The following is a 115343-nucleotide window of genomic DNA, read 5'->3' as shown; positions in this document are numbered from 1 at the left end:
CCGAGCCCCCGGCCGGCCCGGCGGGCCACGTCACGTTAGTCGGCGGCGGACCCGGGACCACCGAGCTGCTCACGGTCGCCGCCGTCGCCGCGCTGCGCGATGCCGACGTCGTCTTCTACGACCGGCTCGCCCCGTACCAGGACCTGCCGTCCCTGACCTCGGCAGAGCTCGTGGATGTGGGCAAGAAGCCCGGCCACCACAAGGTCAGCCAGGCCGACATCGAAAAGCTCATGGTGGAAAGCGCGCTGGCCGGCAACAACGTGGTCCGCCTCAAGGGCGGGGACCCCTATGTGTTTGGCCGCGGCGGCGAGGAAGTCGCGTCCTGCGTCGCGGCCGGGGTTCCGGTCCGCGTCATCTCCGGCGTCACCAGCGCCATCTCGGTTCCGGCCGCCGCCGGCATCCCGGTCACGCACCGCGACGTCAGCCACATGTTCACCGTGGTCTCCGGCCATGCCCCGCTGACCGAGAACGAACTGACGCACCTCGCCGGGCTCGGTGGAACCATTGTGGTCCTGATGGGCATCGGCACCCTGCACCACCTCGCGGCCGGACTCCGCCGGGCCGGAATGCGGGCCGACATGCCGATGGCGGTCGTCGAACGCGGCTACCGCCCCGGCCAGCGCACCACGATCGCCGAGCTGGGCACCATCACCTCCGCAGCCGCGGGCTGCAGCAACCCCGCCGTCCTGGTGATCGGGGACGTTGTCCGGGTGGCCGAAGCCAACCGGGGCTGTGCCGGTGCCACGGCAGAGCTCGACCGTCTTGCTGCATCACTGATGGAGGCGTAAGGATTCCCATGAGCGCATTGAACGCCGTCGCCGCAGCCCTCCCGGAGCCCGGCGCACCACTGTCCCCCTTGAACCCCGCCCTAGCCTCCGCACTGACCGCCGGCGGCCCCGCCGGCTCATCCGCGCCGGAACCCGCCGAGGACGCGACCGACCGGGACCTCCCCCTGGACGGCTTCCGGATCGGCGTCACCTCGCACCGCCGTTCGCAGGACCTTATTGAGGCCCTGGAACGCCGCGGTGCCGAGGTGCTTCACGCCCCGGCACTGAAAATCGCCCCGGTCCGGGAGGACCAGAGCCTAATCGATGACACCCGGGCGATCATCGCCGCCCGGCCCGATCTTTGCATCGCGACCACCGCCTACGGCATGCGCCGCTGGTGCGAGGCCGCGGACACGTTTGGCATTGGCGACCAGTTGCTGGAGACCCTCTCCGCCACCCGGATGTTCGTCCGCGGGCCCAAAGCCCGCGGCGCCGTGCGCGCCGCCGGGCTCGCCGACGTCGGAATCAGCAGCGACGAAACCACGTCCACGCTCGTGGACATGCTCCTGGCCGAGGGTGTGCGCGGCAAGACAGTCGCGGTGCAGCTGCACGGCTACACCGATGTCCGCCAGCTCGAGCGCCTGCGCATGTCCGGGGCCACCGTCCTGACGGTCACCCCGTACCGCTGGGTCAAGCCCGACGGCGCCGACCGGCTGCCCAAGCTGATCGAAGCCGCGTGCAGCGGCAACCTCGATGTCCTGACGTTCACCAGCGCGCCCGCCGTGGACGCCATGTGGAGCACGGCGCACGAGATGGGCGTCTACAAACAGCTCGTGGAGAGCCTGAAGACCACTGTGGCGACCGCCGTCGTCGGGCCCATCACCGCGCAGCCGCTGCTCGATGCCGGGCTGCACCCGCTGATCCCGGAACGGTTCCGGATGGGCGCCCTGATCCGGCTGGTCTGCGAGCACCTGGCACTCAACCACGTCCGCCGGCTCGACACCGTTTCCGGCAGGGTGGAGTTGCGCGGCCGCTCGCTGCGCATCAACGGCGAGCCGGTCGAGATGGCGCCCGCACCGCTGTTGCTGCTGCGCGCGCTCATCGGCGCCGGCGGGGCTGTGCTCTCCCGCGAGGCGCTCTCGGACCTGCTGGAGCTGCGCGGTTCCGTGCATGCCCTGGACATGACAGTCAGCCGGCTGCGGTCCGCGCTGCCGGACACCCGGCTGGTGGAAACCGTGGTGAAACGCGGCTACCGGATCAGGGTCTAACCCAACGCGGGGTGCCGGCCTTCGAGACGGTGTGACCCACGGCATTACCGGCCGGTAAATACTGGCGAACGGGCAGGGCAGAAGCGGCAACACCCGGGAAACACCCCGGAAAAATCGGACGCCTACGCTGGGGGTCATCAAGCACACCGGCCACACGATGGCCACCCAGCGAAAGGGCCAGCACATGTCCGCTCCGGCAATGTCTCCCATCTCCACTTCCTCCCTGACAGGCGCTTCGGCTGCCGCCACCACGGCCGCCCGGCCCAGGATCGTCATCGCCGGCGCCGGCCGGGCCGCCCAGGCGCTCGTCCGGCAGCTCACCCGGACCCCGTTCGCCGGCGCCATCACCGTCCTCAGCAACCGGGACGACGCCCCCGAGGAATTGCTGGAGCTCGCCGTCCTGCCCCAGGTATCCGTCCGCTTCGGCCAGCCGGCCAGCTATATCGACGCGGAAAACCGCCGCGTGACCACCGCCGACGGCATGGAGTTCGACTACGACGAGCTCGTCATCGCCACCGGTTCCGCCCCCGCCGAGGCACCGGTGGAAGGTGCCGCCCGCTGCCTGAGCTATTCCACGATCGACGACGCCGCCGGGCTGGGCGAGGCCGTCAAGGACGTCACCCGGGTCCTGGGCCGCCGCCCCCTCGGCATCCTGGTCGGCACGGGTTCGGCCGCCGGCCAGGCCGAGGCCGTGCTCCGGTCCCGCGGCGTCCGCCCGGTCCGCACGACCGTGCGTCCCGCCGCCGTCGTTCCCACCGCCGCCGGGTCCGCCCTGCCGGCGTCGGGCATCGTCTTCGAGGACGGCTCCAGCATGAACGGTGACCTCGTGATCCTCGCCGAGGAGCGCATCGCCCGCGACGAGCTGGCCGCCACGGCCGGGCTCGCCACCGCTGCCGGCGGGGGGATCGTCATCGGCCAGGACTTCCGCACCTCCGTGCCGGGCATCTGGGCGATCGGTGACGCGGCAGCCTACGACGGCGTCCGGCTGGGGCTGCTTGTGGCCTCCGGTTCCGCGGCGTCGGTGTGCGCTTCCCAGTTGCTTCAGGCCACCATGGGCCGGCCCCTGGCGGCCGCCGCCTGAGGTGCCGGGGAGGCCCGGCCGGGGGCATCCGCCGGGCACATTCCTATGGCAAGATGGTTCCCTGATAAGCCGCGCACCACGCGGCGCCGCCAGGGCCCGCAGGCCCACAAGGCCAGGGAAGGGACCGCCGCGTCCCAGGCCCGCCACGAAAGGGACCACCATGAGCCAAGAAGCCGCCACCGGGGGAACGCCCAACATCGCCTCCTACATCGACCACACCCTGCTCAAGCCGGAGGCCAGCGAGGCGGAGATCCTCAAGGTCTGCGCCGAGGCGGCGGAGTACCACTTCAAGTCGGTGTGCGTGAACCCGGTCTGGGTCAAGACCGTCAAGAAAGCGCTCAAGGCATCCGGCGTCCTGACGTGCTCCGTGGTGGGATTCCCCCTGGGCGCCACGCCGAGCGACGTCAAGGCCTTCGAGGCCCGCGGCGCGGTCCTGGACGGTGCCGAAGAAGTGGACATGGTCATCAACATCGCCGCGGCCCGTGCCAATGACAAGGGCGCGCTGGTGGATGACATCGCCGCCGTCGCGGCCGCCGTGCACGAGGGCGGAGCCATCCTGAAGGTCATCATCGAAACGGCGCTGCTGGGCGATGACCAGAAGGTGCTCGCCTGCGAGGCCGCCGTGGAAGCCGGGGCGGACTTCGTGAAGACCTCCACGGGCTTCAACGGCGGCGGGGCCACCGCCGAGGACGTCGCGCTCATGCGCCGCACCGTCGGCCCGGACCTGGGTGTCAAGGCCTCCGGCGGCGTGCGTTCCCTGGCCGATGCTCAGGCTATGATTGCTGCAGGTGCAACACGTATTGGCGCCAGCTCCGGTATCGCGATCGTCAAGGGTGAACAGGGTTCGTCCGCGTACTGACCGTGCCGGCACCGCCCACAGTTTTGAGCCCCCCGGGGCCGAGGAGGAACGAATGTCCAGCAACACCACCCCGCAGACCGAGAACAGCCTCGGCTCGACCATCGTCATCTTTGCCGCGATGATGGTCCTGTTCCTCGGTGCGATCTACTCGCTGTCCTTCCTGACGCTGGAAAACACCTGGCCGATGGCCGTCTGCCTGATTCTCTTCGCCGCCGCGTTCTGGATCCCGCAGACCCTGCTGGGCCGCTCGGATTCGGCCGGCGAAAACTAGGCCACTCCTGACCCTTAAAAGACTGAAGCTCCGGTTCATCCGGAGCTTCAGTCATTTAACCGGTGGCAGTCCTAGCCGGGCACCAGCGCGAACAGGCCCTTGACCAGCCCCGTGCCGAGCGCCAGGGCCGCGGGGAAGTGCGCCTTGGCCACCGCCAGCCCGGCGCCAAACATCCCCACCATGGCGTAGCCGCTCACCGGGATCAGGACGAACCATTCCCGCCGCGAACCCGCCCGGCCCAGCAGCGGGATGGAGAACGCCCCGTTGGCCCTCCAAATGTTCTTCAGCAGCGGCAGTTTCCGCAGGACCTTGGGCGGCTTGATCACCAGTGGCCAGAGCAGCGGCACTCCCCCGGTGGTAATCATGTCCCCCACAATGTGCACCAGCACCCCGGTAAGCATCGAAACCGGCAGCCAGGTCCACTGGTGCGGCGCGAACCACGTCACGAGTCCGGCCATGAGCAGCCCGACGATCCAGTTGCTGATCCAGCCGAATTTCGGGAAGAGCTTCAGTGCCTTCGCGGCGATGTTGATCATGAACATGCACAGCAGGCCGGCCCCGACGGACAGCAGCCCCCACTGGGTCTGCACCTGCCACTGCCCGGCGATCGTGGCCAGCAGCACGAAGAACGCCGCGCCCAGCACCGAATGAGTGCCCTGCCGGTGGCCCCCGCTGGCGTTCTCAATGCCGCGCGCCACCAGGTTGGACAGCGGCGGCAGCGCATGCGCCACCGTGCTGGCGCGATGGTCCCAGTCGCAGACCAGCGCGGTCCCCGCCGTCGCCATCGCGCCGATCACGATTCCGGTGGGATCCAGGGGGTACCAGCCGAGCGCATACGGGCCGGTCGAGGCAATGGCTACCCACGCCGCGGCTCCCGACGCGGCGTGATGTCCTCCCATCATTCTTTTATTTCACCGCCGGTGTGGCAGAGACAGGGGCGTCGGAGAAGATGTTGCGGATCACGCCGTTGGCCCACTCCAGGATCTCGGCGTCCTGCAGGTCCCGGCCGCCGATCCTGGCGGTCTTGGGCTTCGGAACGAGCACGGCGTCCAGGGCCGGCTTCGCCTGCGCGCCCGGGTACATCCGGGTCAGGCGCATGAGCTTGGACTCGGGCAGCTGCGCCGGGGAGAACTTGATGAAGTTGCCCTGCAGCGCGACGTCGGACAATCCGGCCTCGCGGGCGCCCACCCGGAACCGGGCGACGTCGATCAGGTTGGTGGCCGGCAGCGGCAGTTCGCCGTAACGGTCCACGAGCTCCGCGAGGACCTCCTCGATCGCCTCGTAGGTGATGGCGCTGGCGAGTTTGCGGTAAGCCTCCAGGCGCAGCCGTTCGCCCGGCACGTAGTCGTGCGGCAGGTGCGCGTTGACCGGCAGTTCGATCTTCATTTCGGCGGCCTTCTCCTCCGCCTCGCCCCGGTATTCGGCCACGGCCTCGCCGACCAGCCGGATGTAGAGGTCGAAGCCGACACCCTGGATGTGGCCGGACTGCTCGCCGCCGAGCAGGTTGCCGGCGCCGCGGATCTCCAGGTCCTTCATGGCCAGCTGCATGCCGGCGCCGAGCTCGTTGTGCGTCGCGACGGCCTTGAGCCGTTCCAGGGCCACCTCGCCCAGCGGTTTTTCCGAGGGGTAGAGGAAGTAGGCGTAGGCGCGTTCCCGGCCGCGGCCCACACGTCCGCGCAGCTGGTGCAGCTGGGAGAGGCCGTACTTGTCCGCGCCGTCCACGATCAGGGTGTTGGCGTTGGAGATGTCCAGGCCGGTCTCGATGATGGTGGTGCAGACCAGGACGTCGAAGCGCTTTTCCCAGAAGTCCACGATGATCTGTTCCAGCCGGCTCTCGGACATCTGCCCGTGCGCCACCTCCACCCGGGCCTCCGGGACCAGTTCGCGGATCTTCGCCGCGGTGCGGTCGATCGTGGACACCCGGTTGTGGACGAAGAACACCTGGCCTTCGCGCATCAGCTCACGGCGGATCGCGGCGGAAGTCTGCTTGTCCGTGTACGGGCCCACGTACGTCAGCACGGGGTGCCGTTCCTCCGGCGGGGTGGCCAGGGTGGAGGTTTCGCGGATGCCGGTCAGGGACATTTCCAGTGTGCGCGGAATCGGGGTGGCGCTCATGGCCAGGACGTCGACGTTGGTGCGCATCTTCTTCAGCGCTTCCTTGTGTTCGACGCCGAAGCGCTGCTCCTCGTCCACGATCACCAGACCGAGGTCCTTGAAGCCGAAGTCCTTGGACAGCAGCCGGTGCGTGCCGATCACGACGTCCACGGAACCGGCCTTGACGCCGTCGGCGGTTTCCTTGGCCTCCTTGCCGGTCTGGAAGCGGGACAGCGGCTTGACGACCAGGGGGAAGCCGGAAAACCGCTCGGTGAACGTCTCGTAGTGCTGCTGGGCGAGCAGCGTGGTGGGCACCAGCACGGCGACCTGTTTGCCGTCCTGGACCGCCTTGAATGCGGCCCGGACAGCGATCTCTGTCTTGCCGTAGCCGACGTCGCCCGAGATCAGCCGGTCCATCGGGATCTCCCGCTCCATGTCGGCCTTGACCTCGTTGATGGTGGTCAGCTGGTCCGGGGTCTCCACGTACGGGAAGGCCTCCTCCAGTTCCCGCTGCCACGGGGTGTCCGGGCCGAACGCGTAGCCGCGGGAGGCCATCCGGGCCGAGTACAGCCGGATCAGCTCGCCGGCGATCTCCTTGACCGCCTTGCGGGCCTTGGACTTGGTGCTCGCCCAGTCCGCGCCGCCCATCTTGCTCAGCGCCGGGGTGTCGCCGCCCACGTACCGGGTGACCTGGTCCAGCTGATCGGTGGGCACGAAGAGCCGGTCGCCCGGGGCTCCGCGCTTGGACGGGGCGTACTCCAGGACCAGGTATTCACGCATGCCCTCGCCGCCACCGGCAACCTTGCGCTGGATCAGTTCCACGAACCGGCCGATGCCGTGCTGTTCGTGCACCACGGAGTCCCCGGCCACGAGCTGCAGCGGATCCACGGCGTTCCGCCGCTTGGACGGCATCCGGCGCATGTCCTTCGTGGAACCGGCAGAGGTCCGGCCCAGCAGGTCAGCCTCGGTCAGCAGCGCCAGTTTGAGCGGATCCAGGACAAAACCGCGGCCGACGGCGGCGGTGGTCACCTCGATCAGCCCGGCCTGCGGATCGGCCTCGAGCGTGTCCACCCGCGCGCACGGGATGTCGTTGTCGTGGAAGAGTTCGGCGAGGCGCTGCGCCGGGCCCGGGCCCTCGGTGACCACGACGATCCGCCACTGGTCCCGGACGCGGGAGCCGATGAAGTCCATCATTTCCGCCACGTCGCCCTGGTAGCCGCGGGGTTCCCGGGCGTGCAGGTTCAGCACGTCGACGTCGGGCAGCAGCTCCTCGTCGCTGGCCAGCGAGGTGATGGACCACCACGAGACGCCGTGCTCGAGGGCCGCGGTGCGGGTCTCGGTCAGCGAACGGAAGCTGGCCGAGTGCAGGGCAACGGATGCCGCGGAAGTTAAATCGAGCGGTGCGGTGCCGCCGTCGGACGCCGTCGACCAGGCGGCCTCGAGGAATTCCTCGTTCGTGGCGGCGAGGTCGTGCGCCCGGGTGCGGACCTTCTCCGGCTCGATCACCACCGCGATGGAACCCGCCGGGAGCTGGTCCAGGAACGGGACCATGGCGTCCACCAGTACGGGGGCCAGCGATTCCATGCCCTCGACGGCGATGCCGCCGGCGATTTTCTCCAGCATGTCCGCGGCGGCCGGGAGCTGGGACTTCAGGGTGGCGGCGCGGGACATGACGGAGGGTGTGATCAGGATTTCACGGCACGGCGGGGCATGGAGTTCGGTGGGATGGTGCAGGCCGGGCGCGGTCAGCGAGCGCTGGTCGGCGACGGCGAACCAGCGCATCTGGTCCACCTCGTCACCAAAGAACTCGACCCGGATGGGGTGGTCCTCGGTGGGCGGGAAGACGTCCAGCATGCCGCCGCGGACGGCGAATTCGCCGCGGCGGGTCACCATGTCCACCCGGGCGTAGGCGGCGTCGGCCAGGCTCTTGACGACACCGCTGAAGGGGGCCTCCTGGCCGACCTTCAAGGTCACCGGCACCAGTTCGCCGAGGCCGGCGACGATCGGCTGCACGACGGCGCGGACGGGGGCCACCACCACGCGCAGCGCACCGGCGGTGGACGATTCGGGGTGCGCGAGCCGCCGCAGCACCGACAGCCGCCGGCCAACGGTGTCCGAGCGCGGGGAGAGCCGCTCATGCGGCAGCGTCTCCCAGCTGGGGAACTCCGCGATCGTCTCGGCCGGCAGGAAGGCGCGCAGGGCCTCGGTCAGGTCCTCGGCCTCGCGGCCGGTCGCGGTGACGGCCAGGACCACGGGCACTCCCCGGCCAGCCCCTGCAGAGCCGGTTTCGTTTCCCGCCAGGGTCGCGAGTCCGTCCGCCATTTCCGCGAGCAGCGTGGACCGCATTCCGGCCGGGGCGCTGATCTGGTAATCCTCGCTGCGGGCGGCGAACCCGCGGGCGGCCTCGGCCTGGATCCGGGCGTAGTTCCGGTCTTCGGCGAGGACACGGCGCAAACCGGTGAGAGAGGGGCCGTTGAGGCTCATAGCTGTTGCTCCTGATGGGATCACGGGGTGCAGGCAACACGAATAGCCGAAATTCGCGAGAATCCCGGGCCCTCCAAGCCTACCGCGGAGCCTCGGGGCACGCCGACGGGCCCGGCAGGCGGGACCTGCCCGGGGCACCGCCGACGGGGCTAGGCTGGCTTCAGGAGCGGGCGGCCCATCCAACGCGGGCCGCGCACCGAATGGCTTGGTAGGCCACCCGCCAACTGCTGGCTGACAAGGAGTCACCATGAACGGCACAACCGCAACCCCCGAACCCGCTGGAACTCCTGCTCCAGCCCCGCAGGGAGCCACCGCGAAGGCCGCATCCCCTAAGACCGTGCTCGTCACCGGGGCCACCGGTTACATCGGCGGCCGGCTCGTCCCCCGGCTCCTGGAAGCCGGACACAGGGTCAAAGTCGTGGTCCGCACCCCGGCCAAGATCGCCGGCGTGCCCTGGCTGGACGACGTCGAGGTGATCCACAGCAGCCTCGACGACGGGGACGCCCTGCAGGCGGCGCTCGACGGCGTCGACGTCCTGTACTACCTGGTCCATTCCATGGCGGCCGGGGCCGGCTTCGAGGCCAAGGAAAAGACGATGGCCGGGACGGCAGCCCGGGCCGCGGCCGCCGCCGGAGTGGACAGGATCGTCTACCTCGGCGGCCTGCACCCGGCCGGAGCCGAACTGTCCACCCACATGCGCTCCCGCGAAGCGGTGGGGAAGGTGTTCCTGGAAAGCCCGGTGGACGCAGTGGTCTTCCAGGCCGGCGTCGTGATCGGCTCGGGCTCGGCGTCGTTCGAAATGATCCGGCATTTGTCCGAGACGCTGCCGCTGATGCCCGCCCCGAGCTGGGTGCGCAACAAGATCGAGGCGATAGCGGTCCGTGATGTCCTGTACTACCTCGTGGCGGCGGCGTCGCTGGAAGGACCCATCAACCGGACCTTCGACATCGGCTGCCGCCAGGTGCTCAGTTACGCCGGAATGATGCAGGAATACGCCGCCGAGGCCGGCCTGCCGCACCGTGTGGTGCTGGCGCTGCCGGTGCCGGCCCCCAAACTGGCCGGTCTGTGGGTGGCACTGACCACCCCGATCCCGCTCTCCATGTCCCTGCCGCTGGTCGAATCGCTCCAGCACGACGCCGTCGCCGCCGAGCACGACATCGACGCGCACATCCCTGTGCCGGAGGGCGGCCTGACCCCCTACCGGCGGGCCGTGGCCCTCGCCCTGGGCAAGGAACGCGACGGCCAGGTGGAGACCACGTGGGCCAGCGCCGGCGTCGACGCCGATCCCCTGCCGAGCGACCCGGATTGGTCCGGCCACGCCGTGTACGTGGATGAGCGCAGCTTCCAAAGCGACGTGGACCCCAAATATGTGTGGACCGTCATCGAAGGAATCGGCGGCCGGAACGGCTGGTACTCCCTGCCGCTGGCCTGGCAGGTGCGCGGCTGGCTGGACAAGCTCACCGGCGGGGCGGGGCTGCTGCGCGGCCGCCGGCACCCGCACCTGCTGGCCGAGGGCGAGGTGGTGGACTGGTGGCGGGTCGAGCGGATCGACCGTGGCCGGCTGCTGCGGCTGCGGGCCGAAATGCGGGCCCCGGGCCGGGCCTGGCTCGAACTTTCCGTGGAGCCGGAGGGGACGGGCAGCCGCTACCGCCAGCGCGCCATTTTCTTCCCCAAGGGCCTCAGCGGCCGCCTCTACTGGCTCGCAGTGCTGCCGTTCCACAGCGTCATTTTTCCCGCCATGTCGCGGAATATCACCGCCGCCGCCCGGGATCTGGAAAACCTCGAATCGGAGCCAGCCCGGCACACCACGTAGGATGTTGGAGCCCGAAACGTCCACTTCCACATCATGGAGGACCCCCTATGGCCCTGAGTGCATCCACTACCGTTCCGCACAGCGTCGACCGCGTTACCGCGGTTTTCGTCAATGAAGACTTCCTGCGCCACACGAGCGAACTCGTCGGCGGCACCCTGGAATCCTTCGCCGTCGACGGTGACACCGCCGGCGCTTTCAACACCACCACCGTGCGGACCATCCCCACCACCCGGATGCCGGACATTGCCCGGAAATTTGTTGGCGAAAGCCTGAAGGTGACGCAGCTGGAGGCCTGGGAGGCCCCCGCCGCCGACGGCTCCCGGCAGAGCAAGATCTCGCTGAAGGTCTCCGGCGCCCCGCTGGACGTGAATGCTGTCCAGCGTCTCGTGTCCGACGGCGGCAGCACCCGGATCGAGCTCGAGGGCGACGTGACCTCCTCGGTGCCGTTCCTTGGCGGCAAGATCGCCGACGCCGCAGAACCGATGGTCGGCAAGGCCCTGAACCTGCAGTCCCAGCAGGCCCAGGCCTGGCTCGAAAGCCACTGAGCCCGTGGAACTGCCCGCGGTCCTCGCCGTCGTCCTGATCGTCGCCGGCGTCTGGTCCCTGGTTGTCTGGCCGCAGTTCCTGCGCCGGGTCATGAAGGATCCGCGTGCCCGCGACGCCAACGGCAAGGCCACGCGCTTCCTGACCGTCCATGTGGTCCTGGTCAGCATCTCCATGCTGCTGGGGGCCGCGACGGCGGCGATTGGCGTGGCCGGGCTGCTCAGCTAGCATCCGGCACACCGGCCGTCATATGCCCGCCGGTGTGCCGGATTTCCCGCGCTCGTGGCCTGCCGGCGGATAGAATCGGCAAAAAAGTGGACAGCTGAAAGGGGACGCCAATTGCTACCCCGTCGTGCGGCCATGTGGGGGCTGGGGGCTTATGTGCTCATTCTTGGCCTCATTGCGCTCTGGCCCGTTCCCGTGGACCAGGGCGCCTCCGATCTGCTGTTGCGGTCGCTGCGGAAGCTGCACCGCTGGGGTGTCCCCGAATGGTTCGACTATCGGGTGCTCGAACTGGCCGCCAACATGGTCCTGTTCATTCCGTTGGGTGCCTTCGTGGCCCGGATCCTGGGTGCCCGGCTGTGGTGGGGCGGGGCCGCCGTCGGCTTCTTGGTCTCGGTCCTGATTGAGCTCGCCCAGCTTTTCTTCCTCCCGGCGCGCTTTCCCTCCGTCTCCGATGTCGCCGCGAACACTTTCGGCGCCATGATCGGCGCCCTTGCGGCCCTGGTGCTCATGACACTCTCCGCTGCTGTGCGATTCCGCGGTCCACCGCGTACTCTGTGAACAGGCCCGACGGGAGGACAACGAAAGTATGCGGATTTCGGTTATCGGTTGCGGTTATTTGGGCGCTGTTCATGCTGCTTGCATGGCCAAGCTGGGCCACGACGTTGTAGGCATCGACGTCGACGAACACAAGGTGGCGCAACTGTCAGCAGGCCACGCCCCGTTCTATGAACCTGTTTTGGACGATCTGCTGTCCGAGCTGGAAGAATCCGGGCTTCTGCGATTCACCACCGACATGGCCGCCGCCCGCGGCTCCGAGGTCCACTTCATCTGTGTCGGAACCCCTCAAAAACGCGGCGAAAACGGCGCCGATCTGCGCTACGTTGACGCCGCGGTCACGGCTCTGGCCGCCCATCTCTCCCCCGGCGACGTCGTGGCCGGGAAATCCACCGTGCCTGTAGGTACGGCCGCGCGGCTGGCCGAGGTGCTGGCCGAAACCGAGCCCGGCGCGATGCTGGTCTGGAACCCGGAGTTCCTGCGCGAAGGCCACGCCGTAACGGACACCCTGAACCCGGACCGGTTTGTCTACGGGACACCGGACGGAAGCGAAGACCACCCAGCGGTGGCTGTCCTGGACCAGGTCTACGAGACCCCGCTCTCGCGCGGGACACCCCGGCTGGTGACGGACTACGCTACGGCCGAACTCGTCAAGACTGCCGCCAACTCCTTCCTTGCCACCAAGATTTCCTTCATCAACGCCATGGCCGAGGTCTGTGAGGCCACGGGGGCCGATGTCACCCGGCTGGCCGACGCGATCGGGCTGGACGAGCGGATCGGCCGGAAATTCCTGAATGCCGGCATCGGTTTCGGCGGCGGCTGCCTGCCCAAGGACATCCGTGCGTTCATGGCCCGCGCGGGCGAGCTGGGCGCCGACCAGGCGTTGACTTTCCTGCGCGAGGTTGACGCCATCAACATGAGGCGCCGGACCCGGGTCGTGGAACTCACGCGGGAGCTCTGCGGCGGCACCCTGATGGGACAGCGGATCGCCGTCCTGGGCGCGGCCTTCAAGCCCGAAAGCGACGACGTCCGGGACTCCCCCGCGCTGAGCGCTGCCGCGCAGCTGCAGTTGCAGGGCGCTGTGGTGACGGTGACCGACCCCCAGGCCCTGCCCAATGCCGCCAAGCGTTTCCCGGAACTCCAGCTGGAGCCGGACCTTGAGACGACGCTGCAGAAGGCCGATGCCGTGCTGCTGCTGACCGAATGGCAGGCCTACCGGGAACTGGATCCGCACGCGGCCAAGGCGCTCGTGTCCGCGCCGCGCATCCTGGACGGCCGCAATGTCCTGGACCCTGCCAAGTGGCGGGCCGCCGGCTGGACTTACAAGGGCCTGGGCCGTCCCTAGGGCGCGGCCGTCAGCCTGCCAGCGGCCTGGCCGAGTGCGTCCTCCGCGGCCACCCATGAGAGCATGGCGCACTTGACCCGGGCGGCGTAACGGGACACGCCCTCAAACGCGGCGGCGTCGCCCAGCACCTCCGGGTCGGCCGGCACCTTGCCGCGCGAGCGCAGCACCTCGCGGAAGCTGTCTATGACCGTGCGGAGTTCCTCGACGCTCATGCCCTCGGCGAGCTCGGTCAGCACGGATGCCGAGGCCATCGAGATTGAGCAGCCGTCGCCGTCCCAGCGCAGCTCACTGACCTTCCCGCCGGCCACGGACACCCGGACCGTGATTTCGTCGCCGCAGGTCGGATTCAGCTGGTGGGACTGGCCGCTGCTGGCGTCCATGGGTGCGGCCGCGGCGGCCAGGCCGCTGCCGTGCCGGGCCTTGGCGTGTTCCAGGATGATCTGCTGGTAGAGCTGGTCAAGACTCATGGATGTCCGTCCTAGGCTTGGAAGTAGGCACGGACATCGGCGGCCGCGTTCAGGAACGCGTCCACATCGTCCGTGGTGTTGTAAAGATACGTGCTGGCGCGCGTCGTCGCCGCCAGCCCGAGCCTCCGGTGCAGCGGCTGGGCGCAGTGGTGGCCGACCCGCACGGCGATGCCCCGGCTGTCCAGGAACTGGCCGACGTCGTGCGCGTGGACGCCGGCGACGTCGAATGCCGCCAGGCCAATGCGTTCCTGTCCCGCCGCGGGGCCCAGCACCCGGATGCCGGGGATGGATTCCAAGCCGCGCACGAGGCGCTGGCCGAGTTCGGCCTCCCAGGCGTGAATGCGGTCCATCCCGGTTTCGCTGAGGTAGTTCACCGCCGCGGCCAGTGCGACCGCCTGCGAAATGCGCTGGGTGCCGGCCTCGAAGCGTTGCGGGCTCGGCAGGAATCCGGCCCGTTCCATCGTGACGGTGGTGATCATGGACCCTCCCGTCAGGAACGGCGGCATCGCGTTGAGCAGTTCCGAGCGGCCATAGAGGGCGCCGATTCCGGTGGGGCCGAGCATCTTGTGGCCGGAGAACACCGCGAAGTCGACGTCGAGCGCCTTGACGTCCAGAGGCAGGTGCGGCGCGGACTGGCAGGCGTCGAGCACCACGAGGGCCCCCGCGGACCGGGCCAGGGCCACCAGGGCTGCTACCGGGTTGATGGTGCCCAGGACATTGGACGCGTGGGTGAACGCCAGGACGCGGGTGCGCGGGCCGATGATGCCGGCGGCGGCCTCCAGGTCCAGGGCGCCGGCGTCGTTGATCGGGATGAACTTCACGACGGCGCCTGTCCGGGCCGCCAGCTCCTGCCAGGGGATCAGGTTGGCATGGTGTTCCATCTCCGTGACGACGAGTTCGTCGCCCGGGGCCAGGGCGAACCGGGCCGCTTCGGGTCCGGCGCCGGGCAGGGAAGCGTTGAGGAAAGAATAGGTGAGCAGGTTCAGGCCCTCCGTGGCGTTGGAGGTCCAGATCAGCTCATCCCACTCGGCCCCGACAAAGTCGGCGACCGTTTCCCGGGCGTTTTCGAATGCCTCGGTGGCCTCGACGGCGAGGTGGTGCGCCCCGCGGTGGACCGCGGAGTTCCGCTGCTCATAGAATTCCTGCTCGGCCTCGAGCACGCTCAGCGGGTTCTGCGAAGTCGCCCCTGAGTCCAGGTAGACGAGCGGGAAGCCGTTGACGTGCTGTTGCAGGATCGGGAAATCGTTGCGGATCCTCAGGACCTCCTCGTTTCCGAGGGCGGCGGCAGAGCGGCGGAGGTGGGCTGGGGTGGCAACCATGGCGGGGACTCCTGGATCGGCGTTCGCTGCGGCGTGCCCCGTGCCGCCCGGAAAGCAAGCGGCGCGAAATACATCACACAGATTAAACCTAATTATCCCACGTTCCCGCAGCTCTCCTGCGCGGCCACCGCGCGGACCCGCACACCGCGGAACGCGCACACCGCGGAACGCGCTCACCGCGGAACGCGAGAGGAGTTCCGTGCCCCGGTAACCGGCTCGAGGGGCCATCGGCTCGCGCGGCGGTGCCCTTCGGTGGCCAAGACCCGGACCGCGACGGGCGCATTGCCCAAGGGCAGCCGCAAATCGACCCCCAGCCAGGGGGTGGGCCGGTGCTGCCCGAAAATGGCAAACGACAAACAATAGCGGCCGCGGCGATGACCGCAGGGGCCGCGGCTGTCCGTCGCCGGGACCCATTGGCGGGAGCCGTGGGCCGACGGGATCCAGCAGCGGCATCCAAAAGCGACATCCAACAGGGGCGCCGGAACAGCCGGCCGGCTCTCACTGCTACGGCGCAAGGTCTGCCCCGACGCAGGGCTTGCCCGACATGCCGGCGCTTGACGCCAGGGCCGGCGAGGGCTTGCACACAAGACGTCGTCACCCGCCGCTACCCCCTGCGGCGATGCCCGCCGGTACCCGTGTCAGGGTCGCGCTTCTCGAAGGCGCGGACCCGCGTGAAGACCGGTTAAGGGAGCCGGCGGCGGCTGGGGGGAGAGCCTCGGTCTCAGAAGGCTCTGACGCCGCCGGCTCCGACCTTGGCGCGCGGCTGCCCGTTGAGGCACCGCACGATTCCAATGAAGGAGTTAGTGGGAAAGATTACGGCCCGATCACCTCTAATGGTGGCAGTGRCTGCATCCGCAAGCAAGGAATTTGAGACCACACTTTCCTCGGGCCATGCTTGCGGTTGCTGACCGCCCTCAAGTTCCTCATTTTGAGACCTTTGTGAGCTGTTCGGGGTGGAGCTGTTCGGGTTAGTGCTGTTCGTGGGACTGGCTTAAGTCAATCGCCCGAACGGGCTCTGCACACGAGTAGCGTTTACCCGACTTCTGAGGCCCTACTCGCCATGGCACTACTTGGAGCTACTCCCGCTGGTCCCGGAGTCCACCCGTGCTGTACGCACGCCACAGCCAGGTCAGGCCACGCCGGGCCGGGCCGGACCGGTCAGGAGGGCAGCGGGCCGAGGTCCAGGAGGTCCGCCCGCCGGCCCACGCCGAGCTTGGCGAAGATCCGGGACAGGTGCCCCTCCACGGTCCGAAGTGACACACAGAGCGCGGTGGCCATCTCGGCGTTCGTGGCCCCGCCCGACACCAGTTCCAGGACTTCGGTCTCACGGGCAGTCAACGGGGCGCCGTGATCGCTGCGGACGACCTCCAATTGCGACAACATTCCGGCCTCCACCAGGCGGTGATGGACCCGGCGCTGGACCGCGGTAAGCCGCCACCGCTCCGGGTCGTCTGCCAGGATCCGCTCGGCCTGCTGGGCGGCCTCAAGGGCAAGGAGCCCGTGCCCTGCATTGAGCGCGTCGTCGCTGATGCCAATGAGGTCGGACGCATCCGACGCCGACACCGCTCGCGCGTAGGACTCCACCAGCCTGGCCTCCGGGCCGTCGACTGCGCCGCTGCTGAGGGCGAGGGCCTCGGCGCCCGAGGTGTCACCGCCGCGGAGCGCGAGCCGCCTGATATCGGTTTCGACGCCGCGCAGGCTCTCGTGCAGGGCCTCGTCCGCCAGCCGCGCCAAAGCCCCGGCACCGCTCCCTCCGGGCCCTTCTCCGGGTTCAGCCGCCCGGCAGTACGCCTCTGCCAGCAGGTGAAGGGTTTTCGGCTCCCGGTACACCGAGAGCCGGTAGGCCAGTACATGCTGGCTGGCCTCATGGTGGCGTCCGACGGCGGCTGCGGCATAGGCCGCGACGGCGCGCGCAAACGGCAACAGACCTAACGGGTCGGCGATAGTGAGCTCTTCGACACTCAGCCGAAGTTCGGCCAGGCTTTCACGCATCCTGCCCTGGCGCAACCGCGAGTATCCCCGCATGAGGTGCAGCATGCCGCCGCTGTACAGCAGCCGCCCAGGCTCACGGGCCGCGTAATCGTCCAGGACATTTCCGAGCCGGTCCCAGTCGCCGGCCCAGATCAGATTCAGGCAGTGGCGCACCACGAGGTCCTCGTAGACCAAGGGTAGTTCCAGGCTTGCGGTCCGGGCCCCGCCCCATGCCTCGCCGTCCAAACGCAGCCCTGCGCGGAGTTGACCTTGGGCGGTCAAGAGTTCGGCGAGGAGGGAAACTGCCGGGACCCGGATTTCGGGATAGGCGCCGGCCGCGGCGATGAGTTCGCGCAGCACGGTTCCAACTGCCATGAACTTGCCGTCCCACGAGTGACTCAGAAGCTCTGTGGCCAGTCCCCCGGCGGCTGTCACGTCCGGCGGCTGTCCCTCCGGAGCGCGTCCGGAAAGGTCGGTGCACGTCGCGAAATCCGCAGACAGTGAATCCCGGGCACGCGATTCCAGGAGCCCTGGTTCGATGGGCAGTTCAAAGGCCGGGCGGTGCGTGCCGGCGTCCGGATGCTGTTGCCGGGCCGGCGTTGCGGACCCGAGCCGGGCTGCCAGGAGGGCAGCCAGGTAGGACGGCCGTCCGGAGGGCACCGGCTGTGCGGACTCCAGACACGCCACAGCGGCCTCGGTGTGCCCCGCGATGAAGTGCGAATAGGCCAGCTGGATCCGGGCCTCGGGGAGGAACCGGGCGTCCCGGATGGCGCCAGCCACCCGGGCCGCGGTCCCAGGGTCCAGGTCCGTGTTCGCGGCGACAGCGGCCTGCAGGAGCTGGATCGGAGGGATCTCTACGCCGCAGTCCATGGACCAGCGCAGCCGGTTGAGGGCCGCTCCCGGCGCCGCGGCCCGCGCCGACGGAAGCGACAACACGCTCGAACGCAGGGCCGAACTGCGGCCGGCCGGGACCCGCTGGCGGATAATCTCGCCAAGTATCGGGCTGGCGGCCCGTACCAGCCGGTCATGTCCCGTGGAGACGGCAATGATGCCCGCGGTGTCCAGGGCATCGACGGCCTTGGGACCACTGATCCGCAGAATCTGGGACAGGGATAGCGGTCCGGCCATGGCAACGATCGTGGCGGCGGTCTTTTCCTCCGGTGTCATGGAGCGCAACTGCCGGTCGACAACGTCGGCGGCCGGAACTTGGGCCATGTCGGGGTTGGCCAGCAGGAACCACACTCCGTGCCGGAGGCCCAAGGCGCCGCTGGCCCGGGCATGCTGGATCAGGGACATCAGCATGAGCGGATTGCCGTCGGCCGCCTTATAGAACAACGCACTAACCCACGGAGAGACGTCGGCCCGCAGGACCTGCTCACATAGTTGGTGGGTTCCGATCCGGCTCAGCGGGTAAAGGTCGAACTTGGAAATTATCCCGTCGTCCCAAAGCGCGAGGAACTCTTCCGGAATCATCGGCCCGGGACGGCAGGCCACGAGGATTCCCGCGGCGCCGGTCGCCGCCGCCTGCGCCAGCTGCCGGACGGTCCCATGGTCGAGGCAATGCGCATCGTCGACCACAAACAGAGGGCGGTCCGCCTCGGATTTCAGGCTGCGCGCCATCGCTTCCACGACGGCTGCGTAGGAGTCGAGTTCCCGGTCAGGAAGCCGGGACAAGTACGGCGCCAGGGCCCCGAAAGGAACGCTGGCCAGAGCCGAAGTGGCGGTCAGCCGAATCAGATGGCGGTGGGGCTCGAGTTCGCGGATGGCGGCCTTGAGGACGGCGGTCTTGCCCGCGCCCGCGCCGCCGACGATGAGCGCACCTGATCGGGTGTCGTCACGCAGGCAACGCACCAGGTCCTTGACCAGCGCCGAGCGCTCGATCAGTGCCGAGGTCTCAGCCAGGCTTTCCATCGCCGGTTCTTCCTGCCAGTTTCTGCCCGTCTTGAACAGACGTCCGGGTTGCCGCCTGCAGTCTGCCGGGCTCAGCCGAGCCTGGCGCTGTCTGCCGGAGTCGAGATGACATCTTTGAGTTCCGATCGGCTGGCGACGTGCAGCTTCGAATACACCTGATAGAGGTGTCCCTCCACAGTGCGGACGGATACGTGCATCTGTTCCGCGATCTTGCGGTTGGACGTACCGGCAGCAGCCCGGACCGCCACTTCACATTCCCTCGCCGTCAGGGTTGAGGTTGTAAGCGACCGCAGCCCGTTCTTCGGACTGCCGAACTTGTCATCGAGGGACTGCTGCGCTCGCTGGGCGATCCGCAACGCGATGCGGTTGCCGGCGTCGTTTGCGCAGCCGACGGCTTTCCGCACCGCGTCCCTGGCGAACACGGTGTTGCCGCATGCCTCAGCTTCCTTGGATGCTGCCAGTAACTGTTCGCTGTCAGCCTCCCTCATGCCTTCGGCCAGCCGCGAGCACAGGGCCGCGAATTGTCCGGTCACCCTCCCGCTCAGGCTGCCGAGCTTCTGGCCCGCCTGGCGGTCTCCCAGCCGGGCCGCGGCGGACTGGAACAGGAGCGCGGGGGCCAGTGCTGACGTTTCAGCGTCGTTGCCCGCTTCGGCCGAGAGCGCACGGATGGACATTGCCCTCTGGCCGAGCTCGGCCAGAGCCGACAGTTCGAAATAGCGTGTGAGCCGTTCCACCAGCCAGGCCGCGGGCGGCCGGGCCTGGGCAAGATCGTCCAGCAGCAGGCCGGCCACTTCCTCTTCGCCCTGGAGTGCGGCGGCATAGGCACACACGGCTGCGGCCAGGCCGCCCAAAGCGTCGGGGTCCTGCGCCCGGAGCTGCCAGCGGCCTGCCTGGAGCCGGGACAAGGCGTCGTCGAGGTGTCCGGCATGCAGGTCCATGACGCCCTGGCCGATCTCAAACATCCCGCCCAGCCTGGTCTGGGGCTCTGCGCCGCTGTACGTCTCCTCAAGATAGACGGACGTTTCCCTGAACTTGCCGGAGAGCAAAAGAAGGAGGAGGAACCTGCCCCTGATCTCACGAACCGCATGGTCCCTGAGCTGCACGCCGGCTGTGGCCGCCAGGATCTGCTTTCCAAGGGCGAGCGCCCGCACCACGTTGCCTGTGACGGCCAGGGCCTCGCTGCGCACGCTGGCGGTCAGGATCCTTGGTTCGCTGCCCAGGTCCCCCGCGTCCACGCCGTCGGTTATGGCCAGGACCTCGTCGTAGCGTCCACGGAAAGCGGCGAGCCCAGCCTCCGCCAGGCGCAGCCGCTCCCGGGCTGCAACTGCAACTGGACTCTGTGCGGCGGGCTCGGCAGCCAGCCGCTCGGCGAACTCCTGTATCCGGGCTTCGGGGTCGGCGCCCGGGGCAGTGCTGCGTTTGTCCAATTCCACGCGCAGCAGCTGCAAAGCGGTCCACTCGGTCAGGGGAAGCTTGGCGCACGCGCCGTCATCCAGTGCCTCCAGAACCCGGCGTGCGGAGTCCTCGTTGTTCACCGAGATGTGGGCATTGACTGTTTCGATGGCCATCAGGGCGGCGGGTTCGCTTCCTTCGACCTCCTGGACAAATCGCAAGGCGGCCGCGTGGTCGGATGCTCCGTTCGCGGCGCGGGCGGCGGCCAGGGCGACCTGGGAGCTCACCTCTTCCCCGCAATCCAGAGCCCAGGCGACGCCGGCCGAGCCGCCGGTGTCCAGCGTGTCCGATTCCTGGAGCACGGCCGTGAGCCGGCGGCGGAGTTCGGCGCTGCGCCCGGGCGGGACCACGTTGGCGACAATTCCGGCTGTTACCGGGTTGGCGATGCTGACCATCGGCGGATGGTCGTGGGTGACCCGGATCAGGGCCCGCTCCTGGAGCGCGTCCATATCCTGCGGGTTGGCGATGAGCATGAGGGTCTGCAGCGGGACTGCCCCGGCGAGTGCCAGCAGTTCAAAGACGTCGCGCTGGCCGTTGCCGAGCCGGTTGAGGCGTGCCTTCACGACGTCCCGGATCTCTCCGGTCAAGGCGATGGGGCCGTTGCCCAGGAACCATACACCGTCCTGGCGGATCACTGTGCCCAGCTTGATCTGCTCCCGGGCCAGGGAATGGAGGAACAAGGCGTTGCCCCCGCTCGCACTCCAAAGCGCCCGGGCAGCGGTCAGGGAGAACCGGCCGCCGTATTCGTGGTGCAACGTTGTTGCCGTCTCTGCAAAGTCGAACGGTCCGAGGTCCACCCGTCGGAGCAGGTCATCCTTCCACAGGCCCATGATGTCCCCGCCGATGTGCGGCATGTCAACGCACGCCGCCAGCAACGTGACATGGGACCCGGCGCTCAACTGGGCCACCATCATGCTGGAGAGCTCGTCGAGGTCATGGGCGTTGTCCACGAAGAGGACGATTCGCCGGCCTTCGGATTTGTTGTGGAGCAGCTGGGTCAGTCCGCGCAGCACCATCAGCGGGTGCTCGAGGTGTGAGGCGTCGAGGTCGTTGAGCAGGACGCTCAAGGCCCCGTAGGGAAGCTTGGAGGATATGGAGCTGCCCCTGACCTGGACTACCAGGTACTCGTCGCCGAGCTGCTCCAGGGCGCGCTGGGCGATAAAGGACTTGCCGGCCCCGTGGTCGCCCACGAGTACGATGCCGCAGCCGGAACCCGACGTCAGGGTCTCAACGATGTCGGCAACGACCTCCTGGCGGGTGAAGGGTCTGTCCTTACTGCGGCCATGACCGTTTCTTTGCGCCGGAAACACTATTTCTGTCTGGCCGCTGCCCGTTGGCAAGCCGGCGTCTTGCTGGAACATATGAGAGACCTTCGCAATCAAAGTGTGAGCGGTGATACCTCAACGGTAGGGACTACGCGTATTTTCGGTATGCGTAAGTAGTACTCGATTACCTAGCGAGTATTCCGCCCGCTCTACGTAGCTGTACTCAGTTGGACCGGCGCTGCCGCAAGGCTTAAACCAAGTAGTCGCAATCCCGCCGCACGTGTCCGGCGCCGGTAGCGGCCCGGACACCGGGGAAGCGGCCCGCCACGGCCGGCCGGCCGGCGGACACGGCCCCACGCGGCCTCTCCCTTGCTTGCCGCTAGTGGCCGCCGATACCGGGAAGCTGCTCACGGCCCTTGACGTTGAGTTTCGCGTAGCTGCGGTAGAGATGGCCTTCAACCGTGCGCACGGACACCTGGAGCTCTGCGGCAATCTGCCGGTCAGTGAGGCCGCGTACCGCCAGCGCCACAATGTCGCGCTCGCGGCGGGTCAGTATGCCGAGCGAGTCATCGTTCTTGGTCGCTTCGTCGCCGGGAAGGTCATCGGCCCGGTCCAGGCACCGCTTCCGCTGGGAATTGGCCATGCGCTCCCTGAGGGTGTCGCCCGCGGCCCGGTAGGCGTGCGCCGCGGCGTCGTAGGCGAGGGCGGCAAAGGCCCACAGTTCCGCCGCCTCACAGGTTTTCGCGGCCTCAAGGAGGTCTGCGGCGTTGTCGGCGCTGATGGCTGCGGCGTAGGCGCAGATCGCGGCGGGCCTTGGCCCCTCAAGCCCGGCCCGGAGCTCGAGCAGCCTCGGCGCCGAGTCCGTGTCCCCCAGGGCCAGGCAAAAGGCCAGCGCGTCGAGTTCGAGCCCGGCGGTGTCCACGTCCGGGTACGGTCGGCCGAGCCGCTTCAGTTCGGCGATGGCACCCGGGTAGTTCCCGAGCCGGGCCTTTCCATAGATGACGGCCATCGCGGCCAGCGAGCGCATGTACTGCGGCAGGGCCGCGGGTGCTGCCTCGAAGTCGGCGAGGAGTAGCTCTGCCTTCGTTTGGGCACCGACTTCGGCGGCTGCCGCGAAAGCCATGGCCGCCGTGAGCGCGAACAGCTGCTGGGGGTCGGTCAACCGCAGCGCTTCGAGCGCGGCGCTTAGCGTGTTCAGGGCCTGGGCGGCCTTGCCCTGGTAGAGCAGGATGATGCCGTGCGCCGCGTGCACTCCCCCGCCGAAGGAAATCAGGTTGGGCCCGGATCCGGCGACGAAGCCGGTCAGGAGGCTTTCCGCCCCCTGCCAGTCGCCGGAGTGAATTGCGGCGGCCGCGGAACGGACCACGAGGAAGTCGGTGAGGAAGTAGAGCTCCTCGTGATCGGCCCCGGCGGCCTCGATGGCCCGGGTCATCGCAGCGAGGGCGCTCAGTCCCTTGCCGCCTGCCAGGAGCCGCTCCGCGTCGAGGCAGAGCCGGAACGCCTGTACGAGAGTGTTCGACGGCAGGGTGTTCGAGGGTAGGGTGCCGGCAGCCGCGTCCTCGGTGGACGCCCCCGCGGCCGGGGCTGCCGCGTACTCGCCCGCCAGCGCCAGGACCATGGCTTCCAGGATCTCCAGCCGCTCTTCCGTGGCACGGTGAATGGCTTCGGCGTCGTCCGGCCGGGCAGCAGCGAGGCGCTCGGCGGCGCGTCGGAGCACCTGTGCCCGCTTGATGATCTCTGCCGGCGTGTTCCCCAGCGCTGACATCGTTGCGGCCCACAGGAGGGATCCGGCCAGGAGCCCGGGGATGCTGTTTCCCTGCCCGAAATCGGCGTCGAGGATGTCCCGGGCCGCCACGTAGTCGGAGGCGTTGTAGCGGGTCCGTGCTATCACGGCGCGGGCCGCCATCTGCAGTTCCGGATCCTTGACGAGGACGGCAGCCTTGCGGGCGAGCTCGTCCTCGTAAAGCCGGCTCGCCAGCACGGCCGCCCTCAGGAGCTGCCGGTCCTCGACCTCCGCGCCGCACTCGATCGACCAGCTCACTTGCCGCAGCAGTCCCTCGGCAGACGTCGGCTCGCTGTCCATCTTGCGCAGCAGGCTCTGCCGAAGCTGCAGGCTCCTGGCCGGCGAAATCAGGTTCCGCAAGGTGTCGCCGTACACGGTATGCCACAGCCGCAGCTCACCCGTCCCGGTGTCCGTGACCCGGATCAGTTCGCTGTCGATCAGTGATCCCACGGCCTCTTCGCCGGCCACCGACTCGATCAGTTCCCGGGACACGGGTTCGGCCAACGCCACGAGGTTCAGGGCCTGGCGTTCTTCCGGCGAGCGCAGCAGCAGCTGGCGGCGCACGACGTCGGTCAGCCGGTCACCGTGGCTGTTCAGGTGCCGGGTGAACAACCAGACACCGTTGCGCCGCAGCAGCGTCCCGTCGTTCCTGGCGTCGTCCAGGAGCCCGTTGAGGAGCATCGGGTTGCCGCCGGAGGCCTCCCACAGGATCTCGGCGACGTTTGGCAGCACTTGCGAGCCGAGCTCGCCCTCCAGCATCTCTGTGGTCTGCGCGAGGGTGAGCGGGCGCAGGTCGTGCCGTTCGGCGATGCCTTCAAACCAGAGCTGCAGGAGCGGTTCCGGCAGTCCGGGCCGGGCCGCCGCGCCGACGAGCAGTTTCGCCCAGCCGGCCGCCGCCAGCTCCGCGAGGATTCCGGCCGTCGCCTCGTCGAGATCGTGTGCGTCGTCAACGACCAGCAGGAGGGGCTTCTGGGTGGCCCGCTTCTGCTCTTCCAGATGCGCCCACAGGGTCCTCAGAACGGCCAGCTGCGATGTTGCTTCCTGGACCGGCAGTCCGACGATGAAGGGGCCCAGGACACCGTAGGGCACCTTGGTCAGCGACGCGCTGCCATGGATCGGCACCGGCGTCACCTCCGGGCCCAGCTCCCCGACGACGGCATCGATGAGCCTTGACTTGCCCATCCCGCTGTCGCCGAGGACGAACACGGCGACATGGCTGCCGCCCTGGAGGGCTTCCACTGCCGACATCAAATCTTCCGACCTCCCGGTCAAGGCGCGGGCCGGCGCCGTGCCGGGGTTCCCCGCCGGCCCCCTAGATGAGTCCAAGCAGATCACTTCGCGAAGAAACGCCGAGCTTCGTGAACACCTGGTACAGGTGGCCCTCCACGGTCCTGACGGAAATGCCCACTTCCAGGGCGATGTCCTTGTTGGAGACCCCGTTCCCGGCCAGGGTGGCAATTTGCCGCTCCCGGTCTGTCAGCAGCGGACCCTTGTTGCGCGGCATGACTGGCAGCGCCGGCACGGACTCCGAGAGGCTCTCCAGCATGCTGTAAGCGGCGTTGGCGCTGGCGGTCAGCCCGGCGCCCTTCGCGAAGTCGAATGCGAGCGCGGCGCACCGGGCCTGGACGGCGTCCAGTTCGAGCCCCGCGGCCTCCCCGGCGGCTTCGAGCATGATCGCGGCGTCCTTCTTCCGGCTGCCGACGGCGACCGTCCGGGACAGCTCGGCCAGCGGCCCCTGCCGCAGCCCGGCGATTTCCTCCATGAAAAGAAAATCCTTGACGGTGCCGTTGACGGTGGCCCCGAGCATGCAGATGCCGGCCAGGGTGTAGCGGCCCTTCCGGAAATGCTCCTCCGCGGACCGTATCAACCGGTCCTTGGCCTCGGGGTCACCGAGCCACCGCGACGCCATATCCATGCAGAACTCGGTGGAACTGCCGACCGTGAAGCGGGCCGGGCCGTCAGCCGAGCGGGCCCGGTCCAGGTAGATCGTGGCCTGGACCGAGTTGCCGGTCTGGGCGTAGGCAAAAGCAGTGGCGGCGTAGGCCTGGCGCAGGGACTGCAGGCTCGCACGGACCTCCAGCTGGGCGATCGCGGCCAGCAACGGATCCAGAGCCATGTACCCGCGGCCGGCATAGACATAGGCGAGTCCGACGGCGAGGTCCGTAGCGGCGCTGCCGGAATGCAGCCCGTGCCCGGCCCGGCCGCTCGCGTCCTTGAGCATGTCGATGGCTTGGCGCCACAGGCCCGAGAGGAGCAGCACGTTGAAAGAGCGCCAGGCGAAGTTTTCCCGGATGCGCGGCACGTTGGACCACTCGCCCAGCTGTCCGCCGATTTCCCGCATGAGTTTGCGGGCATCGAGTTCGTGGCCGGTCATGGACCAGGCCTCCATCAGGATGATGGCCGACCTGAGCCGGTGCACGGGATCGGCACCGGGCACGTCCGTGGTGGCCGCGGTGGTAAGCCGCTCCATCATGGGCTCGAAATCCCCGATGAAAGAGAAATAGTTGAACTCGCACAGATCCAGGCAGAGCCCCGCCCGGGCAAGCGCCGCAGGGGCGGGGGACGGCTCGTCCAGGCTCAGGTCCTGGAGCCGGACCCTGGCCTGCCCGAGCAGTTCGGGGACCTGGCCGGAGCGGTCGTCCAGCCAGGCCATGCAGTCAGCCTTCGCCGCGATGAATTCGGCGAAGTTCTCGGCCGCAAGGCCGTTGACCTGCCGTTCGGAGACGTCGTCCAGCGCGGACATGGCCTGCAGCGGCAGGCCGAGCTGGAGGTAGGCAGCCGATTTTTGGAGTTGCCCTTCGGCCCATTCAGGATCCGAGGGAGAGAGGCTGCCGGCGCATTTGAGGGCAAATTTCGGGTCGAAGAGCTTGACGGCGGCACTGGCAGCCGCGACGGCGTGCGCGGGTGCCAGCTGGGCGTGGCAGTCGTGGGTCCACGCCGCGTAGGCCAGCAGGTCTTCGACTGTCAGCTCGTCCAGTTCATGTTCCTGGTGCCCGGGGACCTTGTCCCGGAGCTCCAGCCGGCGCTCCACGCTGAGCCAGTTGCGGACAATGTCGCCGAGGTAGCGGTCGCCCAGCGTGACGAGGTGACGGTCAGCGCGGTCGACCACGATCTGGCCGGCCTCTTCCATGTCGGCGATGACACCGGGGCTGTACATCCTGGCGAGCCGGGACAGGGGCAGGGTCCGGGCGCAGGAGAGGACGTCGATGACCTCCCGGGCCACGGGTGTTTCCCTGGCATACCTGGCTCGGACAATATCCTCCAGCGCCGTGCGGCCATCGAGCACAACCTCATCGAGCAGTGTCCACACGGATCCGGACAGGACAAGGTTTCCGCGTTCGATTTGTTCGGAGACGACGGCCTGCAGGAGCGTGGGGCTGCCGCCGACCAGCTGGTGCAGCTGGCTTGCCAGGGCGGTCGAGACCCGATGGCCCAAAGCTGACTGCAGGACCTCCAGCGTCTCGAGCTCGGTCAGGTTGGCGAGCCGGACCTCGGCGAGCTGGCCGGAAGTGATGAGCCAGTAGAAATCGGGCGGAAGGTCAGTGGTGCGCTGGGCCGTTGCGATCAACCGGGCGGTCCGGGTCTGCAGCAGGTTGAGCAGGACCCCGGTGCTGAGTTCATCGAGGGCGCCGGCGTTGTCGAGCAGGATCACGCACTGGCGCCCGGCGGCGTCGTCGCGGATCAGCGAGGTAATGCCGTGCAGGATGGCGGTCGGCGAGCCCAGGGAACTCTGCGGGAGCCGCGCAAGGGTGAAGGCGAGGCAGCCGTATGGCGTTGCCGACCCCGGCCCTGAACTGCGGAGCTGGATGGTGTACACCTCGGGGCCGAAGCCCGCGAGGGCGGTCCTGCCGACAAGCGTTTTGCCCACGCCGCGGTCGCCCGTGATGACGACGCCCATCCGGTCCTGGGCAAGCAGTTCCTGGCGGACACGCTCAGCATCAGCGTTCCGCGCCAAACCGGACCAGCCGTGTCTCGCGACCTGGCCGGCAGCATGTTCTTCTTCGGCGGGTGCCAATGTAGTGGAAACATTCCCCCAGCCCAGCGAATCCCTCGACATGTAGTTTCCTTCGTACCGCTTTGCAGACAGCAACCCCGAACTGCCCACTTAGAAGTAGCGTATCCCTATCCCCCGACGTGAGAGTAGACAGATCATAGCTGGAATGCGGAAAGCTTGGAAAGGAAACACGCAATCCGCATGCAACTTAGTCGCCGCCTGCCTGCCGCGGGCCCGGGCCGGCCCACGGTCGGGGCGTTTAGGCTGCGTGTTATTTTGCCTGCGTTTACGTCCGGGAGGGGTTACGTCGCCTTGGCGGGGTGGAACTTTTGTTGGGCGGCGGTGAGGCCGTCCCGGACCAGGACTTCGACGGCGTCGGCAGCTGAGTCGATGAGGAAGGGCAGTTCCTTTTTCTCCGGCGCGGAAAAGTCACGCAGGACAAAGTCCGCGGTCTCCATCCGTCCGGGCGGACGCCCGACGCCCACCCGCACGCGCAGGTAGTCCTTGGTGGCCAGGGCCTTGGAGATGTCGCGCAGTCCGTTGTGGCCGCCTTCGCCGCCGCCGATCTTGAGCCGCACGGTGTCGAAGGGGATGTCGATCTCGTCATGGACGGCAATGACATGGGCCGGATCGATGCCGAAGAACTGGGCCAGGGCAGACACCGGGCCGCCGGAGACGTTCATGTATGACAGCGGCTTGGCCAGCACGATCCGGGGTCCGCCGATGCCCAGACGCCCTTCGAGGACCTGGGCACGCGATTTGTGCGATTTGAAGCCACCGCCGACGCGCGAGGCGAGTTCGTCCAGGACCATCTGGCCGACGTTGTGCCGGTTGTGGCTGTACTCGGATCCGGGGTTGCCAAGGCCTACGATCAGCCAGGTGTCGGTCATGGGTCAGTCCTTCGGTGGGACGCGGCCGGGGGCGCGGCCAGTGGGGCGGGGCAAGCGGGGCGGGTCAGGTGGGGCGGGGCGGGCAGCCGGCTACGGGGCGCGTACGGCGCGGGCTACGGCACCAGAGACGACGGCGGCCGGGCCCCTGAGGGACCCGGCCGCCGTAAAATTCGCCGGAATTACTCGGCTGCTGCTTCGGCTGACGGTGCGGCCGCTTCGCCCTCTTCGCCCTCTTCGACGTTTTCGGTGGCCTCGGAGATGTTGACGACGAGTGCTTCGGGGTCGGCCAGCAGGGTGGAACCCTTCGGCAGGACGAGGTCGGAAGCGTGGATGTGCTCGCCGGCGCTACGGCCTTCGATGCTGACCTCGATGGCGGTCGGCAGGTGGGTTGCCTCGGCCTCGACGGAAACGACCGTCATTTCCAGGTTGTGGACGTTGCCCGGAGCCAGCTCGCCGCTGAGGTGAACGGGCACGTCAACGGTGACCTTCTCGCCGGTGCGGACGGTCAGCAGGTCGAGGTGCTCGATGATCTGCTTGATCGGGTTGCGCTGGATGTCCTTGACGAGGGCCAGGTGCTGCTCGCCGTCGATGTCCAGGGTCAGCAGGGCGTTGGCGGTGCGGACGGCCAGGGTGGTGGCCTTCGCCGGCAGGGTGATGTGGATCGGCTCGGCACCGTGGCCGTAGATGACGGCCGGGATCAAGTTGGCCATGCGGGCGCGGCGGGCGAAGCCCTTGCCGAATTCGGTGCGGACTTCTGCTGCGAGCTTCTGCTCAGACATGGATATCTCCTCGTGGGATTTCAAGCTGTGGGACTAAACGGTGTTCAGCAAGGGCGGAGGTCTGTTTACGACCTTCAACGCCGGGCTGCCGTGCGGCTGCCCTTCAGAAGGAGATTCAGACCCAGTCGATTACGGAGACCAGCAGTCCGGGTTCCGATTAATTCACATCAATACGGAATGCCGGCGCTCTCCCTCGCCAAGGTTTCGGTACAAGGCTACCAGCGGAGGGACCGGTTTCTGAAACCGGGCCCTCCGCCGGCCGGCTTAGGCCTGGCCGTCGAACAGGCTGGTGACGGAGCCGTCGTCGAACACTTCACGGATGGCGCGCGCGATCAGCGGCGCGATGGAGAGCACGGTCAGCTGCGGGAAGCGCTTGTCCGCGGTGATCGGCAGCGTGTTGGTGACCACCACTTCGCGGGCGCCGGACTCGGACAGCCTGCGGGCCGCCGGATCGGAGAACACGGCATGGGTCGCGGCGATGATGACATCCTTGGCGCCGGCGTTCTTGAGCACCTGGACGGCGCCGGAGATGGTTCCGCCGGTATCGATCATGTCGTCGATCAGGACGCAGGTGCGGCCTTCAATCTGGCCCACGACCGTCTTGGAGACGGCCTGGTTGGGCACGGTGAGGTCCCGGCTCTTGTGCACGAACGCCAGCGGCGCGCCGCCGAGGCGCTCGGCCCACTGCTCGGCCACGCGGACGCGGCCGGTGTCCGGCGAGACGACCGTGACCTTGTCCGAGCCGACCCGGGTGCGGATGTAGTCGGCCAGGAGCGGAATGGCCATCAGGTGGTCCACGGGGCCGTCGAAGAAGCCCTGGATCTGGGAAGTGTGCAGGTCCACACTCATGATGCGGTCGGCGCCGGCGGTCTTGTACAGATCGGCGACGAGGCGTGCCGAGATCGGCTCGCGGCCACGGCCCTTCTTGTCCTGCCGGGCGTAGGGGTAGAACGGGGACACCACAGTGATGCGCTTGGCGGAGGCCCGCTTGAGCGAATCGATCATGATCAGCTGTTCCATGAGCCAGTTGTTCAACGGGGCAGGGTGGGCCTGGATCACGAAGGCATCGGTGCCTCGGACGCTCTCGCCGGCCCGCACGTAGATCTCGCCATTGGCGAAGTCGTAGGCGTCCAGGGGCAGCAACTCGGTGCCGAGCTCCTTCGCGATCTCCTTCGCCAGCTCAGGGTGCGCGCGCCCCGCGGCCAGCACCAGCTTCTTCTCGCCGTGTGCCGTAATTTCGCTCATGATTGCTAGCCCTCTTCTGTCGGTGCCGGAGTAGTGGAGGATGTTGGGGCGGCGCCCGCGGCGGAATCCACCGCGGCAGCGGACTCGGCCAGGGCGGACTCGGCCAGGGCGGCGGAAACGGAACCGGGGCGGTTGGCCGCAACCCAGCCGTCCGAGTTCCGCTGCTTGGCCAGGGTGACTGCGAGGGCGCCGGCCGGGACGTCCTTGCGGATGATCGCACCGGCGCCGCTGTAGGCGCCGTCGCCCACGCGCACGGGGGCCACGAACACGGTGTTCGAACCGGTGCGCACACCCGAGCCGATCACCGTACGGTGCTTCTTCTCGCCGTCGTAGTTGGCCGTGATGTTGCCGCAGCCGATGTTGGTGTCCTCGCCGATCTCCGCGTCCCCGGCGTAGCCGAGATGGGACAGCTTCGAGCCGCGGCCGATCGTGACGTTCTTGGTTTCGTAGAACGCGCCGATCTTGCCGGTCTCGCCCAGGACGGTGCCCGGGCGCAGGTAGGTGAAGGGGCCCACGCTGGCGCGCGCCCCGATCGTGGAGCCGGAGCCATGGGTGCGGATCACCGTGGCGCCCTCGCCCACCGTGACGTCGGTCAACGTGGTGTCCGGGCCGACGACGGCGTCGCGCGCCACCGTGGTGCGGCCATGCAGCTGGGTGTTGGGCAGGAGCCGGACGTCCTCGTCGAGCGTCACCGTGGCGTCGATCCACGTCGTGGCGGGATCCACGACGGTCACGCCGGCGCGCATCCAGGCTTCGAGGGTGCGGCGGTTGAGTTCAGCGCCGAGCGCCGAGAGCTGGACGCGGTCGTTGGCGCCCTCCACCTGCCAGCGGTCTTCGGTGACGACGGCGGCGACGCGGCCGCCCGCGGCGCGGGCCAGGGCCAGGACATCGGTGAGGTACTTTTCGCCCTGGGCGTTGTCCGTGGTGACGTGGACCAGCGCGTCGCGCAGGACGGCGGCGTCGAAGGCGTAGATGCCGGAGTTGACCTCACGGATTTCGCGTTCGGCGCTGGTGGCGTCCTTGTGTTCGCGGATTCCCGTGACGGTTCCGTCTGCTGCGCGGAGGATGCGACCGTAGCCGGTGGCGTCCTCGAGCACGGCGGTGAGGACGGTGACGGCGTTGCCCTCGGCCTCGTGGGCGGCGACGAGCTCGCCGAGCAGGCCGCCGGTGAGCAGCGGGACGTCGCCGTACGTGACCACGACCGTTCCGCCCAGCCGTCCTTGGGGGTCGAGCGTGTCGAGCGCTTCCAGTGCCGCCTCGACCGCGCGGCCGGTGCCGGGCACATCGTCCTGGTCCACAATCAGGGCTTTCGGATCGAGGGCGGAGACGTGGGCGGCTACGAGGTCGCGTTCATGCCGGACCACCAGGGCCAACTCGCGGGGGCTGATACTGCGGGCCGCCTGGAGCGCGTGGCCGACCAGCGAGCGGCCGCCAATCTCATGGAGAATCTTGGGGGTACGGGATTTCATCCGGGTACCGGCCCCTGCAGCTAGGACGATCACGGCGGCTGGGCCAGTATTCTCGGGGCTCACGTATTGGCTCTCCTTGCTTGGTTGCGCAGTGTGTCTCGCCAAGTTCCGCCCATAGGACTCGAACCTATACTCCACGGCTCCAAAGGCCGGGGTGCTGCCATTACACCAGAGCGGACCGTGCCCAGGCTTGACCTGTGGCACGAGAATCAATTCTGCCACGAAGGTTGATGCTCGTGCGACTCAGCGCCGCGGAAGGGGCGGGCAGGCGCGGGTGGGCGCGGGTGGGCGCGGGTGGGCGGTGTGGGCAGGCGGTGTGGGCAGGCGGTGCGGCCGGCGCCACGGGACATGCCCATTCTTGGTCTGCGCGGCCGGACATGTGCCGCAGGATTCACGCGTTCCGTGGAACGTGCCTTCCTGGGCGTGCGCAGAGACCCCGTCCCCTAAGCGGGACATGCCCAGCGTTGGTCCCGAGCAACGGACACAATGCCAATATGCCCATCCCTGGCCCGCGCCGAGGGACATGCCCTGCGGGATTTCGGCCCTCAAAGGGACATGTCCAGCGGCGGGTGCTCACGCTGGGCATGTCCCGCGGGATTCACGCGTTCCGCGGAACGTGCCTTCCCGGGCGTGCGCCGCGACCCCATTCCCTACGCGGGACATGCCCAGTGCTGGTCCCGATCAATGGACACAATGCCAATATGCCCATCCCTGGCCCGCGCCCAGCGACATGCCCAGCCGGATTTGAGCCCTGCAAGGGACATGTCCAATGCTGGCCCGCGCCGAGGAACATGCCGAGCGGGATTTGAGCCCTGCAAGGGACATGTCCAATGCTGGCCCGCGCCGAGGAACATGCCCAGCGGAAATTCAGCCCTGCAAGGGACATGTCCCGTGCTGGCCCGCGCCGAGGGACATGTCCCGCGGGTTTTGAGGGCTGCAAGGGACATGTCCAGCGGTGGGTGCCCACGCTGGGCATGTCCCGGGGATGGGCAGGAGGCTACTCCCCCAGCACTTCCAGGGCCTCGAGCCATTCGAGTTCAAGGGCTTCGCGTTCCCCGGCCAGTTCCTGGAGTTTCGCGTTGAGTCCGGCGAGCTGGTCGAACTTGCTCGCGTCCCCGGCCCCGGCGGTCATCTGGGCGTGGATCTTGTCTTCCTGCTGCTTGAGTTTGCCGAGCTGGCGGTCGATCCGGTTCTTGGCCTTGCGGGCGTCGCGCTTTTCGGCCTCAGACGGGCCGCTGGCGACGGGAGCGGATCCCCCGCCGGCGGAGGTGACGGGGTTGCCGCCGCCGGTGATCGTGGAGCCTGCCAGGGCCCCTTCCCGCAGTTCGAGGTACTGGTCCACGCCGCGGGGCAGGGCGCGGATCTTGCCGTCGCCAAGGAGCGCCATCTGGTGGTCCGTGACGCGCTCGAGCAGGTAGCGGTCGTGGCTGACGACGACGAGCGTGCCGGGCCAGCCGTCGAGCACATCTTCGACGGCGGCGAGGGTGTCGGTGTCGAGGTCGTTGGTCGGCTCGTCAAGCATCAGCACGTTCGGCTCCCCCACGAGCAGGCGCAGGAGCTGCAGCCGCCGGCGTTCGCCACCGGAGAGGTCCTTGACCGGGGTCCACTGCTTTTCGTTGGTGAAGCCCAGCTGCTCCACGAGCTGGCCGGCGGTGAATTCCTTGCCGCCGACGTTGAAGGAGCGCTTTTCCCGCTCGATCACTTCGATCACACGCAGGTCCGAGACGTCGTCGAGTTCCTTGACCTCCTGGGTCAGGACCGCGGTGACCACCGTCTTGCCGCGCTTGACCTTCCCGGAGGAGGGCTGGATCTCGCCGTTGAGGAGTTTGAGCAGGGTGGTCTTGCCGGCGCCGTTGACGCCCACGAGGCCGAGCCGTTCCCCGGGGGCGAGGCGCAGCGTGATGTTGTCGAAGAGCTTCTGCCCGGGCTCGCCGCCGAGGAAGTCCAGCGAGACGTGCTCGAGGTCCAGGACATCCTTGCCCAGCCGGGCGGTGGCCATCTTGCTCAGCGCCGTCGAGTCGCGCGGCTCGGGGACGTCCGCGATCAGGGCGTTGGCTGCCTCGATCCGGAACTTGGGCTTGGCGGTGCGGGCCGGGGCACCGCGCCGGAGCCAGGCGAGTTCCTTCTTCACGAGCTGCTGGCGCTTGCTTTCCATCACTGACGCGGAGCGGTCCCGCTCCGCGCGGGCCAGGACGTAGGCGGCATAGCCGCCGTCGAACGGGTCCATGATGCCGTCGTGGATTTCCCAGGTCTTGGTGCAGACTTCGTCGAGGAACCACCGGTCGTGGGTGACCACGAGGAAGGCGCCCTGGTTGGCCCGCCAGCGGGTCTTCAGGTGCCGGGACAGCCACGCGACGCCTTCGACGTCGAGGTGGTTGGTGGGCTCGTCGAGCATGATGACGTCGTGGTCCTCGATCAGCAGCTTGGCCAGCGCCACACGCCGCTTCTGCCCGCCGGAGAGCGCGTGGACGTTGGCGTGCCAGTCGACGTCGGACACCAGCCCGCCCATGACTTCACGGATCTGGGGATTGCGGGCCCACTCGTAGTCGGCCTGGTCCCCCACGATCGCGGCGCCGACGGTGAGGTCGCCGTCGAGCACGTCGCTCTGGTCCAGGTAGCCGATGTTGACCTCGCTGCGCTTGGTCACCCGGCCGGAGTCCGGGGTGGAGCGCATGGCCAGCAACCGCATCAGGGTTGACTTGCCGTCACCGTTGCGGCCCACCATGCCGATCCGGTCGCCCTCTTCAAGGCCGAGGGTAATGCCATCGAGGACGGTACGGGTTGCATACGAGACCGTGAGGTTCTCGCCGCCGAGCAGGTGTGCCACTGGGAACTGCTTTCTTAGGTGTATCGGTGAAGTGAAGCTGTGAAGTCATCGGATGCGATGCGTCAAAAGCTCCTAAAGGAGCGTATCGGAGATGATGCGGGCCCCGTGCACCGGCCCGTGCACCGCCATGGCGTCGAGGCTGTGGTGCCGCAGCTCTTCGGCGAGCCCGGCGGCCGCGGCGGGGCTGTGTGCGAGGAACGCGACGGTGGGTCCGGAGCCGGAGACGATGCCCGCGATCGCGCCGCAGGCCTCGCCGCGGCCCAGGGTCTCGCGCAGGCCCGGGGCCAGTTCGATCGAGGCGCGCTGGAGGTCGTTGACCAGCACGCGGCTCAGGGCGTCGGCATCGCCGCTGCGCAGAGCCGTGAGCACGCCGGGATCCACGGCGTCGGGTTCGTCCACCGCCAGGCCCTCGGCCGCGCGCAGGCGGTCCAGGGTGCGGTAGACCTCAGGGGTGGGCAGGCCGAAGTCCGCGCTGACCAGGACCCAGTCCGTCTGGGCCTTGACCAGGGCCGGCGAGAGGTCATCGCCCAGGCCCAGTCCGACGGCGGTGCCGCCCAGCAGCGCGAAGGGAACATCGGCGCCGAGCTCGGCGGCCAGGTGGGCCAGCTCGTCGCGGGACAGTCCGCTGTTCCACAATGCGTCGCAGGCCAGCAGGGTGGCGGCGGCGTCGGCCGATCCGCCGCCCATGCCGCCAGCCACGGGCACCCGTTTGGTGATCTCCAGGTGGACACCCGTGGAGTGTTCCGAGACGTCGGCCATGATGGCGGCGGCTTTGTAGGCCAGGTTGCGGTGATCGAGCGGAATGTCCACCCCGTCGAGGTCCACGGTGCTCGCATCGCTTATGCTGACGGTGATCTCGCCGGTATCGGTGCTGGTGGCGGCAATTTCTTCGTAGAGCGAGACAGCCAGGTAGACGCTCGCCACGGAGTGGTAGCCGTCCGGCCGCAGCGGTCCGACATCCAGTGAGACGTTAACCTTGCCTGGAGCTTTCACCCGGACGGTCCTCGCGGCAAAGCGCCCTCTCACTGCGTTCATGGCTCCACGCTATGGCATCGCGGCCCGGGCTCCAAGCACGCAACCGCCCCCGGCGGCGCCCATGCGGAGCTCACAAGGAGCTCAGGAGTCCGGTTGTCCGTGGGCTTCGGCGATTCTGGCGAACGCCGCGATGTCGATCACTTCGCCGCGTGCGGTGGGGTCGACGCCGGCGGCCCGCAGGCAGCGTTCGGCCTCGGCGGCGCTGCCGGCCCAGCCGGCCAGCGCGGCCCGGAGCGTCTTGCGGCGCTGGGCGAAGGCGGCGTCGATCACGGCGAAGACCTGCTCCCTGGTGGCGGTCGTGACGGGGGGCTCCCGGCGCGTGAAGGCGACGAGTCCGGAATGGATCTTGGGCGCTGGCCAGAAGACGTTCATGCCGATCACGCCGGCTTTGCGCATGCTGCTGTACCAGGCGGCTTTGACGGATGGAACGCCGTAGGTCTTGGAGCCGGGGCCGGCCGCGAGCCGGTCGGCGACTTCATCCTGGACCATGACCAGGCCGTGCTGCAGGCTCGGGAAGTGCTGCAGGAGGTGCAGCACCACGGGAACGGCCACGTTGTAGGGAAGATTCGCCACGAGGGCGGTCGGTTCGACGGGAAGTTCGGTGACCCGCATGGCGTCGGCCAGGACGAGGTGGAAGTTCCCGGCGGCGTGCGGACGCCACTCGGCCACAGTGGCCGGCAGGCGCCCGGCAAGGACCGGATCGATTTCGACGGCGACCACGCTGCGGGCGGCGTCCAGCAGGCCAAGGGTCAGTGACCCGAGTCCGGGGCCGACTTCCAGGACGGTCTCATCGGCGCGGATGTCGGCGGCGTTCACGATCCGCCGGATGGTGTTGCCGTCGATGACGAAGTTCTGCCCGAGGGTCTTCGTGGGCCGCACGCCGATTTCCTCTGCCAGCCGGCGGATATCGGAGGCACCCATCAGCGGTGCGGGCGCCGCTCCGGGCAGGCTTTCGGGGGCGGAGGGGCTCGGTTCAGTCACCTAGGTATCCTATCCCGGCGCCGGTACGCCGCAGGCCGGGTCCGGAGGGAATCCGGACCCGGCCTGTGCTCTCCCTGGCTGTGGTCGGCAGCCGCGGGAGTCGGGCGTTCAGTGGCGGGCGGTCAGTGGCGGGCGGTCAGCCGCCGGCCTGGCCTGCTAGCTGGAGGCGGCCCAGCCGCAACCCCAGGGCTGCAGTCCGCGCTGGGCGTAGACCCGGTTGGCGACGGCGATCTGCTGGGCCTTGGTGGCGGCAGCGGCGTTCGGGGCGTAGGCGCCGCCGCCCGAGCTGAGCCAGGTGCCGACGTCGAACTGCAGGCCACCGTAGTAGCCGTTGCCGGTGTTGGTGGACCAGTTGCCGCCAGATTCGCACTGGGCGATCTTGTCCCACATGCCCTGGTTCATCATGGCGGGGGCGGCCGCACCGGTGTTGGCGGCGGGCTTGGGCTTTTCCTTGGTGCCGACAGTGACCTTTTCGGTGACGGGCTGGACGCTGACGGTCTCGGACACCAGGGTCCGGGAGGCTTCGCGGCCATCCACGAGGACCAGCTTGAAGTTCTTGCTGGTGGTGCCGGCGACGCCGGCCTGGGTGACCTTCTTCTCACCCTTGAACATGTCAGCACTCTCGGTGGTGAGTGTTTCGAAGGCGACGGGCTCGGTGGTGTTGGCCGTCTTGCTGACGTCGACGCGGGAGACCTTAATCACCATGTCATTGACCACCGGGGCGTTCCCGGGCTGGGATACGCGGTCGCTGGCCCCGAGCGAAAGCCCGGCGTCCTCGAGCACTTTGGCGACTGTGGCCGCCGTCGTGGTGGTCGCTGCCGCCTTGCCGTCCGCAACGAGGCTCACCTTTTTAGGCGTCGAGATGGAGACGAAGGAGCCGGAGACGGCGAGCTGGGCGTCCTTGGGCACGGAGACCTGCGAGGCGCTGGCCACGCCGAGTTCGGTCACGAGCCCCTCGACGGTGGGTGCGGTGGTGGAGATGGTCCGTTCGGCGCCGTCCAGGCTGACCTTGACGGCCTTGGCGAGGTTGACGTTGATGACTGACCCGGCCTGCACGTGGGCGTCCGCTGAAGGCGACACCCTGTCAGATGGCTGCAGTTCAACCTTGGCACTCTTGACGACTTCCCCGACGGTTCCGCCGAAGGTCTGGACGGAGCTGACTTTGCCATCCACGTTGAGTGTGATCGTCTTGTTATTGCCGACGAAGGCCACGAGGCCCAGCACCAGTGCCACCAGCACCACGAGCTGCGTGCCAACCTTGACGAAGCTGAACTTGCCGTCCGATGTGAAGAACTTGACCACAATTGCCCGAATCTCTTGGACCTTCCGGGCACGGGGAAAAGTGCACGTGGCCATCCACCGCGAGCGCGCCAACGGCGGCTCCGGACAGCGTCCGGAGCGTCACGGAACATGCGTGCACTGCCTCACCCAAAACGAGAGCGCGCATGTGGTTTGTTGGCCACAATGCACGCCCTGCTGGAGTGAAATTATCCGTAGGCCTTCCCCGACCCCGGCTAATAGTTGACCACTGTAATCGAAGCGTTATAAAGGAACCAAGAATTTGTGCATACCTGGTATCTATGCCGGGGAGCTGGATGAGGGCGGTTCAGTCCCAGGATCCGTACGCCCGCACCGTATTTGCGGCGATCTGCGCACACAGCCCGGAAAGCTCCGACCCGGTCACATCGGCCATAGCCCGCACGGTGTACGGAACCATGTAGCTCGCGTTGGGCCGGCCGCGATGCGGGTGCGGGGTGAGGAAGGGCGCGTCGGTCTCGACCAGGATCCGGCTCGGCTCAGCGATAGACAGCGCGTCCCGCAGGTCCGTCGCGTTCTTGAATGTCACAGTTCCGGCAAAGGACATGTACCAGCCCTCCGCGTTGCAGGTCCGGGCGAGTGCCTCGCCGCCGGAGAAACAGTGGAAGACCACCCGCTCCGGGGCCCCCTCTTCGCGCAGGACCTGGACGACGTCGTCGTGGGCGTCGCGGTCGTGGATTTGCAGCGTCAGTCCGAGCCGTTTGGCGATGTCGATATGGCGGCGGAACGAATAGCGCTGGTGGGTCAGGCCCTCCCCCTCGGTCCGGAAGAAGTCCAGGCCGGTCTCCCCGATCGCCCGGATCCTCGGATGGCCGGCGAGCGCCTCGATCTCGGCCAGGGCATCCTCCAGGCCGCCGCGCCGGGCGTAGCCGGGGGCGTCGTTGGGGTGGAGGGCAACAGCGCCCAGGAGCCGGGAATCGAGGTCGACCGCGTTGACCGTAAACCGGGACGATTCGAGGTCGCAGCCCACCTGCACGGCGCCTTGCACGCCCACGGCGGCGGCGGCATCGAGGGCGTCCTTGATGCCCACCTCAAGCTCCGCGTCGGGAAAGTCCAAATGCGTGTGGTTGTCCATGACCGGCACGGGAAGCGGTTCCGGTGCGGGCGGATACCCGCTGCGTCCGGTACCGTCGTTTCCAGGCGACCGGAAGGGGACGGGAGTGAGGGGATTGAGCATTCATCCACCCTAACCGGAGGCCAGATTTCCCCGGAACTCTCTGTCAGGGCCGGCAGTTGTGTTAGTAGTCTGTTAATACTCTGTAATTTCCCCGTTAGGAAACAGGTGAATGCCACTGCGGGGCCCCGGCCGCCGCGGGCGGTCAGATCCGGGACCCACCAGGGCTGAAAGGCTGCCGATGGATTACCACCGCACTTCCGTAGACGACATCCTCCCCCAGGGACAGAGTCTCCCAGGCCGCCCGTCCTTGGACCCAAACGCATCCGGACAGCGGCCCCCGCGGCATGAACTGCCGGCCATGGATGCCGACGCTTTCCACTCAGCCAGCACCCGGATCCTGACGGCGATCAATACGGTCATCGACGGCAAGGCCGAAGCGGCCAAACTGGCGCTCACGGTCCTCCTCGCCCAGGGCCACCTGCTCCTCGAAGACGTCCCGGGGGTGGGCAAGACGCTCCTGGCGAAGACGCTGGGCCGCACCATCGACTGCTCCGTCAGCCGGATCCAGTTCACCCCGGACCTGCTCCCGTCCGACGTCACGGGCGTGTCCATCTACAACCAGGCGACCCGGACCTTCGAGTTCCGGCACGGCGCGGTGTTCGCCAATATCGTCATCGGGGACGAAATCAACCGCGCCTCGGCCAAGACCCAGTCAGCCCTGCTGGAGTGCATGGAGGAGCACCAGGTCACGGTGGACGGCACGTCCTACCGGCTGGATGAGCCCTTCATGGTGGTGGCGACGCAGAACCCCATTGAGATGGAGGGCACGTATCCGCTGCCGGAAGCGCAGCGGGACCGCTTCATGGCCCGGATTTCCATGGGCTACCCGGACCGTGAGTCCGAGATGGAGATGCTCGAAACCCACCAGGCCTCCTCTCCGCTGGCGCGTGTGACGGCAGTGGTCACCGCGGCGGAAGTGGCCGCCATGATTGCCACGGTGCAGCAGGTGTACGTGTCCCGGTCCATCAAGGAATACACCGTGGCCCTGGGCCGGGCCACGCGGGAAAGCGGGCTTCTCCGGCTCGGCGCCAGCCCGCGGTCCATGCTGCAGCTCCTGCGTGCGGCGAAGGCCACCGCCGCGCTGGAGGGACGGGACTTTGTGCTGCCGGACGACGTCGTCAGCGTCGCCGAAGCGGTGCTCGCCCACCGGATCATCCTCGACCGCAAGGCGGCCAGCGCGGGTGAGACGCCGCAAAGCGTCATCCGGGCCATCATCGCCAAGATACCCGTCACCCCGGACGTGACGGCCTCACCCAACGGAACCGGCGGCCCTGGCCGGAAGAAGGCCTCGGCCATGGCAGCCGCGCCGCCGCCCAACGTGCCCAATCCGCACTAGGGAATGGCTCCGCCGTGGCGATAAGGGATCGGTTCCCCGGGCACTTCTTCAGCAGCCGCGGCTGGGGCCTGCTCGGCGCGGGTGCGGTGTCGCTGCTGGCCGCGCAGATCATGGGGCGCCGGGACCTGCTGGCCCTGGCCGTCCTGCTGCTGGTGCTGCCGGTGCTCGCCCTGGCTGGAACCCGGGTCCTGAAGCCGAGGTTCCGGGTCTACCGCGAATTCAGCCCGTCGCCGGTTGAAACGTCCGCCCGTGCCACGGTGCGGCTGGCCGTCGCGCGGACCGGGGCGGGCACAGGCCACGCCGTCATGGAGGAACACTTGCCGGCCCGGTTCGGCGAATCGCCTGTCTTCCGGTTCCCGGCACGTGCGGCAGCCGGCGGCACCAGCCGCTATGAGTACCACCTCCGCTCGGCCAGGCGCGGCCAGTTCCTGATCGGGCCCGTCACGGCGGAATTCAGCGATCCCTTCGGGCTCTCCTTCCACCGCCACGCGATTGACGACGGCGACCTCCTCACCGTGACGCCCGCCGCCATCGAGCTGCCGGAGACGGGGCTCGCCGGTGCCCGCGGGCACGACGGTGTCACACCCACGCGGGCCCGGGCCAATCCCAGCGACGACGACGTCATGACCCGCGAATACCGCCACGGGGATCCGCTGCGCCGGGTGCACTGGGCCGCGACCGCCCGCCACGGTTCGCTCATGGTGCGGCAGGAGGAATCCGTCACGACCCCCGAGGCGACCATCATCCTGGACCAGCGGCTCTCGGCCTACCCCCACGGGGTGTTCGGCCACAGTGCACATTCCTCCGGCGGCCACCCGGGCGGCGGCGAGGGGGACGGCCACGACCTGCTGACCTCTGATGCCTTCGAGTGGGCTGTCACGGCGGCGATGTCGATCGGGGCGCACCTCGCGGAACGCAACTACTCACTGCGGTTCCTGGACAGCGCGGGCGCGCCGGCCTTCCGGAATTCGCCGTCCGCTCCCGACCCGGAAGCCGAGGAATACACCGGAACGGCCGGGCTGCAGTCCATCGCCGAAAGCCTGGCTGCCATCGAGCTTTCCGGCCCGCACCACACCCACCACCACAACCACCCGCGCCGTGACCGCACGGCGCCCCGCCCCCAGGCCCGCCCGCAGGAGGCCGCGGCGGGAACCAGCACCGGGTCCTCCGCGGCGGGTGGATTCCGCTCCGGGGCCGCTGCGGGCACCGGGGGTGCCCCGCACGCCTTCGACGACACCCTGATGGACAAACTTTCCGCCCACCGGCTGCGCGGACCTGTCCTGGCGGTCCTGGGCAGCCTGACTCCGGCCGAGGCCCGGGCGCTGTCCCCGGCCGCCGGGTTCGGCGCGAACGCCTTCGCGCTGCTGGTCACGGACCGGGCACAGGACTCCGGCGAAGTGCCCGAGGTGCTGGAGGCGCTGCGGCTGGGCGGATGGCGGGCCCTGGCCGTATCCGCCCAGAGCTCGCTGCCTGACGCCTGGGCAGCCTTCGACCAGGCAGACCCGGGGATGTCCGCCGGGGCCGACGTCCGCCGCGGCGTGGGGGCCCGGCCATGACCCTCGCCCCGCAACGCAGCCACGGAACCGGCACCGGCACGGCCGGCGAAGAAGAACCGACAGCCCTCTCCCCCGGTGCGGCGTCCCGGCCGGACGGACCCGGTGCCAAGCCCTGGGTGATGGCGACCGCCGTCGCGGTGGCCGTCGCGGGCGCGGCCCTCGGATTCAACGGCGTCCTGCGGGGCTGGGCCTGGTACTCCCCGGTGTTCAGTACCGTCCTCTCCGTTGCGTTCTCCCTCGCGGTGCTCCGGTCCCTGCGTGCCCGGCCCTGGCTGGTCACCGCCGGCGGCCTGGTTACGCTGATCGTGGCCGTGACCTTCATCTTCTTCCGGCAGCACAGCATTGCCGGGTTCATCCCCTCCCCGGAGACCATGAACTACCTGGGAAAGTTCCTCCGGCGGGCCAGCGAAACGGTCCTGGCCGAGAGCACCCCAGTGGCCCCCAACGCCGGAATCGTCATGCTGATCTGCGCGGTCCTCGGACTGCTCGTGATCCTCATCGATGCCCTGGCGTTCCCGCTGGCGCTGCCGGCCACGAGCGGGCTCGGAATCCTGGCAATCCTCGTGGTGCCGGCCATGGTCAAGCCGCAAAGCGTGGGGGTGCTGGGGTTCGTGGGCGCCGCAGTCGGGTACCTGTTGATCCTCGGCTGCAGCCATTGGTACACGCCGGATACCCGCACCCTGGCCGACACCGCCCGCAACCCCGGGCAGCTGCGGCGCGGCACGGTCACGGCCGTCGCGGCGCTGACCCTCACGCTGGTGCTGCAGCTGGTCATCCCGGGTTTCGACCAGGGCACGTTCCCGCAGGGCTCGCGGCTGAACCCGTTCGGCGGCGCCACCGGCCTCAATCCGATGATCAGCCTGGGCAACAGCCTGCGCAGCCCCTCCGGCGAGGGCCGGATCACCTTCGCCACGAACGCGCCGACGACGCCGTACCTGCGCTCGGTGACGGTGGACACCTTTGACGGCGATGCCTGGTCACCCGATGACCGGGAGTCGAGCCGGCAGCCGGGAACGGGCCGGCTCGAGGCCGGGCATGAGACCGCCCCGGCCGAGCTCCGCGTGATTACGGCCGTCAACACCGGCCAGTACACGAGCCCGTACCTGCCCGCGCCGTATGCGCCGGAAGCTGTCAACGGCCTCTCGGGGCGCTGGAGCTGGGACCCCGCCACGCTGAGCATCAAGGGTGTGGACACAAATTCCCGCGACCAGCAATATGTGGTCTCGTCCGTGACTCCGCAGCTCACGGCAGCGCTGCTGGCGGGCGCTTCCGGGCAGGTGCGCGGTGTCCCCGAACTGTTCCTCCGGGAACCGTCGAATGTTCCGGAGGTTGTGCGCAGCACGGCTAAGACTGTGACGGCGGGTGCCAACTCGCCGTATTCGCGGGCCATGGCCATCCAGAGGTATTTGCGCTCCGCCGAGTTCACCTACTCTCTGCAGTCCCCCGTGCAGGGCGGCTACGACGGCAACGGCCTGTCCGTGCTGGCGGACTTCCTGACCCAGAAGAGCGGCTACTGCATTCATTTCGCCTCCGCCATGGCCGTGATGGCCAGGCTGGAGGGCATTCCGAGCAGGATCGCCGTGGGCTACGCGCCGGGGCGGCCCACCGGGGCCACGGTGGCGGTCTCGGGCCAGGGCCCGCTTCCGGAGTTCGAGGTCGATGCCCGGGACGCCCACGCCTGGCCGGAGCTCTACTTCCAGGGCGTGGGCTGGGTCGCGTTTGAGCCGACACCGTCCCGCGGCGTCGTTCCGGCGTACGCCACGGATGCCGCCGCCCGCAGCGGTGCCAGCACCAACGACCGCAACGACGCCCTGACCCCCGGTGACGGTTCCACCCAGGCACCGTTCCCGGCCCCCGGCACGGTCCCGCTTCCCGGGGCGGGCACACCGGCGCCCAGCGGCGCGCAGGCGGCACAGGCGCTGTACGGTGTTGCCGCCGTGCTGCTGCTGGCGCTGCTGGTGGCCTCCCCGCGGCTGGTGCGCAGCGGCGTGCGGCGCCGCAGGCTCAGGACGGCGGCCCGCGGCAATCCCGGCGTCACGGCCGGGACGGCGCTGCCGGCCTGGGCGGAACTGCGGGATCTGGCCACGGACTACGGGGTGGCGCCCGGAGCGAGCGAAACGCCGCGGAATTTCTCCGAGCGGTTGCGCGCCTCGACGGTTTTCGGGGAACCCGGCGGTGCGGACGGGCCCGGCCAGCGGGCCGCGGCGGCCCTGACCGAGGACTTCGAACGTGAGCAGTACGGCCGCCCGGGCGGCGTGGCCGGCCCGGCGCGGACCGCAGGCTCCGCGGATCCGGCCGACTCCGCCGCTGCCAGGATCGCCCTGGTGCAGGCCTCGCTGCGCGCCAACGCCGGCTTCCTGGTCCGGCTGCGCGCGGCATGGCTGCCGCCGTCGGTCATGGCCGGCTGGCGGCGGGCCCTCCGGCTGCCCCGCGGGTTCCTCTCCCGGACAGCACTACGCACCCGGCGGGGGTTCGCGGGATCCTGGGGGAAGATCCGCAACTCCGTCCGCCGGGTGCGCCGCGGGTAGCTGGTGTGGCTAGCCGGCGTAGGGGTCGGCGATGCCGATGTACTGCGTGTAGAGGTATTCCTCGATGCCCTCGAGACCGCCTTCGCGCCCCAGGCCGGACTGCTTGACGCCGCCGAACGGGGCGGCAGCGTTGGAGACCACGCCGGCGTTCAGGCCCAGCATGCCGGTCTCAAGCCGTTCGCCCATCCGGATGCCCCGGTTCAAGTCCCGGGTGAAGACGTAGGCCACCAGCCCGTATTCGGTGTTGTTCGCGAGCCGGACAGCCTCGTCCTCGGTGTCAAAGGTGATGATCGGGGCGACGGGTCCGAAGATTTCCTCGGACAGGATCCGGCTGCCCTCGGTCACGCCGGTGAGGATCGTGGGCTTGTAGAAGTAGCCCGGGCCCTCGACGGCGGAGCCGCCGGTCACTGCGACAGCACCGGAGTTCACGGCGTCGGTGACGAGTTCGTGGACCTTGTCCCGGCTCTTGGCATCGATCAGCGGGCCGACCTTGGACTCGGCCTCGGTGCCCCGGGCCGTGGTCATCTCCGCCATCTTCGCGGCGAACTTCTCCGCGAACTCGGCCGCGACGGACTCGTGCACGATGAACCGGTTCGCCGCCGTGCAGGCCTCGCCCATGTTCCGCAGCTTCGCCAGCATCGCCCCGGCGACTGCGGCGTCGATGTCGGCGTCCCCGAACACGACGAACGGGGCGTTCCCGCCGAGTTCCATCGAGGTCCGGAGCACCGTCTCGGACGCATCAGCGAGCAGCCGGCGGCCGACCTCGGTGGAACCGGTGAAGGACAGCTTGCGCAGGCGCTGATCCTTGATCAGCGGACCCGTGGTGGCGCCGGCCGTGGAGGTCGGGATGACGTTCAGGACACCGGCGGGCAGGCCGGCCTCGACCATCACGGCCGCGAACAGCTGGGAGGTCAGCGGGGTCAGGTTCGCGGACTTGAGCACCATCGTGCAGCCGGCCGCGACCGCGGGGGCGATCTTGCGGGTGGCCATCGCCAGCGGGAAGTTCCACGGCGTAATCAAAAGGCACGGGCCCACGGGCTTCTTGGTCACCAGCAGCCGGGACTTGCCGTCCGGGGAGACCGAGTAGCGGCCGAACGCGCGGACGGCCTCTTCCGAGAACCAGCGCAGGAACTCGGCGCCATAGGTGACCTCGCCACGGGCCTCGGCCAGCGGCTTGCCCATCTCCAGGGTCATCAGGAGCGCGAAGTCCTCGGCCCGTTCGGTCACCAGCTCGAAGGCGCGGCGCAGGATCTCGCCGCGTTCCCGGGCCGGGACCTTGGCCCAGGACTCCTGCGCTGCAGCGGCCGCGTCCAGGGCCGCCTTGCCGTCCTCGGGGCCGGCGTCGGCAATGCTGAGCAGGACCTTCCCGGTCGCGGGATCCTCGACGTCGAAGGTCTTCCCGGACACGGCCGGACGCCATTCGCCGTTGATCAGCAGACCCGTCGGAACGGACGCCAGCAGGGCGCTCTCCCGGTCCGCGGAAACAATAGGCTGGGCAGTTACAGTCACAATGACTCCCTCGTCAGCAATTCGGTTGAACTAGTGTGAGCACAAGTTTTTGAATGAGTTCTCGTTGTAGGCGCTCGTTCCCACAGGCAGGCACGGGCGTCTGGATTACTGCCACGCTACTGCCGCGCTCACTGGCAAGTCTATGCATGCGCGCACTACTGTATCCAAACTATGCTGTGCAGCTGCACAACCGTCCTGCGTGGGCGTGGAGCCCGGTTCCGGCCCCCGAGGCACGGCGGCGCGCCGGAACCCGCCGCCCGGCACCCACCACCTGGCTCAGCGCACGGCTCAGCGCGCGGCGAGGACCGCGGCATAGAGTTCGCGCTTGCTGACCTTCGCGTCATCGGCCACTGCGGCGACGGCCTCCTTCAGCCGGATGCCCTGGGCTATCAGCCCGTTGACGGCAGCCACATGATCCTCGGGACGGCCGGGTTCGCGTTCCGGGGCGCCGCCCACTACCACGGCAATTTCGCCGCGCACTTCGCTTGACTCGGCCCATTCAAGCAGTTCGCGCAGGGTGCCGCGGATGACCTCTTCATAGGTCTTGGTGAGTTCACGGCAGACGGCGGCCCGGCGGTCGGCGCCAAAGCTCTCCCGCAGGGCCCTCAGCATGGGCTCCAGCCGGTGCGGCGCCTCGAAAAACACCATGGTGCGCCGCTCGGTGTCGAGATCCGCCAGCCGCGAGGAACGTTCACCGGCCTTGCGCGGCAGGAAGCCCTCGAAGCAGAACCGGTCCGTCGGCAGGCCCGACAGTGCCAGGGCGGTCAGCACGGCGGAGGGTCCGGGCGCGGCGGTGACGGTGAGGCCGGCCGCCACGGCGCCTTCAACCAGCCGGAACCCCGGATCAGAGACCGAGGGCATGCCGGCGTCGGTCACCATCACCAGGGTCTTGCCGGACCGGACCTGCGCCAGCAGGTCAGCCGTCTTGGCTGCCTCATTGTGCTCGTGATAGCTGATGATCCGGCCCGCCACAGTGACGCCGAGGTTCTGCACGAGGCGGTGCAGCCTCCGGGTGTCCTCCGCGGCGACGATGTCCGCCGTCGCGAGCAACTCCACGAGCCGCGCCGAGGCATCGCCCGCATTGCCGATCGGCGTCGCGGCGAGGACGATCCTGCCGGGCCCCCCGGAGGCGGACACAGAGGCGGAAACAGACGCCGAATCAGGGACGGGAACGGCGGCGGCGTCATCGCCGTCGAAGGGAGGATCGAGGGGAGGAAGGGGGGAAGGGCTGGGTTCGTGGTCCACAGGACCAGCCTACTGCCGCCGGGGCGGGGGCCTGCGAGCACAGCTGCGAAAGGTAGCATGGGCAACGTGACCCAGACCCCCACGCGGCAGCCCGAGACTGGCCCTGATGCATCGCCGGCAACAGGTCCCGGCCGTCCCGACGGCCGGGCGGCCGGCAAGGACCGGAACCGCTTCAGCACCGGCCGCAACCTTGAAGGGCACCGCTGGATCGGCCGCCCCGCCGAGGCCAACACCCCGGAGGCCCTCCGGGAGCGCCTGATCGGCGGCCTCCAGAGCTGGCGGGACTACCCGGCGTCGCTTCGGCTCTGGTACTGGCTCATTCCCGTCCTGACGGCCGCGCTGGGCGGCGTCCTGCGGTTCGTCCGGCTGGACACGCCGCGCAACCTGGTCTTTGACGAAACGTACTATGTCAAAGACGCGTACTCATTCCTGGTCAGCGGATACGAGCGCAGCTGGCCGGACCGGGCGAACGACTCGTTCATCGCCGGCAACCCCGGCGTGCTGCTGAACACGCCGGAGTACGTCGTCCACCCGCCGGTCGGCAAGTGGATGATCGCCGCAGGCATGTGGCTGTTCGGGGCGGACAATCCCTTCGGCTGGCGGTTCGGTGCGGCCCTGACGGGGACACTGTCCATCCTCCTGCTGGCCCTGATCGCGCAAAAGCTCTTCCGCTCGCTCACTCTGGGTGCCGTGTCCGGCATCCTGCTCGCCGTGGACGGCCACCACTTGGTCATGTCCCGGACCTCGCTGCTGGACATCTTCCTGATGTTCTGGATCCTCGCCGCGTTCGGGGCCCTGCTGATGGACCGCGACGACGGCCGGAGGCGGCTCGCTGCCCGGCTCGGCCGGCAGGCCGCGGCCTCCGCCACGGGGCGGCCCTCGGCGCTGCAGCTCACCTCCGGGCCCTGGCTCGGCATCCGGTGGTGGCGCCTCGCGGCGGGCGTCTGCCTGGGCCTGGCGGTCGGCACGAAATGGTCCGCCCTGTTCTTTCTGGCCGGATTCGGCCTGCTGACCGTCTTTTGGGACCTCAGCGCGCGGCGCATAGCCGGCGTGCATGCCTGGATCAGCGGCGGCATCCTCAAGGACGGCGTCCCGGCCTTCCTGAGCATCGTTCCGGTGGCCGCCCTGGTCTACGGCGCCACATGGACCGGGTGGTTCCGGTCCACGGACGCCTACTTCAGGCATTGGGCCGACGCCAACCCCTCGGCCGAGTGGGGCTGGCTGCCGAACGCCGTCCGGTCCCTGGCGCATTACCACCTGGAGGCCTACAAGTTCCACCAGGGCCTCAGTGCCGACCACCCCTACGAGGCCAGCGCCTGGAGCTGGCTGGTCATGGGCCGGCCCACGTCATTCTTCTACGAATCCCCCGGGCAGGGCACCCCGGGCTGCGAGCTGACCAACTGCACCACCGCCATCCTCTCCGTCGGCAACCCGTTGATCTGGTGGAGCGCGGCCGTGAGCCTGGGTGTCCTGCTGTTCTGGTGGGCGGGCCGCCGCGACTGGCGCGCCGGCGCAGTCCTGGCCGGAGTGGCCGCAGGATATCTCCCCTGGTTCATGTACCCGGAGCGCACCACCTTCTTCTTCTACGCCGTGTCCTTTGAACCGTTCCTGGTGCTGGCGCTCGTCTATTGCCTGGGGCTGGTGCTCGGCCAGCGCGGTGACCCCCTCTGGCGCCGGCGGTCCGGGTTCTACCTGGTGGCGCTGTTCGTGGTGGCGGCCGTGCTGGTGTCCGCGTTCTTTTACCCGGTCTGGACGGCCGAGGTGATCCCGTACCAGGACTGGCGCATCCGGATGTGGATGCCGTCCTGGATCTAGGGCAGGATTGCAGGGAAATGTCCGCCGAACTCCGGGCGGACCAGGAAATGGAGACTCGGCTGTGAGAGAAGCAAGCACCGGACTGCTCGTGGAGCTGGACCCGGAGAGCAACGTGACTGACCTGCTCCTGGAGCAGCACGCGAAGGATCCCGTGCACGCCCTCTACTCCCGCAAAGGCCCTGGCGGCTGGACCGACGTCTCCGTCCAGCACTTCCTGGAGCAGGTCACTGCCCTGGCCAAGGGCCTGATCGCCGGCGGACTCACGCCGGGCGAGACCGTCGCGGTCATGTCCGCCACCCGGTACGAGTGGACGGTGGTGGACTTCGCCATCTGGTTCGCCGGCGGCGTCACCGTTCCGATCTACGAGACCTCCTCCGCGTCCCAGGTCGAGTGGATTCTCCATGATTCGGGGGCCCGGCGGGTGTTCGTCGAGGACCACGCCAGGGCCGCTCTCGTCCAGGGCGTCCTGGACGCCTCCACCGTCCTCGGTGACCGGCTTGTTGCCGTCGTGCGGATGGAGCACGACGGCGCCGCACCGAACCTGGCGAGCATGGCCGCGGCCGGCACCGGGGTGACCGACGCCGAGCTGGAACGCCACCGGACCGCGGCGTCCCTGGCGGATGTCGCGTCCCTGGTCTACACCTCGGGCACCACCGGCAAGCCCAAGGGCTGCGAGATCACCCACGCCAACTTTGCCCTGGTGGCCAAGAACATCGTCCTGTTCCTGCCCGAGCTCCTCATGCAGCCGCGTTCCCGGACGCTGATGTTCCTGCCCCTGGCGCACGTCCTGGCCCGGGCGGTGCAGGTGGTCTGCCTTAGCTCCGGATCCACCCTCGGCCACACCGCCAGCGCCAAAGAGCTCCTGGACGATCTGGACAGCTTCAAACCCACCTTTCTGCTGGTGGTCCCCCGGATCTTCGAAAAGGTCTACGCCGGAGCCGCGCAGAAGGCGGACGCCGCCGGCAAGGAACGTATCTTCACAGCCGCAGCGGCGGCCGCGATCGACTACTCCAAGGCCCTCGACGCCGCCTCCCGGGGCAACGGCACGGGCCCGGGGCTCCTGCTGCGTGCCCGGCACGCAGTCTTCGACCGGATCCTGTATCCCAGGCTCCGGCAGGCCTTCGGCGGCCAGTTGCGGTACACGGTCTCCGGCGCGAGCCCGCTGAGCTCCAACGACGCCCATTTTTTCCGCGGCGTGGGTATCCCCGTCCTGGAAGGCTACGGCCTGACCGAAACCACGGCGCCCTGCACAGCCAACACCCCGGCACGGACCAAGGTGGGCACCGTCGGCATCCCGGTGCCGGGCACCACAGTCCGGGTGGCTGACGACGGCGAGATCCTGGTCAAGGGCATTGGCGTCTTCAAGGGCTACCACGCGAACGAGGCCGCCAACGCTGAGGCCTTCGTGGACGGTTTTTTCCGGACCGGCGACCTCGGTTCCCTCGACGAGGACGGATTCCTGACCATCACGGGCCGGAAGAAGGACCTGCTGGTCACGGCCGGCGGCAAGAATGTCGCCCCGGGCCCGCTCGAGGAGAAGATCCGGGAGCACCAGCTGGTCGGACAGGCCGTGGTCGTTGGCGACGGCCGGCCCTTCGTCTCTGCACTGGTGAACCTGGACCCGGAAGGACTGCGCAACTGGTGCGCCGCCCGGAAGGTGCCCGTCATGGCGCCGGCCGAAGCCGCCGCGGACCAGACGGTCCGGGCCGCGATCCAGGAAGCCATCGATGCCGCGAACCTCACGGTCTCCAAGGCCGAGTCGATCCGCAGTTTCGTCATCCTGGACGCCGACTTCACCGTGGAATCAGGGCACCTGACCCCCTCGCTCAAACTCAAGCGGGCCGCCGTCGTGCGGGACTACGAACAGCACATCAACCGGATCTACGGCTGACGCCGGGCAACCGGCCCGTCGTCAGACGGTGTGCCGGGTGCGCGCCGGGCCCTCTGCGTCGCTGCCGGCCGTGCCGTCCGCCGCGGGCGCAGCCTCGKCGGTGGCGCCAGTGCCGGCATCAGTATCGGTGCCCTTGGATGTGGCGGCGGCCTTCTTGCCGAGGCCGCGGCGCCGGCGCGTGGGCCAGGTCAGGACGAGGGTGACCAGGGAAGCGAGCAGCACGAGGCTTCCGATGACGATCCCGGCGTCCATCCAGAACTGGCCCGGGAAGAGCCGGATCAGGGTGTCCTGAAGCGTAAATGTCCAGGTCCCGTTGGCGAAGAAAATACGGTGGAAATCGGTGAAGAACTGCTCCCAGCCGAGTACCGCGAGGGTCCCGAGGCCGATGATGAGCGCAAGGGTGACGATCGAGCCGGCGAACAGGCCGCGGCGGACTCCCCCGTTATGGCGGCGCTTGAGGTAGATCACGGCCACCAGGCCCAGCAGGATCAGCAGGGTACCGGCGCCGAAAGTGGACAGGATCACGGCCTTGACGTCGGCCATGTGGCTGACTTCGCCGTCCTTGAACAACCGCTCCCCGCTTTGGTCCACAAGATCGCCGAGGTAGCGGGGGCCCGACCAGTTGCTGAGGTAGTCCACCGCGTAGGAACCGTACGTCATGCGGTCATCGGTGCTGAAGCCGTAGCCGTCACCGGGGAAGCCCGGACGGTTGTATTCCACCCAGAGGAACAGGGGGCTGGTCACGGCGCGGACGGCGAGCACCAGCAGGATGACCGGGTAGAACACGGCGAGCAGCACCTGAAGCACCCGCGGGAGGACGGGCTTGGCCTTGGCCGCCTGCTCGCGTTCGGCGTTCCGGCGTTCGGCGTTGCGGCGTTCGACTTCGTCCTCGGGGGCGGTGTCAGGACGTGCGCCGACTGATACGCCGGCTCCTGCCCCGCGCGCCTTGTCATCCGACGGGGGAGCATTCGAGGTGGCCACATCCGACTGGGCAGTATCCGACGGCCCCGTGGCGGCGGCCTCGGCCGCCTTGCGGTCGGCGCGGCTCTCCGGCTGGCTGGCGGTGGGCGTTGCCGACGGCGCCGCCGTGCCCTCTGCTGATCCCGCTGCTGCGGCTGATCCTGTCTTGCCGGCGGCTGCGGCCGGCCCTGCCTTGCCGGCGGCTGCGGCCGATCCTGCCGGGCCGGCGGCTGCGGCCGATCCTGCCGGGCCGGCTGCCGTGCCCGCCGTGGGCTTGCCGGCGGCGGCCGGCTTCATCCAGTCGAACGCCGGTTCGTCGGTGTCGTCCGACGGATCCAGGTGCGGATCCGGCCGGTCGGGAGGGGTGGGACTCTTGTCAGTCACGTGGAGCTTCGCTTCCGTAGGCTTCTGCGCTGCCCGGCCTGCGCCCGGCTGCGCAACTTATCTGGCTCTGAGCCTACCGTCCGAGGATTGGGCTCAGCGAGGTGCCACCCCGTCAGTTGGCGTATTGGGCCCAAGGGATGTTCCAGTCCCCGAAGCCGTCATCGAAGTTGGCGTACTCCCCCTCGGTGTTCACCACCTGGACGACGTCGCCGGTGGTCATGTTGTCGAACACCCACTTCGCGCCGTCCGGGCCCAGGCCGATACAGCCATGGGAGAGGTTCGTCTTGCCGATGTAGGGCATCGCGGACTCCGTGGCCTGGTGGATGAATTCCCCGCTGGGCGTCAGGCGCGTGGCGTAGTTGACGTCCAGCTGGCCGTAGTAGGCCGGGTCCCCCGGTTTGAGCCCGATCGTGGAGGCATCCATGTGCTCCACACGGTGCTTCTCCATGAACACGAGGAAGCCCCGTGCCGACGGGAACCGGGTGTCGCCCATGGTCGCCGGCCAGTGGCCGGCCGGCTTGTCGTTGATGCTGACGGAGAACGTATGGGCCTTGGCGTCGGCGACGGCCACCTTCTTGTCCCCGATGTGGACCGTTACCGTCTTGTTGAAGTTGCCGACCTGCCCGTTGCCGAGCTCAACGCCGAACAGCTTCATGTCCATGGTGATGGTGCTGTTCGCGGCCCAGAAGGCCTCCGGCCGGTACCTGACAGTGTTGTTGTTGAACCAGTGGAAATCACCCACCTGGCCGGACGTCGAGGTGATTTTGATGGCCTTTTCGACGGCGGTCCGGTTCAGGACAGGCTCGCTGAAGGTGATCTGCAGGGGCTGGGCCACACCCACCTTCATCCCGTCCAAGGGGTATATGGCGGCGTCAGCCTCGTTGGCGGTCGAGACGGTGGTGAACGCGCGCGTGCTGTGTGTCTCGCGTCCCGCGTCGTCCACCACGGAGTACGTGAAGTTATACCGCGTGTTGAACGTCAGGTTGCCGGAGGACGTCCAGGTGGACCCGTCCGTGCCCAAGGTGCCGTCAACGGTGTCGCCGTCATCGCTCGTCAGGGCCACGCGGTCAATCCGGCCGTTCGTGACCTTGAGGGAAACCGGCGCCGCAGGGTTGACCTGCTTGGCGCCGTCGGCGGGCGAGACGGCCAGTTCAGCGGGGGCGACCACCGGGACGGCGAGTCCCGGCGTCGTCCGGGCCGGGGATCCGGCCTCGGAGGAAATCCCGGACTGGGCCAGCCCCGGAGCCGCCGCGGCGAAGGCTCCGCCGCCGGCTGCCAGGGCACAGAGCACCCCCAGCAGGGCGATCTTTCGGCCGGTACTCCAGGTTTTCAGGGCCATCACAGGACCCGGGCGTTTCCACACGTCATCCTGCCAGCATAAGCGAATTACCTTGGAACCCCGGCCCGATTCGACCACGATCCGGTTACAAAAGCGCCCCCAAAACGGTCACAGCAAAGGGCCCCGGACCTTCGTCCGGGGCCCTTTGGGAGGGTTCCTAGTAGCGGTAGTGGCCGGGCTTGTACGGTCCGGCTACGTCGACGTCCAGGTACTCGGCCTGTTCCTTGGACAGCTCGGTCAGCTCCACATCGAGGGCACCCAGGTGCAGGCGGGCGACCTTTTCGTCCAGGATCTTGGGCAGGACGTACACCTGGTTCTCGTATTCCCGCTCGCCCTCGGGCTGGCCGGCCTTCGTGAACAGTTCAATCTGGGCGATCGTCTGGTTGGCGAAAGAGTTGCTCATGACGAACGAGGGGTGTCCGGTGGCGTTGCCGAGGTTCAGCAGGCGGCCTTCGGACAGGACGATGATGGAGCGGCCGCCCTTGCCCGTGGCCGGGTCAGTTTCGAAGACCCACTCGTGCACCTGGGGCTTGATCTCGACCTTCTTGATGCCGGGGACCCGCGCCAGCCCGGCCATGTCGATCTCGTTGTCGAAGTGCCCGATGTTGCCCACGATGGCCTTGTCACGCATCTCGGCCATGTGCTTGGCCATGATGACGTCCTTGTTGCCCGTGGTGGTGATGAAGATGTGGCCTTCGCTGAGCACGGATTCCAGCTTGGCGACCTGGTAGCCGTCCATGGCCGCCTGGAGCGCGCAGATCGGGTCGATCTCCGTGACGATCACGCGCGAACCCTGGCCGCGGAAGGCCTCCGCTGCGCCCTTGCCGACGTCGCCGTATCCGCAGACGACGGCGACCTTGCCGCCCATCAGGACATCGGTGGCGCGGTTGATGCCGTCCGGCAGGGAGTGGCGGATGCCGTACTTGTTGTCGAACTTGCTCTTGGTGACAGAGTCGTTGACGTTGATCGCCGGGAAGAGCAGCTTGCCCTGCTCCGCCAGCTGGTACAGGCGGTGCACGCCCGTGGTGGTCTCCTCGGTGACGCCGAGCAGGAGGGCGCCGATGCGGGTCCATTTCTGCGGGTCGGCCTCGAGGGATGCGCGCAGCACGTCGAGGAACACCCGGCCTTCCTCGGACTCGTCCTCGGCGGCGGCTGGGACAGCGCCGGCGGCCTCGAACTCGACACCCTTGTGCACCAGCATGGTGGCGTCGCCGCCGTCGTCCAGGATCATGTTCGGGCCCAGCCCAGGGTTGGCGTCGGCGCCCGGCCAGGTGAGGATCTGCTGGGCGGTCCACCAGTATTCCTCCAGCGTCTCGCCCTTCCAGGCGAAGACGGGGACGCCCTGGGGGTCCTCGACGGTTCCGTTGCCGACCACCACTGCGGCGGCGGCTTCGTCCTGGGTGGAGAAGATGTTGCAGGAGGCCCAGCGGACTTCGGCGCCGAGGGCGGTAAGGGTCTCGATCAGCACCGCGGTCTGGACGGTCATGTGCAGGGATCCGGCGATCCGGGCGCCCTTGAGCGGCTGGCTGGCGCCGAACTCCTCGCGCAGGGACATGAGTCCGGGCATCTCGTGCTCGGCGAGGCGGATCTGGTGGCGGCCCGCCTCGGCCAGGGAAATGTCCGCAATCTTGTAATCGAAAGTCATCTGAGTCCTTTGTTGTGGCCGGTGGCATCGCGTGTCTGGAGCTGGGCGATTCTGGATTGGAGCAGGATCTAAGCAGTCATTCGGTGCCGCGGGCCTCCCCGATGGGTGCCCGGCGGCGTTTTGGGGCGGCTATTCCGCGGCGTGGCGCGGGGCGGCGTCGTGCAGCTTCGCGTCGTGCTGGTCAGCGGGGGCCGCCGCTGCGGCGGGCAGCAGTTCCGGCGGCAGCAGCAGCGGGATGCCGTCCTCGATTTTGTACCGCAGCTTGTTCCCGGCGCCATCTGCCGTGACGGTGACGAGCTCGTCGCCTTCCTGCACCAGGCTGGAGCCGGTGACGGGGCATCGCAGGACAGACAACAGTTCGGAACTGAGCTTGGGCATGGTGAACGCTCCCTGATGGGCGCCGCAACAGGGCGCCGGTGGCTGAGTGGCTGACGGCTTTTTGCAGTTTCCACCCTACCGCCAGTTGGAGCCTTAGGAAGGTTCGCGCAGGACGCGCAGATGTCCGCGCCGGGCGCCCTCGGCCGGGGCCGGTGCCTCCAGCGCCGGGTGCAGCGTGCGCTGCCCCTTCGCCGTCTCCCCCGCAGCCGGACGTGAGGCCGCCTCGCGGACCGCGTTGGCGAGGGCCAGGAGGTCGTCGGGGCCGGGACCGGCCGGAGTTGCGGGCATCGCCAGCCGCATGACTTCCCAGCCGCGCGGCACGGTCAGCGAATCGGCGTGCTGTTCGCACAAGTCGTAGCAGTGCGGTTCGGCGTACGTCGCCAGCGGACCCAGAACGGCCGTGGAGTCGGCGTAAACGTACGTCAAAGTGGCCACCGCAGAATTGCGGCAGGCAGACCTAGAACAAATACGAATTGCACCCACGACATCACAGACTACTCCCCCTCGGACCGGGCGCTGCGCATTGAAACGTCTGTCGTTGTGCCGCGCCGCGGCCGCGGTTGTGCTGCGGCGCGGCAGTGGTTGTGCCGCGGCGGGGCCGGGGCTGCGCGGCGGCGGATCGCCGTCGGGGCTGTATCGCGTATTTCATTGCGCGGGTTTAGAGTCAAGATATGCAGTCATCGCACCACGATTCGGGTTTCACGGTCCGGTTGGCTGACCCCGACGCCGGACGTACAGGCGCCGGTTCCGGCCCCGCCGGCGCGCCTCTGGCCGGGTCGCCTGCCGCCGTCCAGGGAAAGACCTTCCGGCAGCGCCGCAGGAACAGGCACGGCCGGGGCCTTCGCGGCGAGCTCATTCTCCCCACCCTGCCCGGCTACCGGACCCGCTCCGACCGCTTCGATGACTTCGTCCTGGACTCGGCCCAGCGGCTGCACGATATCTGGGGCAAGCCGCTCGACGGCGTCCGCTTCGCCGTTGACGAGATCCCCCCGGGCCTGGAGCAGCTCGTGGCGGACCGCACGCCCGCGCCGATGGGCGCTTTCACTGCTGCCACGGCCGAGGACGGACCGGTCATCACGCTGTACCGCCGGGTGGTGGAGCAGGTGTGCGGAACCCGGGACGAACTCCAGGACCTCGTGCACGACGTCGTCGTGGAATACACGGCCGAGATGCTCGGCGTACCCCCGGAGTCCCTCGACCCCGTCTATCGCCGCCGGTACTAGCCCGAGCCTGCTTCCGACCTGCCCCGGGCCTAGTAGCCCAGCGTGACGTGGACTTGCCGTTGTCCTGCCGCTTCCGGCGCCAGCGCCACCGCGGAAATGTCCTGCCGGCCGTCCCGCGCCAGAACAAGTGCCCCGTATGCCGGATCCCCGGCGGCGGACACCACATAGCCCACGAGCGGCGAGCCGCCCACGTCAGCGGGGATCTTGATGGACACGGTGGTTCCGCCGGCAATGTCGGCGGTGCCCGCGGTCCGGATCTTGCCGTCCGCAGTGATCGGCGTGTAGGTCACGGTCGCCCGGCCGGCGGGGGCACCGAGAACGAGCTGCCGGTCGCCCGCGCGCGGAACCGCAACGATGTGCTGGCTGCCCAGCCGGGCCGAGGCGGCGGAAAACGCGATGTCCGCCGCGTCCCCGGCCTGCAGTCCCCGCGTGAGCCGGGCAGTGGCCGCGAACGAGACATCCGAGCTCGTCGCCACGGTGTAGGTCCCGGCCGGGACCCCGGCCAGGGAAACTTCCGTGACCGCGCCGGCCTTCGCCGTCACCACGCCGCCCCCGGGCAGCGCCTTCTGGCCGTCGGGACCATACAGCTTGATCTCGACCACGGCGTCGGTGGCCCCCGGCACGGCGACTTCGAGGGCCGGTCCGGCGTCGGCGAAGCCGGGCTTTGCCTTGAGCGCGGCCAGTGCCGCGGGATCCTGGATGTCGAGACCGGCGGCCACCTGGCTGACGGACGGGGCGGTGCCGGGGGTGATGAAGTCGACGCCGCCGGGAGTGAGGCCGCGGAGCACGCTTTGCTGGATCACGGCAGCCACCGGGCCGCCGGTGCTGCGGACCCGCACGCCGAGCCGTTCCTGTCCCGGCGCGAGCCCGGCCAGGATGATGGAGCGGGAGCTGCCGGGCGCCACCAGCAGGCCGCGGCTGCCGGGAGCCTGGATCGGGCCTTCGGAACCAAAGAGGTCCAGGCTCACGGTCGCCGGCGTGCTGGAGGCATTGGTCAGGTTCAGGACTGCCGACCGGCCGAGCGCCGTGTTGGCGCCGACCAGCCAGAGATCGTTGCCGGGCTGCTGGCACGCGGCGGCCGCGGAACCCTGGAGGTCGCCGTCCTCGGCCGTGTAGCTCAGGACGGCGCCGGCAGCCGCCTGGTGGTTGTTTTGGGCATCGGCGCTGAGGACGCTGATGTTGTCCACCTCGCGCTGGGGCAGGACGCCGGCGACCAGCACGGGCGTGCGGGCCGGGGGCGCGGAAGCTGCGGGCGCGGCGCCCGGCGCGATTTCGGCGAGGGGGGCACCTTTGAGCGGGGCGAGCCGGCTGCCGGGGATGATGCCGGCGCTTGAGCCGAGCACGGCGGCGCTGACGGCTGTCTTCGCGGTGGCGGATTCCGGACTGAACTGGGGGTCGGTGCCCACGGGGGTGCCCTCAAGCAGCCGGGCCGGGCCCGGGCAGACCCCGACGCTGCTGCCGGCCGGAACCGCGGCGACCGGGGCCTCGAGCTGCCTGCTGGCGGGGTTCTGGGGCGTCAGCGACGCCGCCGATACCAGGCCCCCGCCCGCGGCAACGAGGGCGACCGCGGAGAGGATGCCGCCGATCACTCCAGCCCGCGGCAGGCGCCCCTTCCGCGGCGACGGACCCGTCGCGGCCTCCGTTTGGGTTTCTTTTTCGTTGTCGCCCTTAGACATGCTGAGGTTCCTTACGCAGGGAGGCTTCGTCCCTGGACAGGCCGGTGTTGGACCGGCGGGCAGGCATGGGCACGGCGAGGAGGACGGTCAGCCCGATCATCACGGCCTGCGCAATCCCAATCAGGACCGCCCACGGCGCTTCGTAACGGATGCTCAACTGGCCGCCCTGGGCCGGCAGGGTGAAGGCCTGCGACCATCCCGACGTCGTTGAGGTCAGGCGGCGCCCGTCAAGCCACGCGCTCCAGCCCGGATCGGCCCGCTCGGCGAGCACCACCAGGCGGCCCTCGGGGCCGGCCGGGACCGTGCCGGCCGCCGAGACTTCTTCGGAAGGGAGCAGTCCGATGGCGGCGCCGCTGCCGTCCACTACCCGGACCCGGTGCGCGACGTCGGAGTCCGTGATGCCGGGCCGGTCCTGCGGGCTGACCCGCCAGAGCCAGCCCGTCCCCGTCTGTCCGACGGCAACAAGTCCGGGAACTGCGTCCATGCGGCTGGCCGTCAATTCGGAGGCTGAATCGGCAACCCGGAGAACGACAAAGCCGACGCCGAGCCGCTCGAGGTCTTCCCGCGGATCCACGCCTTCGCCGGCGACGATGGTGGCCACGACGTTCCGGAGCGATCCGGCGACGGCGTCGTCGTCGCGGACCGTCTCCTGGCCCGGCGCTCCCAGGATGCCGCGGGCGGCGGCGATCGTTGAGAGTGCGTCCAGGGTTGTCCCGGCTCCGCGCATGAGTGTTGCGTCGAAGCTTCCGTCCTCGTTGCTGGCAATCAGGAGCGTCCTGGACTGTTCCGGGCCCTCGCCGCGGTCAACCGCCGTGGCGGGCAGCGTGCGGGCCTGGGCAGGCTGGACGAGCCTCGGGGTCCCGAGACCGGAGTGTCCCGCGGTGGCTGCCGGTGCCTGTGTTGGTGTCTGCGACGTAGGCTGCAGCAGGTTTTGTGCGGTCCACACGGTGAACCCGGCCAAGGGGGCGGCCAGCAGCAGGACCATGGATGCCGCGGCCGTGCCGCGGATCAGGACCTTCCGTGCCAACCCGGTACCGGCGGTCCGGTCGGCGGCGTCCAGGAGCCCTTCGGCTCCGATCAGGGCAGCGCCCAGGAACGCGAACGCGGCCGCCGAAACGGCGGGGCCGGGGAACGGCGTGACCAGGACCTCGGCGCTGGCGCCGGAGGCGACATGCCCGGCGAGCCAGCCGCCGGCCAGCATCAGGACGGCCACGGCCCACAGGCCCCGTGCCGTCCGGGTGCGTCCGGCCAGCACAAGCCGGCGCGGCATGAAGAGTGCGGCCAGGGCCAGCAGCAGCACCGGCAGCCCGAACAGCAAGGCCAGCAGCAGTGCCCACGGCAGACCGGCCGGCCCGGCGGAACCGGCGGCGGACCCGCCGAAGGCGGTGAGCCCGGTGAGTCCGGCGCCGGCGTCGAAGTTCAGTGGCTGCCCCAGGGCCTGTTGCCACAGTGGGGCGGCGTCGAAACCGAGCGGCAGGCCCGGGTCGGCAAGGAGCGCCCGCGGCCGGTCCAGGACCGAGAAGGCGAAGGGCAGGAACAGTGCCAGGCTGGGCAGGAGCGCCCACCACACCGTGCGGCCGCGCCGGCCCAACAGCACGCCGCAGAGGGCCACGACGGCCATGGACGGCAGCAGCAGCGAGGGCGCCGCGGCGGTGACGACGGCCAGGGCGAGGCCCGCGGCGGCGGCAGCCGTCCACGACGGCGTCCCGTTGACGCCGGGACGGGCGGCCGGCGTGGGGATGGGCCGTCCCTGTCCCGGGGCCGGGACGGCATGGATGCCGCGGCCCGCGGCCGTGCCGGTCGCGCGGAGCAGCGCCAGGACGACCACCGGGATCATGACGTGCGCGACCAAGGCGCCGAGCCGGCCCTGGTTCAGGGACACCTGGAGTGCCGGCGCCGCGGCCCACAGCAGGGCGGCCGCAAGGCGCAGCCTCCGGCGGGCAGTCAGGGCGCCGGCAGCGAACCACGCGCCCAGCGCAGACAGCGGCATGGCGAGGATCAACAACCAGCCCACGCCGCCGTTGGCATCGCCGGCACCGAGCACACCGAGCACCCACAGCAGGTAGCCAAAGGGGTCGCCGTGGCCCGGAAGGCCCGCGTCCAGACTGATCCACCAGGTGGAGGCATGGTTCCAGATTTCGGAGAGGCGCAGTGAGACGGGGATCAGCGCGCCGCCGGAGACGGCCGGGGCCCGGAACAGGCTAAGCAACCCTGTCAGGGAGACCGCCAGGGTCAGGAGTATGGCCAGCACCGCACCGCTGCCCACCCACCCGCGGTCCGGGGTGGCGATGGCGGCGAAGTCGTCGGTGTTCCCGGTGGGCTGCTCGGCCAGCGGACCGGCACCCGTCAATTCGCTGCCGAAGTCGTCGGCGCCGAGCGCCTCAATCAGGGAGCGCCGGTGCGCCCAGACCTCACGGCGCGGCGTCTGCAGTCCTTTCATGACGGAGCGCCGGATCCGGCGCGTGCGCGCGGCATTGCGGCGTCCGCGGACCACCGCCGCCGGGCGGCCCAGTGCGGCAAAGGTCGCCAGCAGTTGGGAGAACCCGTGCCCCGGGTCCTTGACCGCAATGCTCAGGACGAGTTTGAAGAGGCTGCCCAGGAGGGCGCCGGCCGCGTGCAGCGGGACTTTCCAGCCGGCCGCGTGCTTGAGCCGCAGGTGCACCTGTGCCTTGCGTGCGGCCGTCGCGTTGCCAAGGGCGTGGGGACGGTGCGAGACATGGAACATCCGGGCGCTGGGGACCACCACCACGCGGTGCCCGGCGAGGCGGTTGCGCCAGCAGAAGTCGACGTCGTCGCCGCTTCCGGGCAGGGCCGGATCGAAGCCCCGGAGCTCCTCCCAGATGTCGCGGCGGACCAGCATGCCGGCGGAATTGACCGCAAAGGTATCGCTGCGGCCGTCGTACTGGCCCTGGTCGAGCTCGTCGGCGTCGATCAGCGTCAGCCGCTCGGCCCAGCGGCTCGTGGAGAGTCCGACGTCGATCAGCCGCCGCTCGGCATGCCAGTCCAGCTGCTTGCAGCCTGCCACCGTGACCGACGGCGCCCGTTCGACCGCGCGGAGGAGTTCGGCCAGGGCCTCGGGTGCCGGTGCGGCGTCGTCGTGCAGCAGCCAGATCCAGTCGGTGCCCGGCGCCGTGGCGGCGGAGCCCTCCGCAGGCCACGGCGCGAGGGCCTTGAGCCCGGCCATGACGGCTCCACCCATGCCGGACCGGGGCTGGTCGAAGACGGTGACGTTGGCCTTGCCCAGTTCCTGTTCAAGGAGGGCGGCAGAGTGGTCGCGGGATCCGGTGTCGACACCGATCACGGCGTCGGCGGGCCGTGTTTGGGCCGCCAGCGCCGCAAGGGTCCTGGGGAGAAAATCACCGCCGTCGTGGGAGACCACGACGGCGGTGACTCGTACTTCTTGAAGAATTAGACTGCTCGCTTCCTAAGCCGGCGCCGCTCGCGCTCGGAGAGGCCTCCCCAGATCCCGAAGCGCTCGTCGTTGGACAAGGCGTACTCGAGGCACTGGGAACGCACGTTGCAGGCGCCGCAGACTTTCTTGGCGTCGCGGGTGGAGCCGCCCTTTTCGGGGAAGAAGGCTTCGGGATCAGTCTGGGCGCACAGGGCATCGGTCTGCCAGCCGAGCTCGCCCTCGTCGTCGAAGTCCTGCCGGGACGGTAGTCCGATCCAGACTGGCTGCCCGGCGGTACCGGAACCGGGCGAATGGAGCTCCATCGGCGGGTCGAGGGGATCGGTGTCATGATCCGGGCCGGACAGGAGCTCGTCGTGCGCTGCGAGGAAGGCCGTGGCGGCCTCCTGCAGGGAATCCTTGGTGTGTTCGTTATAGCGGTCAGCTGCGTCCGGATCCGCCGGATCTACGTACCAGTCAGTCGGCACGCCGCGTGACCGGTATTTCGCCGTGGCCTGGCCGGCAACTACGGCATCTTCATGGATACGCTCTGCTAGCCCCATGGCGTCCCCCTCCTGATTTGCAGCCACTGCAAGACCCCCTTGGACACTCGGTTGAGTGCCGGTTTTGTGCAGTGGCTTTAGATAACTAATTACACGCGTGTAAGTATCCGGGAGTCAAGCCACGGCGGAGATAATAATCAACTTGATACACAAAGTGGAGGCACGCCACGCCCGGAATTTTTTCGCCTGTCCCGCGAGAACCCGCGGAATAATCAGGGTACTGAGCACTTTTGGGGCTTTTCATTGAATTTTCGGGAAATTTTCCCGCGCCCTGCGCGGACCCCGCCGAACACGGGGCCGCCGGGGTGACGGACGTCACGGAGCCGGGGGCTGATTGGCCGTGACAACAGCCGTGGCAAGATGAGGGCATGAGCATTCCGGCAATCGACCTGATGACAGCGCTGCGCTCCGGCCAGGCCACGGCGCCCCGGCTGACCTGGTACGGCCCCGATGCGGAACGGGTTGAACTCTCTGGCCGCGTGCTGGACAACTGGGTCGCGAAGACTTCCAACCTGCTGCAGGACGAACTCGACGCCGAACCGGGCATGCGGCTGCGCCTGGACCTGCCCGCGCACTGGAAGTCGGTGATCCTGGCCCTCGCGGCCTGGCAGCTTGGCATGGAAGTGGTCTTCGACGACGCGGAGGCGGACCTGCTGGCCACCGCGGACCCTGGTCCGGGCGCTGCCGCGGGCGGGTTCGACGCCGTCCTGGCCGTGTCGTTGCCGGCACTGGCCATGCGGTGGACGGGTGAACTGCCCAGCGGCGTCCTCGACTATGCCGCCGAGGTCCGCTCCCACGGCGACATTTTCATGCCCCACGTGGATCCGGAGGCGGAACGTCTCGCCGTCCGCACCTCCGACGGCGCAGTCCATGCGCACGGGGCGCTCCTGGACGGTTTTGCCGCGGCCCAGGACCCCGGACTGCGGCTGCTGGTTCCCGCGGCCGACGGCCTCGAAACCGTCCTTGCGCAGTCATTGGGGACCTGGAAGGCCGACGGTTCCGTGGTCCTGGTGCACCCCGAGGTAGTGGTGACCGGCAAACTGCGGGACGCCGAGCGCATCAGCGGGGACTGATCCCCTGGCACTGACTTCCGGGACGGCGGTTCCTTAGGCCGGCGGGCCGGGCAGTTCCGAATCGTTGACGCGTTCCCTGACGGCCGACGTGGCAACGGGCTGGGAGTGCGGGTGCCGTTCGATGATCTCGTGGTCGTGCGAGAACTCCGGCTCTGCGTCGAGTTCCTGGTTGAACACCAGGAAGCGGTAGGCAAAGAACCGGACCACGGTCGCGACCAGGATGCCGACCACCCCGGCCAGGAAGAGCATGTTCTTGTCGGTGACTCCCATGCCGTACTTCGCGACGGCGGTCAGGCCGGTGGAGATACCGATGCCGATCCCGTTGATGATGAGGAACATCACGAACTCGCGCAGCACGTTGGCCTGCCGGCGGTGCCGGAACGTCCAAAAACGGTTCGCAACCCAGGAAAAGACCGTCGCCACGCTGGCCCCGAAGAAGCGGGCCTTGGCCTCGCTGTCGGTCATGGGACCGTGCATCAGGTAAAACGTCAGTCCGTTGTCGATGACGAACGCGATGCCGCCGACGGCACCGAACTTGGCCACTTCGCGCCAGAACAGCGAGGCAAGCCCGCGCATGCGCTCGTTAAGTGTAGTAATCATGACCCTCCGTGGCCTTCTGGAACTGTCGGCCATTGGGCCAAACGCCCATTTTAGCGCCGTTTCCCGGGAGTTCGCCCGCAGCGGCCACTCAGACGGCTCCCTGCGGACCCGGCGGCGGGCGCCCGGCGCGCGGGTGCGAAACCCCCGTCCCGGCACCGTTCCCGCGCTTGCCAATCCCCAAAAGCCGGGTTCCCGTGAGGTTTTCGGTAGGCTGGGACTTGTGACTTTTCCTGTAATCGGTGTTGTTGGCGGCGGCCAGCTTGCCCGCATGATGGCCCCTGCCGCGACCGCCCTGGGCTTTGAGCTCCGTGTTCTCGCCGAAGGCGAGGACGTCTCCGCAGTCTCTGCCGTGGCTAACGCCCCGGTCGGCGACTACAAGGACCTGGAGCATCTGCTCGAGTTCTCCCGCGGGCTCGACGTCCTGACCTTCGACCACGAACACGTCCCCACCGCCCACCTGCGGTCCTTGATCGGTGCCGGCGTGAACGTCCATCCCGGCCCGGATGCCCTGGTCAACGCCCAGGACAAGCTGGTGATGCGCGCCGCGATCGACCGGCTCGAGCTTCCGAACCCCACGTGGGCCTCCGTCGCCAATGTCGCGGACCTCGTCGCCTTCGGCGAGCAGACCGGCTGGCCGGTGGTGTTGAAAATGCCCCGCGGCGGCTACGACGGCAAGGGCGTGCGCATCGTGTCCTCGGCAGAGGACGCGGAGGCCTCCGCCGACTGGTTCGAGGCCATGTCCCCCCTGCTGGYCGAAGCCAAAGTGGAATTCAGCCGCGAACTCTCGGCCATGGTCGCGAGGACGCCGGACGGTGAAACACGGGCATGGCCGGTGGTGCACACCATCCAGGTGGACGGGGTGTGCGATGAAGTCATTGCCCCGGCCCTGGACATCTCCGTCGATGTTGCCGCAGCCGCGGAAAACGCCGCGGTCCGGATCGCCGGCGAACTCGGCGTGACCGGTGTCATGGCCGTCGAACTCTTCGAGACCCCGGGCGTGGGCGCAGGCTTCCTGATCAATGAACTCGCCATGCGCCCGCACAATACCGGGCACTGGACCCAGGACGGCTCGGTGACCAGCCAGTTCGAGCAGCACCTGCGGGCCATCCTGAACCTGCCGCTGGGCGCCACTGACCTGCTGGGGCCGGTCGTGGTGATGAAGAACTTCCTCGGCGGCGCCAACCAGGACCTCTATTCCGCCTTCCCCGCCGCCCTCGCAAGCGAGCCGGCGGCGAAGGTGCACTGCTACGGCAAGGCCGTCCGGCCCGGCCGGAAGATCGGCCACGTCAACCTGGTCGGGACCTCAGCCGCCGACGTCGACTCCGTACGGCAGCGGGCCACCACCGTGGCCGACATCATCCGGAACGGCCGGGCCCACGCCGGCGCAATGCCGGCAACTTCCGAGGAGACCGCATGAGCACCGCACCCAGCCCCAAAGCCAACGAAGCGGGAACCCCCCTCGCCGGCACCCGCGCGGACACCCCGCTCGTTGGCCTCGTCATGGGCTCGGATTCGGACTGGCCGGTCATGGAAGCCGCCGCAGAAGCCCTCGCCGAGTTTGGAATCCCGTTCGAGGCCGACGTCGTCTCGGCCCACCGGATGCCCACGGAGATGATCCGCTACGGCCAGAGCGCCCACGAGCGCGGTCTTCGCCTGATCATTGCCGGCGCCGGCGGCGCCGCGCATCTTCCCGGCATGCTGGCCTCGGTCACTCCCCTGCCGGTGATCGGCGTCCCCGTGCCGTTGAAGACCCTGGACGGCATGGATTCCCTGCTGTCCATCGTGCAGATGCCGGCAGGCGTTCCGGTCGCCACCGTCTCGATCGGCGGCGCGCGCAACGCCGGCCTCTTGGCTGTGCGCATGCTGGCCTCGGGCACGGATGAACTGGCAGTCCAGCTCCGGGCGGACCTCCTGGAGTTCGCCCAGGAGCTGAATGACGTCGCAACCAGGAAGGGCGCGAACCTGCGGCACAAGGTCAGCGAAGTGTTCGCCGCCGGAAACGTCACCCCGCGTAGCGGCAATTAAGGCAGCCATTAGGAATCCCGGCATGAGCAGCAGCTACGCCCCCACACACCGCCCTGAGCAGTCCGGGCGGGCACTGGGCGATCCGGTCCGGCACCCCTCCGGCGCCCCGTCCCCGGTGCTCACCAAGCGGGCGTTCGTCCTGATCCTCATGACGCTGCTGGTTCCCGGCAGCGCCCAAACCGTCGCGGGCAACCGCCGGCTTGGCCGGGCCGCGCTGCGCGTGACCTTTACGGTCTGGGCGCTGGCCCTGCTGGCCGTACTGCTCCTGCTCGTGTCCCGCTCCACGCTGATCAACCTCCTCACCGGCACGGTGCCTTCGCTCTTGCTGGTGCTCGGCTTCGCCTGCCTGGCCATCGGCTGGGCCGCCCTGTTCCTGAACACCTTGCGGCTGATCCGGCCCGGGATGCTGGCGCCAAGGATCCGTCCCGCGGTGGTGCTGGCGCTCGTGCTGGCCATGATCCTCAGCAGCGGATCCCTGGGCTACGCGGCCTATCTGCTCAATGTCAGCCGCAACGCCATCGGCAGCATCTTCTCCGGCTCCGGCCCCACCCTTGAGCCGTCCGAGGGCCGGTACAACTTCCTGATGATGGGCGGCGACGCCGGAGCGGACCGCACGGGCCGCCGGCCGGACAGCCTCTCGGTGATCAGCGTCGATGCCAAGACCGGCAGCACGGCGATCATCTCCGTGCCCCGCAATCTCCAGAACGCCCAGTTCAGCGCGGAGTCGCCGATGCGCCAGGTGTACCCGGATGGCTACAACTGCGGCGACGAATGCCTGATCAACGCGATCAACACCGAGGTCACCAACCAGCACCAGGACCTCTATCCCGGGGTGGCCGACCCGGGGGCGCAGGCCACCCTCGAAGCGGTGTCCGGAACGCTGGGCATCAAGGTCCAGGCGTACGTGCTCGTGGACATGGACGGCTTTTCCAAGCTGATCGACGCCATGGGCGGCATCCGGATCAAGGCCGGCGGCTGGGTCCCCATCAGCGGGCCGATGGTGGATGAGGCCAACGGCATCCACGGCATGCCGGACGGCTGGATTCCGGCGGGAGACCAGACGCTCGACGGCTTCCACGCCCTCTGGTACGGCCGGTCCCGGGAATTTGTGGACGACTATGCCCGCATCCAGCGCCAGCAGTGCGTGCAGCAGGCGATGCTGAAGCAGCTCGACCCGGCAACACTGCTGGCCAAGTTTGAGGACATCGCCAAGGCCGGCACCAAGGTGGTCGAGTCAAACATCTCCTCCGGCCAGCTCGGCAGATTCGTGGACCTGGCCATGAAGGCCAAGGGACAGGACGTCAGCCGCCTGACCATCGGTCCGCCGGACTTCGACGCCGCCTTCTCCACGTCCCCGGACTTCGACGTCATCCACGCGCGGGTGGCCAAACTGCTGGCCAGCCCGTCCGCCGGCGCCGCAGCTGATGACAACGCCGTTGACGATGCGGTCCTGCAGCCCGGAACGGCCGCGGGGCCGGTCTCCGCCGCCGGCCCCGTCCCGGCCACCGATCCCCCGCCCGCGCCGTCGGACTTCACCCCCGTGACCACCACGCCGGACGGCGAGCCGATCACCGAAGAGATGCTGAACCAGTTCAAGCGCAACGGCGACGAGCAGTCGATCCGCGACCTCGTCGCCACCAACGGACAGTGCGCGCCGCTCTAACCCCGGCAGCAGCCTTGAGCGCAGCAGTGCGACCACATTTCTTTGACGAGACATTTCATTGATCAGACAGGGACCAGGCCATGTACGAACTTGAGAACGTCCTCCGGCCCTACGCCTGGGGCTCCCCGACGGCCATCGCCGGGCTGCTGGGCAGGCCGGCTTCCGGCGGTCCCGAAGCGGAGCTTTGGATCGGCGCCCACCCGGACTCCCCGTCCGTCGCGCTGACGCCGGCGCCCGGCGGTGCCGGCCGGCACGCACCCGCAGCGAACGACGGCGGACGGCTGCCGCTGGACGCCCTGATCGCCGAGGATCCGGAACATTGCCTGGGCAGCGCGAGCGTGGCCGCTTTCGGTCCGCGCCTGCCGTTCCTGCTCAAGGTCCTCGCGGCCGAGGCGCCCTTGTCCCTGCAGGTGCACCCGACGCTCACCCAGGCCCGGGAGGGCTTCGCGCGCGAGGAAGCCGCCGGCGTCGACCCCGCCGCGACGGAGCGCAACTACAAGGACGATAACCACAAGCCCGAAATGATCTTCGCGCTGACTCCGTTCGAGGCCCTCTGCGGGTTCCGGCCGGCTGCGGAATCCCGTGCGGTCTTCCAGCATCTGGCGGCGTGCTTCGAGCTCGCCGGGCTGGAGCTGCCGCCGCTGGTCCCGCTGCTGCTCGAGGATCTGGCGCAGCCGGACGAACCCGCGGGCCTGCGCTCCGCCTTCGAACGCCTCATCACCGGCGGCGGGGACGTCGCCGAGGCGACGGCGACGATCGTTGCGGCCCTCGTCTCCGGTGCCCCGATGGCCGGGCACGAGGCGGAACTGTCCACCGCGGTGAGCCTGAACGGCCGGTACCCCGGAGATCCGGGCGTGCTGATCTCCCTGCTGCTGAACCGGATCTCCCTCGCCCCCGGTGAGGCCGTGTACCTCCCGGCCGGCAATGTCCATGCCTACCTGCACGGCCTCGGCATCGAGGTCATGGCGTCCTCGGACAACGTGCTCCGCGGCGGGCTCACGCCGAAATTCGTCGACGTGCCGGAGCTGCTGAAGACCGTGGCGTTCGAGGCCGTCGCCGTGCCCATGCTCCCCGCCGAGACCACCATGCTGGGCCAGGAACTCTTCCGGCCGCCGTTCCGGGAATTCCAGCTGCAGCGAATTGTTGTGGCGCCCGGCGCGGAGCCCGTCCCGCTGGCGCAGTCCGGTGCCGCCGTCGTCATCGTCACCCACGGCTCCGTCCGCCTCGACTCCCCCAAGGGCGAGCTGCGGCTGGAACGGGGCGCCAGTGCCTTCTTGCCCGCCGCCGAGGCACCGGTCAACGTCCACGCCGTCTCCGGCGCCACCGGCCCCGCCCTGGCATTTGCCGTCACCACCGCATTGGAAGCCTGACACCATGGACTATTTCCTGCAGAGCCCGCAGTGGGCACAGTTCCAGCGTTCGCTGGGACGCACCGTCCACGAACAGTCCGGGCCCGGGTGGCGCTTCCTCGCGGTCGAGGAATCCAATCCGGCCGGCAAACTGCTGTACTCCCCGTACGGCCCGGTCGCCGAGTCACTGGCAGCCTTCGACGCCGCGCTGGCGGCCCTGACGGACCTCGCCCGGAGCAGCGGGGCCGTGTTTGTCCGGGTTGAGCCGGTCACCGCAGGCTTCACCGCCGCCGAGGCCGACTCGGTACTCCGTAGCCGCGGCCTGCAGCCGGCGCCGGCCAGCCAACAGCCCGAGCTCAGCTGGATTGTGGACCTCGACCGGGATTTCAAGGAAGTCCTGGCGGATATGAAGCCGGCGAACCGGAACTTGTTCCGCAACATCCACAAGAAGGGCGTGACGTTCCGCTCCAGCCAGGACCCGGCAGAGATCGCCGTCCTCCTGGAGTTCTTGCACATGACGGCCGCGCGCAACGGCTTCAAGCCGCAAAGCGACAAGTACCTGACCCAGGTGGCCCGCTCGCTGATGCCGGCCGGCGCGGCGACGCTGTTCATCGCGGAGCTCGACGGCCACCCCATCGCCGCAGCCCTGGCCTACGACTCGGCCGACACCCGGACCTACGCGCACGCCGCCCTGGACGACACCCACCGCAAGCTCAGCGCGGGCATCCCCCTGCTTGTCACCCTGATCGCGGACGCCCAGGCGAAGGGCCTGAAGCACGTGGATCTCTGGGGCGTGGCGCCGGAGGACCAGCCCGACCACAAATGGGCCGGGTTCACGGCGTTCAAGAAGTCGTTCGGCGGCCGCGGGATCGCGTATTCCGGAACGTGGGACCTGCCGGTCCGGAAGGTCCGCTACGGCAGCTACCAGCTGGCCCGCAAAGGCGCCCAGCTCGCGAAGAAGCTGCGCGCCCGGTCCCGGGCCCTCGCTAACCGCTAAGGGCCCAGCAGGCGGCACCGGCTACCGGGTCACCCCGGCCAGCCGGGCCGGCGTGCCCCGGTGGCCGGTGTTGGTGGCGGGCGTTAGTTGGCCGTGATGGCGTGCCGCTGGGCGTCGTAGGCGCTGGCCACCATCTGGTCCACGGAGTGCCGCATCTTCCAGTCGAGATCGCGGGCAGCCAGCGTGCCGTCGGCCACGATCCGGTCCGGATCCCCCGCCCGCCGCGGACCGATTTCGGGTTCGAAATCGATCCCCGTGACGTCGGCCATCGCCGTCATGATCTGGCGCACGGACAGCCCGTCCCCGGATCCGAGGTTGTACACCCGCTCCAGCGGCTTGCCCGCCTCGAGCGCCTGGGCGGCGGCCACATGCGAGGTGGCCAGGTCGGCCACGTGCACGTAGTCGCGCACGCAGGTGCCGTCCGGCGTGTTGTAGTCGATGCCGTTGATGCGCGGCGTCTTACCGGCCGTGAGCGCCCGCAGCACGATCGGGAAAAGGTTATGGGGGCTGGTGTCGTAAAGCTCGGGCGCACCTGAGCCGACCACATTGAAGTACCGCAGCGAGGTGTGGTTCAGGCCCCGGGCCCGGCCCTGGTCACGGATCAGCCACTCGCCGATGAGTTTGCTCTCGCCGTAGGGCGATTCCGGGTTGGTGGGCGTCGCTTCGGTGACGATGTCGCCGGTGGGCGTGCCGTAGGTAGCCGCGGACGAGGAGAACACCAGCTTGTCGACGCCGCTGAGCTCCATGGCCTTGAGCAGTTGCGCGGTGCCCGTGACGTTCTGTTCATAGGTCAGCAGCGGCTCCTGGACGGAAACCCCGGCGTACTTGAAACCGGCCAGGTGGATCACCCCGGTCACCGCATGCTCCCGCAGCGTGCGGGCCACGAGGTCGGCGTCGAGGATGCTGCCATGGATGAACGGCACATCGGCCGGCACGAACTCACGGTGCCCGCTGGAGAGGGAGTCAATCACCACCGGCTGGATCCGGGCACCGCGCAAAGCGGAAACCACATGAGAACCGATATATCCTGCACCGCCAGTTACGAGCCACGTCATGGCTCCACCCTATCTAATCCCACGGGCCCCGGCCGCCCCACCGCAATACACATCATCATGCACCTGGTTTAAGACGACGAATCCCGGACCGCGGAGGCGGCCCGGGATTCGCTGTGCTCTATCGTGCAGTTCAGTGTTGCCGTTCAGGTGCTAGCTCCTGCGGGCGTAGCCTTCCCACTTGCTGGCCTGGTGTTCGCCGTCGACAAAGCGGATCGTGCCGGACTTGGAGCGCATCACGATGGACTGGGTGAGGACCTTGTCCTTGGAGTAGCGGACGCCCTTGAGGAGGTCGCCGTCGGTGATGCCRGTGGCCGCGAAGTAGCAGTTGTCGCTGGAGACGAGGTCGTTGGTCGAGAGCACGCGCTCCAGATCGTGGCCGGCGTCGATCGCCTTCTGCTTCTCTTCGTCGCTCGTGGGCCACAGGCGGCCCTGGATGACGCCGCCGAGGGACTTGATGGCGCACGCCGCGACGATGCCTTCCGGGGTTCCGCCGATGCCCATGAGGGCGTCGACTCCGGTGCCGGCACGCGCAGCGGCGATGGCCCCCGCGACGTCGCCGTCCATGATGAACTTCGTGCGGGCGCCGGCTTCGCGGATTTCCTCCACGAGGGGGCGGTGCCGGTCGCGGTCCAGGATCATGACGTTGAGCTGGTTGACCTTGACGCCCTTGGCCTTGGCGATCAGGTGCAGGTTCTGCTTGACCGGCAGGCGCAGGTCCACCATGTCGGCCGCTTCCGGGCCGGTGACGAGCTTTTCCATGTAGAACACGGCAGAGGGATCGAACATAGAGCCGCGTTCGGCCACGGCCAGGACCGCCAGGGCATTGTTGATGCCAAGGGCAGTCAGCCGGGTTCCGTCGATGGGGTCGACGGCGACGTCGCACTCGGGCCCGGTGCCGTCACCGACGTGCTCGCCGTTGAACAGCATCGGGGCTTCGTCCTTCTCGCCTTCACCGATGACAACGACGCCGTTGAAGTGCACGGTCTGCAGGAAGGAGCGCATGGCGTCCACGGCGGCGCCGTCGGCCTTGTTCTTGTCGCCGAAACCCACCCAGTGGCCGCCGGCGATGGCCGCGGCTTCCGTGACGCGGACAAGTTCCAGCGCGAGGTTGCGGTCAGGCTCATCGATCCCGACGGCGAGCGAGGGGGAAAGCGTGGAGTACTTCTGGGACATGGGCGCTGGTGTCACGTGAACCTCTTCTTCGAGTGGCGGTCGTTGAACCCGTACGGCCAGGATCGATCCGTCGCGGTGATTCGTCTGATATTGATCATAGTCGGGGCGGGCCCGCAAGGTCATGGGATGTCCGGCGCGTGACGCACTTCACCGTCGGAGGGGCCGCTGCGCCGCGAATGTGAGATCGGCCCGGACATGCGCGACTATAGAGGGGTGAGTGAATTGCAGGACGCTTCCCCCGCCGCCCCCGGTTCGCCGGCTGGCAGCTCCCCCGCGGCAGGCCCGGACCCTTCCGGACAGCCCCCCGTGAAGCCCGTCATCGCCGCCGCGGCGGCCAAACGCGCCAACGCCTCCGTGATGGGCATGATCATCGCCCTGGTGGTGAGCATCGCCGCGTTCCTGCCGATCGTCCTCATGAATCCTTCTCCGAAGACCGACGGTTACCGGCCCAACGTCAATGTCAGCGCCACCGCGCAGAACGCGGCGGGTGTGGCGGGATTCACACCCGTGGCGGCCGATACCGGCGACACATTCCGCGCCAACTACGCCCGTTGGGAGTCCGGCGCCGGCAGCGGCGTCCCCGCCTGGGAAGTCGGCTACCTGACGCCCAAGGAATCCTTCATCGCCCTCGTGCAGACCCGCACGGCCAACCCCACCTGGCTCCTGCAGCAGACCAAGAACGCTCCCGTGACCGGCACCCGCAACGCCGGCGGCCGCGACTGGGAACTGCGCGACACCGGCAAGGGCGAGAAATCCATGGTGCTGACTGATCGCGGCACCACCGTCATCCTCTCCGGATCCGCGACGCTGGAGGAGTTCTCCGCCCTGGCCACCGCCGTGGTGAAGTCACTCGAAAGCAATCCGCCCGCCGGGGCATCGTCCAGCACGCCGGGCGCAACAGTTTCACCTTCAGCCAGCCCTTCACCGTAAAGTGGCCACGTGGCTACTTATCTGACTCCCGCACTCGCCTGGCAGCGTCTCCGTGAAGGCAACAAGCGTTTTGTCGCCGGCACGTCATCACACCCCAACCAGGACGCGTCGCGACGCTCGTCGCTGGTTGAAAACCAGCACCCCTTCGCGGTGATCTTCGGTTGCGCCGACTCCAGGCTTGCCGCCGAAATCATCTTCGACCTCGGCCTCGGGGACGCCTTTGTGGTCCGCACCGCCGGCCAGGTGATCGACGACGCCGTGCTTGGCTCGCTGGAATACAGCGTCAGCGAACTGGACGTCCCTCTGATCGTCGTCCTGGGGCACGACAGTTGTGGTGCTGTCACCGCAACCAAGAACGCCGTGGAAACCGGCCAGATGCCGGTCGGTTTCATCCGCAGCCTGGTGGAGCGGATCACCCCGTCCGTGTTGACCTCGCTGCGTAACAATCAGACCGACGTCAACGACATGGTGGTTGAGAACGTCAAGCAGACCTCGCAGCGGCTGGTGGACAGTTCCCGGGTGATTTCGGGCGCAGTCGACAGCGGCCGCACCGCCGTGATCGGCCTCGCCTACAGCTTGGCTGACGGCCGGGCCGATCTCGTTTCCAGCATCGGCAGGCTGTAAACCCCGGCGCCCGGCCGTCGCAGCCTGCTCACGGTTTTCGGTGGGACTCCTACTCCCAATAAGCTAGCCCCATGACTTCCACAGATGAGTTGAACACCGAAGAGTTCCGCATTGAACACGACACGATGGGCGAAGTCCGCGTTCCCGTGAACGCCCTGTACCGCGCACAGACGCAGCGGGCAGTCGAGAACTTCCCGATCTCCGGCAAGACGCTGGAGCGCGCCCACATCGAAGCCCTGGCACGGGTGAAGAAGGCCGCCGCCCAGGCAAACGCAGAACTGGGGGTGCTCGACGGCGAGCTCGCCCAGGCGATTGCCGACGCAGCCGACCAGGTTGCGGCCGGCAAGTACGACGGCGACTTCCCGATTGACGTCTTCCAGACCGGGTCCGGGACGTCCTCGAACATGAACACCAACGAGGTCCTCGCCGAGCTCGCCTCGCGGGCCCTGAAGTCCGCCGGTAGCGAGAAGGTTGTCCACCCGAACGACCACGTCAACGCCTCGCAGTCCTCCAATGACGTCTTCCCCACGTCCGTCCACGTCGCCGCCACGTCCGCCCTGATCAATGACCTGATCCCGGCCCTCGGCTACCTGGCGGAGTCGCTGGAACGCAAGGCCACCGAATTCAAGGACGTCGTGAAGTCCGGCCGCACGCACCTCATGGACGCCACCCCCGTCACGCTGGGCCAGGAGTTCGGCGGCTACGCCGCTCAGGTCCGCTACGGCATCGAGCGCATCAACGCCGCCCTCCCCCGCGTCGCCGAGGTCCCACTCGGCGGAACCGCCGTGGGCACCGGCATCAATACGCCGGCCGGATTCCCGGAGCGAGTGATCGAACTGCTGGCGGCCGACACCGGACTGCCCCTGACCGAGGCCCGCGACCACTTCGAGGCCCAGGCCAACCGCGACGGCCTCATCGAAGCGTCCAGCCAGCTGCGCAACATCGCGATTTCCTTCATGAAGATCAACAACGACCTGCGCTGGATGGGCTCCGGCCCCAACACCGGCCTCGGCGAAATCGCCATCCCGGACCTGCAGCCGGGCTCGTCGATCATGCCGGGCAAGGTCAACCCCGTCATCTGCGAAGCCTCCATCATGGTCTGCGCCCAGGTGATCGGCAATGACACCGCCATCGCGTGGTCCGGCACCAACGGCGCCTTCGAACTCAACGTCGGCATCCCGGTCATGGCCGCCAACCTCCTTGAATCCGTGCGCCTGCTGGCCAACACCAGCCGCGTCATGGCCGACAAGATGATCGACGGCATCACCGCCAACGTCGAGCGCGCCCGCTTCCTCGCCGAGGCCTCGCCGTCGATTGTGACCCCGCTGAACAAGTTCATCGGCTACGAGAACGCGGCCAAGATCGCCAAAAAGGCCGTGGCCGAGGGCCTGACCATCCGTGAGACCGTCGTCTCCATGGGCTTCCTCGAGCGCGGCGAACTGACCGAAGAGCAGCTGGACACCGCCCTGGACGTCATGTCCATGACGCGCCCGCCGCACAAGGCCTAACGGCTCCGGGCGGCGCCGCCCCCGAAGAGTACAACCGCCGACGGCCGGCATCCTTTCTGGAAGGGTGCCGGCCGTCGGCATGTTTGCACCGCAGGTCAGAACTTAGACCCTGGGCGGTTCCCCGCCGGCGGCCTCCCGCTCCTGCGCCGTGTACGCCGCCGCGGCCGCGGCATCCGCCATGCTGGCACCGCCGATCCGTGCCTCCCGCAACCGCCGCGTCTTGGCGGACTGGACGGAGAAGGCAGCATCGACGTTCCCGGCGGCATAGGTCAGGGCGTCTTCGGCGCGGATGCCGAGGCCGCCGGCGGTCAATACGGCGTCCTGGTTGGCGCCCAAATACGTGAACTGCCAGCCCCACTGGCTCTGCTGCCGCTGGACCAGGGCCTTGACCAGCTCGCCCGTGGCCTCGCGCGAGGAGTTCTCGTGGCCGTCCGTCAGCACGGCCACCAGCACAGTGCCGGGGCGCTGATCCTCCGGGAGGGCCGCCAGTTCCGCACCCGCTTCGCCGATCAGCCGGACCATGGCGTCGTGCAGGGCGGTGCTGCCCCGCGGCTGCAGGTCCAGGGCCGGCACGTCCTGGATGTCCACCGAAGCGTAGACGCGCTCGTAGGTGTCATCGAACTGCGCCAGCGACAGCCGGCACCGGCCCGCCACTGCCCGCTGTTCGCGGATGAACGCCGCAAACCCGCCCACAGTGTCATCGGCGATGGCACTCATCGACCCGGAACGGTCCAGGAGGACGTACACGTGCGTCAGGGCTGAATCTGTCATGCTTCCCCATTTCCGGCCCCGACGGCGCTTCTGCCTCGTCGCGGGCCACCTGTTGCCAGCGGTATGGCTGGACAGGAGCAGGCTACGGCCGGGCAGCGACATTATTGCCGGCAACAGCCCAAACAACCCCGACAGGCCACAGTAACTTTTGCACTATTTATGTTTGAGTGCAAAAATACACTCTATGGGAAACAGTGCAATTACTTCGGGCGGCCTCCGCGAGCGCAAGCGGGCCGCAACACGGGCGGCGATCACCGCCGTCGCGCGTTCCCTGACCGCCGAACGCGGCCTCAGCGGCTACACCGTGGAGGAAGTCTGCGAGCGCGCGGGCATCTCCCGCCGGACCTTCTTCAACTACTTCCCTGCCAAGGAAGATGCGATCCTGGGCCACGTCGACGACGACTTTCCCGAAGAGGTGGTGGCCCGGTTCATGGCGGGCGGCGCGGGTTCGCCCGCCGGGGAAATCTCGGCCTCACTCCTCGCCGACCTCGTGCGCCTGTCCCTTGATCTGTCGGAGCGGATGAGCGGCTCCGAGGAAGAGACCCGCCAGCTGATCGGGGTGATCAAGAAGGAGCCCCAGCTGATGCTGAAGATCATCGGCGCCACCGAGGAACGTGAGGCCGACTTCGCCCGGCTGCTCGCGGCCAGGGAAGGCGTACCTGCCGATCATCCCGTAGTCCGCATGGCCGTGGTCCTCCTCGGAAACGTCGCCAGGAAAACCAGCGCCGACTACTTCTCCGAGGGCAACGCCCGCCCCTACCAGGACTTGCTGCTGGAAAACATTGCAGCAGCCCGCATGCTCTTCTCCCTGCCGTTCACCATGTCCCAGTTCGACACAGTCCACTTCGACGGAGTCGAGTCAAATACTGTCCAGCCCAACCCTTCCGAAGGAGCGCAATGAGCGCCGCCGTCAGCACCAAGCCAGCAGCCGAGCCGCTGCTGCTGACCCAGAAACGCATCTGGATCATCTTCTCCGCCCTCATCGCGGGCATGCTGCTCTCCAGCCTTGACCAGACCATCGTCTCCACCGCCATGCCCACGATCGTCGGCAAGCTCGGCGGCGTGGAACACCAGGCCTGGATCACCACGGCCTACCTGCTCGCCACCACCATCGTCATGCCCATCTATGGAAAGTTCGGCGACATCCTGGGCCGCCGGAACCTGTTCCTCATCGCCATCGGCCTCTTCACCCTCGCCTCCGTCGGATGCGCCCTCGCCACGGACTTCTGGGGCTTCGTGGTCTTCCGCGCCATCCAGGGCCTCGGCGGCGGCGGCCTGATGATCCTGTCCCAGGCCATCATCGCCGACATCGTTCCGGCCAAGGAGCGCGGCAAGTACATGGGCCCGCTGGGCGCAATCTTCGGCCTCTCCGCCGTCGCCGGACCGCTGCTGGGCGGTTTCTTCGTGGACCACCTGACCTGGGAATGGGCCTTCTACATCAACATCCCGATCGGCATCGCCGCGTTCACCATCGCCTGGTTCACCCTGACGCTGCCGAACAAGAAGGCCGAGAAGCGGATCGACGTCCTGGGCGTGCTGCTGCTCTCCGCGGCCACCACGTGCCTGATTTTCTTCACCGACTTCGGCGGCAAGAAGGACGAGGGCTGGGATTCGCCGCTGACGTGGGCGTTCGGCGCCGGGCTGGTGCTCGCCGCTACGGCCTTCATCCTGGTGGAGCGCCGGGCCGAGGACCCCATCATTCCGTTGAGCCTGTTCAAGAACCGCATCTTCGTGAACTCCACCGCGATCGGCTTCACCCTCGGGCTGGGTATGTTCGCGGCGATCGCTTTCGTCCCGACCTTCCTGCAGATGTCCTCCGGGACCTCGGCCGCCGAATCCGGCCTGCTGATGCTGCCCATGATGGTGGGACTCATGGGCATGGCCATCTTCTCCGGCATCCGCATTTCCAAGACCGGCAAGTACAAGATGTTCCCGATCCTCGGGGCCATCCTGACCATCGCGGCAATGCTGTGGTTGACCACGCTCACGGCCGCCACGCCCATCTGGGTCATCTGCGTGCAGCTGTTCGTCTTCGGCGCCGGCCTGGGCTCGATCATGCAGGTGATTGTCCTGGTGGTCCAGAACTCGGTGCCGGCGGACCAGATCGGCACGGCCACGAGCACCAACAACTACTTCCGCGAGGTGGGCGCCTCCCTGGGCGTCGCGGTGTTCGGTTCCTTCTTTACCACCCGGCTCTCCGAGTCCCTGACCAATGCCTTTACCGGCGCCGGGGCCTCAGCTGAGCAGGCGTCGCAGTCCACCCGGACGATGGACCCCCAGGTCCTCAGCCAGCTCCCGGCGCAGCTCAAGGACGCGATTGTCAACGCCTACGCTGACTCGCTCGCCCCCGTCTTCTGGTACCTGCTGCCGTTCCTGGTCATCGCCCTGATCCTGGCCCTGACCCTCAAGCAGATCCCCCTGTCGGACACCGCCGGCATGGTGGCCCGCGGCGAAGCAGTCGGCGGCGAGGAAGCCGAGCGGCTCGAGGCGGAACGGGCGGCAGCCCGCCACGCCGCCGACGCCGCGGAGCCCACGGGACCGGAAGGGCTTTCAGCCCACGGCAACACCGGTGGGTCCGGCCACGACGACGAGCTCACCCGCCTGCGCGGCTGACGGTCCGGAAACGGCCCGGCAGCAGCCGGTGAGTGCCGGCAGGGGCGCCGCAACCTTTGGGGGTGCGGCGCCCCTGCCGCGTGCCGGGCCGGTCAGCGCCGGCAGGCCGGGATGGCCGTGCCGTCAGCCTATCCGGCCGTGGGCAGCATCATGGCGGCGGCCGTGCCGGCCAGCATGAAGGGCCCGAAGGGAATGGCCGACTGCAGCGTCCCGCGCCGCGCGGCGAGCAATCCGAGACTCCACAGCCCGCCGAGGACGAACGCCGCAAAGGTCCCCGCCATGACGTGCCCCCAGCCCAGGAATCCCAGGTACATTCCCAGGACGCCCGCGAGCTTCACGTCGCCGAATCCCATTCCCGGCGGATAGACCGCGTGCAGGAGAAAGTAGAAGAGCCAGAGGGCTGCCCCGCCGGCCAGGACACGGAGACCCGGAATGCCGAATGCCCCGGCGTCCGCTGTGCCGGCCACGTCCTGCCCGCCGGGAAGCAACTGGCTGGCCGCCGCCCCCAGCAGAAGGACTCCGGCGATCCCATAGGAGGGAAAGACGATCCTGTCCGGGAGCAGGTGGTGCCGGACGTCAATGACCGTGAGCCGAACGGCCATCACGAAGAAATACGCACACGCAGCCAGGGCAAGCCAGAAAGCCAGCGGGTTGGCGGCGCCCAGGATGCCGAGTCGTTCGATCACCCTCGGATGCTACTTGATATTCGTCCGGCCCGGCGGTCCCCGCGCGTAAACTGTGGATATGGCCGCATGGGACAGCACGAACCGGCGCGGGCCGGACGCGCCCCGCGGCCCGGCGGAGAAGGCCGCGGCCTTCCGGAACCTGTGCCGGTCATCGCCCTGGAAGTGGCAGTCGCTGAGGTTCGAGTACCTGGACCGGCCGCTCACGGGTTCCTCGGGGTCCCCGGCGGCCCCCTCCCCCGGCGACCTCGTCAGGGGGTGGCTGCGCCGGCCCGGTGCCTTGCGGCTGGAGACTGCCGACGGCCTGGTCATCGGCAGCACCACCGGCATCAATGATTCCCGCGGCGGCTTCTATATCAGCTCCACGAGGAAGACCTGGCTCCTGCCCCCGCACTTGGTTACGCCGGTGTACGACGACGACGGGCTGGTGCGCCGCCGCCCGGAGGCAGCTTATGGCGAGCCGTCGTTCGGCAACGGCAGGTTCGCCGCCGTCCTGGACCCGGTCGAGCTTGCGGGGAACGCCCCCGTCCCGTTGGAGTTCCCCAACTCCAACGCCGTGGAGCTTGGCCCCATCACGGAGGTAGACCACGAGGGCCGGCCGGCCCTGGAATCGACGGTCAGCCCGAACCTCTCCTACCGTCCCGCCGATCCCGGAGCCCCGCTGTGCCGTCCGGGACGCACGCTGCTGAGGATTGACGCCGGCACGGGCGTCTGCGTTGCGAGCCGCTGGCTGGACGCGCCCGGGACCGGCTCGGAGCAGGACGGCTACGGGCACTGGCTCCGCATCCTGGGCGTCGACGAATACATGCTCGATGACCTGTTCCTGGCCGAATCGATGAACCTCACGGACGTCCGGCGCCACATCAGCTGGGACGTCCCCGCGGAGTAGCCCGGCCGTGACTCGCATCCGCCCGCCGGCCCCGCTAAGCTTCCTGCGATGACTGAACCCGCCGACTACTGGCCCCCTTTCGGCCTGGGCCTGACCACGCCGCGCCTTCAGCTGCGCCCCATCCGCGACGCGGACATTCCGGCCGCGGTCTCAGCCGCCCTGAGCGGCGTGCACGAGCCTGGCCGCAGCCCCTTCAGCAGGCCCTGGGCCGAATCCCCCGCTGAGGAGCTCGGCCCGAACATGGCGCAGTGGTACTGGCGGTGCCGCGGGAACATGACACCGCAGGACTGGACACTCCTGCTCGGCATCTGGCACGAGGGCGAGTTCATCGGATGCCAGGACATCGCGGCCAAAGACTTCGCCACGCTGAAGACGGTCACCACGGGCTCCTGGCTGCGGCAAAGCGTGCACGGCCAGGGCTTCGGCAAGGAGATGCGGGCCGCCGTCGCCCTCTATGCCTTCGACTGGCTCGGCGCCGAAGTGGCGGAATCCGAGGCCGCCGCCTGGAACCAGCAGTCCCTGGGCGTCTCACGCTCCCTCGGCTACGAGCTCAACGGCGTCACCCGGGCCGCCTGGGGCGGCAAGGCCCAGGAGGTCCAAAACGTCCGTCTCACCCCCGCCACCTTCAAACGCCCCGACTGGGATCTCGGCGTCGAAGGCCACGAAGCCTTCGCGAAGTACCTGGGCATCCACCAGTAGCAGCCCCCAAGCGGGGCAGCGGCCCCCCGCCGTCGCTGAGACGCCTCCTGTCGCTTCCCGTCGCTGGGTTGCCGTGGTTGTGGGTGCCGTGGTTGGGTTCGCCGGACCGCCACCTTTCGCCGTCGCTTAGACACGACGCATGGGACCCGCTGCGGTCGCTGGGCGACCTCCGGGGATCCGATGCGCCGCGATGCGCTCCTCTACGAAAGACAGCGACCCGGCTGGTGGGCGTCTCAGCATCGCGGGGCAGCGGTGTCCCGCTAAGGAGCGCATCGCCGACCAAAGCGAAGCGAAGGTCGCCCAGCGACCGCAGCGCAGCGACGGGAGGTGTCTAAGCGACGGCGGGACGCCGCTGCCCGGCGAACCCAACCACGGCAAACCCAACCACAGCGAAGGGCCGTGGTCCGGCGAACCGGACCACGGCCCTTCGGCAGGAGGGTGATGGCCTAAATCTCCGCCCCCTCCAGCAGTTCCGTCACGAGGGCTGCGATCGGCGAGCGCTCCGAGCGGGTGAGGGTGATGTGGCCGAACAGCGGGTGTCCCTTCAGGGTCTCGACGACGGCCGCCACGCCGTCGTGCCGTCCGACCCGCAGGTTGTCCCGTTGGGCGACGTCGTGGGTCAGGACGATCTTGGAGTTCTGGCCGATCCGGCTCATCACTGTCAGCAGCACATTCTTCTCCAGGGACTGTGCCTCGTCGACGATCACGAATGCGTCGTGCAGGGAGCGTCCGCGGATGTGCGTCAGCGGCATGACCTCAAGCATGCCCCGGTCCATCACTTCCTCCACCACTTCCTGGCTGACCAGCGCGCCCAGGGTGTCAAAGACCGCCTGCGCCCACGGGTTCATCTTTTCCGCTTCGGACCCGGGCAGGTAGCCGAGTTCCTGGCCGCCCACCGCGTACAGGGGCCGGAAGACGATCACCTTGCGGTGCTCCCGGCGCTCCAGGACGGCTTCGAGCCCGGCGCACAGGGCCAGTGCGGACTTGCCCGTGCCGGCCCGGCCGCCGAGGGACACGATGCCGACCGACGGGTCCATCAGGAGGTCGATCGCCAACCGCTGCTCGGCCGAGCGGCCGTGGAGTCCGAAGACGTCGCGGTCGCCCTTCACGAGCCGGACCTGTTTGTCCGCCCCTACCCGTCCGAGGGCCGAGCCGCGGCTGGACAGCAGAACCAGCCCGGTGTTGGTCGGCATCTCGGCCGCGGCCGGGATGAATACCGGCTCGTGCCCGTACAAGGTGGCAACCTCGTCCTCGCCCGCGTCGAACTCGGCGACGCCGGTCCAGCCGGAGTCCTTGACGAGCTCATTGCGGTACTCGTCGGCCAGCAGCCCCATGGCCGAGGCCTTGACGCGCATCGGCAGGTCCTTGGACACCACCGTCACGTCGCGGCCCTCGTTGGCCATGTTCTTGGCCACCGCGAGGATGCGGCTGTCGTTGTCCACCCCGCGGAACCCGGCGGGCAGCACCTCGGCGGAGATATGGTTCAGCTCCACCATGAGCGTGCCGCCGTCGGGGCCCAGCGGGATGGGACGGTCCAGGCCGCCGTGCTCGAGCCGCAGGTCATCGAGCAGCCGGAGGGCCTTGCGCGCAAAGTAACCCAACTCCGGGTCGTGGCGCTTTCCTTCGAGCTCGGTGATGACAACGATCGGCAGGATGACCTCGTGCTCGGCGAAGCGCAGGAGGGCCCGCGGATCGGAGAGCAGGACGGAGGTATCGATCACGAAACTGCGGGCCGTGCCCCGGCTCCCTGTTCCTTCCCCGGAAACAGCAAGACCGGCCGCCGCGGAATCCGCTGCACCGGTCTTTGAGGTGGCTCGCTTGGCGCGAGAGGTAGCTTTCTGTCCCTGATCGGAAATGACGTCGGGCAGTTGCTCAGAAATAGCCACATCGACTCCAGCCCCGGGGCAATGCCCGGAATTGTTATTGGTGAGGCGGCTCGGCCTGGAGGCCGGACGCGGCCTCCCATACACCCGGTGCGAAAATCCGCTCCATGTACTGGCCTCCCCGATCGGCCGGCGAATTGCCTGCCGATGGGATTAACGTACGTCTCCGGGGGCCGGTTTGTCCGATAATTTTTCGGCGATTCTTGTTGCCGTCTTGTGAATTCCGCGTGAACCGCTCAGGCGCCGAAGCGGCGCTGCCTGCCGGCGTAGTCGCGCAGGGCGCGCAGGAAATCCACCTTGCGGAACGCCGGCCACAGGGCCTCGCAGAAGTAGAACTCACTGTACGCGCTCTGCCACATGAGGAATCCGGACAGCCGCTGCTCCCCGGAGGTCCGGATCACCAGGTCCGGATCCGGCTGGCCCCGGGTGTAGAGGAAGCGCGAGATGTCATCCACGGTGAGTTCATCGGCCAGTTGTCCGATGTCCGCTCCCCGGGCGACGGCGTCGTGCAGCAGTTCCCGGACGGCGTCGACAATCTCCCGCCGTCCGCCGTAGCCGACGGCGACATTGACATGCAGCCTCTCCTGCGCGGGCGTGCGCGCCGTCAGGTTGTTCAGCCGCTCGGCGAGGTAGTCCGGCAGCAGTTCGGGGGCGCCCATGGCGTGCACCGAGATATTGGCGTCCTCGTCCAGCCGGTCCAGGGTGTTGGCGATGATGCCCATCAGGAGGTCGAGTTCCTCGCCGGAGCGGTTCATGTTGTCCGTAGAGAGCATATACAAGGTGACCACCTTGATGCCCAGCTCCTGGCACCAGCCGAGGAATTCGTGGATCTTGTCCGCACCGGCCTGATGGCCCTGGCTCGTGGGGGCGTTGAACTGGCGCGCCCAGCGCCGGTTGCCGTCGACCATGACGCCGACGTGGCGCGGGATCCGTTCAGGATCGAGGGAGCGTTGGAGCTTGCGCTCGTAAAAGCCGTAGAGGAATCCGGGCATTTCCATCCGGAGATTCACCTGGCTTCCTTGAGGTACTTGTTCAGTGCACATCCTAGGCTACCTGCCGGAGGGCCGTGCCGGGTGCAGCTCCGTCACAGGACAACCCCGGACGACTTGCTACTCACCGGTAACTTACTATGGCGTAGGTTATTATTACGGCATGGAAAGCAACAGTCCGGAGCCCCGGCCGGAGCCTCCGGCGAAGCGGGCAACCCCGGTGGACGACGCCGCGGTGCGCCTGGCTGAACTGCTGATGATCAAGCCCAAATGGCGGGGCTGGATCCACACCGTCACCGCCCCGCTGGCGCTGGCCGCCGGGCTGGTGCTGGTGATCCTGGCGCCGCCGGACCTCAAGGTGGCCTGCGCCGTCTATGCCGTTACCGGGGTCCTGCTGTTCGGCGTCAGTGCCGTCTATCACCGCGGGAACTGGTCACCGCGCGTGAAGATCGTCCTGAAGCGGCTGGATCATACGAACATCATGCTGGTGATCGCCGGCAGCTACACGCCGCTCGCCTGGGCCCTGCTGGACCGGCAGCAAGCCGAAGTGCTGCTCTGGGTGATCTGGTCCGGGGCCATCCTCGGCGTGCTGTTCCGCCTGCTGTGGACCAATGCCCCGCGGTGGCTCTACGTGCCGATCTATATCGCCCTCGGCTGCGGCTCGCTGTTCTACCTGCCGGACTTTTTCGCCGCCAACGCTGCCTCGGCGGTGCTGATCTGCGTCGGCGGAATCCTGTACATCACGGGAGCCGTGTTCTATGCGCTGAAGAAGCCGAACTTCAGCTACAAACACTTCGGCTTCCATGAACTCTTCCACGCGCTGACGGTCTTTGCCTTCGCCGCGCACTACATCGCCATTGCCATCGCGGTCCTGGGCTGACGCCGGCTGCGCTGATTCTCCCCACCTTTGAAACTGCGACGCCGGGACTCGCCGGCAGTCCGGCCCGGCACGCCGGGCGCCGGCCTCAATGGTGGGGAATTCCGGCGTCAGGGGTTGGCCCCCGGCTCAGCCGGGATGCCCTGCCGCAATGAGCCCGGGCAGCAGCCGCATGTCTGAAAAGACGGTGGTTCCGGGACCGGCCAATCGGGAAGCCGGGGTGACACCTCCGGCATACGCGAAGACGTGCATTCCCGCCGCCCTGGCGGCCTGGACGCCGTAGGCGCTGTCCTCGACGACGGCGCACCGCCCGGGAGCGGCGCCCTGGTCCGCCGCGGTGTGGAGGAACAGGTCCGGCGCGGGTTTGCCGTTGGCCACCTCTGTGGCGCTGTAGATGCGGCCCTGAAAACGGCTTAGCAGCCCGGTCTTGCCCAGGGTCCGGTGCATCTTTTCGTGGCTGCCGCTGGAGGCGACGCAGTGCGGCAGAGACAGCCGGTCCAGGGCGTCCTCGATCCCGTCAACGGCCTCGAGATCACGTTCAAACGCCTCCTGGTACCAGCGACCGTAGTCGCGGTCCCAGCCGTCGGCCAGCCGGATCCCGAGCTGCTGTTCGACGGCGGCCACAAAGTGCGCCTCGGACTTTCCGACGAACCGTTCCACGATGTCATCGAGTTCCAGCTCCCAGCCGAGATCGGCCAGCACGCGCTGGTCCACCCGGATGGCGATCACCTCGGAATCCACCAGCACACCGTCACAATCGAACACCACCAGCTCGAAGCCGTCCTGACCAGTCATGAGGACATCCTAGCCAGCTGCCCGCGCATTTCTTCGACGGAAGTCGCAGGGAGGCCGCAGACCATGCCGCGGCACAGGAACACCTGCGGGGCGCCGTCCGGGCCCGCGCCGCGGCCCTGCAGCAGGGGTACTGGCCGGGCGGCGCCGTCGTCCTGGACCGCGACCACCAGCCCGGGGCTGGCCGAGAGCAGCAGCTCCCGGTGCAGCACGGCCCGTTCCGGGGTGTCCGGTCCGGCGACGGCGGCCTCGATGGGACCGGCGAGGGCGGCCTGGGCGGTCGCGAGCAGCCAGCCGGCGGCGCGGGGTGCCTGGCCCGCAAGCGGAGGAAGCAGCAGGGCGAGGATGCTGGCCGCCAGGGTGCGGTGTTCGGACGAGCCGGAGAGGGCCGAGTGGGTCAGCAGGGCACCGGCCAGCGCGGCGGCGCCGCTGGGGGTGGCGCCGTCGAACGGTTCCAGGCCGTCGCGGCCGCCCTGGGCGGCCGTGACCTGCGCGGACTCCCCCGCAGCGTCCCTCAGGCCGCCGTCGGCCGCGAACCGCCTGCAGGCGGCGTCCAGAATGGCCTCGGCCAGCCCGTACCAGCGGGTGTGCCCGGTAACCGCATGGAGCGCGAACAGCCCTTCGGCGCACAAGGCGTAGTCCTCCAGTAAACCGCCGATTCCCCGCGCCACTCCGTCGTGGGAGACGCGCATGAGCCTGCCGGGGCCATCCGCCGCGGGCCGCCAGTGCACGCGCTCAAGATAGTCCGCGATCCGCTCCGCCGCGGCCACCAGCTCCGGGCGTGCCAGGACGGCGCCGGCGTCGGCGAGGGCGGCGACGGCCAGTCCGTTCCAGCCCGCCACCACTTTGTCATCCCGGCCGGGCTGGGGCCGGTTGCTGCGTGCCTGCGCCAGCAGCGGGCGCACCCGCTGCCACAGCGCGGCGTCCCCGCCGGACATCTCCCGGCCCGGATGCAGCGGCGAACCGCCGGCGCTCACGCTTCCGGGCATTCGGACGTTCATGAGGGCAGCCACGGCGGCGCCGTCGGCCGGGCCCAGGAGCGACTCAAGGCCGCCGGGAGTCCACAGGTAGCTGGCCCCTTCGGCGTGCACGCCGTCGACGACCGTGTCGGCGTCCAGCGACGATGCCAGGGCCACGACCCCGGTGTCCGGTTCCGCCGCAGGGCCCGCCACAGGGGCTGGAGCCGGTCCTGGCGCCGGGCGCGTCGCAGGTGCCAGCCCGAGGCGGGCCAGGAGCCAGTCGGCGGTAAGTCCGGCAATTCCGGCGGCCTCGGCCGCCGGGTACTCCGGCGTGCCGCCCAGCCGGACCCAGTGGACATAGACGCGCAGCAACTGGGCGTTGTCGTAGAGCATTTTCTCGAAGTGCGGAACGGACCAGTCCGCCGTCACCGAATAGCGGGCGAAGCCGCCGTCGAGCTGGTCGAACAACGCCGAGCGGGACATTGCTGCCAGGCACCGACCGGCCATGTCCCGGGCCGCCGTGGCGGTCTCCAGGCCCGCGGAGTCCTGGCCCCCTGCGTCCAGGTCCGCGGAGTCCTGGCCCCCTGCGTCCAGGTCCGCGGTCTCCTGGCCCGCGGTGTCCGGAGCGGCTGCCGGCGGCATGCTGTCCGAGGGCACTGCGGCGTGACGGACCAGGAATTCGAGCACGGCCGCGGGCGGGAACTTCGGCGCGCCGCCGAAGCCGCCGTGAGCCCGGTCCTCGGCGCCGGAGAGGGCGGTGACGGCTTCGGCAAGGAGCGCCGCGTCCAGGGCCTCGGGCGGCCCGTGCAGATGCAGGGCGGCTGCCGGCTGGGACGCCGCGATGCCGCGCGCCAGGGTGTCGGCGTTGGCCTCGACGGCGCCGCGGCGTTCCGTCCAGGCCTCGTTCACGGCTTCAAGGACCTGCCGGAAGGACGGCCGGCCCGGCATGGGCCGGGGCGGGTAGTACGTGCCGGCATGGAAGGCCCGGCCATCGGGCAGGAGGAAGACGGACATCGGCCAGCCGCCCTCGCCGCTGATCGCCTGCGTCGCTGTCATGTAGACGGCATCGACGTCAGGGCGCTCTTCGCGGTCCACTTTGATGGAGACAAAGTGGGCGTTCAGGTAGTCGGCGGTGTCCCGGTCCTCAAAGGATTCATGGGCCATGACGTGGCACCAGTGGCAGGCCGCGTAGCCGATTGAGAGGAACACCGGCACGTCCCGGGCGGCAGCTGCGGCGAAGGCCGCGTCACCGAACGGCTGCCAGTGCACGGGGTTGCCGGCGTGCTGGCGCAGGTACGCAGAGGGTTCCGCCGCCAGGGCATTCGAGGCCCCGGACGGCGGGTTGGGGAATCCGCGGTCAGCGGGTTCCGGGTCCCGCATCGCCGTTGACTTCCGGCCGGTTAACCGCGCCGTCGGACCGGGAAACCCCGCCGTCGGCGGGGAAGGCGGTGCCGTCGGCAGGGAATCCGGCGTCCCCGGCGGCCTCACGTTCGGCCTCCACCWGGGCACGGTAGCGGACCCGGCGGATGCGCCGCACCATGTCCACGATCAGCAGCGCGGTCAACACCACGATGAAGGCTGTCAGCAGGAAGCCCAGCAGACCCGGGGTGACCTGGTCCTCGGACAGGCCCGGGCGCAGCGACGGCGTAGGGGTCGGCGCCGGGGCTGTTGCGAGGGCGATGAGCAAGGAATGCACGGTGGGGAACCTTCTGTGGAACTGGGTGTCTTTACTGCGGTGACTCTTCTACAGTGCTTTGTCTACAGCATCTTTTCTACACTGGATAGAAGAGCCCTTTCGTCTCTATCTTAGCCCGGCGAAGAGGTCCGTTTCGGGCAGATCTACGGGGATCCGGGATTCGATCAGGGAGTAGTCCTCCCACGGCCAGACCTTGCGCTGCATGGCCGAGGAGACCGCGAAGAAGAATCCTTCCGGGTCCACCTGGGTCCGGTGTGAGCGGAGTGCGTCGTCGCGGGCTTCGAAGAAATCGCCGCACTCGACCTGGGTTGTGGTGGCGTGTGTCGGCGGCGGCGGGGTATGCCCCTCGGCGTCCGCTTCCAGCCACGCAGCGAGCCGCTCGGCATACGGGGACTGCAGGCCGGCCTCCTCCAGCGCGGAGTGGAGGGCACGGAAACGGTCCGGGCTGAAGGCGCGGTCGTAGTAGAGCTTGCTGGGCTCCCAGGGCTCCCCGGCGTCCGGATACCGGGCAGGATCGCCGGCCGCCGCGAAGGCCTCGACGGCCACCCGGTGCGCCATGATGTGGTCCGGGTGCGGGTAGCMGCCGTTCTCGTCATAGCTGAGGATCACGTGGGGCTTGAAGTCCCGGACCAGCCGGACCAGCGGCGCGGCCGCCCGCTCCAGCGGCTGCAGGGCGAAGCACCCGGGCGGCAGGGCCGGCAGGGGGTCGCCCTCCGGCAGCCCGGAATCGACGAAGCCGAGCCAGCGCTGCCGGATGCCGAGGACGTTCGCGGCGGCGTCCATCTCCAGCCGGCGTGCCCCGGCCATGTCGCGTTTGGGGTGCGGTTGCCCCTCCATCGCGGGGTTCTGGATGTCGCCGCGGGAGCCGTCGGTGCACGTGGCCACCAGGACTTCCACGCCTGCGGCGGCATACATCGCCATCGTGGCGGCACCCTTGCTGGATTCGTCGTCGGGATGAGCATGGACCGCCAGCAGACGAAGCGGTGCTGACGGGCGGGGGGATGCTGTCATCGTGGGACGGCTCCTCTTTCTGCTGTGCTGCCCTGTTGGGTGCGTCTGTTGGTGTGCGGCTTGGTCTGTGCGGCCAGCCGGAAATATTTCGGTCCGATCCACACTAAACTGGACTGGTGACTTCCGAGGACCAGCCTGCCGCGCCGGCACCTAACAGCCTATCCAATCGTTACGGCGGCCAAAAGCGCGCGCTGTCCCGCAAGGTCAAACGCAACATCCTGATCGCCGCCCTCGCCGTGGGCATTGCCTTTCTGGCCTGGGTCTCGACGTCGGCGGCCATCGGCGGCGTCAACTACAAGGATGTCGGCTACAGCACCCCCGACGCCACGGTCACGGAAATCGACTTCCAGGTCACGAAGGACCCGGCAGCGGAGGCGAAATGCGCTGTGAAGGCCATGGACTCGAAGTTCGCGATTGTCGGCTGGAAGGTTGTGGACATCGGGCCGAACGCGGCCGATGCCGGCACGGACGGCGGACGCACCACAGCCCACCGCGCCCAGCTGCGCACGGAATCCCAGGCGGTCTCCGCCGTCGTGGACAGCTGCTGGATTACCGACGCCGGACAATAACGGGACCACAGGCCGCGGCAAGTGCCGGGCGGGCACACAGTGAAGCCGTCCGAGGCCGCCTGGGACACCGCCTGTAACACCGTGTGATCCACGCCGCAGTCCTCTTTGGTTTATCCACAGGATTGACTACAATGGATCAATACCTTTCCCCCGCTGAGCTGGTTACTGCGTCATAAAAGTGGCCACCGTGGCGGGGTCTTTGCTTGTATGACCACCCAAAGGAGAAGTCCGTGTCTACCACCAACAGCGCAACTGCGGCTTGGCTTACCCAGGAAGCTTTTGACCGCCTGAAGGCAGAGCTGGACAACCTTTCCGGCCCCGGCCGGGCAGAAATCGTCCAGAAGATCGAAGCGGCGCGCCAGGAGGGCGACCTCAAGGAGAACGGTGGCTACCACGCTGCCAAGGAGGAGCAGGGCAAGATCGAGGCCCGCATCCGCCAGCTCACTGCGCTCCTCCGGGACGCCCACGTCGGGGAGGCCCCGGCCGACGACGGTATCGTGGAGCCCGGCATGATCGTCGTGGCCAGGATTGCCGGCGACGAGGAGAGCTTCCTGCTCGGCTCCCGCGAAATTGCCGGCGACTCGGACCTGGATGTCTTCAGCGAGAAGTCCCCCCTCGGCGCGGCCATCGTCGGCCACAAGGAGGGCGACAAGCTCAGCTACACCGCCCCGAACGGCAAGGACATCACGGTGGAGATCATCTCCGCCAAGCCGTACGCCGGCTGACACCAGCGACATAACAGCGACGCCGGTCTCCCCTCGCGGGGAGACCGGCGTCGTGTTTTCCGCCCGTTGGCGGGGGCTGCTGGGGCCGGCCGGTTTGGCCGGAGTCCCCGGAGGTGTCCTCTACCCGGGTAGTCAGCGTCCCGCGGGCAGCGCCCCGGGACGCCTGGTGCTCAGCAGCAGCGCGGCTGTGATGCCGCCGATAGCCCCACCCAGGTGGGCCTGCCACGAGACGAAACTGGCCACGGTGGGCAGGATTCCGAACAGGATGCCGCCGTAGGCCATGAACAACACCACGGACAGGGCGATCTGCCACCAGTTCCGGTTGATGAAGCCGCGGACCAGGAGGAACGCGAAGAGCCCGAACACCAGCCCGGAGGCGCCCACGGTGACGCTGGCGCCGCCGATGAGCCACACCACGAGCCCGGATGCCAGCCAGCTGGCGGCCAGTGCGGTGATGAACACCCGGTGCCCGGAGAGGAACACGAGGAAGCCGAAGATGATCAACGGAAGCGTGTTGGACATCAGGTGGGCCAGGCTGGAGTGCAGCAGCGGAAAGGTCAGGATGTCCAGGATCCCGTCCAGGCTGCGCGGCCGCAGCCCGAAAGTGCGGTTCAGGGAGTGGAACAGTGCGGTGTTGAGGATCTCGATCAGGTAGAGCAGCACCACGAAGGAGCCGACCACCAGCAGTCCCCGGCGGGCCCGCACCGCGGTGGTCTCCCCCTCCTGCGGCTCCCCGCCCCCAAACGAGTCCATCACCATGGCCCCTAGTGCACCACGATCGGCTGGAAACCCTCGGCGCGCAGCGCCGCCAGGACCTGGCTGCAGTGCTCGTGGCCCTTGGTTTCCAGGTTGACGGTGATGGAGACGTCGCCCATGCTGATGGAGCCGCCCACCCGGGTGTGGTCCAGGCCCGTGACGTTGGCGTCGTTCTCGGCGATGATGCGGGCGATCGTGGCCAGCGAGCCCGGACGGTCGTCCAGCATCATCCGCACGGTCATGTACCGGCCGGCGGCGGAGAGGCCGCGCTGGATGACCTTGAGCATCAGCATGGGGTCGATGTTGCCGCCGGAGAGGACCACGGCAACGGTTCCGGGATTTTCGATCTTGCCTTCCATGAGCGCCGCGACGCCGACGGCACCGGCAGGTTCCACCACCATCTTGGCGCGCTCCAGCAGGAAGATCAGCGCCCGGGCCAGGGCGTCCTCGCTGACGGTGACGACGTCGTCGACGAGCTCGCGGATGATGCTGAACGGCAGCTGGCCCGGCCGGCCGACGGCGATGCCGTCGGCCATGGTGGAGACCTTTTTGAGCGGGACGAGGGCGTCGGCTGCGAGCGAGGGTGGATAGGCGGCGGCGTTTTCAGCCTGGACGCCGATGATGCGGATCTCGCGGCCGAGTTCCTTGGCGCGCGCCTTCACCGCGACGGCAACGCCGGCGAGGAGTCCGCCGCCACCGACACCCATCAGGATGGTGTCGACGTCGGGGACCTGTTCAAGGATCTCCAGCCCGACCGTCCCCTGGCCGGCGACGACGTCGACGTCATCGAAGGGGTGGACAAAGACGGCACCGCTTTCATCGGCATAGCGCTTGGCTTCCGCCAGCGCCTCGTCCACGTTGTGGCCGTGCAGCACCACCTCGGCGCCGTGGCTGCGGGTGGCGGCGAGCTTGGGCAATGCGACGCCGAGCGGCATGTAGATCCGGGCCTTGATGCCCAGGCTCTTGGCTGCGACAGCCACGCCCTGGGCGTGGTTTCCGGCAGAGGCCGCCACGACGCCGCGCTTCTTTTCGGCGTCGGAGAGCTTGGCCATTCGCACGTAGGCGCCGCGGACCTTGAAGGAGCCGGCGCGCTGCAGGTTTTCGCACTTGAGGAAGACCTCGCCGCCGACCGTGCTGCCGAGGGCCCGCGATGATTCCACGGGCGTCCGCGTAATAATCCCGTCGAGCAGCTTCTGCGCCTCCAGGACATCGTCCAGCGTGACGGGCAGGCTCTCAAGGGTATTCACGAACTGTTCTCCTTCTTTGGATCAGGCGTCGGTGCCCCGTCCGGCATCGCTGCCCGGAGCACCGCTGTTGGGTGCGGCGCCCTCGCCGCCGGGGTTTGCGCCCGGCAGGTGGACGTCTGTGAAGGTGGTGTCTGCGCCGGGTTCGGGGGCAGAACCGCCCCCGGCTCCCGCGGTTGCCAACACTTCATCATGTTCCCACGTTCTGCCCGCAATGTAGCGAATCGACGAGTTTGCTACGGCAAGGATCGGAACGGAGAACAAGGCGCCGGGGATCCCGGCGAGGTAGGAGCCGGCCGCGACGGACAGGATCACGGCGACGGGGTGGAGGGAGACGGCCTTGCCCATGACGAGGGGCTGCAGGATGTGGCTTTCGAGCTGCTGGACGCCGAGCACGATCGCCAGCATGATGAGGGCGTTGACGGGCCCGTTGGCGACCAGCGCCAGCAGCACGGCGATCGCGCCGGTGAACAGCGCGCCGACCACCGGGATGAACGAACCGAGGAAGACCAGCACGCCCAGCGGCAGCGCGAGCGGCACGCCGATGATGGCGGCGCCGACGCCGATTCCCACGGCGTCCACGAAGGCGACGAACATTTGGATGCGTGCGTAGCTGACCATGGATGTCCAGCCGCGGCGGCCCGCGCCGTCCGTGGCCCGGCGCGCCTTCCGGGGCATGAGCCTGACGAGGAAGGCCCAGATCCTGTCGCCTTCGAGCAGGAAGAAGATCAGGATGAACAGCGCCAGGACCAGGCCGGCGGCGAAGTGCCCGGCGGTGCTCCCGAACGTCAGAGCCCCGCTGAGGATGCTGCTGCTGTTGTTCTGCAGGGCAGCGGTGGCGTCCTCGAGGTACTTATCGATCTGGGCGGCCGTCAGGTGCAGCGGGCCTTCCGACAGCCAGGTCTGTACCTGCTGCACGCCCGTGAGCGCCTGGGACCACAGTTCGCCGAAGCCCTGCATGAGCTGGCGCCCGACCAGGGTCAGGGCACCGACGATGAGGCCGATGAAGCCGAGCACCGTGATGGCGACGGCGAGCCCCTTGGGCACGCGCCGGTTGGCCATCCAGCGCACTGCGGGGCTGAGGAGCCCCGAGAGGAGGGCGGCCACCATCACGGGGATGATGAGGAAGCTGACGTGGCTGAGCAGCCAGACCAGCAGCCCGATTACGAGCAGGATCAGCCCGCCGCGCCACGCCCAGGCGGCGGCGATCCGCACGCCGTAGGGAATGTCCTGGTCGATCTCCCGGTCGGTCCGTGCCCGGGCCCCGGCGCGTGACCCGGTCCCGGCCGCGGAATAGGAGGGGCTTGTGGCAGGTGCGGCGTCCTCAGCTGGCGTCATAGCCCCATGATTCCGTAGGCGACGCCCAATAGGAAACCAGCAACCAGCAACCGGCAACCAGCACCGGGCTACGGCCCAGGCACGGGGCGACGGCCGAGGCACCGGCCCGGGGGCCGTTCATGGGGTCAGGCCGCCCGGTCAGCCCACAGCGTCAGCCGGCAGCGGCCGTCAGCGAGGCGGAGATGCCCCAGGTCATGGAGAACTGCTCCCCCGGCGCAAGCCAGCGCAGGCCCTCGCCGCTGTTGAACGCGTTGGCGGGACCGGTCATCGGCTCGATCGCGACCGCCTTCGACCGGCCCGGAAATTCCGTCGTCACGAAGACATGGACGTACCCGCAGCTCGCGTCCTGCCACAGGCTCACCGTCCGCCCGTCGGGTGCGCGCAGCGTGTGCCGGGCGACGCCGCCGTCGAACTCCAGGTCCGTGTAGGCCGTATCGAGGTCCAGGGTCCCCACCGGCCGCCCGCCGCGCAGATCGAAGTCGCCGCTGACCGGTTCACTGCTGCGCGGGATGAGGCGGCCGTCGGCGACCAGCCTGGTCCGGGCGTCCACACTCACGGTGAGGTCCTCGCTGGGCACATCGCCCAGCCGCAGGTACGGGTGCGCGCCGAGCACGAACGGCGCGCTGTCCTGGGAGTCGTTGATCAGGGTTTGGCGCACCACCAGCCCCAGGTCCTCGGCCAGTTCGTAGCGGACCCGGTGCCGCAGAAGAAACGGGTAGCCGTGCTGCGGAAAAACCGCCGCCTCCAGGGTTACGGAGAACTGATCCTCGTCCACGAGATCGTAGGAGGAGTTCCGCAGCAAACCATGGCTGGCGTTATTGCGGGAGACCTCGGTGATGTCCAGCTGCAGCTTCTTGCCGTTGAGGTGCCAGACGCCGTCCTCCACCCGGTTGGCCCAGGGTGCCAGCGTGATTCCGGTGGCGCCGGGCGCGATGTCGGCATCCCCGTAGGTTTCCGTCAGGGCGGTGTCTCCACGGCTGTAGAGCCGCAGGCCGGCGGCGAGTTCGGTGACGACTGCCAGGGCGTCGCCGCGCCGGAGCTCGTACTGCCGGCCGGACGCGTACCTGCGCATCGTGTCATTGGCGGCGGATACAGTGCCGGATGCCGGGGGTGTCGCTGAGAGATCCATGGTGACCACCGTACAGCCCGCACCACACAAACAACCCCGCGAACCCGTATACCTTGGACCCATGACTTCCAGCAGCGCAGGAGCCAGGCCATGAATCAACCCCTGGACGGCCGCGGGCTCGCCGCCCGGTTTGAGACGGTCTTCGGCGCCCGGCCCGACGGCGTGTGGCAGGCACCGGGGCGGGTCAACCTCATCGGCGAGCACACCGATTACAACGAGGGCTTCGTCCTGCCGTTCGCCATCGACCGGGCGGCCCGGGTTGCCGTCCGGGTCCGGCCGGATTCCACGGTGCGGATGCTCTCCACGTTCGGCAACCAGGGGCTGACCACCGCGGAGACCGGCTCGCTGGCCCGCGCCAGTGCCAGGGGCTGGACAAAGTACCCGCTCGGGGTCATCTGGGCGCTGCAGCAGCGGGGCCTTCAGGTTCCCGGCGTGGACCTGCTCCTGGATTCCGAGGTTCCGCGAGGGGCCGGCCTGTCGTCCTCCCACGCCATCGAATGCGCCGTGATTTCGGCGCTGAACGGGCTCATGGACGCCGGCCTCTCCGTACAGGACATGGTCCTGGCCACCCAGCGGGCAGAGAATGACTTCGTCGGCGCGCCGACCGGCATCATGGACCAATCCGCCTCGCTCCGGGCCACGGCCGGCCACGCCGTCTTCCTCGACTGCCGGGACCAGAGTGTCCGGCTGGTGCCGTTCGACGCCGATGCCGCGGGACTGGTGCTGCTGGTTGTCGACACCCGGGTTTCCCATTCCCACGCCGACGGCGGGTATGCGGCCCGCCGGGAATCGTGCGAACTCGCCGCCGAGGTCCTTGGCGTGCGGGCGCTGCGCGACGTCGGGCTCGAGGACCTCGAGGAGGCCAGCGGGCTTCTGGACCAGGAGACCTTCCGCCGGCTCCGGCATGTTGTCACCGAGAACCAGCGCGTGCTGCAGACGGTGGAGCTGCTGGACACCCGGGGCCCGGCCGCCATCGGCCCCTTGCTCGACGCGTCCCATGCCTCGATGCGCGATGACTTCGAGATCTCCTGCGCGGAGCTGGATCTTGCCGTGGACACGGCGCGGTCGGCCGGCGCGGTCGGCGCCCGCATGACCGGCGGCGGCTTCGGCGGCTCCGCGATCGCCCTGACCCCGGCGGGATCGGCGCAGCAGGTGCGCTCCGCCGTCGAACGTGCCTTCGCCCGGGCCGGGTATGCCGCGCCGGAGATCTTCAGCGTCAGCCCCGCGGCCGGAGCCATGCGGCTGGCCTAGGCGGGGCGTAGTCTGGGCGCATGCCAGAAGCTGTCATCGTTTCTACTGCCCGGAGCCCGATCGGCCGTGCGTTCAAAGGGTCCCTGAAAGACGAACGGCCGGACGATCTCGCCGCGGCCATGATCACGGCGGCCCTCGCCGGGATTCCGGAGTTCGACGCCGCCGCCGGGGCCGGCCACGGCCTGGACGACATCTATCTGGGGTGCGCCGAGCCAAGCGGCGAGGCCGGCTCCAACATGGCCCGTGTGGTCAGCATCCTGGCCGGGCTGGACAACGTTCCGGCCGCCACCATCAACCGTTTTTGTGCCTCCAGCCTGCAGACGCTCCGGATGGCCTTCCACGCCATCAAGGCCGGCGAAGGCCAGGCGTTCGTGGCCGCCGGGGTTGAGGCCGTGTCGCGCTACCGGGACTGGGCCGGTGCCGGCGAGACCGACGCCAGCACGCACAATCCGCGCTTTGAGGCGGCCCGGAAACGCACCGAGGCCCGCGCGGCCGCCAACACGCCGTGGACCGACCCGCGGCTGGGCGGCCGGATGCCGGACGTGTACATCGCCATGGGCCAGACGGCGGAGAACGTCGCCACAAGCTACGGCATCACCCGTCAGGAGCAGGACGCCTGGGCGGTGCTCAGCCAGAACCGGGCCGAGGCGGCCATCGCTTCCGGGTTCTACGCCCGCGAAATCACCCCCTATACCCGCGCCGACGGCTCGGTGGTGGACCGCGACGATTCACCGCGGCCCGGGGTGACAGCAGAGGCGGTCGGTGCCCTGCAGCCGGTTTTCCGCAGCGGCGGCACCGTAACGGCCGGGAACGCGTGCCCCCTCAACGACGGGGCCGCCGCCGTCGTGGTTATGAGTGATTCTCGCGCCCGCGAACTGGGCCTCGAGCCGCTTGCGCGGATCGTCTCCACCGGTGTCAGCGCCCTGTCCCCGGAGTTGATGGGCATGGGGCCGGTGGCAGCGACCCGCCGGGCGCTCACGATCGCCGGGCTGACCATCGGGGACATCGACCTCGTGGAGCTCAACGAGGCCTTCGCGGTCCAGGTGGTGGCCAGCGCCCGGGAGCTCGGCATCGATCCGGAGATACTCAATGTCCATGGCGGCGCCATTGCCCTTGGCCATCCCTTCGGGATGACCGGCGCACGCATGACCACCACGCTGATCAATGGGCTCCGCGCCCGCGACGCCTCTTTGGGACTGGCCACGCTGTGCGTCGGCGGCGGCCAGGGCATGGCGGTTGTGTTCGAGCGGCTCAGCTGACGGCTTCCTGCTGAGCCGCATACGAGAGGAGCCCCGCCATTGGGCGGGGCTCCTCTCGGGAAATCAGGGTCGTTCAGGAACGACGCCGGTCAGTCGTCGCCGCGCAGGATGGCCAGGAGTCGGATGATTTCGACGTAGAGCCAGACCAGCGTGACCGTGAGGCCGAAGGCTGCGGTCCAGGAGAAGCGCTGCGGGGCGCCGGCGTTGATGGCCGCCTCGATCGACGTGAAGTCCATGATCAGGGAGAAGGCGGCCAGGCCGATCGCCAGGAAGCCGATGAAGACGCCGAGCGGGATGCCCATGATCTCCACGCTGGTGCTCAGGCCAAACGGCGTGGTCACGGCCCCGGTCATCATCATGACGACGTTGACGAGGGCAAACACCGCATAGCCGATCAGGGCGATCATGAAGAACCGCATGAGCTTGGGCGTCGCCCGGACCTTGCCGCTCTTGAACAGCACGAGCGTCACGGCGAAGACGGACAGCGTCCCGACGACGGCCTGGATGCCGACTCCCGGGAACAGGTTGTCAAGGATGCGGGTCAGGCCGCCGAGGAAGAACCCTTCGAGCAGGGCGTAGGCCAGGATAAGTCCGGGCGACGGCTGCTTCTTGAAGGTGTTGACCATTGCCAGGGCGAAGCCGCCGAGGGCTCCGAGGATCATCAGCATGGATCCGGTGCCCTGCGGGACGGCGAGCGCCACTGCCGCGCCGACTACCAGGATGCCGAGGCACCCCGCGGTCTTGACGATGACGTCGTCGTACGTCATCCGTCCAATGTCAGCCGGCCCGGCCGCCGGGCGGTTGTACAGGTCCTGGAGCTGTTCCTGGGTCATGCCCTGCTGGGCCGCATTCCACCCGCCCTGGACCGGGGCCTGACCGTAAGCGGTCTGGCCATACGGGTTCTGACCGTACGGGGCCTGACCGTACGGGGCCTGCGGGGCAGGCGGTGCCTGGGTGGCTTCGCGGAAATTCTTTCCGCTGAAGATCGGGTTTCCGCCATGTGCCATTGCGGGTGTCCTCCAAAATAAGGGGGTGGGTGATGTTCCGGTGCGATGCGGACTAGACGAAATGGGGATTTTATATAGTCACGCTACCAATTCCCACGGCTGACCGGGAGGGATAGTTCCCCACGGGGACCGCCGCAACCGAACCGTGATCTAGGTCAGCGGGTTTTTCAGGCCTAGCATGCCCGCGGAGGCCAGCCTCCCGGTGCGGCTCGCGAGTGTGCGGCTCGTGAGCGTGCGGCTCGTGACTGTGCCGGCCGCCAGCAGGCCGGACTGTCCGTCACCGTGGAAATCGTCGAACCGCTGCGACGGGTCACCCTTCGGCTCGGGGAGCGGGCCGGGAACCGGCGCCGGCGTTCCCGTGCCGCTGTTGATAATGACGTCGTCGATGTAGATGTCGGCCATTTGCTGATCGTGTTCGGAGCCAAGCTGGAGCGTGTCGAGCGTCGTCGCGGAAATACTGACAGTGCCGGCGTAGACCGAACGCCCGTCCCACCAGATTTGGACGTTGGTCCCGGGGCCGTTGGGGACCACGTGCATGACGAGCCGGTGCCAGGAGTCAGTCGGGACGTCCCGCCGCAAGGTGGTGTAGGCGAACCCTGCGGGTGACGAGGTACGGAGCACGAGCTCATGGGAGATGTTCTGCCGGAAAACATCCAGGACGCGGACTCCGCCGGCAAAGAACCGGAAGTAGGGAACATTGTTTCCCGCCATTCCTTCGGCGGCGATGTTGAACCAGCCATCCGCATATGCCTCCGTGGTCCCGGGGGTCAGGCCCACCGTCAGCCTGGCGATGGAGCCCGGCACCGCGGTGGTGTGCAGGAGGGCGGCACAGTTCCCGGAGTGCGAGAGCCCGGTGGACACAGAGGCGTTCCCCGTCCCGGCCGCGGAAATGCCGAACCCGTCCAGGGTGCCTGCCTCGAAGCTGGACGCCGCCGCCTGGATCCCCGGATAGGGGTCCCTGAGTGCCTCGGTGGAGGCAACGCAGGCCTGCGCCCCGGCGGTTTCGGGGCCCAGGCTGAGCGCCGGGAGGCCCAGGATCGCCAGTACAAGCGAACCCGCGAGGCACAGCTTGACCACCCGGTTCATCAGTCGGCCCTCCACGATCGGCCCCTGCCTTCGGCGCCGGCCGGATTCCGGAACGAACGGAATCGGGTTCTGGCGCTCTCCGCACCATAACGCCGGCGGGCTTGGAAAAAGCTTGGGGGTGGCGGTTCCGCGGGCCGGAGCGTACGTGCCCAGCCGCCCGCGCCAGCCCTGGGTGGCCCGGCGAATTGCGGACCGGGCAGGCCACTGTTTAGGCATACTCGGAATCAACAAAAGTTTTCTTTAGCTGGGCTACAGCAAGGTGTCGACGACGCTACACGGTTGTTACCCGATCGCGACGTTCTCCCTGCTCGCAGCGGCATTCTTTGGGTCGCCCGGGCTGTAGCATAGGCCACACAGGGTGACGGACATCACAACACATGATCGTATTGCCAGACGCTCGTCCCCTGACCGTTCGCAACGGTTGCAAAGGCGCAACCCACAGCACCCCCATGTGGAGGTTTTCAATTTGAGAAGCACAACGAGCGGCCTGTCGCAGAGACGGCGCGGCAGACTATTGAGGGCTGTGGGGTCAGTATTCGCCGCCACGGCTGCGCTACTGCTCATCGTGGCCCCGGCGTCCAGCGCCACGACCCCCTCGCCGACACCATCCCCGTCGGCCACCCAGTTCACGAACAGCATCAGCGGCTTCCTGCGCGGCGACGACCGCGCACCGATCCCCGGGGTGACCATCACCGCCACGAGCGGCGATTTCACGGGAACCACGAAATCGGGAGCCAACGGCGCCTGGACCATCGGCGTCCCCACCCAGGGAACCTACGAGGTCAAACTCGATGAGTCCACGCTTCCGCAGGGCATCAAACTGGCCGAGGGCCAGGAGAACCCCCGCAACGTCACCTTCAGCCAGACCTCAAACCTCTCGGTGATCTTCACGTTTGGCAAGGGCATTGTCGTGGAGCAGCAGAACTTCATGCAAAACCTGCTCAACCGGCTGGTGGCAGGACTAAGCTTCGGCCTGTTGCTCGCCCTCGCGTCCGTGGGCCTGTCCCTGATCTTCGGCACTACCGGCCTGACCAACTTCGCGCACGGAGAAATGGTCACCCTCGGCGCGGTACTGGTGTTCGCCTTCAACCAGATGCACCTGCCGTTCTGGCTGGCCGTCATCCTGGCCGTCATCGGCGGCGGATTGTTCGGCTACGTCCAGGACGCGGGCCTGTGGAAACCCCTGCGGCGCCGCGGAACGGGGCTTGTTCCGATGATGATCGTCAGCATCGGCCTGGCCCTGTCCGTGCGCTACATCATCCAGTTCTACTTCGGCGGCGCCACCCAGCAACTGCCGTTCGCCCAGAGCGTGGAAATCCTGATCGGCCCGATCTCCATCTCCCCCAACAACCTCTTGTCCCTCCTCGTCAGCGCCGTCGTGATCGCCGCCCTCGGCGTCGTCCTGCTGAAGACCCGTCTCGGCAAGGCCACCCGCGCGGTGGCCGACAACCCGGCGCTGGCCGCGGCCTCCGGCATCGACGTCGACTCCGTCATCCGGATCGTCTGGGTGGTCGGCGGCATGCTCGCCGCCCTCGGCGGCATCCTCTGGGCCTACTACCGTCCCGGCGTCACCTTCGACATGGGCTCGCAGATCCTGCTGCTCATCTTCGCCAGCGTCACCCTCGGCGGCCTCGGCACAGTCTGGGGCGCCCTGGTCGGTTCCATCATCGTCGGCATCTTCGTTGAGCTGACCACCGTGTTCGGCCTCGCCGCCGACCTCAAATACGTGGGAGCGTTGTTCATCATGATTGTTGTCCTCTTGTTCCGCCCTCAGGGCATTCTGGGCCGCAAAGAGCGCGTGGGTTAGGAGACAGCCATGGACTTCGGATTCATATTTTCCAGCGCCGCCGGTGAACTTTTCAGCCCGACGACAGCTGCCTACGCCCTGGCCACCCTCGGCCTCGCGGTTCACTTCGGCTACACCGGCCTGCTCAACTTCGGCCAGGCAGGCTTCATGGCGGTGGGAGCCTACGGCTTTGCCATCTCCACCCTGACGTTCCATGTGCCGTTCTTCGTCGGACTGCTCATCGCCGTCGTCGCGTCCGCCATCTTCGCCCTGCTGCTGGGCATCCCGACGCTGCGGCTGCGGGCGGACTACCTGGCCATCGTGACCATCGCGGCGGCCGAAATCGTGCGCTACATCGTCACGACCAACCAGCTGACCGCCATCACCGGCTCGGCCAACGGCCTGGCCGCCTTCGAGGGCGATTTCTACGCCATGAACCCGTTCCCTCCCGGGACCTACATTGGCATGAACAACCGCGACTTCTTCATCCGGGTGGTCGCCTGGGCCGTCGTGGCCGTCTTCTGCACCCTGGTCTGGCTGCTGATGCGCAGCCCCTGGGGCCGGGTACTCAAGGGCATCCGCGAGGACGAGAACGCCGTCCGCTCGCTCGGCAAGAACGTGTACGCCTACAAGATGCAGYCCCTGATCATCGGCGGCGCGCTCGGAGCCCTGGCAGGCATGATCTTCACGATTCCCCGCGGCGCGGTGCAGCCTGCCAACTACGGCACGGAATTGACGTTCTTCCTCTACACCTGCCTGCTGCTCGGCGGGCTCGGCACTGTGCTCGGCCCGGTGGTCGGCGCGATGATCTTCTGGGTGGTGCTCTCGCTCACCCAGGGCATCCTCTACGGCCTGATCGAGTCCGGCACCATCACGTGGCTGAACACGGTCCAGGCCGGGCAGCTGCGTTACATCCTGGTCGGCGTGGCGCTCATGCTGCTAATGATCTTCAGGCCCCAGGGCGTTCTCGGCAATAAGAAGGAGCTGGCATTCGCATGAGCATTCCAAGCGAAGAGTCACGGGACGAACCCCGCACGTCGGAAGAGATCGACTACATGACGGACACCCGTCCGATCGCCGCCGGCGAGATCGCGCCCGGTTGCAAGAAGCGTGATCCGATCGTGGTGGCAGAAAACGTCACCCGCACCTTCGGCGGCATCAACGCCGTCGACGTCCAGTACCTCGAGATCCCGCGGCACAAGATCACCGCACTGATCGGCCCCAACGGCGCCGGCAAGACCACCTTGTTCAACCTGCTGACGGGATTCGATACCCCGAACTCGGGTACCTGGCAGTTCGAGGGCAACAACATCGCCGGCGTCTCCTCGTACAAGGTGGCCCGGATGGGGATGGTGCGCACGTTCCAGCTCACCAAGGTCATGGGCAAGCTCACCGTCATGGAGAACATGCGCCTCGGCGCCTCCAGCCAGTCCGGCGAACGGCTGTCCAAGGCTTTGTTCAAGGGCATCTGGGGCGGCCAGGAAAAGAAGATCACCCAGGAAGCCAACGTGCTGCTGGAGAAGTTCAAACTGGACGCCAAGAGGGACGACTACGCGGCGTCGCTGTCCGGCGGCCAGCGGAAGCTGCTGGAAATGGCCCGCTCCCTCATGGTGCGGCCCAAGCTGGTCATGCTCGACGAACCGATGGCCGGCGTCAACCCGGCGCTGACGCAGTCGCTGCTGGACCACATCAAGAACCTCAAGGCCGAGGGCATGACCGTCTTGTTCGTCGAGCACGACATGAACATGGTCCGCCACATCGCCGACTGGGTGGTGGTGATGGCAGAGGGCAAGATCGTGGCCGAAGGGCCTCCCGCCGAAGTCATGAAGAACCCCGCCGTGATCGACGCCTATCTCGGCGCCCACCACGACGTGGATCTCGGCGACGCCGAGGGCATCAAGGAACTGGCCGCGGAGCTGGTCGCCGACGAGGAATCGATTGTCGGCACTGAAAACGCCGGCATCATCTCCGCCGACGTCCTCACCACCGAGGCGGAGGAGGCGACGAACGGGACAACGCGCGGCCGCCGCAGCGCCGGCGAGCCGAACACCGCCGAAGAGCCAAACCGCACAGAGAAGGACAAAGAATGAGCGCCACCAGCGCGGCACCGGCCGCCCAGCCCGCCTTCGATGGCGACTCGGTCGTGAAGGTCACCGATCTGGTGGCTGGTTACATCCCCGGCGTCAATATCCTCAACGGCTGCAGCATCGAGGCCCGCAAGGGTGAGCTGATCGGCATCATCGGCCCCAACGGCGCCGGCAAGTCCACGCTGCTGAAGGCCATGTTTGGCCTGGTCAAGGTCCACTCCGGCTCGGTGGTGGTCCGCGGGCAGGACATCACCGGGCTCAAGGCCAACAAGCTGGTCAGCAAGGGCGTCGGCTTCGTTCCGCAGAACAACAACGTGTTCGCCGCCCTGACCATCGAGGAAAACATGCAGATGGGCATGTTCCAGCGGCCCAAGGACTTCGCCCAACGGTTCGACTTTGTCTCCGAACTGTTCCCGGAGCTCGCCAAACGGCGCGCCCAGCGGGCCGGCTCGCTCTCCGGCGGCGAACGCCAGATGGTCGCCATGGGACGGGCCCTCATGATGGACCCCGCCGTACTGCTGCTCGATGAGCCCTCCGCGGGCCTCTCCCCCGTCAAGCAGGATGAGACCTTCCTCCGGGTCCACGAGATCAACCGGGCCGGCGTCTCGGTCATCATGGTGGAACAAAACGCGCGCCGCTGCCTGCAGATCTGCGACCGCGCCTACGTGCTGGACCAAGGCAAGGACGCGTACACCGGTACTGGCCGGGAACTCATGAAGGATCCCAAGGTCATCCAGCTCTACCTGGGGACGCTCGCAGACACTGTCGAATAGCGCTCCGGGCAGTATCCCCGCAGGGGCCGTCACCAGCCGGTGGCGGCCCTTGTGCGTGCCCGGCGGCGCCAGGCTGCGCCCCAGGCCTCTGGCCACGCCTCCGGGCGCCTCCGCAGCCTGCGACGGCGTCACGCGTTGCAGGTTTATGGACGGGGACCTTGAGGGCGTAGCTGGCATTCCGGCGTCAGCTGTCCGATGCCGGCCTACTGGCTGCCGTGCTTGACGCCTGGCGCACTCCCCCGCACACAAAAGACCCCCGTCCGGACTGGACGGGGGTCTTTTGTTAGTCGGGGGGAAGCGGCTTACAGCTTGCCGAATTCTTCCTTGACCGGCTTGTAGGTGTTGTCATCCTGGTACTCGTAGATGCCGATGTAGGCTTCCGTCGGGTCGCCGGCGTCGGAGAACGTTACGGGGCCGGACTGGCCGTCGTAGTCGATGTCCTTACCGTTGCGGAGCAGGGTGACGCAGCTCGGGAAGGTGTTGCACTTCTCGCCGCCCTCAGAGACTGCCTTGAGCTGGGCTGCGATGTCGGTGCCCTTGGTGCTCTTGGCTGCCTCGGCCGCCAGTGCGATCAGGTTCACTGCGTCGTAGGACTCGCCGGAGTAGCTGTAGTCCTTCAGCGCCGGGTCAATCCCCAGGAGCTTCTTCTTGAAGTCCTCCTTGGCGAAGGTTCCCGGGATGGTGCCCTGGGCGCCCTTCAGGGTTCCTGCCTGGAAGTCCTTGCTGTAATCGGACATGTTGCCGTCCACCATGAAGATCTGGGTCGGCTTGACGCCCTTGCCCGTCATCAGCGGAACGATGCTCTTGGCCTGGTCGAAGGTGATCAGGGCAATGGCATCCGGCTTGGCGGCGAGAACCTTGTCCACCTGGCTGCTGAACTGGGAATCGCCTTCATTGAACAGCTCCTGGGCAACAACCTTGCCGCCGGCCGCCTCGAAAGCCGCTTGGACGTTCTTCGCAAGGCCGGTTCCGTAGGCGTCGTTCAGGACGATCATGCCGACCGTCTGGGCGCCACAGGTGGCCATGTAGTTGCCGAGGACCTTGCCCTGGAGCACGTCCGAGGGCGCGGTGCGCCAGTAGAGGCCCTTGTCATCCCACGCCGTGAAGTCCGGGGAGGTGTTGGCCGGGGAGAACTGGACGACGCCGGCACCGGTGATCTGGTTGATCACGGTCTTGGAGACACCCGAGGAGGCGGCGCCGACGATTGCACTGACGCCCTGTCCGAGCAGTGCCGTGGTGGACTGGGTGGCGATGTCGGTCTTGGTGTCGCCGGAGTCACGGTGGATGACCTCTACCGGCTTGCCCAGGACGCCGCCGGCATCGTTGACCTCCTTGATGCCGAGGTTGACACCTGCAATTTCGGGCGGGCCGAGGAAGGCCAGCGAACCCGTCGTCGGCAGGAGCGAGCCGATCTTCAGGGGCGTGGGGGTGGTGGTGGCCGAGGCGGGCACAGTGCCCGCTTCGCCGGCGGCGCTGGTACCGCCACCGGTGGCGCTGGGAGCCGGGCACGCGATTCCCGCGGCCGCGGCTGAGCTGGATCCCGACGAACTCGGGGCGGGTGAACCGCCACAAGCCGTAGCCAAAAGGGCGACGCCGAGGCTAAGCACGGTGAGCTTAGCGACGCGGGGCGCAACCCGGGGGAGTGAAGTCATGTACAAGCTCCTCGATCTAAAGGTGCGAACGGCCTTTGACGCGAAAGATCAGGTGTTCCTGATTCCACTTCAAGCTAGTGCAATTTCGACGTGAAAATAAGTGACTACGGTCACATCCTTATAACACTCGTTGCATAGAGGAAATCTGGACGGTTTGCGGCGGCTGTTTTGTCGCGGGCGACGGCCCGGAACGGCTGCCCGGAACGGCGATCCTGAAGGCCAGCACGTGCGGGGGACAAGACCGTGCGAGGGGCCAGGGAACGCCGGGGGGGCAGGGCCGCCCGGCTGCCGGGCGCCGCAGCGCGGCGCGCAGCTCAGTGCCCCAGGTGGGACTCGAACCCACAACACGCGGATTTTAAGTCCGCTGCCTCTGCCAATTGGGCTACTGGGGCGCCCGGTCAATGGTATCCCGCCGCCGGGGGGATCAGTCCGCGAAAGGCTCCGCGTAGCGGAAGGTGCCGCTCACGCCGCCGGGCCAGACGGCGAGCGGCAGCAACTGGAAGTGCGCGGCCCAGCCTGCCTCCGGCGGCGCCACCCCGAGCGAGGTGGACGGAACAAAGCCGAAGCGGGAGTAGTACTCGGGGCTGCCCAGCAGGGCTATCCCCCGCTCCCCCGCGGTGTTGGCCCGCGCCACGGTCTCGTTCATGAGCGCGGTGCCGATGCCGTGGCGCTGCAGCCGCGGCACCACCCCGATCGGCCCGAGGCCGAGCAGCTCCAGCCCGTCCACCCATCCGCGAGTGCTGATCACATGCCCCACGATTTCGCCGTCGAGTTCGGCCACGATGCTGAACGCCGGCAGGTATTCCTGGCACTCGAACAACCGCGCCAGCAGCTTCACTTCCTCGGGTTCGCCGTCGATGTGCTCTCCGGTGGCGGGCGAGATGGCAAACGCGGCGGCGGTGAGGGCGAGGATGGCGGGACGGTCCGCCGGTTCCTCGCTGCGCAGCAGGAGCACCGGTGCCGGCTTGTGCTCGCCGTTGGCCGCGACGAGCTCGTGCAGTACCTCCAGCGCCCGTTCGGTGTCCGCCACCGGCACCAGCAGATGGTCATGGTGGAAGCCGGCCAGGACGTTGCAGCTGATCTTCGCCTCGGTCAGGGCCGCGCTGACGGCTGCCGTGAGGCCGATCGCCTCCAGCGAAGAGTGCACCTGGAGCGTGATCCAGGCCGCGACGAAGTCGTAGGAGAGCCCCAGGCTGTCTGCTTCGTTCCGCGGCAGCACGACGGTCAGCCCTTCCGCCTCACGGACGGCGGCCGCAATGGCCCCGGCCAGGGGCTTGCCGTGCGGCCACAGGGCGTAGACGTATTCGCCCTCGCGCAGTTCGGGGTGAATGGTGGCCAGGAGGGCGTGCAGGTCCTTTTCAGCTGTCATGGAGCCAGTCTAGGTGCGGGCCCCGCGCTCCGGTCCGCTCCCGGCGTCCTGGGGCGGCTGCCCGCCGCGAAAACGGCGGCCGCTCCCCCTGAGGGGAACGGCCGCCGTCGAAGGCTCAGATCAGGCTACTTGGAGTCGGCCGGAACAGCTTCCTTGGTGTCGTTCTTAGCAGTGCCGTTCTTCCCGGCGTCGTTCTTGGCAGCATCCGCAGGCGTGCCGGCAACGGGAGCAGCGGCAGGCTTCGGGGCCGGCGTCGCTGCGGCCACGAAGGCGCCGCGCGGGTTGTCCAGATCCATCAGCTGCGTGGTGTCGCGGCCCAGGAAGAAGGCCCAGATCCAGCCGGAGATCACGCGGATCTTGCGCTCCACGGTGGGGATGGCCATGCCGTGGTAGCCACGGTGTGCCAGCCAGGCCAGCGGGCCCTTGAGGCCGATGCGGCCAAGCAGGTTGATGTTCGCCACGCCCTTCCATTCGCCGAAGCCGGCGACGGCGCCCAGGTTCTTGTGCTTGTAATCCTTGAGCGGCTTGTCCCAGCGGGAGGCCCACAGGTTCTTGGCGAGGCGCTTGGCCTGGCGCAGCGCGTGCTGCGCGTTCGGCACGCACGTGCCGTCCGGCAGGCCGCTGCCCGTGAGGTCGGGGACGGCAGCGACGTCGCCGGCGGCCCAGGCGTTCTCGATGATACCCTCGTCGCCTGCGATGCGCAGATCGGCCAGGACGCGGACGCGGCCGCGCGGCTCGAGCGGGAAGTCGGTGGAGCGGACCATCGGGTTGGCCTGCACACCGGCAGTCCAGACCAGGGTGTCGGTCTCGAATTCCTGGGCCGGGCTCTTGTCCGGGAGGTTGATGAGCTTCAGGGAACCCTCGGCGTTGTCGAGGGAGGTGTTCAGCAGGACCTCGATGCCGCGGCTGCGGAGGTGCTCGACGACCCATTCGGCCTGCGATGCCGTGACCTCGGGCATGATGCGGCCCATCGCCTCGACCAGGACGAAGCGGACTTCCTCCTGCTTGATGCGCGGGTTGTTCTTGACCGCGGCGCGGGCCAGGTCTTCCATTTCGGTGATGCACTCGATGCCGGCGAAGCCACCGCCGACGACGACGAACGTCAGGGCGCGGGCGCGCTCAACGGGGTCCGTCATGAGGGAACCGGTCTCGATCCGCTCGAGAACCTTGTTGCGCAGGGCGACGGCCTCTTCGATGGTCTTCAGGCCGATGCCCTTGTCCGCGAGGCCCTTGATCGGGAACGTGCGGGTGATGGCGCCGGCGGCAAGCACGACGTCGAAGTAGGGAATCTCGAAGGTGCCGCCACCGTCGGAGGGTGCGACCACTGCCGTGCGGTTGGCGTGGTCGATCGAGGTGACGCGGCCCTGGATGAGTTCCGTCTGCTTCAGGTGCTGGCGGTGCGAGACGACTGCGTGGCGCGCCTCGATGTTGCCGCCGGCAACTTCCGGCAGGAAGGGCTGGTAGGTCATGTAGGGCAACGGATCCACGAGGGTGACGATGCCACCGGCATTCGCGATCTTTTTCTGAAGTTTGAGGGCTACATACAGGCCGACGTACCCGCCGCCGACGACGAGTACCCGGGGACGGTCCTGGAGCTGAAGGGAGGATGCCATATCTCAAGAATACAGTAGTTTGTGAAAACCTTCACTAACTATGACGGCTTGCTGGAGTCCACCGGATTGACGGCCTCGGGTTCGGCCCTGCCGGTCCCGTCCGGCCCGTCCGGGCCGTCCTTCGGCGGCGTGCGCATGGCGGCCCGCAGCTGGAACGCGGCGGCCACAACGATTCCGACGAGCAGGGCTCCGAAGCCCAGGACCACCGCGGCCGGCACGGCACTGTCCAGCTGGGACGGCTTCTCCGCGACGGGCACGGTCGCTTCGGGCAGGGTGGGGGCAGCGCTGGAGGGTGCGGGCTCCGCGGCAGGGTCAGTCGTGGCGAGGTTTCCGCGCCGGTGGACCCGGATCCAGTCCGAAATGGACCCCAGCGGATTGACTTTGGTTTCCGGGACATCGGCCTTGAGGGCGGCCTCGGCGTTCAGCACGCCGAAGCCATAGAGCGGATCCTTCCCTGGCGCCCCGGCGTCCTTGGCCGTGGTGACGATCCGGTTGATGACCTGGCTGGCGGACATTTCGGGCCATTTGGAGCGAATCAGGGCCGCGACGCCGGACACGATGGGCGTGGCTCCGGAGGTGCCGGCCCAGTCGGCGTAGCCGCCGCCGGGCAGGCCGCCAACCAGGTCCTCGGCGGGAGCTGCGACGCCGATGCTGATGCCCTGGGAGGAGGAGTCGATGCTGGCCGCGCCGGTGCGGTCCAGGCCTGCAACCGTCAGGACGCCGGGGATGGTGGCCGGTGCGCCGACCTGGACGTTGCCGCCCACCCGGTTGCCCGCGGCGGCGACAATCACGACGTCCTTCTGTTCGGCGTAGAGGAATGCCGCGTCCCAGCTCTGCGGCCATTCCGGCGACGTGCTGCCGAGGGAGATGTTGATGACGCGGGCGCCGTTGTCCACGGCCCAGCGCACTGCCTCCGGGATCTGGTCCTGGTCGCTCTTGCCGCCCGGGTTGGCCGAACCGAGCCAAGTGGAGACGGACAGCAGCTGCGCTTCCGGGGCGACGCCGACAACCCCGTCAGGTCCAGCGGCCGGGCCAGCGGCAGGGCTAGTTGCGCTGGCGCTCGGTTTGGCAGTTGCTTCGGGCGCCTGGTGCCCCCGTCCGGCGAGCATGGTGGCCACGAGGGTGCCGTGTTCGGGTTTGGCGCCGATACTTTCCTGGCCGTTGGCCTTGCCGGCGCCGGAAATGTCCGCGCCGCCAGCGAGCACGCCGCCCAAATCCGGATGCCGGCCGTCCACTCCGCTGTCAATCACGGCGACCTTGACCCCGGCCCCCTTGGAAACGTCCCAGGCTTTGGTGATGCCGGACTCGGCGAGCCAGTATTCCTTGTCCCGCCAGGAGTCGGCGTGGGCGGGCGCGGCCAGGGTCAGCGCCGCCGTGGACGCCCCGCCGGCGAGGGCCAAGGCCATCAACGCGGAGGCGGTCCGGCGGCGCCGGGCTGTTGCTCTGGTCATTCAGGTCCTATCGGCGGATGCACCAGCGGCACGGGCGCGCGCTGGGGCACGGCTGCTGGGGCGGGATCATCGGATGCTGAGGGCAATTCCGTCAAGAATATCGTGTTCGCTGCTCACGGCCGTGGTGATGCGCCCGCCGGTGACCTCGGCCAGGCGCTGCAGGACCCGCCGCCAGACCAGGCCACCGGCGCCGATCACGTCCACCCGCCCGGGGTGCATGTAGGGCAGCGCGGCCCGCTCTTCCCGGGTCATTTCGAGCAGCTCGGTGCAGGCTTTCCGGATCGCGTCCAGGTCCAGTTCGGTGCCGTGGATCGCGGCCGGCGAGTACTCCGGCAGGCGCAGCGCGTGCGCGGTGATGGTGGTGACGGAGCCGGCCACGCCGACGACGGCGGTGGTGCGTTCCAGCGGAACGGTTTGTGCCGCCTCGCTGATGGCGGCGTCGACGTCGGCCTCCGCGGCCGCGATCTGATCCGCGGTGGGCGGGTCGCTGCGCAGGTGCCGTTCGGTCATCCGGACGCAGCCGACGTCGACCGAGCGGGCCGCGATGACGCCGCCGGCGTTGCCCAGCACGAACTCCGTGCTGCCGCCGCCGAGGTCCACCACCAGCACGGGGTCCTGCCCGCGGGAGGGCAGCACACTGCTGGCGCCGGCGAAGGACAGCGCGGCTTCCTCGTCGCCGGTGATCACCTCGGGTTCGACGCCGAGGATGTCGCGGATGCCGTCGACGAAAACCTGGCGGTTACGGGCATCGCGGGTGGCGGAGGTGGCCACGAAGCGCACCTTTTCGGCGCCGTGCTCGCGGATGAGGGCAGCGTAGTCCCGGGTCGCGGCGAAGGTGCGCTCGAGCGCTTCCTGGGCCAGTTCGCCCGTGGAGTCCACGCCCTGGCCCAGCCGGACCACGCGCATTTCCCGCACGATGTCGGTCAGCCGCGGTGTGGCCGGCCCTGTTGCGTCGCCTGCGCTCACATCGGCGATCAGCAGGCGGATGGAGTTGGTGCCGCAGTCTACGGCCGCGACCCGGGTCACTTGGACTCCCCCGTGCCGGTGGTACCGGCCGTCTCAGCAGCGCCGGCGGTAGCGGCGGTGTCAGCGACGCCGGCGCCGGCGGCGTCGACGCGGGACTTGCGGACCGGTGCGGGCCGGCCCACGATCTCCGGCAGGCCTTGGGGGCCATGGCGGCTGAGGTCCCGCGACGGGGCCTCCCCGCCGGTGTCCCAGGCGCCGTCGCAGTAACAGCGCTCCACGGTCCACCACTCGGCGATGGCCGCGATCGATTCATCCCCCAGCGGGTTCACGCCCGGGCCGGCCGCCAGCGAATGCCCCACGAGGACGTGCAGGCATTTGACGCGGGTCGGCATTCCCCCGGCGGAGACGCCGTCGATTTCGGGAACGGCCCCGATGCCGGAGCGCGCGCCGATCTCGGCACGGGAGGCCAGATATGCCTCGTGGGCGGACCGGTACCGGGCCGCGAGGCCGGCGTCGGCAGCGAGCCGGTCGTTCATTTCGTTCATCAGCCCGGCGGCCTCCAGCCGCGATACCGCCGACGTGATCACCGGGTGGGTGAGGTAAAACGTGGTGGGGAACGGCGTACCGTTGCTGAGCCGCGGCGAAGTGGCGGCGACGAGCGGGTTTCCGCAGACGCAGCGGGCCGGGATTTCGACGACGTCGCGCACGGGCCGGCCCAACTGGCGGCTGAGGACCTCGAGATCGTGCGGTGACGGCTGGCGGGAGCCCTCCGGGGCGTCTGCCCTGTGCCGTGGTGCCGGGGTCTTGGCCCCGTCGTTGTCCTCGGCTGCTCGGTTCTGGTCCACTCGGTTCTCGTCCACGGGAGTGGCACCTTCCTGCCCTGTTCCGGATTGTCCGCGGGACAATCCCGGCGGCGGGCGCCGCTTCTAGTCTGTTGCCGATCGCCTGATGGACTCCCAGAGGGCGTCCACCCAGGGCAGGTTGGCCGGGTCTTGTGCTGATGCTGCACCCGCCGCGCCACCGGATTGCGCGGCAGGAAGATCGCTGCCGAATACCCAGTAGCCCGTCTCTCCGGGCATAACCATGTTAATGCGGTCGCGGGCCTGCTGTTTCACATAGTTGGGATCCTGCCACCGCGACACCTGGCGTTTGAGGTCCTCCTGCTTCGTCTGTTTGGCCGCAATGTCGGCCTGCAGCGCCGCGATTTCGGCGCGTTTGTCCAGGAAGATCTTGACCGTAGGGGCCAGCAGGATGGTGATGGCAATCATGACGACACCCAGGGCCAGCAGCCGGCCCGAGAACGCTTTGGCGGGCACGGGGTCCAGGGATTCGTCCGGCCCCCCTGCGGCGGTCCGGCCCTGGTTCTTGCCGCCGGTCCTGGCGTCGGTCCTGCTGCCGGACTTGGCGCCGTCCTTCCCGGCCGCCGGGCGGCTCTCGGGCTTTGCCGGAGCTCCTGCCGGGGCTGTTACGGGACGGGGTTTGGCCGCAGATGCGGCGCCGGAGCTGCCCGGGGCCGGCTTGCCTGTGGAGGCTGATACCCGTGGCGGGGCAGGCGCAGCGCCGGCCGGCGCCGCGGTGCCGCTGCGGGCGCCGCCAAAGTCCGCCTGGATGACCTCGCCGCCGTCGGCTGCTGTCCCCAGGCCCGTGGCCGCAGGCTTGGCAGCAGCAGCCTTGGCGGCAGGCGTAGCCCGGGGAACATTGGGGCGTCGGGTTGCCATGTCACTCCTTCAAAAGCGGACCAAAAAAAGAACCGGTGGCCATGGTCTTTCAACCATAGCCACCGGTTACCGGTTTTCGCGGCTAACTAGCCTTTGAAACGCGGGAACGCGCTGCGGCCGGCGTACCGTGCGGCGTCGTCGAGTTCCTCTTCGATGCGCAGCAGCTGGTTGTACTTGGCCACGCGCTCGGAGCGTGCCGGGGCACCGGTCTTGATCTGTCCCGCGTTGGTGGCAACGGAGATGTCAGCAATGGTGGTGTCCTCGGTTTCGCCGGAGCGGTGTGAGGTGATGGTGGTGTAGCCGGCACGCTGGGCCAGGGACACGGCGTCCAGGGTCTCGGTCAGGGAACCGATCTGGTTGACCTTGACGAGCAGCGAGTTCGCGGTCTTGGTGTCGATGCCGCGCTGCAGGATGGCCGGGTTCGTGACGAAGAGGTCATCGCCCACGAGCTGGACCTTGTCGCCGATGGTGTCGGTGAGGGTCTTCCAGCCTTCCCAGTCGTTCTCATCCAGCGGGTCCTCGATGGACACGAGCGGGTAGTCGGCCACGAGCTCGGCGTAGTAGGCGCTCATCTCGGTGGCGGAAAGTGCCTTGCCTTCGAACTGGTAGGCGCCGTCCTTGAAGAACTCGGAGGAGGCGACGTCGAGGGCCAGGGCGATGTCCTTGCCCGGGGTGTAGCCGGCGTTCTTGATGGCTTCCTGGATCAGGTCCAGGGCGGCACGGTTGGACGGCAGGTTCGGCGCGAAGCCGCCCTCGTCACCCAGGCCGGTGGACAGGCCCTTGGCCTGCAGGACGGACTTGAGGTTGTGGTAGACCTCGACGCCCCAGCGCAGGCCTTCGGAGAAGGTCTCGGCGCCGATCGGGACGATCATGAATTCCTGGATGTCCACGTCGGAGTCGGCGTGCGAGCCGCCGTTGAGGATGTTCATCAGCGGCACGGGCAGGACGTGCGCGTTGGGCCCGCCCAAGTACTTGTACAGCGGCAGGTCAGCGGAGGCGGCGGCGGCGTTGGCCACGGCCAGGGACACGCCCAGGATGGCGTTGGCGCCGAGCTTGCCCTTGTTGGGGGTGCCGTCCAGGTCGATCATGGCCTGGTCGATGCTGCGCTGGTCGGTCGCGTCGAAGCCGGTCAGGGCCGGGGCGATCTGGTCGATGACCGCGTCGACGGCCTTCTGGACGCCCTTGCCGAGGTAGCGGCCCTTGTCGCCGTCGCGAAGTTCAACGGCCTCGTGCTCGCCGGTGGAAGCGCCGGAGGGAACTGCTGCGCGGCCGATCTGGCCGTCCGAGAGCAGGACTTCAACTTCTACGGTCGGGTTGCCACGGGAATCGAGGATTTCGCGGGCGTGGATGGCATCGATAAGCGCCATGGATATGCTCCTTTGGGTGAAGCGATCTGCAGGGAATCTGACTGCTTGGACTCTGGCTGAACATCAAGCGGAAAGCCGACGTCGTCGTCGCTACTAGCGTAGTCGAGAGCGGGATAAGTTACGGAAACCTATCCAATCCCCGGACGTCATGATCGTGCCGCTACCGTGCCGACTCTAGTCTGCCAGCACTATTGTGCCGAGGGCCTGGGGCCGGTGCTGTCCTGGAACCGGCGCAGGGCGCCGCGGAGGGCGCGTTCGGCGTCGAGCCCGCCGGCCCGGGCAGCGGCCACGATCCCGAACAGCAGGTCGCCGAGTTCCTCCTCGGCGGCCGGGAGGTCGACGGCGGTTCCGGCGGCGGTTTGGCCGGCGGCCGCTGCCATGCCCGCGCGTTCGGCGCGGTCCAGGAGCTTTTGGGCCCGCGCGAGGGCCGGCAGCGCGGCGGGAACCCCGTCGAAGACGTGGCCGCGTTCGGGCATCTCGGCCTTCTTGACGGCGTCCCATTTCAGGACGATCTCCTCCACCGTTGCCGGGAAGGAATCCTGCAGCGAGCCGTCGGGCCGGAAAACGTGCGGGTTGCGCCGGATCATCTTGGCCTTCAGAACCCGGGCGACATCGTCCAGGTCAAAGGCGCCGCGTTCCTCGGCGAGCCGGGCGTGGAGCACCACCTGCAACAGGACGTCCCCCAGTTCAGACTGCAGTTCCGCGTCGCCGGCGC

The 115343-nt window shown here is 68.5% G+C and carries 91 protein-coding genes and 2 tRNA genes (1 of these 93 running past the window's edge); 38 read left to right on the top strand and 55 right to left on the bottom strand.

Annotated features, from left to right (window positions below; genetic code table 11):
- The 5 genes from cobA to AC1D1W_RS03615 form a co-directional block, all read left to right on the top strand.
- Positions 1-788, top strand: the 3' portion of a protein-coding gene (gene cobA, locus AC1D1W_RS03635; RefSeq protein WP_476942960.1) for a uroporphyrinogen-III C-methyltransferase. Its footprint begins 247 nt before the window's first position; 788 of the gene's 1035 nt are visible here — the last part of the coding sequence; the start codon falls outside the window, past its left edge; its stop codon occupies positions 786-788.
- Positions 789-880: 92 nt separating this feature from the next.
- Complete coding sequence (locus tag AC1D1W_RS03630) at positions 881-2035, top strand: uroporphyrinogen-III synthase (protein WP_476942985.1); 1155 nt, start codon at positions 881-883, stop codon at positions 2033-2035.
- A 184-nt stretch (positions 2036-2219) separates the two neighbouring features.
- On the top strand, positions 2220-3116 hold the full coding sequence (locus AC1D1W_RS03625) for an FAD-dependent oxidoreductase (RefSeq protein ID WP_243179736.1): 897 nt from the start codon (positions 2220-2222) through the stop codon (positions 3114-3116).
- Between the two features lie 160 nt (positions 3117-3276).
- Positions 3277-3975, top strand: a complete 699-nt coding sequence (gene deoC / locus AC1D1W_RS03620) for a deoxyribose-phosphate aldolase (protein WP_243179738.1) — start codon at positions 3277-3279, stop codon at positions 3973-3975.
- Positions 3976-4027: 52 nt separating this feature from the next.
- Positions 4028-4246 carry a hypothetical protein gene (locus AC1D1W_RS03615; protein ID WP_028278362.1) on the top strand — a complete coding sequence of 73 codons (219 nt, stop codon included), beginning with the start codon at positions 4028-4030 and terminating at the stop codon, positions 4244-4246.
- Between the two features lie 71 nt (positions 4247-4317).
- On the opposite strand, the gene AC1D1W_RS03610 is transcribed toward AC1D1W_RS03615, so the two are convergent.
- Both AC1D1W_RS03610 and mfd read right to left on the bottom strand, forming a co-directional pair.
- Positions 4318-5148, bottom strand: coding sequence for a metal-dependent hydrolase (locus AC1D1W_RS03610; RefSeq protein WP_018774647.1), 831 nt, complete (start codon positions 5146-5148; stop codon positions 4318-4320).
- A 4-nt stretch (positions 5149-5152) separates the two neighbouring features.
- Entirely contained in the window at positions 5153-8824 is a 3672-nt protein-coding gene (mfd, locus tag AC1D1W_RS03605) for a transcription-repair coupling factor (protein ID WP_243179750.1), read from the bottom strand.
- 247 nt (positions 8825-9071) lie between these two features.
- On the opposite strand from mfd, the gene AC1D1W_RS03600 reads away from it, so the two are divergent.
- From AC1D1W_RS03600 to AC1D1W_RS03580, 5 genes are all read left to right on the top strand, one after another.
- Complete coding sequence (locus tag AC1D1W_RS03600) at positions 9072-10637, top strand: SDR family oxidoreductase (RefSeq protein ID WP_243179752.1); 1566 nt, start codon at positions 9072-9074, stop codon at positions 10635-10637.
- A 47-nt stretch (positions 10638-10684) separates the two neighbouring features.
- Complete coding sequence (locus AC1D1W_RS03595; protein WP_243179753.1) at positions 10685-11182, top strand: DUF2505 domain-containing protein; 498 nt, start codon at positions 10685-10687, stop codon at positions 11180-11182.
- Between the two features lie 4 nt (positions 11183-11186).
- Positions 11187-11408, top strand: coding sequence for an SCO4848 family membrane protein (locus AC1D1W_RS03590; protein WP_018774651.1), 222 nt, complete (start codon positions 11187-11189; stop codon positions 11406-11408).
- Between the two features lie 153 nt (positions 11409-11561).
- Positions 11562-11963 carry a VanZ family protein gene (locus tag AC1D1W_RS03585; RefSeq protein ID WP_243179754.1) on the top strand — a complete coding sequence of 134 codons (402 nt, stop codon included), beginning with the start codon at positions 11562-11564 and terminating at the stop codon, positions 11961-11963.
- 28 nt (positions 11964-11991) lie between these two features.
- Positions 11992-13305 carry a UDP-glucose dehydrogenase family protein gene (locus AC1D1W_RS03580; RefSeq protein ID WP_243179757.1) on the top strand — a complete coding sequence of 438 codons (1314 nt, stop codon included), beginning with the start codon at positions 11992-11994 and terminating at the stop codon, positions 13303-13305.
- On the opposite strand, the gene sufU is transcribed toward AC1D1W_RS03580, so the two are convergent.
- The 16 genes from sufU to AC1D1W_RS03500 all read right to left on the bottom strand — a co-directional run bounded on the left by sufU (position 13302) and on the right by AC1D1W_RS03500 (position 39187).
- On the bottom strand, positions 13302-13772 hold the full coding sequence (sufU, locus tag AC1D1W_RS03575; RefSeq protein ID WP_079551640.1) for a Fe-S cluster assembly sulfur transfer protein SufU: 471 nt from the start codon (positions 13770-13772) through the stop codon (positions 13302-13304). The two genes, AC1D1W_RS03580 and sufU, sit on opposite strands and share 4 nt — an antisense overlap.
- An 11-nt stretch (positions 13773-13783) precedes the next feature.
- Positions 13784-15091: a SufS family cysteine desulfurase gene (locus AC1D1W_RS03570; RefSeq protein WP_243179769.1), complete on the bottom strand. Its 1308-nt coding sequence runs from the start codon at positions 15089-15091 to the stop codon at positions 13784-13786.
- A 1158-nt stretch (positions 15092-16249) separates the two neighbouring features.
- Complete coding sequence (locus tag AC1D1W_RS03565) at positions 16250-18973, bottom strand: helix-turn-helix transcriptional regulator (protein WP_476942959.1); 2724 nt, start codon at positions 18971-18973, stop codon at positions 16250-16252.
- Positions 18974-19044: 71 nt separating this feature from the next.
- Complete coding sequence (locus AC1D1W_RS03560) at positions 19045-21786, bottom strand: LuxR C-terminal-related transcriptional regulator (protein ID WP_476942958.1); 2742 nt, start codon at positions 21784-21786, stop codon at positions 19045-19047.
- A gap of 283 nt (positions 21787-22069) precedes the next feature.
- Positions 22070-24808, bottom strand: coding sequence for a LuxR C-terminal-related transcriptional regulator (locus tag AC1D1W_RS03555; protein WP_476942957.1), 2739 nt, complete (start codon positions 24806-24808; stop codon positions 22070-22072).
- The gene (locus AC1D1W_RS03550; RefSeq protein WP_476942956.1) at positions 24786-27530 is read right to left on the bottom strand and encodes a helix-turn-helix transcriptional regulator; all 2745 of its coding nucleotides are present in this window, start codon (positions 27528-27530) and stop codon (positions 24786-24788) included. Before AC1D1W_RS03550 ends, AC1D1W_RS03555 begins: the two co-directional genes overlap by 23 nt.
- Before the next feature lie 239 nt (positions 27531-27769).
- Positions 27770-28357: an aminoacyl-tRNA hydrolase gene (gene pth, locus AC1D1W_RS03545; protein ID WP_028276488.1), complete on the bottom strand. Its 588-nt coding sequence runs from the start codon at positions 28355-28357 to the stop codon at positions 27770-27772.
- Between the two features lie 179 nt (positions 28358-28536).
- Positions 28537-29136, bottom strand: coding sequence for a 50S ribosomal protein L25/general stress protein Ctc (locus AC1D1W_RS03540; RefSeq protein WP_028276489.1), 600 nt, complete (start codon positions 29134-29136; stop codon positions 28537-28539).
- Positions 29137-29400: 264 nt separating this feature from the next.
- Complete coding sequence (locus AC1D1W_RS03535) at positions 29401-30381, bottom strand: ribose-phosphate diphosphokinase (protein WP_018774662.1); 981 nt, start codon at positions 30379-30381, stop codon at positions 29401-29403.
- A gap of 5 nt (positions 30382-30386) precedes the next feature.
- Positions 30387-31913, bottom strand: a complete 1527-nt coding sequence (gene glmU, locus AC1D1W_RS03530; protein WP_476942955.1) for a bifunctional UDP-N-acetylglucosamine diphosphorylase/glucosamine-1-phosphate N-acetyltransferase GlmU — start codon at positions 31911-31913, stop codon at positions 30387-30389.
- Between the two features lie 43 nt (positions 31914-31956).
- Positions 31957-32028, bottom strand: a tRNA-Gln gene (locus tag AC1D1W_RS03525).
- Positions 32029-32847: 819 nt separating this feature from the next.
- Positions 32848-34677 carry an ABC-F family ATP-binding cassette domain-containing protein gene (locus AC1D1W_RS03520; RefSeq protein WP_243179825.1) on the bottom strand — a complete coding sequence of 610 codons (1830 nt, stop codon included), beginning with the start codon at positions 34675-34677 and terminating at the stop codon, positions 32848-32850.
- Positions 34678-34749: 72 nt separating this feature from the next.
- The gene (locus AC1D1W_RS03515) at positions 34750-35712 is read right to left on the bottom strand and encodes a 4-(cytidine 5'-diphospho)-2-C-methyl-D-erythritol kinase (protein ID WP_028276492.1); all 963 of its coding nucleotides are present in this window, start codon (positions 35710-35712) and stop codon (positions 34750-34752) included.
- 81 nt (positions 35713-35793) lie between these two features.
- Complete coding sequence (gene rsmA / locus AC1D1W_RS03510) at positions 35794-36633, bottom strand: 16S rRNA (adenine(1518)-N(6)/adenine(1519)-N(6))-dimethyltransferase RsmA (RefSeq protein WP_476942984.1); 840 nt, start codon at positions 36631-36633, stop codon at positions 35794-35796.
- Positions 36634-36849: 216 nt separating this feature from the next.
- Positions 36850-37995 carry a ubiquitin-like domain-containing protein gene (locus AC1D1W_RS03505; RefSeq protein ID WP_476942954.1) on the bottom strand — a complete coding sequence of 382 codons (1146 nt, stop codon included), beginning with the start codon at positions 37993-37995 and terminating at the stop codon, positions 36850-36852.
- 304 nt (positions 37996-38299) lie between these two features.
- On the bottom strand, positions 38300-39187 hold the full coding sequence (locus AC1D1W_RS03500; protein WP_476942953.1) for a TatD family hydrolase: 888 nt from the start codon (positions 39185-39187) through the stop codon (positions 38300-38302).
- A gap of 178 nt (positions 39188-39365) precedes the next feature.
- Here AC1D1W_RS03500 and AC1D1W_RS03495 point away from each other — a divergent pair, with 178 nt between their 5' ends.
- Genes AC1D1W_RS03495 through AC1D1W_RS03485 form a run of 3 tightly spaced genes read left to right on the top strand, consistent with a single transcriptional unit; the run spans position 39366 to position 44607 of the window.
- Positions 39366-40523 carry an AAA family ATPase gene (locus AC1D1W_RS03495; protein ID WP_476942952.1) on the top strand — a complete coding sequence of 386 codons (1158 nt, stop codon included), beginning with the start codon at positions 39366-39368 and terminating at the stop codon, positions 40521-40523.
- 14 nt (positions 40524-40537) lie between these two features.
- Complete coding sequence (locus AC1D1W_RS03490; protein ID WP_243179859.1) at positions 40538-42079, top strand: DUF58 domain-containing protein; 1542 nt, start codon at positions 40538-40540, stop codon at positions 42077-42079.
- A complete protein-coding gene (locus tag AC1D1W_RS03485) occupies positions 42076-44607 on the top strand; it encodes a transglutaminase TgpA family protein (RefSeq protein ID WP_476942951.1) in 2532 nt (843 codons plus the stop codon). The genes AC1D1W_RS03490 and AC1D1W_RS03485 overlap by 4 nt, the downstream gene beginning before the upstream one ends.
- Positions 44608-44616: 9 nt before the next feature.
- Here the strand turns inward: AC1D1W_RS03485 and AC1D1W_RS03480 are convergent, their stop codons facing one another.
- Together AC1D1W_RS03480 and rsmI are read right to left on the bottom strand one after the other, a co-directional pair.
- Entirely contained in the window at positions 44617-46116 is a 1500-nt protein-coding gene (locus AC1D1W_RS03480) for an NAD-dependent succinate-semialdehyde dehydrogenase (protein WP_243179863.1), read from the bottom strand.
- Positions 46117-46404: 288 nt separating this feature from the next.
- Positions 46405-47361 carry a 16S rRNA (cytidine(1402)-2'-O)-methyltransferase gene (gene rsmI, locus AC1D1W_RS03475; RefSeq protein ID WP_476942950.1) on the bottom strand — a complete coding sequence of 319 codons (957 nt, stop codon included), beginning with the start codon at positions 47359-47361 and terminating at the stop codon, positions 46405-46407.
- A 57-nt stretch (positions 47362-47418) separates the two neighbouring features.
- Between rsmI and AC1D1W_RS03470 the strand changes: the two genes are divergently transcribed.
- Both AC1D1W_RS03470 and AC1D1W_RS03465 read left to right on the top strand, forming a co-directional pair.
- Positions 47419-49176 carry a dolichyl-phosphate-mannose--protein mannosyltransferase gene (locus AC1D1W_RS03470; protein WP_476942949.1) on the top strand — a complete coding sequence of 586 codons (1758 nt, stop codon included), beginning with the start codon at positions 47419-47421 and terminating at the stop codon, positions 49174-49176.
- A 61-nt stretch (positions 49177-49237) separates the two neighbouring features.
- Positions 49238-51067, top strand: a complete 1830-nt coding sequence (locus AC1D1W_RS03465; RefSeq protein WP_476942948.1) for an AMP-dependent synthetase/ligase — start codon at positions 49238-49240, stop codon at positions 51065-51067.
- Positions 51068-51088: 21 nt separating this feature from the next.
- On the opposite strand, the gene AC1D1W_RS03460 is transcribed toward AC1D1W_RS03465, so the two are convergent.
- The 5 genes from AC1D1W_RS03460 to AC1D1W_RS03440 all read right to left on the bottom strand — a co-directional run bounded on the left by AC1D1W_RS03460 (position 51089) and on the right by AC1D1W_RS03440 (position 56256).
- Positions 51089-52411 (bottom strand): TIGR01906 family membrane protein, encoded by a 1323-nt coding sequence (locus AC1D1W_RS03460; RefSeq protein WP_476942947.1) that lies wholly within the window; start codon positions 52409-52411, stop codon positions 51089-51091.
- A gap of 112 nt (positions 52412-52523) precedes the next feature.
- A complete protein-coding gene (locus tag AC1D1W_RS03455) occupies positions 52524-53750 on the bottom strand; it encodes a L,D-transpeptidase (RefSeq protein WP_243179902.1) in 1227 nt (408 codons plus the stop codon).
- A 157-nt stretch (positions 53751-53907) separates the two neighbouring features.
- Positions 53908-55395, bottom strand: coding sequence for an adenosylhomocysteinase (gene ahcY, locus AC1D1W_RS03450; RefSeq protein ID WP_243179904.1), 1488 nt, complete (start codon positions 55393-55395; stop codon positions 53908-53910).
- Positions 55396-55524: 129 nt separating this feature from the next.
- Positions 55525-55773 carry a hypothetical protein gene (locus AC1D1W_RS03445; RefSeq protein WP_243179906.1) on the bottom strand — a complete coding sequence of 83 codons (249 nt, stop codon included), beginning with the start codon at positions 55771-55773 and terminating at the stop codon, positions 55525-55527.
- 93 nt (positions 55774-55866) lie between these two features.
- A complete protein-coding gene (locus AC1D1W_RS03440) occupies positions 55867-56256 on the bottom strand; it encodes a DUF3499 domain-containing protein (RefSeq protein WP_028276503.1) in 390 nt (129 codons plus the stop codon).
- A 188-nt stretch (positions 56257-56444) separates the two neighbouring features.
- Here AC1D1W_RS03440 and AC1D1W_RS03435 point away from each other — a divergent pair, with 188 nt between their 5' ends.
- Positions 56445-56996 (top strand): metallopeptidase family protein, encoded by a 552-nt coding sequence (locus AC1D1W_RS03435; RefSeq protein ID WP_028277395.1) that lies wholly within the window; start codon positions 56445-56447, stop codon positions 56994-56996.
- A gap of 29 nt (positions 56997-57025) precedes the next feature.
- Here AC1D1W_RS03435 and AC1D1W_RS03430 read toward each other — a convergent pair whose 3' ends face one another.
- Genes AC1D1W_RS03430 through AC1D1W_RS03420 form a run of 3 tightly spaced genes read right to left on the bottom strand, consistent with a single transcriptional unit; the run spans position 57026 to position 62623 of the window.
- Positions 57026-58672, bottom strand: coding sequence for a DUF5719 family protein (locus tag AC1D1W_RS03430; protein WP_476942946.1), 1647 nt, complete (start codon positions 58670-58672; stop codon positions 57026-57028).
- Entirely contained in the window at positions 58665-62051 is a 3387-nt protein-coding gene (locus AC1D1W_RS03425; RefSeq protein WP_476942945.1) for a glycosyltransferase family 2 protein, read from the bottom strand. Before AC1D1W_RS03425 ends, AC1D1W_RS03430 begins: the two co-directional genes overlap by 8 nt.
- A 29-nt stretch (positions 62052-62080) precedes the next feature.
- Positions 62081-62623: a WhiB family transcriptional regulator gene (locus AC1D1W_RS03420; RefSeq protein ID WP_052355088.1), complete on the bottom strand. Its 543-nt coding sequence runs from the start codon at positions 62621-62623 to the stop codon at positions 62081-62083.
- 368 nt (positions 62624-62991) lie between these two features.
- Here AC1D1W_RS03420 and AC1D1W_RS03415 point away from each other — a divergent pair, with 368 nt between their 5' ends.
- Entirely contained in the window at positions 62992-63696 is a 705-nt protein-coding gene (locus AC1D1W_RS03415) for a TIGR03089 family protein (RefSeq protein ID WP_243179927.1), read from the top strand.
- A gap of 33 nt (positions 63697-63729) precedes the next feature.
- Here the strand turns inward: AC1D1W_RS03415 and AC1D1W_RS03410 are convergent, their stop codons facing one another.
- Positions 63730-64296, bottom strand: a complete 567-nt coding sequence (locus AC1D1W_RS03410) for a GtrA family protein (protein ID WP_476942944.1) — start codon at positions 64294-64296, stop codon at positions 63730-63732.
- Positions 64297-64564: 268 nt separating this feature from the next.
- On the opposite strand from AC1D1W_RS03410, the gene AC1D1W_RS03405 reads away from it, so the two are divergent.
- The 5 genes from AC1D1W_RS03405 (at position 64565) to AC1D1W_RS03385 (ending at position 70330) form a co-directional block, all read left to right on the top strand.
- Complete coding sequence (locus tag AC1D1W_RS03405; RefSeq protein ID WP_476942983.1) at positions 64565-65713, top strand: 5-(carboxyamino)imidazole ribonucleotide synthase; 1149 nt, start codon at positions 64565-64567, stop codon at positions 65711-65713.
- An 83-nt stretch (positions 65714-65796) separates the two neighbouring features.
- Positions 65797-66321, top strand: a complete 525-nt coding sequence (gene purE, locus AC1D1W_RS03400) for a 5-(carboxyamino)imidazole ribonucleotide mutase (RefSeq protein ID WP_459385965.1) — start codon at positions 65797-65799, stop codon at positions 66319-66321.
- Between the two features lie 22 nt (positions 66322-66343).
- Entirely contained in the window at positions 66344-67984 is a 1641-nt protein-coding gene (locus AC1D1W_RS03395; protein WP_476942943.1) for an LCP family protein, read from the top strand.
- An 80-nt stretch (positions 67985-68064) separates the two neighbouring features.
- A complete protein-coding gene (gene manA, locus AC1D1W_RS03390) occupies positions 68065-69354 on the top strand; it encodes a mannose-6-phosphate isomerase, class I (RefSeq protein ID WP_243179934.1) in 1290 nt (429 codons plus the stop codon).
- A 4-nt stretch (positions 69355-69358) separates the two neighbouring features.
- Positions 69359-70330: a lipid II:glycine glycyltransferase FemX gene (locus tag AC1D1W_RS03385; RefSeq protein WP_476942942.1), complete on the top strand. Its 972-nt coding sequence runs from the start codon at positions 69359-69361 to the stop codon at positions 70328-70330.
- Between the two features lie 83 nt (positions 70331-70413).
- On the opposite strand, the gene galE is transcribed toward AC1D1W_RS03385, so the two are convergent.
- Positions 70414-71385 (bottom strand): UDP-glucose 4-epimerase GalE, encoded by a 972-nt coding sequence (gene galE / locus AC1D1W_RS03380; RefSeq protein WP_243179952.1) that lies wholly within the window; start codon positions 71383-71385, stop codon positions 70414-70416.
- A 150-nt stretch (positions 71386-71535) separates the two neighbouring features.
- A complete protein-coding gene (gene glpX / locus AC1D1W_RS03375; RefSeq protein WP_028277383.1) occupies positions 71536-72558 on the bottom strand; it encodes a class II fructose-bisphosphatase in 1023 nt (340 codons plus the stop codon).
- Between the two features lie 213 nt (positions 72559-72771).
- On the opposite strand from glpX, the gene AC1D1W_RS03370 reads away from it, so the two are divergent.
- From AC1D1W_RS03370 to AC1D1W_RS03360, 3 genes are all read left to right on the top strand, one after another.
- Positions 72772-73488, top strand: coding sequence for a DUF4245 domain-containing protein (locus tag AC1D1W_RS03370; protein WP_439954115.1), 717 nt, complete (start codon positions 72772-72774; stop codon positions 73486-73488).
- Between the two features lie 9 nt (positions 73489-73497).
- On the top strand, positions 73498-74112 hold the full coding sequence (locus AC1D1W_RS03365; protein ID WP_028277382.1) for a carbonic anhydrase: 615 nt from the start codon (positions 73498-73500) through the stop codon (positions 74110-74112).
- A gap of 71 nt (positions 74113-74183) precedes the next feature.
- Positions 74184-75620 carry a class II fumarate hydratase gene (locus tag AC1D1W_RS03360; RefSeq protein ID WP_028277381.1) on the top strand — a complete coding sequence of 479 codons (1437 nt, stop codon included), beginning with the start codon at positions 74184-74186 and terminating at the stop codon, positions 75618-75620.
- Between the two features lie 102 nt (positions 75621-75722).
- Here the strand turns inward: AC1D1W_RS03360 and AC1D1W_RS03355 are convergent, their stop codons facing one another.
- Complete coding sequence (locus tag AC1D1W_RS03355; RefSeq protein WP_459384191.1) at positions 75723-76391, bottom strand: VWA domain-containing protein; 669 nt, start codon at positions 76389-76391, stop codon at positions 75723-75725.
- A 184-nt stretch (positions 76392-76575) separates the two neighbouring features.
- On the opposite strand from AC1D1W_RS03355, the gene AC1D1W_RS03350 reads away from it, so the two are divergent.
- On the top strand, positions 76576-77292 hold the full coding sequence (locus AC1D1W_RS03350; protein ID WP_476942941.1) for a TetR/AcrR family transcriptional regulator: 717 nt from the start codon (positions 76576-76578) through the stop codon (positions 77290-77292).
- The gene (locus AC1D1W_RS03345; protein ID WP_476942940.1) at positions 77289-79004 is read left to right on the top strand and encodes an MDR family MFS transporter; all 1716 of its coding nucleotides are present in this window, start codon (positions 77289-77291) and stop codon (positions 79002-79004) included. Before AC1D1W_RS03350 ends, AC1D1W_RS03345 begins: the two co-directional genes overlap by 4 nt.
- A 128-nt stretch (positions 79005-79132) precedes the next feature.
- Here the strand turns inward: AC1D1W_RS03345 and AC1D1W_RS03340 are convergent, their stop codons facing one another.
- Positions 79133-79690 (bottom strand): prepilin peptidase, encoded by a 558-nt coding sequence (locus AC1D1W_RS03340; RefSeq protein ID WP_476942939.1) that lies wholly within the window; start codon positions 79688-79690, stop codon positions 79133-79135.
- Positions 79691-79748: 58 nt separating this feature from the next.
- Here AC1D1W_RS03340 and AC1D1W_RS03335 point away from each other — a divergent pair, with 58 nt between their 5' ends.
- Positions 79749-80576, top strand: coding sequence for a hypothetical protein (locus tag AC1D1W_RS03335; protein WP_476942938.1), 828 nt, complete (start codon positions 79749-79751; stop codon positions 80574-80576).
- Between the two features lie 48 nt (positions 80577-80624).
- Positions 80625-81275 (top strand): GNAT family N-acetyltransferase, encoded by a 651-nt coding sequence (locus tag AC1D1W_RS03330; protein ID WP_476942937.1) that lies wholly within the window; start codon positions 80625-80627, stop codon positions 81273-81275.
- Positions 81276-81721: 446 nt separating this feature from the next.
- Here the strand turns inward: AC1D1W_RS03330 and AC1D1W_RS03325 are convergent, their stop codons facing one another.
- Positions 81722-83161 (bottom strand): PhoH family protein, encoded by a 1440-nt coding sequence (locus tag AC1D1W_RS03325; RefSeq protein ID WP_476942936.1) that lies wholly within the window; start codon positions 83159-83161, stop codon positions 81722-81724.
- A gap of 233 nt (positions 83162-83394) precedes the next feature.
- Positions 83395-84156, bottom strand: coding sequence for an isoprenyl transferase (locus AC1D1W_RS03320; RefSeq protein WP_043436292.1), 762 nt, complete (start codon positions 84154-84156; stop codon positions 83395-83397).
- 154 nt (positions 84157-84310) lie between these two features.
- Between AC1D1W_RS03320 and trhA the strand changes: the two genes are divergently transcribed.
- Entirely contained in the window at positions 84311-85027 is a 717-nt protein-coding gene (gene trhA, locus AC1D1W_RS03315) for a PAQR family membrane homeostasis protein TrhA (RefSeq protein WP_253906810.1), read from the top strand.
- A gap of 126 nt (positions 85028-85153) precedes the next feature.
- On the opposite strand, the gene AC1D1W_RS03310 is transcribed toward trhA, so the two are convergent.
- From AC1D1W_RS03310 to mca, 4 genes are all read right to left on the bottom strand, one after another.
- Complete coding sequence (locus AC1D1W_RS03310; RefSeq protein ID WP_476942935.1) at positions 85154-85819, bottom strand: HAD family hydrolase; 666 nt, start codon at positions 85817-85819, stop codon at positions 85154-85156.
- Positions 85816-88155: a thioredoxin domain-containing protein gene (locus AC1D1W_RS03305; protein ID WP_476942934.1), complete on the bottom strand. Its 2340-nt coding sequence runs from the start codon at positions 88153-88155 to the stop codon at positions 85816-85818. Before AC1D1W_RS03305 ends, AC1D1W_RS03310 begins: the two co-directional genes overlap by 4 nt.
- Entirely contained in the window at positions 88133-88471 is a 339-nt protein-coding gene (locus AC1D1W_RS03300) for a hypothetical protein (protein ID WP_476942933.1), read from the bottom strand. The genes AC1D1W_RS03305 and AC1D1W_RS03300 overlap by 23 nt, the downstream gene beginning before the upstream one ends.
- A 105-nt stretch (positions 88472-88576) precedes the next feature.
- Positions 88577-89482, bottom strand: coding sequence for a mycothiol conjugate amidase Mca (gene mca, locus AC1D1W_RS03295; RefSeq protein WP_476942932.1), 906 nt, complete (start codon positions 89480-89482; stop codon positions 88577-88579).
- Positions 89483-89598: 116 nt separating this feature from the next.
- Between mca and AC1D1W_RS03290 the strand changes: the two genes are divergently transcribed.
- On the top strand, positions 89599-90051 hold the full coding sequence (locus AC1D1W_RS03290; RefSeq protein WP_476942931.1) for a DUF4307 domain-containing protein: 453 nt from the start codon (positions 89599-89601) through the stop codon (positions 90049-90051).
- A 230-nt stretch (positions 90052-90281) separates the two neighbouring features.
- A complete protein-coding gene (gene greA, locus AC1D1W_RS03285; protein WP_028277369.1) occupies positions 90282-90776 on the top strand; it encodes a transcription elongation factor GreA in 495 nt (164 codons plus the stop codon).
- Between the two features lie 132 nt (positions 90777-90908).
- On the opposite strand, the gene AC1D1W_RS03280 is transcribed toward greA, so the two are convergent.
- The 4 genes from AC1D1W_RS03280 to AC1D1W_RS03265 all read right to left on the bottom strand — a co-directional run bounded on the left by AC1D1W_RS03280 (position 90909) and on the right by AC1D1W_RS03265 (position 95243).
- Positions 90909-91535 carry a rhomboid family intramembrane serine protease gene (locus AC1D1W_RS03280; protein ID WP_243180029.1) on the bottom strand — a complete coding sequence of 209 codons (627 nt, stop codon included), beginning with the start codon at positions 91533-91535 and terminating at the stop codon, positions 90909-90911.
- 5 nt (positions 91536-91540) lie between these two features.
- Positions 91541-92779, bottom strand: a complete 1239-nt coding sequence (gene ilvA / locus AC1D1W_RS03275) for a threonine ammonia-lyase (protein WP_028277367.1) — start codon at positions 92777-92779, stop codon at positions 91541-91543.
- 21 nt (positions 92780-92800) lie between these two features.
- Entirely contained in the window at positions 92801-94114 is a 1314-nt protein-coding gene (locus AC1D1W_RS03270) for an AI-2E family transporter (RefSeq protein ID WP_476942930.1), read from the bottom strand.
- A 151-nt stretch (positions 94115-94265) separates the two neighbouring features.
- Positions 94266-95243 (bottom strand): aldose 1-epimerase family protein, encoded by a 978-nt coding sequence (locus tag AC1D1W_RS03265; RefSeq protein WP_476942929.1) that lies wholly within the window; start codon positions 95241-95243, stop codon positions 94266-94268.
- A 90-nt stretch (positions 95244-95333) separates the two neighbouring features.
- On the opposite strand from AC1D1W_RS03265, the gene galK reads away from it, so the two are divergent.
- Complete coding sequence (gene galK / locus AC1D1W_RS03260; protein WP_476942928.1) at positions 95334-96494, top strand: galactokinase; 1161 nt, start codon at positions 95334-95336, stop codon at positions 96492-96494.
- Positions 96495-96514: 20 nt separating this feature from the next.
- Positions 96515-97753 (top strand): acetyl-CoA C-acetyltransferase, encoded by a 1239-nt coding sequence (locus AC1D1W_RS03255; protein WP_476942927.1) that lies wholly within the window; start codon positions 96515-96517, stop codon positions 97751-97753.
- Between the two features lie 89 nt (positions 97754-97842).
- Here AC1D1W_RS03255 and AC1D1W_RS03250 read toward each other — a convergent pair whose 3' ends face one another.
- Both AC1D1W_RS03250 and AC1D1W_RS03245 read right to left on the bottom strand, forming a co-directional pair.
- The gene (locus tag AC1D1W_RS03250) at positions 97843-98760 is read right to left on the bottom strand and encodes a Bax inhibitor-1/YccA family protein (RefSeq protein WP_243180050.1); all 918 of its coding nucleotides are present in this window, start codon (positions 98758-98760) and stop codon (positions 97843-97845) included.
- 150 nt (positions 98761-98910) lie between these two features.
- On the bottom strand, positions 98911-99861 hold the full coding sequence (locus AC1D1W_RS03245) for a hypothetical protein (RefSeq protein WP_243180059.1): 951 nt from the start codon (positions 99859-99861) through the stop codon (positions 98911-98913).
- Between the two features lie 508 nt (positions 99862-100369).
- Here AC1D1W_RS03245 and AC1D1W_RS03240 point away from each other — a divergent pair.
- Genes AC1D1W_RS03240 through AC1D1W_RS03225 form a run of 4 tightly spaced genes read left to right on the top strand, consistent with a single transcriptional unit; the run spans position 100370 to position 104492 of the window.
- Positions 100370-101653 (top strand): branched-chain amino acid ABC transporter permease, encoded by a 1284-nt coding sequence (locus tag AC1D1W_RS03240; RefSeq protein WP_028277361.1) that lies wholly within the window; start codon positions 100370-100372, stop codon positions 101651-101653.
- 9 nt (positions 101654-101662) lie between these two features.
- A complete protein-coding gene (locus AC1D1W_RS03235) occupies positions 101663-102631 on the top strand; it encodes a branched-chain amino acid ABC transporter permease (protein WP_476942926.1) in 969 nt (322 codons plus the stop codon).
- Positions 102628-103722: an ABC transporter ATP-binding protein gene (locus tag AC1D1W_RS03230; protein WP_476942925.1), complete on the top strand. Its 1095-nt coding sequence runs from the start codon at positions 102628-102630 to the stop codon at positions 103720-103722. The genes AC1D1W_RS03235 and AC1D1W_RS03230 overlap by 4 nt, the downstream gene beginning before the upstream one ends.
- Positions 103719-104492, top strand: coding sequence for an ABC transporter ATP-binding protein (locus AC1D1W_RS03225; protein WP_476849103.1), 774 nt, complete (start codon positions 103719-103721; stop codon positions 104490-104492). Before AC1D1W_RS03230 ends, AC1D1W_RS03225 begins: the two co-directional genes overlap by 4 nt.
- Positions 104493-104794: 302 nt before the next feature.
- On the opposite strand, the gene AC1D1W_RS03220 is transcribed toward AC1D1W_RS03225, so the two are convergent.
- The 10 genes from AC1D1W_RS03220 to AC1D1W_RS03175 all read right to left on the bottom strand — a co-directional run.
- A complete protein-coding gene (locus AC1D1W_RS03220; protein WP_243180063.1) occupies positions 104795-106144 on the bottom strand; it encodes an ABC transporter substrate-binding protein in 1350 nt (449 codons plus the stop codon).
- Between the two features lie 318 nt (positions 106145-106462).
- A tRNA-Leu gene (locus AC1D1W_RS03215) sits at positions 106463-106536 on the bottom strand.
- Between the two features lie 32 nt (positions 106537-106568).
- A complete protein-coding gene (locus AC1D1W_RS03210) occupies positions 106569-107513 on the bottom strand; it encodes an N-acetyltransferase (protein WP_476942924.1) in 945 nt (314 codons plus the stop codon).
- 125 nt (positions 107514-107638) lie between these two features.
- Positions 107639-109126, bottom strand: coding sequence for an NAD(P)/FAD-dependent oxidoreductase (locus AC1D1W_RS03205; RefSeq protein WP_476942923.1), 1488 nt, complete (start codon positions 109124-109126; stop codon positions 107639-107641).
- 38 nt (positions 109127-109164) lie between these two features.
- Positions 109165-110577, bottom strand: coding sequence for a S8 family serine peptidase (locus AC1D1W_RS03200; RefSeq protein ID WP_476942922.1), 1413 nt, complete (start codon positions 110575-110577; stop codon positions 109165-109167).
- Between the two features lie 66 nt (positions 110578-110643).
- Positions 110644-111603: a Ppx/GppA phosphatase family protein gene (locus AC1D1W_RS03195; RefSeq protein ID WP_243180067.1), complete on the bottom strand. Its 960-nt coding sequence runs from the start codon at positions 111601-111603 to the stop codon at positions 110644-110646.
- Complete coding sequence (locus tag AC1D1W_RS03190; RefSeq protein WP_439954116.1) at positions 111600-112403, bottom strand: DUF501 domain-containing protein; 804 nt, start codon at positions 112401-112403, stop codon at positions 111600-111602. Before AC1D1W_RS03190 ends, AC1D1W_RS03195 begins: the two co-directional genes overlap by 4 nt.
- 66 nt (positions 112404-112469) lie before the next feature.
- Positions 112470-113261 carry an FtsB family cell division protein gene (locus tag AC1D1W_RS03185; RefSeq protein ID WP_476942921.1) on the bottom strand — a complete coding sequence of 264 codons (792 nt, stop codon included), beginning with the start codon at positions 113259-113261 and terminating at the stop codon, positions 112470-112472.
- An 86-nt stretch (positions 113262-113347) separates the two neighbouring features.
- The gene (gene eno / locus AC1D1W_RS03180) at positions 113348-114628 is read right to left on the bottom strand and encodes a phosphopyruvate hydratase (RefSeq protein ID WP_018774732.1); all 1281 of its coding nucleotides are present in this window, start codon (positions 114626-114628) and stop codon (positions 113348-113350) included.
- Between the two features lie 188 nt (positions 114629-114816).
- On the bottom strand, positions 114817-115343 hold a 527-nt coding region (locus AC1D1W_RS03175; RefSeq protein WP_476942920.1), incomplete at its 5' end, for a MazG nucleotide pyrophosphohydrolase domain-containing protein.

Source organism: Arthrobacter sp. P1_B4, assembly GCF_056406555.1.
The sequence above is the reverse complement of the archived record's forward strand: the minus strand, read 5'-3'. Positions and strand labels throughout refer to the sequence as shown.

Bases quoted from the DNA above. Each gene is read 5' to 3' on its own strand.
- AC1D1W_RS03435 (WP_028277395.1), top strand. From the start codon at position 56,445: ATGCAGTCATCGCACCACGATTCGGGTTTCACGGTCCGGTTGGCTGAC.
- AC1D1W_RS03570 (WP_243179769.1), bottom strand. From the start codon at position 15,091: ATGGTTGCCACCCCAGCCCACCTCCGCCGCTCTGCCGCCGCCCTCGGA.
- AC1D1W_RS03430 (WP_476942946.1), bottom strand. From the start codon at position 58,672: ATGTCTAAGGGCGACAACGAAAAAGAAACCCAAACGGAGGCCGCGACG.
- galE (WP_243179952.1), bottom strand. From the start codon at position 71,385: ATGACGTGGCTCGTAACTGGCGGTGCAGGATATATCGGTTCTCATGTG.
- AC1D1W_RS03485 (WP_476942951.1), top strand. From the start codon at position 42,076: ATGACCCTCGCCCCGCAACGCAGCCACGGAACCGGCACCGGCACGGCC.
- AC1D1W_RS03495 (WP_476942952.1), top strand. From the start codon at position 39,366: ATGGATTACCACCGCACTTCCGTAGACGACATCCTCCCCCAGGGACAG.
- rsmA (WP_476942984.1), bottom strand. From the start codon at position 36,633: ATGGGTGCCTCCGATATCCGCCGGCTGGCAGAGGAAATCGGCGTGCGG.
- AC1D1W_RS03255 (WP_476942927.1), top strand. From the start codon at position 96,515: ATGCCAGAAGCTGTCATCGTTTCTACTGCCCGGAGCCCGATCGGCCGT.
- AC1D1W_RS03395 (WP_476942943.1), top strand. From the start codon at position 66,344: ATGAGCAGCAGCTACGCCCCCACACACCGCCCTGAGCAGTCCGGGCGG.
- AC1D1W_RS03560 (WP_476942958.1), bottom strand. From the start codon at position 21,786: ATGTTCCAGCAAGACGCCGGCTTGCCAACGGGCAGCGGCCAGACAGAA.
- AC1D1W_RS03360 (WP_028277381.1), top strand. From the start codon at position 74,184: ATGACTTCCACAGATGAGTTGAACACCGAAGAGTTCCGCATTGAACAC.
- AC1D1W_RS03540 (WP_028276489.1), bottom strand. From the start codon at position 29,136: ATGTCTGAGCAGAAGCTCGCAGCAGAAGTCCGCACCGAATTCGGCAAG.
- AC1D1W_RS03205 (WP_476942923.1), bottom strand. From the start codon at position 109,126: ATGGCATCCTCCCTTCAGCTCCAGGACCGTCCCCGGGTACTCGTCGTC.
- mfd (WP_243179750.1), bottom strand. From the start codon at position 8,824: ATGAGCCTCAACGGCCCCTCTCTCACCGGTTTGCGCCGTGTCCTCGCC.
- purE (WP_459385965.1), top strand. From the start codon at position 65,797: ATGGGCTCGGATTCGGACTGGCCGGTCATGGAAGCCGCCGCAGAAGCC.
- AC1D1W_RS03250 (WP_243180050.1), bottom strand. From the start codon at position 98,760: ATGGCACATGGCGGAAACCCGATCTTCAGCGGAAAGAATTTCCGCGAA.
- galK (WP_476942928.1), top strand. From the start codon at position 95,334: ATGAATCAACCCCTGGACGGCCGCGGGCTCGCCGCCCGGTTTGAGACG.
- AC1D1W_RS03210 (WP_476942924.1), bottom strand. From the start codon at position 107,513: ATGACAGCTGAAAAGGACCTGCACGCCCTCCTGGCCACCATTCACCCC.
- deoC (WP_243179738.1), top strand. From the start codon at position 3,277: ATGAGCCAAGAAGCCGCCACCGGGGGAACGCCCAACATCGCCTCCTAC.
- AC1D1W_RS03350 (WP_476942941.1), top strand. From the start codon at position 76,576: ATGGGAAACAGTGCAATTACTTCGGGCGGCCTCCGCGAGCGCAAGCGG.
- AC1D1W_RS03625 (WP_243179736.1), top strand. From the start codon at position 2,220: ATGTCCGCTCCGGCAATGTCTCCCATCTCCACTTCCTCCCTGACAGGC.
- eno (WP_018774732.1), bottom strand. From the start codon at position 114,628: ATGGCGCTTATCGATGCCATCCACGCCCGCGAAATCCTCGATTCCCGT.
- AC1D1W_RS03580 (WP_243179757.1), top strand. From the start codon at position 11,992: ATGCGGATTTCGGTTATCGGTTGCGGTTATTTGGGCGCTGTTCATGCT.
- AC1D1W_RS03415 (WP_243179927.1), top strand. From the start codon at position 62,992: ATGAGCATTCCGGCAATCGACCTGATGACAGCGCTGCGCTCCGGCCAG.
- AC1D1W_RS03310 (WP_476942935.1), bottom strand. From the start codon at position 85,819: ATGACTGGTCAGGACGGCTTCGAGCTGGTGGTGTTCGATTGTGACGGT.
- AC1D1W_RS03595 (WP_243179753.1), top strand. From the start codon at position 10,685: ATGGCCCTGAGTGCATCCACTACCGTTCCGCACAGCGTCGACCGCGTT.
- AC1D1W_RS03305 (WP_476942934.1), bottom strand. From the start codon at position 88,155: ATGCGGGACCCGGAACCCGCTGACCGCGGATTCCCCAACCCGCCGTCC.
- AC1D1W_RS03455 (WP_243179902.1), bottom strand. From the start codon at position 53,750: ATGGCCCTGAAAACCTGGAGTACCGGCCGAAAGATCGCCCTGCTGGGG.
- manA (WP_243179934.1), top strand. From the start codon at position 68,065: ATGTACGAACTTGAGAACGTCCTCCGGCCCTACGCCTGGGGCTCCCCG.
- AC1D1W_RS03265 (WP_476942929.1), bottom strand. From the start codon at position 95,243: ATGGATCTCTCAGCGACACCCCCGGCATCCGGCACTGTATCCGCCGCC.
- AC1D1W_RS03280 (WP_243180029.1), bottom strand. From the start codon at position 91,535: ATGGTGATGGACTCGTTTGGGGGCGGGGAGCCGCAGGAGGGGGAGACC.
- AC1D1W_RS03220 (WP_243180063.1), bottom strand. From the start codon at position 106,144: ATGACTTCACTCCCCCGGGTTGCGCCCCGCGTCGCTAAGCTCACCGTG.
- AC1D1W_RS03420 (WP_052355088.1), bottom strand. From the start codon at position 62,623: ATGGGGCTAGCAGAGCGTATCCATGAAGATGCCGTAGTTGCCGGCCAG.
- AC1D1W_RS03550 (WP_476942956.1), bottom strand. From the start codon at position 27,530: ATGTCGAGGGATTCGCTGGGCTGGGGGAATGTTTCCACTACATTGGCA.
- pth (WP_028276488.1), bottom strand. From the start codon at position 28,357: ATGACCGACACCTGGCTGATCGTAGGCCTTGGCAACCCCGGATCCGAG.
- AC1D1W_RS03355 (WP_459384191.1), bottom strand. From the start codon at position 76,391: ATGACAGATTCAGCCCTGACGCACGTGTACGTCCTCCTGGACCGTTCC.
- AC1D1W_RS03445 (WP_243179906.1), bottom strand. From the start codon at position 55,773: ATGCCCAAGCTCAGTTCCGAACTGTTGTCTGTCCTGCGATGCCCCGTC.
- sufU (WP_079551640.1), bottom strand. From the start codon at position 13,772: ATGAGTCTTGACCAGCTCTACCAGCAGATCATCCTGGAACACGCCAAG.
- AC1D1W_RS03225 (WP_476849103.1), top strand. From the start codon at position 103,719: ATGAGCGCCACCAGCGCGGCACCGGCCGCCCAGCCCGCCTTCGATGGC.
- AC1D1W_RS03500 (WP_476942953.1), bottom strand. From the start codon at position 39,187: ATGCTCAATCCCCTCACTCCCGTCCCCTTCCGGTCGCCTGGAAACGAC.
- AC1D1W_RS03515 (WP_028276492.1), bottom strand. From the start codon at position 35,712: ATGAACGCAGTGAGAGGGCGCTTTGCCGCGAGGACCGTCCGGGTGAAA.
- AC1D1W_RS03385 (WP_476942942.1), top strand. From the start codon at position 69,359: ATGGACTATTTCCTGCAGAGCCCGCAGTGGGCACAGTTCCAGCGTTCG.
- AC1D1W_RS03185 (WP_476942921.1), bottom strand. From the start codon at position 113,261: ATGGCAACCCGACGCCCCAATGTTCCCCGGGCTACGCCTGCCGCCAAG.
- AC1D1W_RS03470 (WP_476942949.1), top strand. From the start codon at position 47,419: ATGGGCAACGTGACCCAGACCCCCACGCGGCAGCCCGAGACTGGCCCT.
- trhA (WP_253906810.1), top strand. From the start codon at position 84,311: ATGGAAAGCAACAGTCCGGAGCCCCGGCCGGAGCCTCCGGCGAAGCGG.
- AC1D1W_RS03615 (WP_028278362.1), top strand. From the start codon at position 4,028: ATGTCCAGCAACACCACCCCGCAGACCGAGAACAGCCTCGGCTCGACC.
- AC1D1W_RS03320 (WP_043436292.1), bottom strand. From the start codon at position 84,156: ATGGAAATGCCCGGATTCCTCTACGGCTTTTACGAGCGCAAGCTCCAA.
- AC1D1W_RS03330 (WP_476942937.1), top strand. From the start codon at position 80,625: ATGACTGAACCCGCCGACTACTGGCCCCCTTTCGGCCTGGGCCTGACC.
- AC1D1W_RS03610 (WP_018774647.1), bottom strand. From the start codon at position 5,148: ATGATGGGAGGACATCACGCCGCGTCGGGAGCCGCGGCGTGGGTAGCC.
- AC1D1W_RS03230 (WP_476942925.1), top strand. From the start codon at position 102,628: ATGAGCATTCCAAGCGAAGAGTCACGGGACGAACCCCGCACGTCGGAA.
- AC1D1W_RS03335 (WP_476942938.1), top strand. From the start codon at position 79,749: ATGGCCGCATGGGACAGCACGAACCGGCGCGGGCCGGACGCGCCCCGC.
- AC1D1W_RS03600 (WP_243179752.1), top strand. From the start codon at position 9,072: ATGAACGGCACAACCGCAACCCCCGAACCCGCTGGAACTCCTGCTCCA.
- ahcY (WP_243179904.1), bottom strand. From the start codon at position 55,395: ATGACTTTCGATTACAAGATTGCGGACATTTCCCTGGCCGAGGCGGGC.
- AC1D1W_RS03200 (WP_476942922.1), bottom strand. From the start codon at position 110,577: ATGACCAGAGCAACAGCCCGGCGCCGCCGGACCGCCTCCGCGTTGATG.
- AC1D1W_RS03345 (WP_476942940.1), top strand. From the start codon at position 77,289: ATGAGCGCCGCCGTCAGCACCAAGCCAGCAGCCGAGCCGCTGCTGCTG.
- AC1D1W_RS03565 (WP_476942959.1), bottom strand. From the start codon at position 18,973: ATGGAAAGCCTGGCTGAGACCTCGGCACTGATCGAGCGCTCGGCGCTG.
- AC1D1W_RS03410 (WP_476942944.1), bottom strand. From the start codon at position 64,296: ATGATTACTACACTTAACGAGCGCATGCGCGGGCTTGCCTCGCTGTTC.
- AC1D1W_RS03535 (WP_018774662.1), bottom strand. From the start codon at position 30,381: ATGAGCGAAATTACGGCACACGGCGAGAAGAAGCTGGTGCTGGCCGCG.
- AC1D1W_RS03270 (WP_476942930.1), bottom strand. From the start codon at position 94,114: ATGACGCCAGCTGAGGACGCCGCACCTGCCACAAGCCCCTCCTATTCC.